Here is a 111,793-nt window from a genome sequence, read left to right as displayed (position 1 = left end):
GATGCTCAGACCGACCTGCAGCATACCTTGGAAGAGGAGTCCCCATGGTGGCAGGTGGACCTGGGAAGCCTTCATACGTTGGGGGTACTTGATGTTTACAACCGTTCCGAGAACTTCGCTTACCGTCTTCGCAATTTTTACGTACTTGTATCTCCGACACCGTTCCCCGATGGGTCTGGCCTGGGGGATCTACTGTCGGACGGGGAGGTTGAGAGCTATTATTTTTCCGGTCAGGCCGGGCCCCAGGAGTCGATACCCTTGAACACCGAGGGACGTTATGTGCGGATCCAGCTCTCGGGCACCGGCATCCTGCATATGGCCGAGGTGGAGATAGCCGGTTGCACGACTTCCTCCCCGAACACTTCGTTCAAGGCCTCGTTCGAACGATTGGATTACTTGTCAGGTAATAGGGAGTTTGATACGGTCGGGCTTGCACCCAATCCTACATCCGATAAGGTACAAGTGGTCGGTCCGTCGAAAAATACCGTTTCAAAAATTCTCATTTACGATATGCAGGGAAGGCAGGTAAAGGAAATAACAAACATACGAGGCGATTCTCAACGTGTTGTAGAAAGTGTGGATGTTTCGAACCTGGTCAAGGCCACCTATGTCGTTATCGTGTTTTTGGAGGACGGGTCGTCTTATAGCAGAAGATTGATAAAAATTTAGGAATACGCTCATATATCCACTAAAAAGGCCCTGCTAGCAGGGCCTTTTTGTGTTATGGGCACGGGTCGGCGGGAGTAAATATCGAATAGGGGAATGACATTTTTAGGGATTGGCACAACAATTGTCGTTATCCTCAAGCAAAAAAATACTATAAATCACCAATGGCCCCTTAAGACAGGGCTTTGAACAGATAGTAAACAATAGAACAACTTAGGATTTCTGTCCGGATAATGACAGAATGACTGTAAAAGAGACTATGGGAGATTCTAAATTTTCAAATTTTGACAATATGTCGCTACATGCGATCGATGAGGATGCCGAGTTGATACCATTGCTGTCCCCCGAGGACGAGGAGGAGATGAACAATGAGGTACTTCCGGAAACCCTTCCGATATTGCCTTTGCGCAATACGGTCTTGTTTCCGGGAGTGGTAATTCCCATCACCGCCGGAAGGGATACAAGTATCAACCTGATAAAGGATGCCAATAACGGCCCTAAGGTAGTGGGCGTGGTCAGCCAAAAGGAAGAGGCTACGGAAAACCCCAAGGTGAACGATATAAACGTTTTGGGTACCGTTGCCCGAATTTTGCGCGTGCTGAAGATGCCCGATGGAAACACCACGGTCATCCTACAGGGAAAGAAACGCTTTGAGATCGCCGAGGTACTTACCGAAAAACCTTATATGACGGCCACGGTTCGCGAAGTGGCCGAAGAAAGGGGAGATCAGCATGGGCCTGAGTTCTTGGCGATTATCGAATCGATCAAAGAATTGGCCCTGAAAATTATTCGCGATAATCCGAACATTCCGAGCGAGGCTTCCTTCGCCATCAAGAACATCCAGAGCAATTCTTTTCTGATCAATTTCGTTTCATCGAACCTTAACCTAGATGTCAAGGAAAAACAGGAGCTGTTGGAAATAAACAGCCTGCGCGAGCGCGCCCTGGCCACCTTGAAATACATGAACCTCGAACTTCAGAAACTGGAGCTGAAAAACGATATCCAATCGAAGGTGAGGAGCGACTTGGACCAGCAACAGCGCGAGTACTTCCTGCATCAGCAAATGAAGACCATCCAAGAAGAGCTGGGCGGGGTTTCCCATGATGACGAATTGGCCGAGATGCGCGAGAAGGCCAAAGAGAAAAAATGGAGCAAGAAGGTCGGGGAACATTTTGAAAAGGAGCTGGCGAAAATGCAGCGCATGAATCCGCAGGTGGCCGAATACTCCATACAGCGGAATTACTTGGATCTGTTTTTGGACCTGCCCTGGAACGAGTATTCAAAGGACAAGTTCGACCTAAAACGGGCCCAGCGTATTTTGGATCGCGACCATTATGGCCTTGAGGATGTCAAAAAGCGTATTATTGAATACCTGGCGGTTCTAAAACTGCGCAACGATATGAAGTCGCCCATCCTATGTTTGTACGGACCTCCGGGCGTAGGTAAGACCTCTTTGGGAAAATCGGTTGCCGAGGCCTTGGGCAGGGAGTATGTACGTATGTCCTTGGGCGGTTTGCGCGACGAGGCCGAAATCCGGGGCCACCGAAAAACCTATATAGGGGCCATGCCCGGAAGGATCATCCAAAGCATTAAAAAGGCCGGTACCTCGAATCCCGTCTTTATTCTTGACGAAATCGATAAACTGGCAAGCAGCCATCAGGGCGACCCCTCTTCGGCCATGCTCGAAGTACTGGATCCCGAACAGAATTCGGAGTTCTACGATAACTTCCTGGAGATGGGCTATGACCTTTCAAAGGTAATGTTCATAGCCACTGCCAACAACCTGTCGACCATTCAGCCCGCCTTGCTGGATAGAATGGAGATCATCAATGTTACGGGGTATACCATAGAGGAAAAGGTCGAAATCGCCAAAAGGCACCTTCTGCCCAAGCAACTCAAGGAACACGGCTTGACGACCAAGGACCTGAAAATCGGGAAGCCGCAACTGGAAAAAATCGTTGAGGGCTATACCCGCGAGTCGGGTGTCCGTGCCCTGGAAAAGCAGATCGCGAAAATGGTGCGCTATGCGGCCACCAACATCGCTACGGAAGAGGAATACGACGTCAAGGTTTCCAATGCCGTGATCGAAAAGGTGCTGGGGCCTCCAAGGATGGAGCGCGACAAGTACGAGAACAACGATGTGGCCGGGGTCGTAACCGGTCTGGCTTGGACGAGTGTGGGCGGCGATATTCTTTTTATCGAGTCGATACTGTCTAAAGGCAAGGGAAACCTCAATATTACGGGTAATTTGGGCAAGGTGATGAAAGAATCGGCCACCATTGCCATGGAGTACATCAAATCGAATGCCGATCGGTTCGGCATAGACCCGGGCGTATTCGAAAAATACAATGTGCATATTCACGTGCCCGAAGGGGCCACGCCCAAGGATGGGCCCAGTGCCGGAATTACCATGTTGACATCGCTGGTGTCGCTGTTTACTCAGCGAAAAGTGAAAAAGAGCCTGGCGATGACAGGAGAAATAACCCTAAGGGGCAAGGTGCTTCCCGTGGGTGGTATCAAAGAAAAGATCTTGGCGGCCAAAAGGGCAAAGATCAAGGAAATTATACTTTGCAAAGACAACGAAAAAGATATCTTGGAAATAAAAAAAGAGTATCTTAAAGGCCTGAAATTTCATTATGTGACCGACATGCACGAGGTAATCGAAATTGCTATTACCGATCAGAGGGTCAAGAACGCCAAAAAGCTGTAATGCAGAAAATTGCGATTGCCATTGATGGATACTCATCGACAGGAAAAAGTACCTTGGCCAAACAACTGGCCAAGGCCTTGGGCTATAAGTATATAGACACTGGGGCCATGTATCGGGCGGTTACCCTATTTGCCATGCGAAACGGGTTTATCGGCGATGGAAGGGAAAACTTCGGGGCCCTTGTAAAGCTCCTTCCCAAAATCAAGCTCAACTTTGTTCCCAATGCCAAGCTGGGCTTTTCCGAAATGTACTTGAACGGGGAGAACGTCGAAAAGGAAATTAGGACCATGGACGTCTCGAAGTACGTAAGCCGCATTGCCGAAATTGGGGAAGTACGGCATATGTTGGTCGAAATGCAAAAGGAAATGGGGAAGGAAAAAGGAATCGTCATGGACGGTCGTGATATTGGCACGGTCGTTTTTCCCGAGGCCGAATTAAAAGTGTTTATGACCGCTTCGCCACAGGCACGGGCCACCCGACGTTATAAGGAACTCTTGGACCGGGGGGAGGAGGTGGTTTACGAGGAGGTCTTGAAGAACGTACAGGAAAGGGACTATATCGATTCGCACCGCGAATTTTCCCCGCTGAGGAAGGCCGACGACGCCATTGAATTCGACAATAGCGATATGGGGCTTGTTGAACAGTTCGACCGCCTGTATAGCATTGCCCAACGGTATATCGATAAGGCATAAAAAAGGCCCGGTTCAAACCGGGCCTTTCTTTATTTTGGTATCCTGACCGTTTTACAGGTTCGGGATGATAAGAACCTGATCGGGATGTATAACGTCCGGATTTTTCAAGATGTCGGTATTGGCCGAGAAAATCTGTTTGTATTTCATGGGGTCTCCGTAGTAGTGTTTGGCAATCTTGCTTAGCGATTCGCCGCTCTTTACGGTGTGCCTGGCATATACCGAAGTATCGGCCACCGTTATGTTGGCCTTGATGTCACTGGGGTTCTCGCCGCCGATTTCCTTTATCTTGTCCCACAGCAGGTTTTTTTCGTACTGGGTACTCGCCTCGCCCTTGACTTTTAGGATGCCGTCTTCCTCTCGGACATCACCGTCTTTGATACCTAATTCCTCTCCAAGATTTAAAACGGGTTGATATTTTGCTTTTACGCTCATGATAATGACCTTGTTTAATGGTTAATATTTAGGTCCTCAAGATAAGAATATTTGGTGTATGTAAGGCCTAAATCATAATTTTTCTGGGGTTTGGGGCTTTCTGATCGAAATAAGATTGGTGAAATCAAGATAAATCAGTATTTTTGCACTCCTTTTTTACAAAGAAAACAAGAGGAAAAGGAAAGAGAAAAGATAAACTTATAACATCTTCTACGATAATTGTTTAACTCTTGTGAAGTCGTAGAATACAAATTAGAATCAGCAAATGGCTGAAGAAAAAAACTCAGTTGAGGTAGAGGAAACTGCCGAGGCAACAACAGAAGTAAAGCAAGAAACCCCAAAACAAGATCCCCAGGAATTTTTGGAGAACTTCGATTGGGACAAGTACGAAGACGGCATCGAACGCGTGGAAGACTCCAAATTGGAGGAGTTTGAAAAGTTGGTGGCCGAAAACTTCGTAGACACGGCAGATGAAGAGGTCGTAGAGGGTACCGTGGTGTATCTGACGGATCGCGAGGCTATCATTGATATCAACGCAAAGTCGGAAGGGGTAATCTCTTTGAACGAGTTTAGGTACAACCCGAATTTAAAGGTTGGCGATAAGGTCGAGGTCTTGATCGATATTCGTGAAGATAAAAGTGGCCAGTTGGTGCTTTCGCATAGAAAGGCGAGGACCATTATGGCTTGGGACCGTGTCAATGCGGCCCACGATAAGGAAGAGATCGTTAGCGGTTTCGTAAAATGTAGGACCAAAGGGGGTATGATCGTCGATGTCTTTGGCATCGAGGCCTTCTTGCCCGGTTCCCAAATTGATGTCAAGCCTATTCGCGACTATGATCAGTACGTAGGTAAGACAATGGAATTCAAAGTGGTTAAGATCAACCACGAGTTCAAAAACGTAGTGGTTTCTCATAAAGCCTTGATCGAGGCCGATATCGAAGAGCAGAAGAAGGAAATCATCAGCCAGCTTGAAAAAGGACAGGTACTTGAAGGTGTTGTCAAGAACATCACTTCATACGGTGTGTTCGTCGATCTTGGTGGTGTTGATGGATTGGTACACATTACCGACCTTTCTTGGAGCCGTATCAACCACCCGAACGAAGTGGTGGAGCTCGATCAGAAAATCAACGTGGTTATCCTCGATTTCGATGAGAACAAATCGAGAATCCAGTTGGGTATGAAGCAATTGGAGAAACACCCATGGGACGCTTTAAGCGACGATATAAAAGTTGGCGATAAAGTAAAAGGTAAAGTTGTCGTAATTGCGGATTACGGTGCGTTTATCGAAGTGGTCGAAGGTGTTGAAGGCCTTATCCACGTTTCTGAAATGTCGTGGTCTACGCACTTGCGTTCGGCCCAGGATTTCGTAAACGTTGGTGACGAGGTAGAAGCCGTAGTGCTTACCTTGGATCGCGAAGACCGAAAAATGTCTTTGGGTATCAAGCAATTGACCCCAGATCCATGGACCGATATTACTACCAAATATCCTGTTGGTTCAAGACACACGGGTATTGTTAGAAACTTTACCAACTTCGGCGTTTTTGTTGAAATGGAAGAAGGTATCGACGGTTTGATCTATATTTCAGATCTTTCTTGGACGAAGAAAATCAAGCACCCATCTGAATTTGTATCCGTAGGGGATAAAATGGAGGTTGAGGTCTTGGAGTTGGATGTTGAAGGTCGTAAGCTTAGCTTGGGCCACAAACAGACTACCGAGAACCCATGGGACAAATACGAGCAGGAATTCGCTGAAGGTACCGTTCACAAAGCGGCCATTACCGAAGTTGTTGACAAAGGTGCCACCATCGAATTCAATGAGGATATCACTGCCTTTGTTCCCCAACGCCATATGGAGAAGGAAGACGGAAGCAAGCTGGTTAAAGGCGAGGAGGCCGAATTCAGGATCATTGAGTTCAATAAGGACTTCAAGCGTGTAGTAGCAAGCCATACGGCTATCTTCCGCGAAGAAGAGCAACGTAACATCAAAGCTGCGCAGAAAAAAGCTGCCGCCGCCGCCGATGAGGCCAAGCCTACCATAGGTGATGCCAACGAAGCGCTTCAAGCATTGAAAGACAAAATGGAAGCTGGTTCTAAGAAGAAGTAAGTTTCCTTTCTTAAGATTGAGAAGCCCCAACGGACTCCGTTGGGGCTTTTCTTTTTATAAGGTATTATAAAATAATTTTTCAATGTAGTGCACTGGGGCGCCATGACTTAGGCCCCTGTCCGGGATATATTGCCATATCATTTTGCCAATGGTCTTATAAGAATTGCCTATTTTTGTTACGCTAAAAGCATCGGCCTATAAAGATATGAGTCAAAAAGTACTTCTTTCCGCCAAGGAAATCAATATCATACTCCACCGTTTGGCTTGTCAACTATTGGAAAACCACCTTGATTTTAAGGATACCGTTCTTATTGGTTTGCAACCGAGGGGGACCTTTGTCGCCAAAAGGCTCACCCAGATTCTCAAAGAGGAATACGGTGTCGGTCATATCGACGTCGGTTTTCTTGACATTACTTTTTATAGGGACGATTTTAGAAGGGGCGATAAAACTTTGGAGGCGACCAAGACCAAGATCGATTTTTTGGTCGAGGATAAAAAAGTGGTGCTGATCGACGACGTGCTCTATACCGGCCGCAGTATTCGGGCGGCCCTCACGGCGATACAGTCCTTTGGCAGGCCTTCCGAAATAGAACTATTGACCCTTATCGACCGTCGATTTAGCAGGCATCTGCCGATACAGCCCAATTATAGGGGCAGGCAGGTCGATGCCATAAACGAAGAGAAAGTAAAGGTCCTTTGGAAGGAAAACGACGGGGAGGATGTAATTTACCTGATAAATAAATAACAATGGGCGAACTAAGTGTAAAGCACTTATTGGGAATAAAATATCTGAACGAAAAAGATATACAGCTCATCTTTGAGACCGCAGACCATTTTAAGGAAGTTATCAACAGGTCGATCAAAAAGGTACCTTCCCTGCGCGATATTACGATTGCCAATATATTTTTTGAGAACAGTACCCGTACCAAACTCTCCTTTGAGTTGGCCGAAAAAAGGCTGTCTGCCGATGTTATCAATTTTTCGGCGGGCCAATCGTCGGTCAAAAAGGGGGAAACCTTGATCGATACCGTTAACAACATTCTTTCGATGAAAGTCGATATGGTCGTTATGCGGCACCCCAACCCGGGAGCGGGTATTTTTTTGGCAAGACACGTAGGGGCCTCCATCGTAAATGCGGGCGATGGTGCACATGAACATCCTACCCAGGCGCTTTTAGACTCGTATTCAATACGAGAAAGGCTAGGCGATGTGGCGGGCAAAAATGTCGTCATTGTAGGCGATATACTGCATTCCCGGGTGGCCCTGTCGAACATTTTCGCGTTGAGACTGCAGGGGGCGAACGTAAAGGTATGCGGCCCCAAAACCTTGCTGCCCAAGTACATCGAGTCATTGGGGGTAGGGGTGGAGACCGATCTGCGAAAAGCCTTGAATTGGTGCGACGTGGCCAATATGTTACGCATTCAGAACGAACGGCTGGATATCAGTTATTTTCCGACGACGAGGGAATATACCCAACAGTTCGGGGTGAATAAAAGGCTCTTGGACAGCTTGGACAAGGAAATTGTGATCATGCATCCCGGTCCTATCAACAGGGGGGTGGAAATTACTACCGATGTAGCGGATTCAAAGCAATCCATTATTCTCGATCAGGTAGAGAACGGTGTGGCCATTCGTATGGCGGTTATTTATCTTTTAGCTTCAAAAATTAAATAATGTTAAGGTTATGATTTTCGATTCTGACGGTACTACCACTATCGTTTTTCAAGAAAAAGCCACGCTTTCGGCATTCTTGAAGAACCTGAACGACGCCTATCCCAAAATTAAGAACGAGCATATCATCGTCAACCTCTTCTCTTTTTCAAAATTGAAGGCCGATGATTTACTTGAGTTTTTGCAACTTAGCGATGCGCATAGAAAACGCAACAAATCCTTCGTGCTTGTCACCGACAAGGTGTCTTACGACGATGTGCCCGATTCCATTTGTGTGGTACCCACGATTCAGGAAGCCCACGATATTATAGAAATGGAGGAAATTGAACGAGATCTCGAATTATGAACGAATACCACCTGGCCCAGGTCAATATAGCCCGGATGCTTGCCCCGATAGATAGTGAGGTAATGCAAGATTTTGTAAACAATCTAGACCGTATAAATGGCTTGGCCGAAAAAAGTATCGGTTTTGTTTGGCGCTTGGAGGGAGATGAGGGCAACGCGACCGCCCTCCGTATCTTCGAAGACGATTTTTTGATTGTCAATATGTCGGTTTGGAGGTCTAAGGAGGCCCTCTTTAATTTTACCTACGCTTCCCAACATGTCGGGGTGTTGAAACGCAAAAAGGAATGGTTTCATAAAATGACCGACAGGCACATGTGCCTTTGGTACGTTCCTGCCGGTACCGAACCCACGCCCGCCGATGCCAAACTGCGATTAAGGTATTTGAACGAACATGGCGATTCGCCCTATGCTTTTGGGTTCAAAGGACGTTATACTGTTGAAGAGGCACTGAATTACAAAGTGAAAAGTTAATGAAGCTTCATATCCTGGGCTGCTATGCCGCTACACCACGTACCTTGACAAACCCGACCTCACAGGTTCTTGAAATGAAGAACCAGCTTTTTCTTATCGATTGCGGAGAAGGTACCCAAGTGCAGTTGCGTAAGTATAAAATTAAGTTTTCGCGCATCAACCACATCTTTATCTCGCATTTGCACGGCGACCACTTTTTCGGTCTTCCGGGCCTTATTTCGACCTTTCGTTTGTTGGGCAGGGAAAAGGAACTGCATGTGCACGGCCCCAAAGGAATAAAGGAAGCCATTACGCTTTTGTTGAAGTTGGGCGACTCGTGGACCAATTACCCGTTGGTTTTTCACGAACTGTCTTCCCTTGGGCCGGAGCTGGTGTATGAAGACGATACCGTGGCCGTTACTACCATTCCCCTCGAGCATAGGGTGTATACCAATGGTTTCCTGTTCAGGGAAAAGCCGGGGGAAAGAAAGCTCAACGTCGATGCCGTGGCCAAGTACAAAGTAGATAGGGCCTATTTTAGAAATATAAAGAACGGTAAGGACGTGCTTATGGACGACGGTAGCGTGCTGGTGAATTCCGAGCTTACGTACGACCCCCCGAAACCCAAAAGTTATGCCTATTGCAGCGATACGGCCTATAAGCCCGATATCGTTGAACAGATAAGTGGCGCCGATGCCCTCTATCACGAGTCGACTTTTCTGGAGTCGGAGGCACATCTTTCTGCAAAGACCAAGCATGCCACGGCCAAGGAGGCCGCAAGCATAGCCAAATCGGCCAATGTAGGTGCCCTGGTACTTGGGCATTACTCTACTCGGTACAAGTCGATTGCCCTTTTTAAGGAAGAGGCCCAAGAAATCTTTCCAAACGTGTATCTGGCCGACGACGGAAAAGTTTTTGAGTTTTAGGATATTTCTTTTTCAGTTACTGATCTTTTCCTGAACTTTGATATTCAAGTTTAAAGTGTTTTGAATATGCAAAGAGATTTAGGGGAATATCGCAAAACCTACCAAAAAAGTGAGCTGACGGAAGAAGGGATCCCCGATGACCCCATGCAATTGTTCCAAAAGTGGTTCGACGAGACCGAAGCCTCAAATAGCATTGAAGAGCCCAATGCCATGACGGTATCCACGATCGGGGTCGACGGCTATCCAAAAAGTAGGATCGTCTTGCTGAAAAAGCTTACCGGCGAGGGTTTTGTTTTTTATACCAACTACAATAGCGAAAAGGGTAGGGCCATCGCCCAAAACCCCAATGTGGGCATTTCGTTTTTCTGGCCAAGTATGGAGCGCCAGGTCATCGTAAAGGGCAGGGCCCGGAAAGTCGACCCGTCGACTTCCGACGCCTATTTTAACTCGAGGCCCGAAGGCAGCAAATTGGGGGCCCTGGCTTCCGACCAAAGCTCGGTCATACCTTCGAGGGAGTATCTCGAGGAGCGCTTGGCCCGTCTGGCCGACCAGTTTGAGGGTAAGGAAATCGAAAGGCCCGAACACTGGGGCGGGTATATCGTAAGACCGATGTCCGTCGAGTTTTGGCAGGGCCGTCCCAATCGCTTGCACGATAGGATCTTGTACACCCGCCTGGAATCCGAAGATTGGAGCAAAGAACGCCTGGCGCCCTAAACCAATAAATAAATAACCCATGAAAAATCTAATTTTGGTCCGGCATGGAAAATCGTCTTGGGACTATTCGGTAAGTGACAAGGATAGGCCCTTGAAGGAGAGGGGAATAAACGATGCCCTTTTGGTTGCCGATATTTTTGGCAAACAGAACGTGCATATAGACGCTGCGTATTCCAGTCCGGCCAATAGGGCCTTGCATACATGTATGATATTTCTAAGGAGGCTCGACTTTTCCTTTGCCGATTTTCAGGTAGTGGAGGGGCTGTACGATTTTTCGGGTGAGAGCGACCTTCAGTTTATAAAAAGTCTGGACGATGGTTTGGAGACCGTCATTATTTTCGGCCACAACCACGCCTTTACATATCTTGCCAATTCTTTAGGAAATAGTTATATTGACAACGTTCCTACAAGCGGGTTGGTCCATTTGCGATTCGATACCAACACGTGGGAGTCAATTTCAAAGGGAACGACAATTCAAACAATTTTTCCGAAAGAGAACAGATAGATGATAAAAACAAAACCCCGGTACATTAACAGGGAAATCAGCTGGTTACGTTTCAATGAACGTGTTTTGCAGGAGTGTGAGGACCAGAATGTGCCCCTGATCGAAAGACTGCGTTTTTTAGGTATATTTTCAAACAATTTGGATGAGTTCTTCAAGGTTCGCTATGCAACGGTCAAGCGCATTTTCGAGGCAGGTAAGTCCGGAAAAAGCGTTTTGGGCGGTGAACGGGCCAAAGATTTGCTTGAAGAGATAACCGCGATCGTGATCGATCAACAGCGAAAAAGTGTCGAAATCCTCGAAAAAATACAAAAGGAGCTCGAAGAACAGAACATCTATTTGTTGAATGAGACCCAATTGTCGGAAAAACAGGGGGCTTTTGTTAAAAAGTACTTTCTTCAAAAAGTGAGTCCGCAGTTGATGACCATTATTTTGAACGATTTGGCGGAGTTCCCCATGCTTAAGGATACGGCGGCCTACTTGGCCGTTAAGATGATTCTTAAAAGTGACGACCGTACCAAAAGTACCTATGAAAAAAGGGAGAAGCGCTATGCCTTGATTGAAATTCCGAAAGGTATCGACCGCTTTATCGTACTTCCAAAGGAAGGGGATAAAAACTTCATTATTATTCTCGACGATATGATCCGGTACTGTCTCGATAGCGTTTTTCCTATGTTCGACTACAAGTCCATATCCTCGCACATGATAAAGATTACGCGCGATGCCGAGTTGGACATCGATAACGATTTGAGCAAGAGTTTTATAGAAAAAATCAGCTCTAGTGTCGAACACCGAAAAATCGGTGATCCGGTACGCTTTGTCTACGACAAGAATATCGGGGAGGATACCTTGGAGTTCTTGAAGGAAAAGATGGAAATTGAGGACGCGGATAGTGTTATACCGGGAGGTAGGTACCACAACAAGCGCGATTACATGGGCTTTCCCAGTTTGGGCAGAAACGACCTGATGTACGATAAAATTACGCCGCTGCCCGTAAAGGGCCTTAACCTTGAAGGCAGCCTTCTGGAAAAGATCGCCGAGAAAGATTACCTGCAATATACCCCCTACCATACCTTTTCCTATGTGCTCAAATTTCTGAGGGAGGCCGCATTGGATCCAAAAGTAAAGGCGATCAAGATCACCGTTTATCGCTTGGCCGCCAATTCGCAAGTTGTGGCATGCCTTTCGAATGCCGTCAAGAACGGTAAGCAGGTTACCCTACAGATCGAACTCCGGGCACGCTTCGACGAGCAGGCCAATATCAAGTATGCCGAACAGTTGCAGGCCGAAGGGGTAAAGGTCATCTTTGGTGTCCCTGGGTTAAAGGTACACAGTAAGATCTGCCTTATAGAGCGTGAGGAAAACGAGGAGGTAAAGAGATATGGTTTTATCAGTACGGGCAATTTTAACGAGTCTACCGCCAGAATTTATACCGATTACACCTTGTTTACCGCCGATGACCGTATTCTAAAGGAGCTTAACAAAGTGTTCGATTTCTTCGAGACTACCTACAAGATCAACAAATACAAACACCTGATCGTGTCGCCGCACTACACCAAGAGTTTTTTTAGAAAAATGATCGATAGGGAAATAGCGAACGCGAAGGCGGGAAAAGAGGCGTTTATCCGGATCAAAATGAACAGTTTTACCTCGTATAAGATGGTCGACAAGCTCTATGAGGCCAGTAATGCGGGGGTAAAGGTCCAATTGATCATTAGGGGGATATGCTGCCTTATACCGGGCATTAAGGGGATGAGCGAAAATATTGAGGCCATTAGCGTGGTCGATAAGTTTTTGGAGCACCCCCGTTTGTTTATTTTCTGCAACGATGGCGATACCAAGGTCTTTATTTCGTCCGCCGATTTTATGACGCGAAACTTGGAAAACCGGGTGGAAGTAGGATGCCCCATCTACGACGAGGACATTAAGCAAGAATTGATCGACACCTTCGATATTTCATGGAACGACAACGTAAAGGCCAGGATCTTTGACGAGGAGCAGCGCAACCTCTACCGAAGGAACGACAAGCCCAAGTTACGGTCGCAGTTTGCCATGTACGACTATTATCGCGATAAACTGGGCGTATCCGACAATATCGACGAGAGCATCGATATGTAGGCCAGGTGCCTACCGGTTTTGCCCGAATGTCCTAAAGCGGTCAGCCGTGAACGGTTTCCTTTTTGCCGAGGTTTTTCATAATTCCGGCCTCGTACTCCAATAGGTCGTTCCATTTTTTATCGACCTCTTCGCGGTCACCATACTTTCGGGCAAATTTGAGGAACATGGTGTAATGGCCGGCCTCGCTGACCATCAACTTGTGGTAGAATTCGGCCAGTTCCTTATCCTTCAGTTGTTCGGAAAGTAACCTGAAGCGCTCACAACTTCGGGCCTCGATCAAAGCGGCATAGAGGAGCCGGTGTACCAGTTGGTTGGTTCGGCTTCCCCCTTTTGGGAAGAATTTCATCAACTCAACGACGTATTCGTCCTTACGGTACCTGCCTAGGGTGATGCCCCGGGCGATAATACGGTCGTGTACCATTTTAAAATGCCCCATTTCCTCGCGGGAAAGGGCAATCATTTCCTCGACCAAATCAGGGTGTTCGGGAAAACTGATGATAAGCGATATGGCCGTACTGGCCGCTTTTTGCTCACAGTAGGCGTGGTCGATTAAAATTTCGTCGATGTTTTTCTCAACAATATTCACCCATCGGGGATCGGTAGGAAGCTTTAGGCCGAGCATAATTCTTAATTTTTTGTAAAATTAGCAAGAATCTTGCGAATGTCGGGCTAGATTTTGATCAGTTTCCCTTTGGAATAATTAGATTTGTAGTTAGTTGTTTTTTATCCTGGTCGTGAGGGTAAATAATGATGGTATAATTCGTAAGCCTAAACCAAACCATGAATTCTATCCATGCCGAAGGGGAGCTTGAATCGCTCCTGAAAAACAATTTGGACGAGACCGCCTTTCAATGGTTGACCTCAAAAATAGATAGCGTTATCAGTTCCGAATCCGCAAGGGACCTCTACCTGACCTACAGCCTATTGGCCAATAAGGTCGGGCAAGGGACGAAATTGGAGCTGGACCTAAAAGACGATAAACTGCGGTCTTACCTGGAATGGCAAAAGGCAGATGCACTTCAAATGGCCCGGATTTACCTGCTCATCAAGGTACTGAAGGCCAAGCCCGATTATTTTGAACCCAAGGTGGCCAACCTGATACAGGTGGCCGATACGGGAGAATTGGTCACTTTCCTGAAATTTTTGATATTGCTGCCCAATGCCGAAAGGTACAAGCATACCGCGGTCGAAGCCCTGCGAACCAATATAGCCACGGTCTTCGAGGCCATTAGTATGAACAATCCCTACCCCGCTGCCTATTTCAACGACCAGCAATGGAACCAAATGTACTTAAAGGCGGCATTTATGCAGTTCGACCTTTCACAAATTTTGGATGTCGACAAACGGGCGAACAAGGATTTGGCGCGGATCATATCGGATTATGCCCACGAACGCTGGGCCGCTTCAAGGGATATCGATCCCCTGTTTTGGAGGCCCGTATCGCAATTTATCGACCCGTATTTGTTGGACGATATGAAAAAGCTCCTGGAAAGCGATAAGGTCGAAGAAAACAAGGTGGGGGCTTTGTGCTGCTATAACTCATCCAATCGGGAAGCCAAAGAACTTGTAAAGAATTATACGCAACTATACGACCAGGTGAGGGACGGTGAAATCACCTGGGATAATGTAATAAACTAATTATGGAAGATAAAATGATGATAATTGATCCGCACGTGCATATGACGTCGCGTACAACCGATGATTACGAGGCAATGGCGGCGGCCGGCGTCGTGGCCGTAATAGAACCCTCTTTTTGGTTGGGCCAGCCACGCACCCAAGTAGGGTCTTTTCAAGATTACTTTAGCAGCTTGGTGGGCTGGGAGCGCTTTCGTGCGAGCCAGTTCGGCATACAACACTATTGCACCATCGGCCTTAACTCCAAAGAGGCCAATAATGAGGCCTTGGCCGAGGAGGTAATAGAGTTGCTTCCGCTTTACCTTCATAAGGAAAATGTCGTTGCCGTGGGCGAGATAGGGTACGACGACCAGACCCCGGCCGAGGACAAGTATTTTAGAATGCAGCTCGAAATGGCCAAGGAGCTCGATATGGTCGTGCAGGTACATACGCCCCACCGCGATAAAAAGGCGGGAACCCTAAAAAGTATGGAGGTCTGTTTGGAACACGGCCTAGATCCCGGCAAGGTGGTTATCGACCACAACAACGAAGAAACGGTCAGGGATGTGCTCGATAGGGGCTTTATAGCGGCCTTTACCATCTATCCGAAGACAAAGATGGGCAACGAGCGTATGGTAGAGGTGGTCAGAAAATTCGGTAGTGACAATATTATTGTGGACAGCTCGGCCGACTGGGGCGTAAGCGATCCCTTGGCGGTACCGAAAACGGCTTCCCTAATGCTTAAACGGGGCATTGCCAAGGAAGACGTGCACAAGACCTGCTACCAGAACGCACTGGACGTTTTTAGCTATAATGGCAAAATGAAGGAAGAAGATTGGTTGAACCCCAAAGGTATCAACCAGGCCCAGTTGTATAACGACAATAGCGTTCTTCGCGGTCAGGAACCCCGTATAGATGCCGATCAGATAAAATAATGGCTGCTCCCTTGTTGCTTGCCTATGCCCGTTTGGCCCGACCGGCCAACCTACCGACCGCAGCTGCCGATATTTTCGCCGGTGTGGCCGTTGGGGGACTGTTTGCATCCTCTGTCGAAACGGGTATGGCCTCTGCGGCGATTGTCGATGCGCTCTATTTGGTATTCGCATCGGTGTTTTTGTATGCCGGAGGGGTTATCTTAAACGATGTCTTCGATTATAAGATCGATAAGGTCGAAAGGCCCGAACGACCGATTCCTAGCGGTATCGTTTCCCTGTCGGCGGCATCGGTATACGGAGGGGTGGTTTTGGCCATTGGCGTGCTCTTGGCCTTTTTGGTTTCGACCTTGTCGGGAATTTTGGCCATAGCCTTGGCCCTTTCGATCCTACTTTATGACGGTGTGGCCAAAAAGTACGATTTTTTTGGCCCGCTGAGTATGGGGCTTTGTCGGGGGCTGAACCTCATTATGGGAATGTCCTTGCTCGGTAACCTGCAACTGTGGTGGCTGGCGGCCATACCCGTGGTCTACATTTTTGCCATTACCTTGATAAGTAGGGGCGAGGTACATGGGAAGAACAAGAACGATATCGTTTTGGCCGGGGTACTTTATCTGGCGGTACTCTTAGCTGTGTTATCGGCCGCTGCATTTTATACGGATTCCTTTTTGATTACGTTGTTATATTCGACACTATTCGCTTTTATGGTTTTTCGCCCTTTGGTCAAGGCTTATTCCGATAACTCGCCGAAGAACATCAAGAAGGCCGTAATTGCCGGGGTCATGTCGCTGATCATATTGGATGCCGCCATAGGGGCTGCGTTCTCGGTTTGGTGGTACGGTTTGGCCATATTGGCCTTGCTGCCCATTTCGATGGCGCTCTCTAAACTTTTCGCCGTCACTTAGGGCGCCTGTAAAAAAAATATATAGCATGTTTAAAACAATTGAACGGAATTTTAAGGTCGAATATCAATACAGGCTCTTCTTTGCCCAAGGCTTGTTCAAGGAGGACAATACCTTGTTCAGGGACTTGGTCAAAGGGTATAAGGACGAGCCCGTAAAGCTCCTTTTTGTAATCGATAGTGGAGTGGCCGGTGCACACCCGTCGTTAATGGACGAAATTAGCGCGTATTGCAGGACCTATTCCGAAAACCTTATACATACCCAAAGTATCGTCGTGCAAGGGGGGGAGGCCTGTAAAAACGGTGAAGAACACGTAAACAAGGTACTCAATGCCATCAATGAATATGCCATTTGCCGGCATTCCTTCGTCGTGGCCATAGGCGGGGGAGCGGTTATCGATATGACGGGGTACGCGGCCGCCATTGCCCATAGGGGCGTCAAGCTGATACGTATCCCTACTACGGTGCTTTCCCAGAACGATTCGGCCGTAGGGGTAAAGAACAGTATCAATTTCTTTGGAAAGAAGAACTTTGTGGGAACCTTCGCCCCTCCCTATGCCATTATCAACGATACCGATTTTTTAAGGACTTTGGAGCATCGGGACTGGATATCGGGCGTGGCCGAGGCCTTAAAAGTGGCCCTGATCAAGGATATAGACTTTTTCAAGTACCTCGAAGACAACGCCATGAAACTTGCAAAAAGGGATATGGAGGCCATGCAGTACACCATATACCGCTGCGCCGAAATGCATATGGACCATATTGCCGAGGGAGGCGACCCCTTTGAAAGCGGCTCTTCAAGACCGCTCGATTTCGGGCACTGGGCGGCCCATAAACTGGAACAAATGTCCCATTACGCGCTTAGGCATGGCGAGGCGGTTGCCAAGGGCATTGTGCTCGATGTCGCCTATGCCAGGCTGATCGGACTGATTACCGAGAAAGACCTTTACCGCATCGTATCGGTGTTTCAAAATATAGGTTTCGACCTAAGCCTGCCCATTGGTTCGGAAAGGGAGACCGACGAACTATTGAAGGGAATTCAGGAGTTCCGGGAGCATTTGGGCGGCCAGTTGACCATTACCTTGATTTCGGCAATTGGGGTAAAGCACGATGTTCATGAAATAGATGGGGCGCTTATGAAAAAGGCCTTAAATTTGGTTAACGAAATCTCTGAATCTAAAGCCGTATAATTTTGCATATCAATAAAGATTTTCAACTTACCTATTGCACCAATGTACACCCGGGATCCGATTGGGAGACCACCTTTGAGAGTATTAAAAAACACGTTCCGGAAATAAAAAGGCAAGTTGCCGACGATCGGCCTTTTGGCCTTGGCCTACGCCTTTCGAACAAGGCCAGCGAGGAACTGGGCACGGGGCAACGCCTTACCGAGTTCAGACAATGGCTCGATACCAACGGCCTTTACGTATTTACCATGAACGGGTTTCCCTATGGGAATTTTCACAACGAACGGGTCAAGGACGATGTTCATGCACCGGATTGGACAACAAGGGAGCGTTTGGTCTATACCAAACGAATGTTCGACCAGTTGGCCGCTATACTTCCCGATAGACTCTCCGGGGGCATTTCAACGTCTCCCGTAAGCTATAAATATTGGCACACTTCGGAAGAGGCCACAAAAGAGGCTTTTGATACCGGAGCTAAAAATATGGTTGAGGTAGCCGTGCATTTATATAAAATAGAACAGGAAACAGGACAATACCTGCACCTCGATATTGAGCCCGAACCGGACGGGATGCTCGAAAATAGCGAGGAGGTACTGTCTTTTTTTTCCGACTACCTCCTTCCCGCCGCCAAGGTGTATTTAGGGGCCGAGTTGGATATGGACGGGGTACGGGCCGAGGAAGTGCTGAGAAGGTATATTACGGTCTGTTACGACGTATGCCATTTTTCGTTGGCCTTTGAAGAACCGCGTGACACTTTTGAACGCTTGGCCAAGGCAGGTATCCGAATAGGAAAAATACAGGTTAGCGCCGCCCTGAAGATCATAGCCGACCCCAAGGGCAACGAGGCGATTTGGGAGGCTTTGTCGCACTTTGATGAGCCGGTATACCTGCATCAGGTTACCGAACAAATCGATGGAAGGGTAAAGACCTATAACGACCTTCCGATCGTACTAAAGGAGAAAAAGGCATTTGAAGAGTTAAGGGCGCATTTTCACGTACCCGTTTTCCTGGAGAAATTTGGGGTGCTTTATTCCACCCAAGACCATATTCTAAAAGTGGTGGAATACCTGAAAGAACACCCTGTCTCAGAACATTTGGAGGTTGAGACCTATACGTGGGACGTACTTCCTCCCGGCTTAAAAAAAGACTTGACAGAATCGATAGTAAGGGAATTGAACTGGCTTATTGAAAAGTTCTAAAAAATGAAGAAAACGGTAGTTATAAACGTGGTTGGGCTTACCCAACGGCTTATCGGGGAACACACCCCGTTCATAGAATCGTTTTTGAAAAATGGAAGGTCGGCCTATATCGACCCGGTCGTTCCTGCGGTTACCTGTTCGGCCCAGTCTACTTATTTGACCGGAAAACTCCCTTCGGAACACGGTATCGTGGGTAACGGTTGGTATTTTAAGGACGAATGTGAGGTTAAGTTCTGGAGGCAGTCGAACAAGCTTGTACAGGCCGAAAAAATTTGGGACAAGCTCAGGAAACAAGATCCCCATTTTACCTGCGCCAATATGTTCTGGTGGTACAATATGTATTCTACCGTGGATTTTAGCGTTACGCCCAGACCCAATTACCTGGCCGACGGACGTAAAATTCCCGATATCTATTCCCATCCTGCCGAACTTCGCGATACCCTTCAAAACGAACTGGGCACCTTTCCCTTGTTTCAGTTTTGGGGACCGAAGACATCGATAAAATCGAGTAAATGGATAGCCGATGCCACCATTCGTACCGACGAGATGCACGACCCGACCCTGTCTTTGGTGTATCTTCCTCATTTGGACTACAACATACAGCGGCACGGACTGGATTTCAAGAAAATAGGAAAAGATTTAAATGAAATAGATGGTGTGGTAAAACAATTGGTGGGTCATTTTAAGAAGAGGAACGCGCAGGTAATCCTTCTTTCCGAATACGGTATCACCAATGTGAACAATCCTGTGCACTTGAACCGAATTTTGCGTTCGAAGGGCTATTTGGCCGTACGTGTGGAAAGAGGTCTCGAGCTATTGGATGCGGGGGCCAGCAAGGCTTTTGCGGTAGCCGACCACCAAGTGGCCCATATTTATTTGAACGACCCAACGGTCAAGCAAGAGGTAAAGGCCCTTTTGGAGACCGTTACGGGCGTTGAGAAGGTGTTGTCGGGCGAGGAGTTGGAAAAGGCCGGTCTCGCCCATGAGCGATGCGGGGACCTAGTGGTCTTGGCGGGACCCGAATCGTGGTTTACCTATTACTTTTGGTTGGACGACAAAAAGGCGCCCGACTACGCGAGAATGGTCGATATACATAAAAAACCGGGATATGATCCGGTCGAAATGCTGACCGACCCGAAAGATAAACTGGTCATGCTTAAGGTCGTGGGTAAATTGTTGAAAAAGAAGATGGGCTTCCGTACGGTCATGGATATCATTCCCCTCGACGCCACCTTGATCAAGGGGTCGCATGGGCGGGTTCCGGAGGATAAGGCCGATTTCCCTATATTTATTTCCGACAACCCCACGGCATCGTTTGCCAAGGAAATCAAGGCGACCGAGGTTTTTGGCTTGTTGGAACATCACCTAACGGAAAATTTATGAAAAAACTGTTCAAGGCCTTGGGCCTAATTTTTGCAGGATTGTTCATTTGGGCGGCCTATCTGCAATACAATGATCCCGATGCCTTTTTATGGTATATAATTTACGGCTTGGCCGCTTTGGGTTCCCTCTTTTTCGCCTATGGCAAATTGGGTTTCGTCCCTTCCTTTGTCCTGTGTTTGGCGTATTTGGTGGCCACTGCTTTTTTATGGCCCGACAAGTTCGAGGGGTTTACCATTGGGGAAGGTGATATCGTAAACATCGAAAGGGGCCGTGAAGCTTGCGGAATGCTGATCGTGGCCATGGTTTTCTTGGTGTATTCGCTTAGGATCCGATATCGTAAAGATAGGGAGCGGACCAATTAAAGATCGAGGTCGAAGGTTTGCCTCAAAAGGTCTATGGCCGGGTTCTTTTCCCTGAGTTTTTCATACTTTTCCTCCGGTGTAAAGGCAAATTTCTTGGCGGTTTCCTCGTTGACGGTAATCTTAAGGTTTATAAAATGATTGTTCAGTTTCGATTTGAGATATTCCATCAAATCGTACTGTTCCCGCTCTATTTCCTTCTTCATCGTACTGTTCGGAAGTTCTATCCAAATCGTGGTATCTTGTAGGAGTTTGGGTACGTCCGAACTTAGGTTCGACGCCAGGATCTTACGGCCCTTGGCATCGATTTCATTCACGAAATCGGCCCAATGGCGTTGCATTTCCTCTTCGGTAAAGGGCGACCTGGGCAAACTATTCTCATCAATGGTTTGGTCCTTCTTATTGTTTTCGTGGGCCTTTTTTGCCTTTAGGCTGGATAAGGAAAGGGCCGAAATCCGTTTGTTGGCGATGTCCAACTTTAACTTTTGGTCTTTTTCGGAAAGCAAATCGGGGCCTTTGTCCGTGTTTTGTTCAATCTGGGGCTCAAGCTGGGGCTCGGGCTCGGCTTCGGCAAGGGCCACTTCCACTTCCTTTTCCATAGGGGCCTTTTGTCCGGCCTCTTTTTCCACTACAACCGCAGGGGCGGGTGGTACCGGTGATGGCTTCGGTGCTTGGGAGGTACCATCCCCGGTCGGGTTGGGCTGGGGCGACGGTGTTGCTGTACCTGCATCGGTGGTGGCCGATGCGGGCCTTGCCTTTTTAAAATGGGAAGCAGGGGCAATTGGGGGCTCTTGACCTAAGGCAAGGCCGTTGCCGTCAAGGTTTTTTTTTTCGCTCCCAAAACCTATGGAAGCCAGTTTCATTAGGGTCAGTTCGACCAGCAACCGCTGGTTTTTACTGGTCTTGTACTTCAGATCGCAGTCGTTGGCCAGATCAAGGGCCTGGAGCAGGAAGCTGTTCCCCGTTTTTCGGGATTGCTCCAAATAGTGCTGCTTTGCCGTGTCGCCGACTTCGAGTAGGTTGATCGTATCTTGATGTTGGCACACCATTAAATCCCTAAAGTGCGATGCAAGTCCGCTGATAAAATGATGGCCATCGAAACCCAGTGACAAGGTTTTGTTGAACAGTAACAGCAGGTCGGGAATGTTGTGTTCCAAGATTAAATCGGTGGCCTCGAAATAGGTGTCGTAGTCGAGCACGTTCAAGTTTTCGGTTACCGCTTTTCGGGTGAGTTCCTTGCCCGAAAAACTGACGACCCGGTCAAAGATGGAAAGGGCGTCCCTCATGGCACCGTCCGCTTTTTGGGCGATGATGTGCAGGGCGTCGTCCTCGGCTTCGATACCTTGGTTTTCTGCTATATATTTTAAATAGTTTGCGGCGTCTTTGACCGTAATCCGCTTAAAGTCGAATATTTGGCACCTCGATAATATCGTGGGTATAATTTTGTGCTTTTCGGTGGTCGCCAAAATAAAAATGGCGTGCTTGGGAGGCTCTTCCAAGGTTTTTAAAAAGGCGTTGAAGGCCGATTGCGAGAGCATGTGCACCTCGTCGATGATATAAACCTTGTACTTGCCTACTTGGGGAGGGATACGGACCTGGTCGATAAGGTTGCGAATATCGTCTACCGAGTTGTTGGAGGCCGCATCGAGTTCAAAGATATTAAAGGCGAAATCTTCGTCTTCCCTTTCGGTACCGTCTTGGTTGATCTTTTTTGCCAAGATACGTGCGCAAGTGGTTTTTCCGACCCCCCGTGGGCCACAAAAAAGGAGCGCTTGGGCCAAGTGATCGTTTTCAATGGCATTGGTCAGGGTGTTGGTAATGGCCTGTTGCCCAACAACGTCTTTGAAGGTTTGGGGTCTGTACTTGCGTGCCGATACTACAAAAGGTTCCAATAGAAATGAATTAGTGATACATAATTCGTAAGTACAAATATAAAAATAGCTGGGCTTCGATCGTTTTATTTCGAAGCGATAAAGTCTTAATTTATCAACAATTAGTCTAATTTTGCCGTGAGCAGGCCACCTTGTCGCTGCCATCCGAATTATTTCGGGTGGGAGAGGAAAGTCCGGACACCACAGTGCGGCATAGCGGGTAACGCCCGTCGTCCGTTTTTTTGACGGATAGGACAAGTGCAGCAGAAAGAATGTACAGGTAAGGCTGTAGTGAAATCAGGTAAACTCTATGCGGTGAAACGCCATGTATATCGGTGTTTGAGGGTTGCACGCCCAAGCCGAAGGGTAGGCGGTTCGATTCCAGCAGCAATGTTGGAACTAGATAAATGACAGGGAAGGGCCTTCGGGCCTTACAGAATCCGGCTTATGGCCTGCTTATTTTTTTTGTAAATGATGGTGTTTCCCTTTATGGGGTTCCGCCGTTATCGAAAAAACTGAAAACGCTGCCTCCGTATTTTCGTTTTTCGCTAAAATGATCGAGGTGGGACAGGTCCATATGGCTGGCGTGCTCAATGATCAAGGCCCCATTCGCTTGCAACATCTTCCTTTTAAATACCAAGTTCGGAATCTTTTCGAATTCGGCCAGTTCCATATCATAGGGCGGGTCGGCAAAAATGATGTCTTCCTTGCCCATCGATTTTTCCAAATAATCGAAGACATTGGCCTTTATGGCGTTTATTGGAAATTCAAGGGCTTCGGAGGTTTCGTTTATAAACTTTACGCAGCCGTAATGGTTGTCTACCGCCGTGATACGTCCTGTGCCCCTGGAGGCAAACTCATAGGCGATATTCCCGGTGCCGCTAAAAAGGTCGAGCACCGAAATTTCATCAAAATAATAGCGGTTGTTCAGGATATTGAAAAGGGCCTCCTTGGCCATATCGGTAGTAGGCCTGACCGGCAGTTTTTTCGGGGCGGCAATGCGTTTTGCCTTGTGTGTTCCGGAAATAATTCGCATTACAGGGCGTTTATGACGGTAAAATCTATGGCATCCCTACTACTGCCGTAATAGGCATGGGGGCCGAAATCGGGAACGAAAATAGATACGTTCTTGATATACCGATAGCAGATGTCGTAAATCTCGTCTCCTTCGTCGACAGCTCCAAAAAGCTTTAGGGGTACGGTTTCCGAATCGAGCTTTAACTGTTCGAGGGCAAAGAGAAGGTAGTATAAAAAATCTTCCTTGGTGTTGTAGAGGTAGCTGTTGAACAGAAGCAGTTTCTTTTGGTCGATTATGGTGAGGTCCATTTGCCTTTCCTGGACATAGACGAAACAGACCGCTTGCTTTGCCTGGGTGTATCCGTTCAAAAGCGACTCGACCATTACGGTTCCGTTGTGCTTAAAGGTAAATTCTCCAAACAGTTCGTATATGTAATTGTTGATGTTTACAAAGGGTACATAAACATTGACAATATCGTGGCTTTCGAACTCGTCGTAGGCCAAATGGTCGTTGGCCAATATCTTCGCGTTGAACTTTAGGTAGTTGGCCAATTCTTCGGTACTGAACAGTGATTTGGGAACGAGTCCGAAAAGGGCATTTCTGTGTACGACGACCACTTCGGCAAAGCGTTCATCCGCCAAGTCGTTCTTTTGAAAAAGTTGTTTTAAGTGTTTGAGGACCTCGTATGGGGTGAGTGTTTTTTCAAAGGAAAGACGTTCCGATTTGAGGACCGAGTTCGATTCGGAATCGAAAGCACAAAAAGAAAGTCCATTCAGGCCGACCTGAATGGACAATTTTTTAAAGTTATCTTCCGAATGATCGGTGATGTTATTTATCGCCTTTTTTGTCATAGACAGGTGGCCAGTTACCGCTTGTACTAACTTCGTTCATGGAGCCTACCTTGATTGTCGGCCCGTTTACCTCATCCACACCGATTTCCGCCTTTTCCTTGTCCAAAAGGGTTTTGGGTTGGTCGTAAAGTATTACGGACTTGTCTACCTTTACTTCAAAAACAGGGGCCCTGTAACCACTTTTTTCAATGAAGCCGGCATCCATCTCAAATTTTTCGCCATTTTGGGCGAAAGGTACTTCCGCCAAACTTTTATAACGATTGTCGTTTTTGAAAAGTGAATCCCTAACCGCTACCGTACCTAGGGTATCGATGATTTTTACCTCTTTCAACAAATCGATCTGGTAGGTCTTGTCAAATTCCATATATGAAGAGTCGCGCTGCTGGGTAATGGTGTACATTCCCGTATCGATGAACTTGATCAGACTGTTGAAATCCTTGGCGTAGCGTTTGTTAACCGTTTTGTAGGCCTCCTGTGCGTTTCTTATATCCTTAAGTTTGTGGATAACCTGTGCAAAACGCTCCTGCTTCACTTTATTAAATTCGATTGGGCCTGTTACGGATTGGTAAATGGCATATCCCAGTCCTATACAAACGATCCAAAGTACAATTTGAATTACGGTCTTCATTTTTCTATTAGTGTATTTAAATTTAGTGGTTAGGACAAATCTACAATTTTTTTTCAATCGCAAAAGTATTTACAGTAAAAATCATGTTTATCTTTGAGCACTATGGTCAGTCTAACAGATGCTTCTTTTTATCGTTTATTGGTCGAAAAATTTCCCCACGAGCCTACCTTGAACCAATCGGTCGCCTTACAGAAATTGTCGACTTTCGTTTTGTCGAAAAACACCGATACGGTCTTTATGCTAAAAGGTTTTGCCGGAACGGGAAAGACCACTTTGATCGGTACCCTCGTCAATACGCTTTGGAAAACGACACAGAAGGCGGTGTTGATGGCCCCTACGGGGAGGGCGGCCAAGGTAATGTCCAATTACTCGGGTACCCAGGCCTATACCATTCATAGAAAGATCTATTTTCCGAAAAAGCAGGGTACCGGCGGGGTGCAGTTTGTGCTGGCGCCCAATAAGCACAGAAATACCATATTTATCGTTGATGAGGCTTCGATGATACCCGATGCCCCGGTCGATTCGAAATTGTTCGAGAACGGCGCCCTTCTAGACGATCTTTTGATGTATGTCTATTCGGGCCATAATTGCAAATTGGTTCTGATCGGCGATACCGCCCAGTTGCCCCCCGTTCATCTGGACCTTAGCCCGGCCCTTGATGCCGATAGGTTGGCCCTGAACTACAACAAGGAAGTCGTCAAGTTGGAACTCGATGAGGTGGTACGGCAGGCGGAGGACTCGGGTATTCTGGCCAACGCCACCTTGCTTCGCGAACACCTTCAAGGGAGCTTCTATGAGGGCTTCAAGTTTAATGTTGCACCTTATAAGGATATTGTCAGGCTTATCGACGGGCACGAAATACAGGAAGCTATCGATACCTCGTATTCGGAGAACGGAAAGGAGGAAACGACCTTTATCGTACGCTCGAACAAAAGGGCGAACCTATATAACGAGAACATTCGCAGCCGCATTTTGTTTTTGGAGAGCGATCTGGCCGTCGGCGACTATATGATGGTGGTGAAGAACAACTACTTTTGGCTCAAGCCGAACAGCGAGGCCGGCTTTATTGCAAATGGCGATATTATCGAGGTTCTGGAGATTTTTTCCATCAAGGAGCTATACGGTTTCAGGTTTGCCGAGGTAAAGGTACAAATGGTCGATTATCCGAACCAAAAACCCTTTGAGACCGTGTTGTTGCTCGATACCATAAAGGCGGTTACCCCCTCGTTGTCGTACGAAGATGGGAATAGGCTTTATCAGGAGGTGATGAAGGATTATGCACACGAAAAGTCGAAGTACAGGAAATTTCTCGGGGTAAAGAACAACAAATATTTCAATGCCCTGCAGGTCAAGTTCTCCTATGCCATAACCTGCCATAAATCACAGGGTGGCCAATGGAATACCGTTTTTGTCGAACAGCCCTACCTGCCCAACGGGATCGATAAGGAATACCTGCGATGGCTCTATACGGCCGTAACACGGGCTAAAAAGCAGCTCTATCTTATCGGGTTTAAAAGCGATTTTTTTCTTGATGGGGAATGACTTAAATTCGTAGCCTTAAAGTAGTTATCCCATTTTAAAGTTTCTGAAGCCGTACGGAGACGCTGAAATTTGGCCTGTTGGGCTGCTTTATCGAATTGAATATGCGCTAAGAACAATTGACAAATGACTTCAGAGACCATCATAAGTATTTTTTTGGGTGTGGGCCTGGCCGCTTCGGTCGGTTTTCGCGTTTTTCTACCTCTTTTCGCCCTGAGTCTGGCGGCCTATTTCGATCTGTGGCAACTGAACCAAAGTTGGCAATGGATCGGCAGTTTGGCGGCCGTACTGACCCTGGGGGTGGCTACCATTGTTGAAATCTTTGCCTATTTTATCCCTTGGGTTGACAATCTTTTGGATAGTTTTGCCGTTCCGTTGGCAGCTATTGCAGGTACTGCCGTTATGGTGTCAACGGTAGCGAACCTGGATCCATTGGTCACCTGGTGTTTGGCCATCATCGCAGGCGGTGGCACGGCCACGGCCATTAAGGGCGCCGGGGCCACAAGTAGGTTGGCCTCAAGTACCACGACGGGCGGACTGGGCAATCCGGTCATTTCGACGGTTGAAACGGGTACGGCCATGGTGGTGACCACGGCGTCGATCTTTATGCCGGTACTGGCCGCCGTCTTAGTGATTTTTATTTTGGTCGTTATTTTTACGATTTACCGAAAATTAAGACCAAGGGCCAGGACCGGACGATAAGGTGGGGCCCATGATCAATAGCAGGGCAAACCACAAGGCAAAGTTTTGAAACCCAGGTCGATTTCAATATGTATAGAAACTAAAATTCATAAGAGATTTTGAAAATCATAGCTATGATTCCGGCCCGCTATGCGGCCTCTAGATTCCCGGCGAAATTGATGCAGGACTTGTCGGGAAAACCGGTGATCCTTCGAACGTACGAAGCTGCCGTAAGAACCGAACTTTTTGAAGAGGTATACGTCGTAACCGACAGCCCGCTTATTTTTGAAACCATTACCAATGCGGGTGGAAAGGCCATCATGAGCCAAAAGGAGCACGATTGCGGAAGCGATCGGATCGCCGAGGCAGTGGCCGATATGGATGTCGATATCATCGTAAACGTACAGGGCGATGAACCCTTTACCGATAGACAGAGCCTGGCCGGGGTACTTGAAGTTTTTCATACGGACGATAAAAGGGAAATCGACCTGGCCTCCTTAATGGTCAGGATCGATGACGACGAAGAGATACAAAACCCCAATACCGTAAAGGTTATCGTAGACAACCGCAGTTTTGCACTGTATTTTTCGCGTTCCCCGATACCATTTCACCGGAACAGCGAAATCGATGCCGTTTATTATAAGCACAAGGGCATATATGCGTTTCGCAAAAGCGCCTTGATGGATTTTCACAGGCTGCCCATGTTGCCCCTTGAAGCGACCGAAAAAATTGAGGCCATTCGATACCTGGAGTACGGAAAAAAGATCAAAATGGTCGAAACCGACGTTACCGGCATTGAAATCGATACCCCCGACGATCTGAAAAAGGCACAGAAGGCATGGAAGTAGACTTTAGCAATATCAAGGTAATCGGCTTCGATGCCGACGATACCCTGTGGGTCAACGAAACCTATTTTAGAAATACCGAAGAACAGTTTGCCTCCCTTTTGGAGCGTTACGAGACCAAAAACAAGATCGATCAGGAACTCTTCAGGATGGAGATCAAAAATTTGGAGCTCTACGGCTACGGCGTCAAGGGCTTTGTTTTGTCAATGATCGAATCGGCGCTCGAATTATCGAACAACCGCATTTCGGCACAAACGATCGGCGAAATATTGCAGTTGGGAAAAGACATGTTGCTTCAGCCCGTCGAATTGTTGAAGGACGTAAAGGAGGTTTTACGGCAATTACAGGGCAGGTACCGATTGATCGTACTTACCAAGGGCGACCTTTTGGACCAGGAACGTAAGCTCGAAAAATCGGGCTTGTCGAAATACTTTCACCACGTAGAGGTCTTAAGCGACAAGAAAGAGGACAATTACCGTCATTTGCTCGATCATCTACAGGTCGATGTCAAGGAATTTTTGATGATCGGAAACTCCTTAAGGTCCGATGTGCTGCCCTTGTTGAACATTGGGGCCCAGGCCGTGCACGTCCCCTTTCATACCACTTGGCAGCACGAGGAGGTGAAAATAGAGGAAAACGATTATGATTATTTAAAAATAGGCAAGCTCTCCGATATTCTTGGATATTTGAAGTAGGGTGGGCGACCTGACGGGTCTTATCGCCTTTGGGGCGATACATAATTTAGATTGGATGTATATGGAGTTTAATAAGAATCAGGGAATACAGCAAGTTGCTTCTAAGCCAAAGACCAACTATAAAAACTTCCCCATGGTTCCAAGGGTTATTTTTGGAAAAGGCAGTTTTGATCAATTGGGGGAAATTTTGCTTCCCAAGAGACGGCACGCCGAGGCGCCGTTTATCTTTTTGGTCGACGATGTTTTTGAAGGAAGGGAGCTGGCCGAGCGCATTCCCCTGCTTTTCAACGATCGGATCATCTTTGTTTCGGCGGACGAGGAGCCCAAGACCGACCAGGTCGACGCACTGGTCGAAAAGGTCAGGGACGACTACGGGGAGCTGCCCTCGGGTATCGTGGGTATTGGCGGGGGAACCTTGATGGACCTGGCCAAGGCGGTATCCATCCTATTGACCAATAAGGGAGGGGCATCGCAATACCAAGGATGGGACCTGGTTCGGCAACCGTCCGTTTACCACGTCGGCATTCCGACCATTAGCGGCACCGGGGCCGAAGTATCGCGTACTACGGTGCTTTTGGGACCTGAAAAAAAGCTGGGCATCAATTCCGATTATACCACTTTTGACCAAGTGGTCCTCGATCCCGACCTGACCCAGGGGGTTTCCAAGGAACAGTGGTTCTATACGGGAATGGATTGTTATATACATTGTATCGAATCGCTACAGGGTACCTATCTCAACGCCTTTAGCCAAAGCTATGGCGAAAAGGCGCTCGATTTGTGCAAAGAGGTGTATCTGGGCGATATTTCGACCGAAGAATCGCGCGAGAAATTGATGATGGCCTCTTGGCACGGGGGGATGAGCATCGCCTATTCACAGGTGGGGGTGGCCCATGCCATGAGTTATGGCCTAGGCTTTGTACTCGGCGTCAGGCATGGAATCGGCAACTGTTTGGTGTTTCAGCATTTGGAGGAGTTCTATCCCGAGGGGGTGGCAACCTTTAAGGAGATGCAGAAAAAACACGGTATCGTAATGCCCAAAGGGGTCTGCTCCGATTTGACCGACGACCAGTTCCACACCATGATCTCGGTGGCAATGGGTATGGTCCCGTTATGGGAAAATGCGCTCGGACGGCATTGGCGGGAGGTCGTTACGCCGGATAAGCTGGAAGGAATTTATAGAAAGATTTAAATTTCATTTCGGTATTTTTGCGTTGCACGCCGTACTTGGTGTGTTATGGAATCATCGAGAAAATAATCAAAACTAGATCCTACCGTGCAGCAACTGGCCCGATTTATTTTTTACAAGGTATTGGGGTGGCAAATGGTGGGTACCTTTCCCGGCCATTTGAAGAAGTTCGTGATTGCCGTGGTGCCACATACCAGCTTTGTCGATTTTTTCTTGGGGGTGCTCGTTCGTGCCGTATGGAAGGAACCTATCAATTGGATCGGAAAAAAGAGCCTTTTTAAACCGCCCTTCGGTTGGTTCTTTAGGAAGATGGGAGGAGCGCCCATCGACAGAAGCCGTAAAAGCGACACGGTTTCCTCTACCGTCCAAATTTTCAATGAAAGGGATGTCTTTCGTCTTACCATTGCCCCGGAAGGAACCCGAAAAAAGGTAAGTCGTTGGAAAACGGGATTTTACTATATCGCCCTCTCGGCCCAAGTGCCGATTGTTCTCGTGGCCTTTGATTTTGGTAAAAAGCAAATCAAAATTTCGGAACCTTATACCCCAACAGGCGACATAGAGGCCGATTTGGCCCTATACCAGACGTTTTTCGAAGGGGTCGAGGGATATAAAAGACGTTGATTCGACCGAACATGGCCCGTTGGTCCGAACCGTCAAAAGCGTCGTTAACACCTTTGGCAATGTTTGGTGCCAGGGCTTGGTTTTATTCCTGCATCGTGTGGTACACGTTCTGCACATCGTCGTCTTCCTCTATTTTTTCGAGCAGTTTTTCAACGTCGGCCGCTTCTTCCTCGGTAAGTTTCTTGGTCACTTTCGGGATGCGTTCAAAACCGGAGGATAGAATTTCTATTCCCCTGTTCTCAAGTTCCTTTTGTATGGCCCCAAAGCTTTCGAAAGGGGCATATATCAAAATACCGTCGTCATCCACAAAGACTTCCTCCGCGCCAAAATCGATCATTTCGAGCTCGAGTTCCTCGGGGTCGATACCCTCGGCAGGAATCCGGAAATTACAGGTGTGGTCGAACATGAATTCTACGGAACCCGAGGTGCCCAGGCTACCATCGCATTTGTTGAAATAACTTCTGATATTGGCGACGGTCCGCGTGTTGTTATCGGTAGCGGTCTCAATTAAAATGGCAATGCCATGGGGGGCATAACCTTCGTAAAGTACTTCCTTGTAATCGCCCAAACTTTTGTCGGAAGCTCTTTTTATGGCCCGTTCAATATTGTCTTTCGGCATATTGACGGACTTCGCATTTTGAATTACGGCTCTTAATTTAGAGTTTGAGGCCGGGTCGGGGCCGCCTTCCTTAACGGCAATGACAATGTCTTTGCCTATTCGTGTAAAGGCTTTGGACATTGCAGACCATCTTTTCAATTTTCTTGCCTTCCTAAATTCAAAAGCTCTTCCCATAATTTTTGAATACTAATGTTATAATGGTCGCAAATTTAAAAAAATGTTCGACTACTAGGAAAATAAAGGCAGTTGTGTCACTTTCAATAAGAAATAGCCCCTATGGCAATCGCCTGTCCATTAATCGCTCTCAATGATCTCTTCGATGCTTTTTGCCAATTTAAAGTCCTTTTCCGTTACTCCTTCGGCATCGTGGGTGTTGAGCCGAATGCTCAAGGTATTGTACACGTTTTGCCAATCGGGATGGTGCCCCTGGGCCTCGCATTCAAAGGCAATACGGGTCATGACGGAAAAGGCCTCCTTGAAATTCTTAAACTCAAACGTGGTTTCGATGGCCCCATCGACGTATTCCCAGCCCTCCAATTGTTCCAATTCCTTTTCGATTTCGACCTCCGTTAATTTTTCCATTTTCTTACGGGTTTTAATATTGATACTTGGTTTTAGCGGTATTCGGGATTTTCAAAGCCCCATCGCGATCCACTGTCCCATGCCTTTCTCGAGTTGCCATAAGCGGGATAGCCTCCGTTCGATTTGAGCATATGGGCCAGATGGAGCATGTTATAGGTCATAAAGGTAGTATTCCTGTTGGTAAAATCATTGGTCTTCGAATGGGCCTCTTCATCGAGATAACTGGGACCAGGGCCGATTTCTCCCAACCAGCCACAATCCGCTTGGGGCGGAATGGAATATCCCAAGTGCTGCAAGGCGTAAAGTATACCCATGGCGCAGTGCTTTACGCCGTCCTCATTGCCGGTTATCACGGTTCCGCCTACCTTGCCGTAATACAGATATTGCCCTTTTTCGTTTTGTTTGCCCGACATGGCGTAAAGACGTTCGATGACCTTGGTACAGACCGACGAGCGTTCGCCCAACCAGATCGGGGTGCCCAAAACCAGTATGTCGGCATCGTAAATGGTTTCAAAAAGTTCGGGCCAGGCATCCTTTTCGCCCCCTTCCTGGGTCATGTCGGGCTGCACCCCGTAAGCAATGTCGTGGTCGACCGCCCTGATATTCTTAAAGGTCACGCCCTCGTTTTTCATGATTTCTTGCGACACATCCATCAAACCTTGGGTATGGCTTTGGGTCGGCGATTTCTTTAAGGTACAATTGACATATACGGCCTTGAGCGAACTGAAGTCTGTTTTGTTTTTCATAACTTTTTGTTTTTAAGCAAGTTATGAAATAAGCCCTTTTTTTTGGGCTCCATAGCGGTTTATTTTTGACGTAATGGCTATCCCATAATGTGGTGGTCGATTACTTCTTGATAGGTCACCTGTAGGTTCTTGGGGAGTTTATTGTCTTTCGGAAGTACCGCTAAATACCGCTCTTCGTTTGAAGTAAAAACCCTTTTGTATATGGGCGTGAAGTGGCCAATGCGATCTACGGTTTCCTTGACAAAATCTTCGTGGTGTACCAGGTCTTTGCTGCCCAAATGGTAGATACCCGTTTTGTTTCGGTTGATCAGGTAGTGGATTTGTTGCGTTAATTTATCGTCGTTGGTGACGTTTATGATCAGGTTGGGGAATACTTCCACGGGTTTGTTTTCCCATATGTTTTTCTTTATTTCCTTGATCCGAGGCGATCCGTTGCCGAAGACCATTGGGATTCTAAGAATACACATCTTCTCTTGTGGAAGCCTTAACATCATGTTCTCTATCTTGATCTTCAATCGGCCGTAGACGCTCTCCGAGAGGGTTTTGTCGTACTCGTAGGAGGGGTACTTGCGATAGGCGTCAAAAACATTGGCCGATGACAGGAAGTAGAGCTTGCATTCGTGGTTGGCCAAATATTCGACGATATGGTGATGGGCCTGGATCTGGGCGGCAAAATTTCCACGTACGGCCGATATGATCGTATGGGGCCTTAGCTTTTCGAGTATTTCGAAGACATCGTCTTCCTCTAAATTGTATTTGAAGAATTGTTGGTTGCCTTCAAAGGAGCGCCTTGCGTTGAAGTAGGTGCCATAGGTATCAAAGTAATTACAAAGCTCTTTGTAAATAGCATTGCCCAAAAAGCCACTGGCTCCAAGTATGAGGATCTTTTTGTTCTCCAAAATCAAAATATAGATAAACCGGTATCGGATGTTAATTTTTCAAGGGCCTCCATTCCTAGTTTCGAGTTGCCTTTTTTGTTGAGACCGGGCGACCAACAGGCCACACAAAACGTATTCGGCAATAGGGCGACGATGCCCCCGCCAACACCGCTTTTTCCGGGTAGGCCCACCTCGAAGGCAAATTCACCGGCTTCATCGTAAAAACCGCAGGTGAGCATAAGGGCGTTGATCCTTTTTACCTGATGGGTATTCAAATAGCCTTGGCCCTGCATGCATCGGCCCCCATTGCCATAAAGAAAAAAGGTTTTGGCCAATTGGGCACAGCTCATTTCAATGGCGCATTGGTGAAAATAGAAATCGAGGACCAGGTCGACATCGTTCTTCAGGTTGCCGTATGATTTCAATAAATGGGCGGCCGCAAAATTTCGAAAGCCCGTAGCTTTTTCCGAAGCCGCTACCCGTTCGTTATAGCTTATAGAACGATCGTTCGCGATGTTTCTTATAAAAGCCAGAAAATCTTCCTTCGGTCTTTTTAGCCGCGACACCAATATGTCGGCAACAACAATGGCACCGGCATTGATCAAGGGGTTTCGCGGAATCCCGTTTTCCTGCTCCAAAAGCGAGAGGTGGTTGAAGGGGTCGCCCGAAGGCTCTACGCCTACCCGTTTCCATAAGTCCTCGCCTATAAGGCCCAGGGCCATGGTAAGTGACAGGACCTTCGATATGCTTTGAATGGAAAAATTTTCGTTTGAATCGCCGACGCTATAGTTTCTTTGGTCGCTATCGATCAGGTGCATGCCGAACTTGTGGGCATCGATATCGGCCAGTTCGGGAATATACGATGCCGTTTCCCCGCGCGCATCGCTGCATGCGGCCTTCTTGTAAATGGCGTCGAGGGTCTTTTGAAAATCTGTCATTTACCTTTATAGAACGGAAGCTTCACCACGGTGGCGGCCACGGTTTTTTTCCGTATTTGTATGTTGATCTGGTTTCCAATGGCCGAAAGGTGGGTCGGTACATAGCCGAGACCAATGCCCTTGTTCAGTGACGGCGACATAGTGCCCGAGGTAACGGTCCCGATTTTTACGCCTTCTTGGTCCACGATGTCGTACCCATGTCGGGGTATGCCGCGTTCGTTGAGCTCAAAGGCGATCAGTTTGCGCTTGGGGCCGGCCTCTTTTTCTTTCGCAAGCTTGTCGCTGTTTACGAAATCTTTGTTGAATTTGGTGATCCATCCCAGCCCGGCCTCGATGGGCGAGGTATGATCGTCGATGTCGTTTCCGTAAAGGCAGTAGCCCATTTCCAACCTCAAGGTGTCGCGTGCGGCCAATCCTATGGGTTTGATACCGTACGCTTTCCCGGCCTCGAACACCTTGTCCCAAACCTGTTGAACCTCGCTGTTCTTGCAATAGATCTCGAATCCCCCGGAACCCGTATAGCCCGTTGCCGAAATAATGACATTGGCAATACCCGCAAAATCGCCCACTTCGAAATGGTAGAACTTGATGGCTGCCAGGTTGACCGAAGTCAGCGCCTGCATGGCCTCCACCGCCTTGGGGCCTTGGATGGCCAGTAGCGAGAACCCGTCCGAAATGTTTCGCATTTCGGCACCGATATTTTGGTTGTACCGGCTGATATGGGCCCAATCCTTATCGATGTTCGACGCGTTGACCACCAATAAATAGGTCTCTTCCTTAACACGGTAAACGATAAGGTCGTCCACAATTCCACCGGTTTCGTTGGGCAGACAGCTGTACTGGGCTTTGCCCAGGGTCAGCTTTGATGCGTCGTTGGAGCTCACCTTTTGAATCAGTTCAAGGGCTTTTGGCCCTTCGATCAGAAATTCGCCCATATGCGACACGTCGAACACCCCGACCCCGTTGCGGACGGTTTCGTGCTCTATGTTAACCCCTTCATAGGAAACCGGCATACGGTAACCGGCAAAGGGAATCATTTTGGCGCCCAAGGCGATATGGGTCGGTGTCAAGGCTGTATCTTTCATTGTAACTTTGTATTAGAATTTTGCAAATCTATTGAATTAATTAGGTTTAGAATAATTGACATTCGTTATGTTTGACATAATATTTTGTTCGTTTTTTACGGAGCAACCCAAAAACCAAATACCATGGACATTGAAAGAGTAAGACCGTATTTGATCATGTTGTTGTTTGTTTGTGCCGGCCTGGGTGCCCAGGATATTCCCAGCGATTTTCTTCCGGCCGACTTTCACAAGGGGAGAAGGGATGAGGTGCGCAAGATGATGCCGCCCAACAGCGTGGCCGTCTTTTTTGCCAACCCGGTAAGGAACCGGGCCAATGATGTGGACTATGTCTACCACCAAGATCCCAATTTTTATTATTTGACGGGATACAAGGAGCCCAACGCCGTACTGTTACTTTTTTCGGAAACCCAGTATGCCGATAATGATGATGGCTATGATGAAATACTCTACGTTCAGGAGCGCGACCCCAGGGCCGAACAATGGAACGGGAGACGACTTGGCATCGAAGGGGCCAAAGAGCGTTTGGGTTTTAAGAAGGTGTTCAACGGGGCGGATTTTTCGAAGATCGACATCAACTTTCAGGGCTTCGATTCGGTGCTCTTCCTTGATTTTGAAAACGATGTTCGCGATACGGGAAACAACGCCGACCTGTTTGATTTGATCAAAACCTTTAAGGAAAAGGCGAACTATCCCGCCGATTACGACGCGACCAAACAACAATTGTATGCCATGATCACCTCGACCGATATCGAAAACAGCGCCAATGTGGCCCAAGTATTGGGGCGGTATTTGAACAGGGACGAAAGGCTTGGGGAAGACGAACTGTTGAGCGGGTTTGTAAATGCGGCCGACGACAATTTGCGCAGCGACATCAAGGAAAAGGTGTCCTTAAAATTGGCCGGCAACAATCTTAATTCCGTTTTGTTACAGGAAATTATGGCCGGTTTGCGCGAAACCAAGACCGAAGAAGAGCTCGTGCTGCTCAAAAAGGCGATCGAAATATCGGCCGTAGGGCAGATCGAGGTGATGAAGGCCATGCATCCGAACATGTCGGAAACCGAGATCCAAGGGGTTCACGAGTACGTCTACAAAAAATACGGGGCGGAGTATGAGGGCTACCCTTCGATCGTGGGCGGCGGAAACAACGGGTGTATCTTGCACTACATCGAGAACAACAAACCGAAAGTGGGCAACGATCTGGTGTTGATGGACCTCGGTGCCGAATACCATGGGTATACGGCCGATGTTACACGGACCATACCGGCGAACGGCAAGTTCACCAAAGCGCAAAAGCAGATCTACGACATCGTTTACCGGGCCCAGGAAGCCGGGATCAAGGCCAGTGTGGTGGGGGCGCCTTTTCAGGCGCCGGGGCAGGCCGCCAGCAAGGTGGTCGCCGAAGGCTTGATGGAACTGGGCATCATTTCAAGGGAAGAGGACGCCCGAATATATTTTCCGCACGGAACCTCGCACTATCTGGGCCTCGATGTACATGACAAGGGTACTTATCGCCCGTTTAAGCCCAATACCGTTATTACCGTAGAACCGGGTATCTATATCCCCGAAGGAAGCGATTGCGATAAGAAATGGTGGGGCATCGCCGTTCGGATAGAGGATGATATTCTAATTACCGAAGAAGGTCCGGTCAACCTTTCGGCCAGGGCTCCCCGGACTACCGAAGCCATCGAAGCCATGATGGCACAACCGAGTCCCTTGGACGATTTTAAACTGCCCCAATTGGATTAGTGAAAGAATCAAGCATTAAAAAAGGGCCCCTCGAGGGCCCTTTCCTTTTTATGAGGACAAAAGATACTTCTTGAGTTCTTCGTAGTTCTTGATCTCTATCGATTTCTTTTCCCTGTCCATTACCTTTTGGATCTGTGGCGGAATATCGACCTGTTCGCCAATGGTTTCCTCGACCACGTCCAAAAACTTCACGGGGTGTGCCGTTTCGAGAAAGATTCCATAGGTGTCGGGGTGGTCTTCCAAATAGGTTTTTAAGCCCAAATAACCTACGGCACCGTGCGGATCGGCAACATAGCCGTCTTCCTTGAAAATTTTGAGCATGGCGGCACGGGTTTGTTGGTCGTCGAAGGAATAGGAAGAAAGGTTTTCTTTCAGCTTTTCAAAATCGTCGTCGTACAAGTGGCGTATGCGCACAAAGTTACTGGGGTCGCCCACATCCATCGCGTTCGAAATGGTAGCGGTGGAAGGTTTTGGGCTATAAGTGTTCGTGCGCATGAACTGGGGTACCGTGTCGTTTACATTGGTTGCCGCCACAAAGTGCTTAACGGGCATGCCCAATTTCTGGGCGACCATGCCGGCACAGATGTTTCCAAAGTTCCCCGAAGGAATGGAGAATACGATTTCCTTTCCCTTTGCTTTTGCCTGTTTATAGGCGAACAGGAAATAGAAAAGTTGGGGCAGCCAGCGGGCCACATTGATCGAGTTGGCCGATGTCAGTTGCATTTTTTCCAAAATGCCATCGTCTAAAAATGCCGTTTTGACCATTTTTTGGCAATCGTCAAAGGTACCGTCTACCTTGAGGGCCGTAATGTTCTGCCCCAAGGTGGTCAATTGCCGTTCTTGAATATCGCTTACCTTGCCATTGGGGTAGAGTATGACCACTTTTACGCCTTCGACCCCCAAAAAGCCATTGGCAACGGCCCCGCCGGTATCTCCGGAGGTGGCTACCAAAACGGTTACTTGGGTATCTTCGTTTCGTGAAAAGTAGCCCAGGCATTGGGCCATAAACCGTGCGCCGACATCCTTAAAGGCCATCGTGGGGCCGTGAAAAAGTTCAAGGGTGGCTACATTTTCCTCAATTTCCACTACGGGAAATTCGAAGTCCAAGGTATTCGCCAAAATGTTCTTGAGCGCTTCGTTGGGTATGTCGTCGCTGACAAACTGATGGATCGCATTAAAGGCGATTTCGGTAGGGGACAGGTCTTCGATACGGTCAAAAAACGAATCGGGAAGCGGCGTGATGCTTTCGGGAAAATAAAGGCCCCGGTCGGGAGCTATACCTCTAATGACGGCTTCTTTGAACGAAACAGGTGGTGCTTGCTTGTTTAGGCTGTAAAATTCCATTTAGTCTAGTATCTTAATTCCTTGTGTATTGATTTTTGAAACGTGTACGTCGTAGTCTATTCCTATACTTTGGTACACTTCGGTCATTTTTTCGGCAACCTCCCGCGCCTTGGCCTCGCCCTTGCTAAAGGCGAATATAGAGGGGCCCGAACCTGAAATACCGCAGCCCAGGGCGCCCGCTTCCTTGGAGACGGATTTTATTTTATCGAATCCGGGAATCAAAATGGAACGGATGGGTTCGACGATATAGTCTACCAATGACCGGCCGATTAGGTCGTAGTCTTCGGTAAACAGGCCCGCAATCAATCCGCCGACGTTTCCCCATTGTTTGATCCCATCGGCCAGGGTGATATGGGTTTTTAAAATTTTTCTCGAATCGGAGGTACGTACCTCGATCTGGGGGTGGATGACCGTTGCATAAAGCTGGTCCGGACAATGAATGGGGATGATATCCAAGGGTTCGTAACTTCTGACGAGGGTAAACCCCCCGAAGAGGGCAGGGGCTACGTTGTCGGCATGGGCCACCCCGCTGGCCAAGCGTTCGCCCTCCATGGCGAATTTCACCAATTGCAAGGGAGAAAACGGCCTGTCGAGCAATTCGTTGATGGCCCAGACCGCACCGGTGGAACTGGCGGCACTGCTGCCGATACCGCTTCCCGCCTTTATCTTTTTGTGGATTTCGATCTCAAAACCGAATTTGGAACCGCTCTCGGCCAATAGGGCCAGGCCGGCCACCCCGGCCACGTTTTGGTGGGTTTCCCTCGGAAGGTCCTGTCCCGTAATTTCCGTAATCCTTATGCCTTTTTCGGGTACTTTTCTGATTACCATTTCGTCACCGACGGAGTCCAGGGCAACCCCGAGTACATCAAAACCGCAGGAAACATTGGCAATGGTGGCGGGGCAAAAGATTCTTATTTCGTTTCTGCTCATGTCTTAAAAGTTTCCTATTCGAATAATATCGGCAAAAATTCCCGAGGCGGTCACTTCGGCCCCTGCACCGGCCCCTTTGATGATCATCGGTTGGTCGGGGTACCTTTGGGTGTAGAACAGAACGATGTTGTCGCTTCCTTCCAGATTGTAGAAATCGTGGCCCTTTGGTATTTGCTGAAGCCCCACACTGGCCTCCCCGTTCTCGTATTGCGCTACGTATTTTAACTTGCTGTCGGCCTCGGCCGCCTTGGCGTACATCTCCTGAAAACGGTCTTCATATTTGATCAGGGAAGCAAAAAAATCTTCGTTGTTGTCGGTGTTAAGGCTTTCTTCGGGGAGAAAGGGGATGTTTTTAATATCGCCTATTTCGAGTCGGTTGCCGCTTTCCCGGGCCAAGATGAGAATTTTCCTCATTACGTCGATCCCGCTCAGGTCTATTTTTGGATCGGGCTCGGTATAGCCCTCCTCCTGGGCCCGTTTTACGATATCGTGAAAGGTGGTCTTGTCGTTAAAGTTGTTGAAGACGAAGTTGAGACTGCCCGAAAGCACGGCCTGGATCTTGAGTACCTTGTCCCCCGATGCAATCAAATTCTTAAGGGTGTCGATAATGGGCAGGCCCGCCCCGACATTGGTCTCGAACAAAAACGGGGCATTGTAGGTTCGGGCCAGGTCTTTGAGTTGTTGGTAGTTGTCGAACTCCGACGAGCAGGCGATTTTGTTGCAGGTCACTACCGATATGCTATTGCCGAGGTAGGAGTGGTAGGTAGAGGCCACTTCGTCGCTGGCGGTGTTGTCGACGAAAATACTGTTGCGATAGTTCAGTTTTTGTACGGTGCCGAAAAATCGGGCCTTGTCGGCCTTTTCGCCCTGGGCTAGCCTACTTTCCCACTCGTCAAGGGAAATGCCGCCCTCGTCGAAGGCCATGGTGCGCGAGTTCGAAATACCGATCACCCGGATGTTCAGCCTTAATTTTTCCTTGAGATAGGCATGCTGTTGGCGCACCTGTTCCAAAAATTTCGAGCCAACATTGCCCACCCCCATAACAAAGAGGTTGAGCTGTTTTACGTTTTCCTCGAAAAACTCCTCGTGGAGGGCGTTTAGTGCTTTTTTTACATCGCCTTCGTTTATGACCGCCGAGATATTGCGTTCCGATGCGCCTTGGGCAATGGCCCTTATGTTAACGTTGTTCCGGCCCAAGGTACTGAACATCTTGCCGCTGAGGCCTTGGTGCTTTTTCATGTTGTCTCCCACCAAGGCTATGATGGCCAAGCCGGTTTCGGCAATGGCGGGTTTGATTTTGTTGCGTTCGATCTCCACTTCAAAGGCGGCGTTTACGATTTCGACGGCATGTTCGATATCGGCCTCGGAAATACCCACGCATATCGAATGCTCCGATGAGGCCTGGGTGATAAAGACCACGCTGATACCGTGTTGCGAAAGCACTTCGAAGAAGCGTTTTGATATACCCGGGATGCCCACCATGCCCGGTCCCTCGAGCGAAAGCAGGGCCATTTTGCCAACATGGGTAATACCGCGTACAGTCTTGCCCTTCTCGTTTTTGTTCTTTGTGATCAAGGTGCCGGTGTTTTCGGGACGAAAGGTGTTTTTTATATGGATGGAAATACCTTTGCTCAATACCGGTTGTATGGTAGGCGGGTAGAGTACCTTTGCGCCAAAGTGCGAAAGCTCCATGGCTTCCTCATAGGAAATATGGGGAATGGCCTTGGCCTGCTTCACCAGTTTCGGGTTGGCGGTATACATACCGCTTACGTCCGTATAGATCTCGAGCACTTCGGCATCGAGGGCCGCTGCCACGATGGCTGCCGTATAATCGGATCCCCCACGGCCCAGGGTAGTGGAATTTCCCTTTTCCGACGAGGCGATAAATCCGCCCATAACCACGATTTTATGGGTCGAGGCAGCGAAATGGTTCTTGCAATTGGCATTGGTCAACTTAAAATTGACCGTGGCCTTTTCGTTTGAGTCGTCGGTGATAATCAGTTTTCTACTGTCTACGTGGCCCGAATCCAAACCTTCCTGGGCAAAGTATTCACCGATGATGTACGCCGAAAGGAGTTCGCCGTAACTCACGATCTTGTCCGAGAGCTTAGGGGTAATCTCCCCTATCAGATAGGCACCTTCAAGAAGGGTCTCCAAGGTGTTGAGTTCACTTTTTACCTTGCTCAGCACTTTGCTTTGGGCATTGATGTTTATCAAGTCCTTTACGGTGTCGAGGTGCCTGTCCTCGATTTCCTTGAGTACCGACTTATACCCTTCGCTTTGTCGGGAGGCCAGATAGGCGGCGTTCAATAAAAGATCTGTCACGCCGCCAAGGGCGGAGACCACTACCACCAGGCTGTCGGTGGTGGTATTGGCGACAATATTTTTTACCAAGTTTATGTTTGAGGCGTTGGCAACCGATGTGCCACCGAATTTTAAGACTTTCATCGTGATGGATTTAAGGAAAAAATTGTTTGAAATGGGCGCAAGAAAGCGCGATACGGACGGAATATATAATTTTGCTTACCCCAAAGGGGTAATGGTACCGGTAGTAGCGGTGAATCCATTTTGGAATGGCGTAAAAATTCTATTTCTGTCTATGTTCGACATTGGCATGCTTAAAACAAAGAACCAAAAGTAGTACTTTTGAAAACTTAATCAAACGAACCGTCCAATTTTTATAGATTCTTCAAACATTTCCCAAATATTGTTAATAAATGAAGCTATTTAACGCCAAGCAGATCTATGCTGCTGATAAATTCACGATCGAGAAACAAAATATAACCAGTACCCAGTTGATGGAGCAGGCTGCCGTACAGTTGTTTAACTGGCTTCACCTTCGCATGCAGGGGGCACAGGTAAAGATACATTTGTTCTGCGGTATCGGGAATAACGGAGGGGACGGGATGGCCCTGGCCCGGCACTTGCAGGAACACGGTTATAACATAGGGGTGTACGTGGTAAACTACAGCAAAAAACGCTCGGAAGATTTTTTGGTCAACCTCGAGCGCTTGAAGGATAGGAAAGTCTGGCCCGATTTTTTGGAAGACGGTTCTTCCTTTCCCGAAATTTCCAAAGAGGATATAATTGTCGATGCCATATTCGGTATAGGGCTTAACCGGACCCCTGACGATTGGGTAGTGTCCCTGTTCGACCACCTGCACCGAACGCAGGCCTTTATTCTGTCGGTCGATATTCCCTCGGGGCTTTTCACCGATAGGGTGCCCGAGAGGAAGGAGGCCGTTATAAAATCGAACTTTACCTTGAGCTTTCAGGTGCCCAAACTGGTGTTCTTTTTGCCGGATACGGGTAACTATGTTCAGCAATGGGAGGTTTTGGATATAGGTTTGGATGTCCAATTTTTAATGGAGACCGAAACCGATTACGAGCTGATCGGCAAGCATGAGGTGCTGCCTCTCTATAAACCAAGGGAAAAATATTCCCATAAGGGTACCTATGGCCACGCCCTTATCATCGGGGGAAGCTTTGGCAAGATGGGGGCCGTTCATCTGGCGGCCAAGGCCTGCCTTCATTCGGGCAGTGGCCTGGTGTCGGTGTTGGTTCCGAAGTGTGGCGTCCTTCCTTTGCAGACCAATCTTCCGGAGGCCATGGTAGTGGCCGATGACGACGACGAACGGATCACCAAAATAGAAGTGCCGATCGCCCCTACGGTTATCGGGGTAGGCGTAGGTTTGGGGACGGACAAAAGAACGGCAAAGGCCCTTTCCGACTTCTTGGAGGGGAACAAGGTGCCCTTGGTCGTCGATGCAGACGGACTGAACATCTTGTCGAATACGCCTTCGCTTTTGGATAAATTGCCCCCGCAAAGTGTACTGACCCCACATCCCAAAGAATTGGAGCGGCTTATCGGACCCTGGAAAGACGATTTCGAAAAGCTTGAAAAAGCCAAGGGATTCTCGAAGAAATACGATTGCATATTGGTAATAAAAGGGCATCATACCCTTACGGTCTATAACGGTCGGGGATATGTAAACACCACGGGCAACCCCGGAATGGCTACCGGGGGTAGCGGGGATGTGTTGACCGGAGTGATAACCGGACTCATGGCGCAGGGCTATGAACCCCTATATGCGGCCGTGTTCGGTGTCTACCTGCATGGCCGTGCCGGCGATATTATGGTCGAAGGGAAAGGGTATCAAGCGCTCTTGGCCTCGGACGTTTCGGAAGGAATCGGACAGGCTTTTATGGATCTATTCGCCGTGGAACGGAGGGAGGCCGGCGAGGATCAAGAAGAGGGGCGCTAAACAAGACAAGGTCGATCCGGCCTTTGGGCGCATGGATCGACCTTGATTTTTTAACTAGGAGGGGGGAGGGGCGAAGGCTATGCTTTTACCCTTCTCTTCACCCATTTCAATGCGTTGTCGAATTCGATAAAAAACTTCATGGGTTTTTTGTAGAACAGTTTCTCGATCTTAAAGTTGTGCATGTCGATTTCCTTGACCGATACGATGGCAAAGGCCTTAAGGTTTTCCAACTGTCTGAGATAGGTGTAAATGGTGGGGTCTACGGCAAAGGAATTTTTGCGCAAACTGATATATCCAAAATTTTTGTTCCTAAAATGGATTTCCGAGATACCTATTATTTGGTACATCCTTTCCAAGGTAAGGGTGGCTCCTTCATCGAATAAGGCTACCATGTAATTTTCATATACCTGTACTTTTCCAACATCCAACTGATACTCCCTGACGATAACTGTCTTTTTGGGTCGCCTCACATTCATTCCAATAAAGATTATAGTGTTCGGAGCGAAAGTAGACCTAAGCATGTGCAAAGGGAAAATTATTAGATTAAAGGCTGAAATATCGTTTTATCTGCCGTGCGCGGCATAGCTTTGTCTTCCTATTCTTTCCATTTTGGTTTTGGGCAATAAAAAAGGGAGTCGTTGATGGCGACTCCCTTTTTTTTAATTTCTTACAAAACTATTCGGTTTCCGGTGATTTTTCCGGTTTTTCGATTTTGATCGTAAGTTCTCCTTTCTTCTCGTCGAAATCCATAATGATCGAATCCCCTTCGTCTAGATTGGAATTGACGATTTCCTCGGCCAAGGCATCTTCGATATACTTCTGGATGGCCCTTTTCAATGGTCTTGCGCCATATTGCTTGTCGAAGCCTTTGTCTGAAATATAATCTTTTGCCTTTTCGCTGAGGCTTAAGTGGTAGCCAATGTCCTTGATTCGGGCGAAGAGCTTTTTCAATTCGATATCGATGATTTTGTGGATGTCTTCCCGCTCAAGCGGATTAAAGACGATTACATCATCGATACGGTTCAAAAATTCAGGGGCGAAGGCCTTTTTCAGGGCACCCTCGATAACGCTCTTTTGGTGGCTGTCTTCTTGCGCCTTCATGGCGGTGGTTCCAAAACCTACCCCTTGTCCGAAATCTTTCAGTTTACGGGCACCGATATTCGATGTCATTATAATAATGGTATTTCGGAAGTCGATCTTTCTTCCCAGGCTATCGGTAAGATAACCGTCATCCAATACCTGTAACAGCATGTTGAACACATCGGGGTGTGCCTTTTCCACCTCGTCCAAAAGGACTACGGAGTAGGGCTTGCGCCTTACTTTTTCGGTCAACTGGCCTCCTTCTTCATAACCCACGTATCCCGGAGGGGCGCCTACCAATCTGGATATGGCGAATTTTTCCATGTATTCGCTCATGTCTATTCGGATCAAGGCGTCTTCGGAGTCGAAAAGTTCTTTTGCAAGCACTTTGGCCAATTGGGTTTTGCCGACTCCCGTCTGTCCTAGGAAGATAAACGATCCTATGGGTTTGTCGGGGTCTTTTAGTCCGGCCCGGTTACGCTGTATGGCCTTCGCTACTTTTGCCACGGCCTCGTCTTGGCCAATTACGTTTGATTTGATCAGATTGGGCAGTTCGGCCAATTTGTTGCTTTCGGTCTGGGCGATCCTATTGACGGGAATACCGCTCATCATCGAAACTACGTCCGCAACGTTGTCTTCCGATACGGTTTCCTTATGCAGTTTGCTGTCTTCTTCCCATTTTTCTTGGGCGGCGGCCAACTCTTTTTCTATGCGTTTTTCGTCATCGCGTAGTTTGGCGGCCTCTTCGTATTTCTGTTTTTTGACCACACTGTTTTTGAGCTCGCGAACATCTTCAAGCTGTTTTTCAAGCTCTAGAATTTGTTTGGGAACATCCATGTTCACAATATGAACGCGCGAACCGGCCTCGTCAAGGGCGTCTATGGCCTTGTCCGGTAGAAAACGGTCGGTCATATAGCGGTTCGTTAATTTAACACAGGCGTTGATGGCCTCGTCGGTATAACTTACATTGTGGTGGTCTTCGTACTTGCCTTTGATATTGTGCAGGATCTCAATGGTTTCCTCAACGGTGGTAGGCTCTACGATTACCTTTTGAAAACGCCTTTCCAGTGCGCCGTCCTTTTCGATATACTGCCTGTACTCGTCTAGCGTGGTGGCACCGATACATTGGATCTCGCCCCTTGCAAGCGCGGGTTTGAACATGTTGGAGGCATCAAGGCTTCCTGTCGCCCCGCCGGCGCCCACAATGGTGTGTATTTCATCGATAAAGAGAATAACGTCGTCGTTCTTCTCCAATTCGTTCATCACCGCTTTCATGCGTTCCTCGAACTGGCCGCGGTATTTGGTACCGGCCACCAATGAGGCCAAATCAAGGGTTACCACCCTTTTGTTGTACAGTATGCGCGATACTTTTTTGTTGATTATGCGCAAGGCAAGGCCTTCGGCAATGGCACTTTTGCCAACGCCCGGCTCTCCGATCAACAAGGGGTTGTTTTTCTTTCTTCGGCTCAATATCTGCGATACCCTTTCGATTTCCTTTTCCCTACCGACGACCGGGTCCAATTTGTTTTCCTCGGCCAGTCGGGTAAGGTCCCGACCAAAATTGTCGAGTACCGGGGTCTTCGATTTTTTGTTCCCCTTTTGGCCCGTGGTGGCCCCAAAGGAACTTCCTTCCTTGCTATCGCCCGAATCGTCGCTATCACTGGGGAAAGACTCCGAAGTGGGAGCGTCGACGATATCGTCGTCACTGGTAATCATAAACTTGAACTGTTCCTTTACCCCGTCGTAGTCCACCTTAAGCTTGTGCAGCAATTTGGTGGTCGGGTCGTTTTCGTTTCTTAATATGCAAAGCAGTAAGTGTGCCGTATTGATCGATGAGCTTTGAAACAGTTTGGCCTCAAGAAAAGTGGTCTTAAGGGCCCTTTCCGCCTGACGCGTAAGGTGCAGGTTTTTCTTGTCCTTTTGAACGCTGCTCGGATTCGGGTTCGACGGACTCAAAATTTCGACTTTACGCCGAAGGTGGTCCAGGTCGACTTCCAAAGCATCGAGAATACTAATAGCCTTACCGTTGCCATCGCGCAAAAGCCCCAACATTAGGTGCTCCGTACCTATGAAGTCGTGCCCCAAACGCAAGGCTTCCTCTTTGCTGTAGGCAATCACATCCTTTACTCTTGGTGAAAAATTATCATCCATAAATCTTATCCTTTCATCTATAAAATTAGTAAAACTATACCAATCTAACGCAAATAGTGTACCTATTATTAGATAAACCCTTGTGAATTGTGGAAAAAAGCACCTAATTATAAAATTTTTAACGTGATATGCGCTAAGGTTTTAGGGGCTTCCGGATGTTGATAAAATGTTTAATAAAGTGGGGTAGATATGCTTTGAAAGCCACGATTTTACGTATATTGGCATGTTTTTTTAACTAAAATAAATTCTAGGATTTTAATATGGCAGAAGGAGAAAAATTGATTCCTATTAATATCGAAGAGGAAATGAAATCTGCCTACATCGATTATTCGATGTCGGTCATTGTGTCACGTGCCTTACCGGATGTCAGGGACGGCTTGAAACCGGTTCACCGAAGGGTGTTGTACGGTATGCACGATCTGGGCGTAAGATCTACCAGTGCCCATAAGAAATCTGCCCGTATCGTGGGTGAGGTTCTTGGTAAGTACCACCCTCATGGCGACACCTCTGTTTACGATACCATGGTGCGTATGGCCCAAGAGTGGAGTTTGCGCTACATGTTGGTCGATGGTCAGGGTAACTTCGGTTCCGTTGATGGCGACAGTCCGGCGGCGATGAGGTATACCGAGGCCAGAATGCGCAAAATAGCGGAAGAAATGCTTGCCGATATCGATAAGGATACGGTCGACCATCAGTTGAACTTTGACGATTCGATCGAGGAGCCCACCGTGCTTCCCACACGAATACCCAACCTATTGGTAAACGGAGCCTCGGGTATTGCCGTGGGTATGGCCACCAATATGCCGCCGCACAACCTTGGCGAGGTGGTCGACGGTACGGTCGCCTATATCGATAACAATGATATCGAGATCGACGAAATAATGACCCATATCAAGGCACCCGACTTTCCTACGGGAGGGGTGATCTACGGATACGATGGGGTAAAGGAAGCCTTCCATACCGGCCGCGGAAGGGTCAAGATCCGGGCAAAGGCCGTCATCGAAGAGGTGCAGGGGCGCGAATGTATCGTGGTAACCGAAATACCCTATCAGGTCAACAAGGCCGATATGATCAAGAAGACGGCCGATCTGATCAATGAAAAGAAAATAGACGGAATAGCCAGTATCAGGGACGAATCGGACAGGAGCGGTATGCGTATCGTGTACATCCTTAAGCGCGATGCGATACCCAATATCGTCCTGAATACCTTATATAAGTATACGGCCTTGCAATCTTCCTTTAGTGTCAACAACATTGCGCTGGTCAACGGCCGGCCCGAATTGTTGAACATCAAGGAAATGATCCATTACTTCGTGGAGCACCGTCACGAGGTCGTCGTCCGAAGAACGAAATTTGAGCTTAAGAAGGCCGAAGACCGTGCCCATATCTTGGAAGGGCTGATCATTGCCTCCGATAACATCGACGAGGTCATCGCCATTATTCGAGGTTCGTCCAACGCCGACGAGGCCAGGGAAAAGTTGATGGAGCGATTCAAGCTCAGCGAGATCCAGGCCAAGGCCATTGTCGAAATGCGCTTGCGTCAGCTTACCGGTCTGGAACAGGACAAGTTGCGCTCCGAGTACGACGAAATTATCAAGACCATTGCCGATTTAAAGGACATTCTGGCCAAAAAGGAAAGACGAATGGCCATCATCAAGGAAGAGCTCTTGGAGGTGAAGGAAAAGTATGGCGATGCCCGTAGATCGGAAATCAACTATGCGGGCGGCGACCTGAGCATCGAGGATATGATCCCCAATGAGCAAGTGGTCATTACCATCTCGCATGCGGGCTACATCAAAAGGACCCCGCTTTCGGAATACAAGACCCAAAACAGGGGTGGCGTAGGGCAGAAAGCCTCCTCGACGCGAAACGAAGACTTTTTGGAGTACCTCTTTGTCGGTACCAACCATCAATACATGTTGTTCTTTACCCAAAAAGGCAAGTGTTTCTGGATGCGGGTCTATGAGATTCCCGAAGGGAGCAGGACTTCCAAGGGGCGGGCAATACAGAACTTGATCAACATAGAGCAAGACGACAATGTCAAGGCCTTTATCTGTACGCAGGACCTTAAGGACGAAGACTACGTAAATAGTCACTACGTTATTATGGCGACCAAAAAGGGTACGGTCAAGAAGACATCCTTGGAGCAGTATTCCCGTCCACGCCAAAACGGTATCAACGCCATTGGCATTCGGGAAGGCGATGAGCTTTTGGAAGCCAAATTGACCACAGGCACAAGCCAGATCTTTATCGGCTTGAAATCAGGTAAGGCCATTCGCTTCGAAGAAAGCAAGACCCGGCCCATGGGTCGAAACGCTTCGGGGGTACGGGGGATTACCTTGGCCGATGACAACGACGAGGTAATCGGCATGGTCTCGGTTCACGATTTGGAGGAGGATATTCTTGTGGTTTCCGAAAATGGATACGGAAAGCGTTCGAGCATCGACGATTACCGCATCACCAACAGGGGCGGTAAAGGGGTCAAGACCATTTCCATTACCGAGAAGACCGGAGGCTTGGTGGCCATTAAGAACGTTTCCGATTCCGACGACCTGATGATTATCAATAAATCGGGTATCGCGATCAGAATGAGCGTGGAGGACTTAAGGGTGATGGGGCGCGCTACCCAAGGGGTAAAGCTTATCAACCTAAAGGACAACGATTCCATTGCCGCGGTTGCAAAGGTGATGAAGGAGGAAGAGGAAATCACCGATACCGACATTCATGATATCGAAGTCAACACCGAAGAAGATGGCACGGCTCTTGATAATAATGCCGACGAAGAAACAAAGGAATAATTTATAACAAGTTGTAAACACTAACATTTAATTAATTGAATCAGAAAAATGAAAACTAAATTTTTAATACTTGCAAGTCTATGTTTCTCAATGGTAGGCTTCGCGCAGAAGAATGAAATCAAAGCGGCCGAAAAGGCCCTGAAGGGAGGCAACGCCGGAGCCGCAAAAACGGCTCTTGAGGCTGTATCGGGTTCCATTTCCGGTGCTGATGAAAAGTTACAGGTCCAGTATTACTTTACCCGTGGTAAGGCTTATGCCGAGTTGGCCAAGAAAGGTGACAACAGCGCCTTCGAAGAAGCCGCGTCATCCTTTCAAAAAGTTCTTGAACTTGAGGAAAAAAGCGGAAAGAAGAAATATTCCGACGAAACCCAACAGCATATGAAGGCCCTTAGTGCCGACTTGGTAAATTCGGCCGTTGAGGATAACGGAAACAAAAAGTTCAAGGAAGCGGCCGAGAAGTTGTATACCAGCTACAAGATCAGTCCACAAGACACCTCTTACCTTTACTATGCGGCGAGCAGTGCCGTAAATGGGGGGCATTACGAAGAGGCCCTCAAGTATTACGAAGAGCTTCAGGAAATAGGCTACGACGGTAGCGGCGTGGTATACAAGGCCACCAACGTAGAGACCGGCCAGGTCGAGGAGATGGACAAGACCCAAAGGGACTTGATGGTCAAATCAGGGGCTTACAAGGATCCCGTTGACGAAAAGACCCCGTCAAAAAAGGCCGAAATCGTTAAGAACACCGCCTTGATCTATACCCAATTGGGCAAGGACGACAAGGCTTTGGAAGCTTACAAGGCTGCCCGGGCGAGCAATCCTGACGATGTAAACCTTATCTTGAACGAGGCAAACCTTCATTACAAATTGGGCGATAAGGACAAGTTCAAGGAGCTGATGGCCGAAGCGGCCGCCATGGCCCCCGACAATGCCGACCTACACTATAACATTGGGGTTATCAATATGGAGCAGGGCAATCTGGAGGAAGCAAGGGTAGCATACAAGAAGGCCTTGGAAATCAACCCTAGTTATACCAATGCCCAATTGAACCTTTCCACTACCTATGTGAACGAAGGTAACTCACTTATCGACGAGATGAACAGCCTTGGTAATTCTAAGGCCGATATTGCCAAGTACGATGAATTGAAGCAGCAAAAGGATTCGCTTTTTCTCGAAGGTGCTTCAGTGCTCGAAGATGCCTTAAAGACCAATCCCGATAACCAAAGTATTCTTACCCAGTTAAAGAATATCTACGGTGCCATGGGCGACAACGAAAACTTTATGCGTATAAAAAAACTATTGGGCGAGTAATCATACCGATCGGTAAATAAAAAAAATCCTCCCGGGACTACCGGGAGGATTTTTTTTATGCCTTATGGTTCGGTAAAAAGCAGCCTAAATAACTTTCTTTATCACCCTTAGTTTAAAGGAGTACTTTGAAGTATCTACATTAAAGATGCCGGTGTGGTCTAAACGGTCGATACGTACCTTGCCGTCTACGTGAATGATATAATTATTGTCCATAATAATTCCCACATGATATATCTCCCCGTCGTTATTGTCGAAAAAGGCCAGGTCGCCGGCCTCGCTCTCTTCGATAAAACTGAGGGGTCGCCCTTGGCTCGATTGTTCCGATGCCTTTCGTAGAAGTTTGTAGCCATTGATTTTATAGACCATTTGGGTAAAGGCCGACGCATCGATGCCAAAGGGACTTTTGCCGCCCCATTGAAAAGGGGCGTTCAAATAGAGCAGGGCCGTTTCGATGAGCCCTGTCTTCTTTTTCTTTCCTTGGAAAAAGTTGCCGTCGAAAGTGTGCGAAAGTTGACCGGTGTGGCTAACCGTGGAACCTAGGACGATCGGTAGGAGGACGGAACCTTGCATTTCTACGAATGAAACCAAGTCGCAGGCGTATTTTAAGCTTTTTTTTGCCTCAATAGCGGTATAGGCCTCTTCGTCGATCAAGGTGATCTGTTGGTTTAAGACCCAGCCTTCGCATTGGTCGAAGGCGATTCGGACACGGCTCCAATACTTGCGCTGTTCGAGTACCTTAAAATGTTCGCCGTACAGCAGCTGGGAGACCATTTCGGACGAATCGGTCGCCTGGGCCCTGACTGAAACTAAACTAAGGTGACAAATACCGTATTGCATGGAGTATAAAGGAGTGGAATACGGAATTATCGTTCGACAACTATGGCAGAGGCCCCTCCGCCGCCATTACATATGGCCGCGGCCCCGATTTTGGCATTGTTTTGCGCCAGCACGTTTAGGAGCGTAACAATGATCCGGGCGCCTGAACAACCAAGGGGATGTCCGAGCGATACCGCACCACCGTTGACGTTGACGTTTTTGTCCGAGAGTCCCAATAGCTTCATATTGGCCAGGCCTACCACCGAAAAGGCCTCGTTAAACTCGAAGTAATCTACGTTTTCAATAGAAATACCGGCCTTGGCCAGTGCTTTGGGCAAGGCTTTTGCCGGAGCGGTGGTAAACCATTTGGGTTCCTGTGCGGCATCGGCGTAGCCCTTGATGGAGGCCAATGGGGCCAGGTTGAGTTCCTTTGCCTTTTCGGCACTCATAAGGACCAATGCGGCCGCTCCGTCGTTGATGGTAGAGGCATTGGCCGCGGTAACCGTCCCGTCTTTCGAGAATGCCGGACGCAGATGGGGTATTTTATCGATTTTTACGTTTTTGTATTCTTCGTCTTCCGCGACCGTAATGGGTTCGCCCCTGCGCTGTGGAACTTCGACAGGAACAACCTCGTCCTTAAATTTGCCGTTTTTCCAAGCCTCGGCCGATCGTTCGTACGACTGTACGGCAAAATTGTCTTGGTCTTCGCGGCTGAAGTCGTATTCTTTGGCACATGCATCGGCACAAACCCCCATGGCGTTCTGGTCGTATACGTCGACAAGGCCGTCTTTTTGCATCCCGTCGATCAATGTGGTAGGACCGAACTTTTGTCCGTTTCGCAAATGTACATAATGGGGTATCAGGCTCATGTTTTCCATCCCTCCGGCCACGGCGATGGATATATCGCCCAAAGCGATGGCCTGTGCCGCCTGCATTACCGCCTTCATTCCCGAGGCACAAACTTTGTTTATGGTCGTGCAGGGTGTGCTTTCGGGCAATCCGGCATAGATGGCCGCCTGCCGGGCAGGTGCCTGGCCCGTACCGGCCTGTACTACGTTGCCCATCAAGACTTCTTCAACGGCATCTGGTGACAAACCTATTTTTTCCAATGCTCCCTTTATGGCGATAGCCCCTAATTTCGGGGCGGGCACAGACGATAATGCACCCATAAAACTCCCTATGGGAGTACGTACCGCCGAGACAATTACAACCTCTTTCATTCGAAAAATTTAGTTATTGCGAAAATAAGAAAATAAAGAAGAATGTTGTGCCTGACCGGTTCAAAAGCTATCTTTCAATGTTTAATTTTCTATTTTTGGAGCAGATACCGCTAACATGCGAAAATTTCTTGACAACCTTTTTAAGAACCAATCCCTTATCTACAAGTACTTTCTTTATGTAGTGTCGGTGGCTTGTATCGTGTTTTTCTTTCCAAAAGGGGGAAAGTTCAAATATGAGTTTCAAAAGGGAAAACCATGGCAGTACGAAAACTTGTACGCCCCCTTTGATTTTTCGATAAAAAAAGGGGCCGAGGAAATTGCCCGTGAGCAGGAGGCGATAAGGAGGCAACAGGATATTTACTACCGATACGACGATTCGATACGAAGGGAGGTCTATCAAGATTTTGAACGGGGCTTTCCCTCATTGTTCAACTCCGACGATTTTGCCCCGGCCCAACTCAAGGTCCTTAAATCGGCGGGTAGGGCCATTCTCGATAGCCTTTACGAAAACGGTATCGTCATGAAGTCAAATACCGAGCGCACCGAAGGGCAGACCTATCTTATTCGCAGTAACGAGGCCCAACGGATAAAACCCGGTAAACTCTTGCATCCGCAAAACTTGGACGGGGTCATCGATCAAATTCTTAAGGCAAACCGACTTGAAGCCTATACCAAAGACTATAAGGAGCTCTTCTTTGATTTGGTCCGTCCCAATGTGTTCTATGACGCCGACCTGTCGGAGCGCGGATTGCAGGATGAACTTTCGAAAATTTCGCACACGCGGGGCACCGTTGACGAAGGCAAATTGATTATCGCCAAGGGCGAGGTGGTAGAGGCCGAGAACCTCGATATCCTAAACTCGCTAAAGACGGAATACGAGTCGGAACTGTGGGCCGCCAACAACTATTACTTTATTCTTTTTGGGTACACGGTTCTCGTCGCACTGGTCTTGCTCATGCTTTTTCTCTTTTTGAAAAAATACAGGCCTGATATATTTGAGCACAATACCAAGGTGACCTTTATCTTCTTTAACATCCTTTTTATGGTCTTTATCACGACCATGGTGGTAAAATACGACGAGGCCTATGTTTTCGTCGTACCCTTGTGCATCTTGCCGCTGATCTTAAAAACCTTTTTCGATGCCCGTTTGGGCCTCTTTGTCCATGTGCTGACCATTCTTATCCTGGGCTTCGTGGTGCCCAACAGTTTTGAGTATATCTTTCTACAGATCATAGTGGGGGTGGTAACCATTTTAACCGTTTCCGAGCTATACAAGCGGGCCAATCTCTTTATCTCCGTGGGGCAGATTACCTTGATCTATGTGGTAGGGTATTTGGCATTTCATATCATACACGAAGGCAATTTGGACAATATAGCATGGTTTACCCTAGGGCTGTTTTTGTTGAACGGTATGATTACCCTGTTCGTACAGCCCATGATCTATATATATGAAAAATTGTTCGGTCTGGTTTCGGATGTTTCGCTGCTCGAGTTGTCGGATACCAACTCAAAATTGCTGAAAGAGCTTTCGAACAAGGCACCGGGAACGTTTCACCACTCCTTACAGGTGGCCAACTTGGCCGAAGCCGCGGCCAATGAAATCGGGGCCAATGCGATGTTGGTCAGGGTAGGGGCCTTGTACCACGATATAGGTAAAATGGGCAACCCTACCTACTTTACCGAAAACCAGATCACCAATGTCAACCCGCACGATGAGTTGTCGCCCAAAGATAGTGGCCGGATAATTATAGACCACGTGATCAATGGGATCGAGATTGCCAAAAAAAACAACATTCCCGATAGGGTCATCGATTTTATACGTTCGCACCATGGAACGACCTTGGTTTACTACTTTTATATGAAGGAAAAAGAGAGGAATCCGGATACCGATGAGCGCGAATTTAGGTATCCTGGTCCCACGCCCTTTTCAAAGGAAACGGCCATCCTCATGATGGCGGATTCGGTAGAGGCCGCCTCAAAAAGTCTAAAAAACCCGACTTTTACCGTTATCAACGATTTTGTGGAAAAAATTATCGACGGCCAGATGCGGGCGGGGCAATTTTTAAATGCGAATATTACCTTTAAGGAAATCGAAAGCATCAAGAAGATCTTTAAGCAGAAACTGACCAATATTTACCATTTGAGGGTGGAATATCCTGAGTGACAGCCAACTGGTTTTGTATTGAAAAAAAGTGTTTAAAATAGTTGCGATACCCGTTTTGATAAATTACATTTGCATCCGCAATTTAGCCCGACGGAATTCGGGAACGTTCATAGAGAGAATTATTTAGGAGAGGTGCCGGAGTGGTAACGGAGCAGATTGCTAATCTGTCAGCGCGTAAGTGCTGCCCGGGTTCGAGTCCCGGTCTCTCCGCTTTTTCCAACATACCTCGGGGTGTAGCGTAGCCCGGTTATCGCGCCTGCTTTGGGAGCAGGAGGCCGCAGGTTCGAATCCTGCCACCCCGACCGAGAAAATCCGATTACAATTGTAATCGGATTTTTTGTTTTTAAGGGTTTATGGAAGATTGTTTTTTATCAAAACCATGGATTGGCTATATGGAGGTTGACGACCTATCTGTTCTTGAACACTTTCCTATCCCTTCCCTTTTTTGAGGAGTGATTCAACTATCCAAAATTGTTTTGGAAGCCGGGTCTATCTGGCAGCCGGGAACATCGATAAGAAATGGACCTGGCCCATCCAGAATTGGGGCCTGGTGGTCCGGCAACTTTGATATTGAATTTGGGGAAAGGATACCCTTGGAAGTAAATCCCAATCCCTTTGGGGCTAGCCCCAAAGGGATTGATAGACCGCAGAGTTTTAATTTACAGACCCACTCGTCCCTGAACGAATCGTTGAAGCTCTCGATAAACGGATTATCGGTAGGTTTTCCAGGCCTTGGGAAGTCCAGCTCCACCCCGTTCCCATAGGCCCATTCTTCCAATACCTTACTGATGAACTCGCTCCCGTCGTCCACTTTGATACGCTTTGGCAGTACTTCGTTTCCAAAAGTAATCGTTTCCATCACCTCCACGACATCGCTTCCCTTGAGGGACTTTCCGGCATGTATGGTCAAGCACTTGCGACTAAAGTTATCTACTATAGCTAACACCCTGAAGGAGTAGGGAATAAATCTTTAAATTTGGGAATCCTAAAGGTTATAAAGGCAAAGGTACTTGAGTATTACATTATATAAGGGATTGAATTGGGTGCCAAATAAATTGGATTTTTATCTAAAAACATAGTTTTATGAAGGCTGATTTCTTTGAAAACATATACAATCACCCCAACATTAAAAAAGAAGAATATAAGAACATAATTGATGCCCATACAAAAGTTGAGTTTTCAAAGAATGAGATCATACTGAAGGAAGCTAAAGTCAGTAACGAGTACTATCTCATTAAAAGAGGTTTGTTTCGCTCATATGTTATTGATTATAAAGGCAATCAAATCACCACTGATTTTTTTGGCCCTAATGATATTCTCATCGAAGTTGCCTCATTATTTCTTCGTATCCCTTCAAAGGAAACCATTCAGGCATTGACAGACTGCGAAGTCTATAAAATTAAATTCAACGATTTTCAAGATTTGTACAGTACTATAGAAGGCTTTACCGAATGGGGTCGAAGTTGGATGTCCCAGCAACTGTTTATGGCAAAACATCGTGCGGTTACTATGCATACACAAAGTGCCTCACAACGATATTTAAATTTGGTGCAAGAAAGGCCCCAAATCATTAAAGAAGTGCCGTTAAAATACATCGCTACTTATTTGGGAATCACCGATACTTCCTTGAGCAGAATAAGAAAAGAAGTATTATCTCAAAGAGAGAACTTGTCATAGGGCAAGATTTTATTGTTTTTCTTTTTTCACTTTTGTCATACTACAAATTCAAAAGATACAAAAGATGAAAAAATTTAACCCTGTGGTATGGTTCGAGATCTATGTAAATGATATGGATAGAGCGGCAAAGTTTTACCAAAATGTACTTCAAGTAACACTGGAAGATATGAGCGACCCAACAAATAAAAATGTTCAAATGAAATGTTTTCCGAATGATATGGAAAATTACGGTGCAGCCGGTGCTTTGGTGAAAATGGAAGGGATAACACCTTCTGTAAATGGAAGTCTCGTTTATTTTGGTTGTGAAGATTGTAGAATCTTGGAAAATAGGGCATCGGAAAATGGGGCGGAAATTATTCAACCCAAAACGGCTATCGGGGAGCACGGTTTTATATCTATCGTTAAGGATAGTGATGGAAACTCGATAGGATTTCACTCTATGAACTAGGGAAAATAATAGGATTCCAAAATGACCAAAATAGTATCCAGCCCCAACTGTGGCAATTCACCCAAAATGGAATTTATAAAACAATACAATATTGCCTTTGCCAAAGGCGATATAGCCTTTTTAATTGAAAATGTTACGGATGATATAGTTTGGCACATTATCGGGGACAAGACAATGGAAGGAATAGAAGTGTTTGCCGAGGAGTTGGAAAAAATACAATCCGTCAAAGCCTCAGAACTGATATTAGACCAAATACTGTCCCATGGAAAGGAAGGGGCTGCAAACGGATGGATGACCATGGAAAACGGAAAGCGATATGCGTTTTCCGATTTTTATGTTTTTCAAAGCACAAAGGGTGAAAAGGTAAAAGCCATTACCTCCTATTGTCTGGAAGTATAAATCGCTTGAAGAAAATGAAAATTAATGCCCAAATAAACACTACCTCAACCATTGTTGAGATTTTCAAAACCAATGTTGGCAACCAACAGTTAGCCAGCAAGATAGTAGCTGACCTTAATCAATTATATCCTGAGTACCGTATCAATTTTGATTTAGAGGATTGTGATAAAGTACTTCGTATAGAAAGCTACAATAGTATTGATGTTTTTGGGGTTCTCAACTATGGAAAATTAAATAACCTTGAAATAGGCCTTATAGAATATTAAGGAAGATTGAAAGTCATATTTCCATAGCTAAGTTCTTGTTTTAGCGGTAGGCAACAAACGGGGTCTTTAAGTGCCGCTATACAATACCCTACATTTTTTTAATAATCTTTACTTTGTGCAAATTCCATAAACTTCATTACCAATTGGTGTTTGACCAATAAAATGGCATCCTATTTTTTCGGTGGCAGGTCCAATCGATAAATCTTTCCCTTTTCCATAATATACGATTATTCCCCCTGTTTTTTGTAACTGAGGTATTGTACTGTAAAGGTATAATTTATAAGCTTCTTTCCCTTCTACTTCTTGTTCGGGCCTTAGATGTTGCAAATCGGTATAATCAGCTGTTTGTTTAAACTTTAGTAGATTTAGCAGTACAATTTCGCCCCTTATCTTTAAAGTTTTGATAAAACGGTTTATCGGAATCGGGGGTAGCTTCAAAATAGTTTTCCAAAACACCTTTCACTCATAGTAGTCCAATTGAATGGAAGTCCTATTTCGGGATGGTAAAATATTTGAGATAGAGGTGAGCCGGACTAATTTGGACGTAATCCAGAAGCCCTATAATACCGGGATTTCCTCTGATTGGAGATATGACGGTTTATATCTCAATGGCCATAGGGGCTTTTAGGGATGGCCGACCTTTAAATCCAACTATAAGTTTACTTGAGGTTAAATATAGACTTCGAAAACACTTGTTTGGGAGTGCCGACTATTTTTATGCATGGGTACACAACCCATTGCCCACTGTACTTTGGAATTTTGGAATAAAATCACATCAACCAAGACAAATCTGTCGCATACTTATGCCTTACGCTTAAGGTTTCTTATTTAATACAGTGAAATAAAATAAATTAGACATGGGAGTACCTTAGTTATAATCAGAACGGCCCAAGACCAAGATTTGCTTTGTTTTTGTCCTATTGATGTAAAGCGTTTTACTATTGCTTTATTGGTACTACATCAACAAATCGGTCAACAAAATCGTTTTGGCATTAATGTAGACCTAATTATTTGGTATAAAACAGTCGATCTTTCGTAAAAATAAAATGCAAGTATCAATGCAAAGATCGAATTGCCATGCCTTTGTTCCGTTCAAGATGTAAAAAACCGAGTCCCAAAATTTTCGAGAGCTCGGTTAACTAATTAAACTAACTACAACTTAATATCCATAATTTTGTTCCAAGGAAGGAGCCTTTTCGATTTCAGACTGTGGAATGGGCAAATAGTACTGCCTGTCAAACCAAGGGCGGTTTACTACAGTATACTCTTCATTGCTCAAAGTACCGTCGATTTCTTTGGTCCATTTAAGTCCTTTGACGTCAAAGCCCAGATGTTCTTCGTTCATCCAACGTCTTTCGTCAAAGAAATTGTGACCTTCAAAAGCCAATTCGATCCGTCTTTCCCTTTTTATGGCTTCGTATAATGCTTCCCCGCTAGAGGTAATTTCGGGTAATAGGGCTCTTCGTGTAATTTTGTTTACATATTCCCGGGCGACCGCTTCGTTGCCCAAATGGTATTGCGCTTCGGCATAGTTAAGGTAGATTTCCGCCAATCGATATAGAATAAAGGGCCTATTTGGAGAGGTATCCGTAAGTCCCACTGATTCGTCCTGAAATTTTCGAATATTGTACCCGGTTTTGGATGAGTGCAGGGTGTTGCCCAAACCTTCGGGAGAATCGAGTCCGTGTGGAAAAGCATCCACATCTTCCGACAAGTAGTATTGCACATCACGGCCCCTGAACTGGGCCCCGTTGTAATTTAGGTTGGCATAGTAGCGCATTTCCCTATTGTCGTTCGGGTTGTTTGCGTCATAAAGGGGGCCGTCCGTAGAGCTTCCATCCGACATGTTGAACAACAATGCAAAGTTATGGGTGGGAGACGACAGGGCCCATCCTCCATATCCACTGGGGGCTTGGGTTTGGTTCCAAAGAGAGTTTACATCCGTTCCAAAATCATAGAAGGTAGCTCCGTAAGGCCGGGCGAAGAGTATGTCCTCGTTGGGCGACAGAAAAAGGTTTTGATATTCGGTTGCGTCTTGCACTTCGATGAGGTCCCGCGCCCCTACCAAATCGATCAATTCCTTGGCCGCGTCCGCGGCCTCTTGCCATTTATTGGGGTTGGAATAGTCATACAATGGTCCGCTTGGCTCAGTACCGGGGTCGTGGAGCTTGCTGGCTGCATACAATAAGGTTCTTGATTTGACAGCTAGGGCTGCTAATTTGGTCGCGCGGCCATATTCATTGTCGGGCCTGGTCTCAGGGAGCACACTTGCTGCCTCGTCCAATTCCGCGACAATAAATTGTACACATTCTTCATAGCTGTTTCTGGGAATATCAAAATTATCATTTAGGCCGACCGCGGTCTCTATAATGGGTACCCCGCCATAAAATTTTATCAGTTTACTGTAGAGGTTGGCCCTTAGGAATTTCATTTCGGCCTTAAGAACGGTTACCTTTTCGGTGTCCATTTGCATGGCCTCACTTTCATCTACTTCATCCAAGAAGAGTGTAATGTCTCTGATGTAATCCCAGTAGTTCCTCCATATGTCGCCCAGTACCCCTACATTGCTGGGGTTCCATCCGGCGCGTACCCTAAATAGGTCTAGGTCGTTAAAATTGAATTTGGCCTCAAAAGAGGCTCCCTCTATATTGAATCTGCGCGACCACCACTGGAATTTATTGATTCCCCAGCTTTCCGTACTATTGTAGGCGGTAAACACCAAACGCTCCAGTTGGTCGGGATTCGAATAGATAAAATCTTCGGTAAACGCATCTGACGCTTCTATTTCAAGGGCATCTTCGCAGCCAGCGGACATAAAAAATATGCCAAGGGCTAACAGGTAATAATATTTGAAACTTTTCATTATGCTTTCTTTTTTTGATTAAAAACTAAGATTTAAACCAACTGTGTACGTTTTTAAAGGGGTATAAGTGGCATCCCTAAAATTGTTATAACCGGTAGCTTCGGGGTCTAGCCCTAGGTCATAGATGTCGGAAAACATGGTAAGTAGGTTGTATCCTCTAAGAAATAACCTAAGATTGCCGAAGCCAACTACCTTCTCAGGAATAGTATATGCCAATTCGACCTCTTTTAGTCGAACAAAGGAGGCATCGTGCAGCCAAAAATCCGCTCCCTGAAAATTATCGGCGTTACCACTTTGGTTGCCGCTGTAGGGGTCTCCCAGACCAAAGGCTCTAGGATACCGCGAATCCCTGTTGCTGGGAGTCCACCGCTGATTAAAAACGTAGTCGGGTTTTGCCCCGTTTTGGTCAAAGAACACCAAGGTCTCCGCTTTTGCCTGGCCTTGAAGTAAAAAGTTAAAATCGAAGTTTTTATAGGAAAACCCTCCGAAAATACCGTATTGTATTTCGGGGATGTTTGATGATCCCACCCTAATACGGTCATCTGCATTGATGGTACCATCTCCATTGGTATCTAGATATTTGGGCTCGCCCTCAACGGTACCATCCAATTTTACCGGTGTCGATTCAACTTCGGCCTGGTCCCTGAAAATACCGTCGGTGGGGTAAACGATATAAGAATCGATAGGCTTGCCTTCCCTTTTTAATGCCTCGGGTACATCGGCAGCCTCCGCTAGGTAGAGAACCTCACTTTTGGCCTGTGAAAAATTGGCGCCCAAATTGTAATTGAAATCACCTAGATTGTGGTTCCAGGCCAGTTCAAATTCCACTCCGTAATTTTTTACCTCCCCAAAGTTCTCGGCGGGCAGCTCCAAGCCAACATAGTCGGGAATGGCAGCTACCCTTGTTGCAAGGATGTTTTCCCTTTTTTGATGAAAGTAGTTGAAATCGCCCGATAACTTTCCGTCAAAGAAACCAAAGCTTAAGCCGATGTTTTGCATTTTGGCGGTTTCCCATGTAACATCGGGGTTGGGAACGGTAGATGCGGTATACCCGTTGAGTGCCACACCCGGACTTCCAAATATGTAGTAATTGGGTTGGGGCGTGTTGGGGATTCCTCCGTATTGATACCTTGTCAGGTATTGAAAAGGGGCTATCCTGTCATTTCCCATTTTAGACCACGAAGCCCTTAATTTCAGGGAAGAAATCCAGTTTGATCCGGCCAAGAAATTTTCTTGGTCCAAGGCCCATGAGGCTGCAGCACTTGGAAAAGTTCCATATCGTTTTCCCGGTCCGAAATTGCTCGATCCGTCGTGTCTAAGGGTCAGGTCGATAAAATATTTCTTTTTAAAGTCATAGGATAAGGAACCGAAGAAGTCCATTCTTGCACTTTCGCTGGAGATTCCGTACGATTGCTGTCCTTCGTCGCTGCCGGCAAAAAGTTCGGCGTGGTCGGGCGTAGGGAAACCTCTTTTTTCGGCCCAAAAGTTCCGGGTATCGGAGTTTAAGTTTTCCAATCCGACAAAGGAACTGAGGGAGTGGTTCTCTCCAAGAGAGGTAGAATAATGTAATGTGGCATTTAAAAGTACTTCATCGTATTTCCAAAAACTTTCCCTTAGTATGCGTTCGTTGCCCCGTTGAGAGAATCCGGTCTGGGGAATGTATTCATTTGTGCCTGCCTGAAAGGTATAGTACGTCCAAGGGGTGTACCACGATTTTTCATCGTTGTTCATTTTGCGAACCCCGGCAAACCCTTTAAACCTTAGGCCATTTACTATTTTGTTTAAATTGATGTCTAGTGAGAACTTTCCTCTTAGGTCCGTACTCTTGGTATCGATAAACCCCGATTGGTTGCTGGACATTATGAATGGGTTGGCCCCGTTCTCGCCTCCAAAACCGGGTAGGCCATTCGGATAAAGGCCAACCTGGGTAGGTAAATTGGTATAAATGTGCTTATAGATAAAACTGTCGTCTACCCCCGGCTGTTCCCTATTTCCAAAGCTTCCCAGTAAATCGACCCCTAATTTGATATCATCGCTAATGTCGATGTCAAGGTTGGAGCGCACTTGTTTTTGCTTATAATCCAAAGACCCTGATTTATAGATTCCTTCTTGACTCAAAACATCGCCGCTGACAAAGTACTTTACACTTTCACCGCCGCCGGAAATCGAAATTGTGTTTCTGGATTCGGGCGAGGATTTCGCAAAGGTAAGTGCGGCCCAGTCGGTATTCGGGAATTGGATGGGGTCGGTGCCGGCGGCATAATTCTGAATGTCTTCCTGTGAATAAGGGAGTTCGAGTCCGTACCTAGAGGCGATTTCATTTTCGTAAATGGCATATTGTTCCGAACTCATTAGACTAGGGGCTCTTGTGAACGAGGATATGTTGTAGGATGTCGTAAAATTTATTTTTGGTTTTCCTGATGCTCCCCTTTTGGTGGTTATCAAAATAACCCCATTTGCAGCCCTAGACCCATAAATAGCGGCGGCACCATCTTTTAAAACGGTAAGCGATGCAATGTCTTGGGGCGACAAATTGGAAAACGAACCTGCTTGAATTCCATCGATAAGAATTAGGGGAGAGTTATTGTTTAGGGTAGATTTTCCCCTTATGAGAATGGTAGTAGCGTCATCATCGGTATTATTGCCCGCACCGTTACCGGCTCCCGGAAGGCCGCCACGGTCGTTAATAATGAGCCCCGACGCCCTTCCTGCCAACGATTTGGCAAGGTCTTTATTCGATGATTGTTCTATCGATTTGCTATCGATCGTGCTAACGGAACCGGTTAGTTCCCCTTTCTTTTTTGTGGTATATCCGAGTACAACCACTTCCTCTAGTTTGGAAGCGTCCTCGACCATGACCACATTAATCGTGTCGCCATTTTTGACGGGAATCTCCTGGGTTGCATATCCGATATACGAGAATACGAGCACTGCATCCGCATCATCTACCTCTAAACTGTAATTGCCGTCAAAGTCGGTCGTAGTCCCTTTTGTGGTCCCTTTTACAATTATGGTGACCCCAGCGAGTGGACCTAGTTCGTCACTAACCGTCCCGCGAATTACAGATTGTGGTCGGGTTGTTTCATGGGAAGGCCACAGGACCGTTCTTTTATCTGTTTCGTCCCTTTCAACAGCATATGCCGTTCCCGTTAAGTGGACCAACATAATAAGAACAGACCTTAAAACCCATTTGTTTCCACAAAGGGGAAGGCATCCTTCATTTTTATTGAATCTGGTTTTTTTCATAGTTTAGAATTGTTAAGTTAGAATAGTTACAATGTGGCCTTTCCATTGAAAAACCATTGAGCATTAGATAGTTGGAGCGTTGTGTGCTTTCCTTGTTATTTCTAATTTTTAGAGGTCTTATGCAAAAGAATGACAAAAAAGAGGTGTCTTTTTTGTCGATTTTATCTTTTGATTACATTATTTTAACCTATTTGATAATAATGGGTATATCAACTTGTGAAGGGGGTAAAAACAGCTGGTAGAATTTTCTTAGGGTAGACTTTGTTGCCAACCGGCATTTAATTGATTTAGCAACTTTTTTACCAATTGCGGATGTTTTTTCGCAATATTCAGGACTTCGGTAGGATCCTTTTCAAGGTCGTACAATTCGATGAATAGGGGCGGGTCGGACAATTGATTCTTGTTTTTCCACGCAACAAGGCGGTATTTTTGGGTTCGCATCGAATACCCCATTAAGTCGTTTTCAAACATTTGCCGGTCCCATTGTTGATGCATTTGATCTTTAATGCGTTTTTCTACCCTATCGATGAGGGGCCCAAAATAGGTTTCACGCATTTCCTTGGTCAAGGGGTTGGCGGCCCACTCCCTGAGTGCGGGGTTCGGATATTGGCTAAAGACCGCTTTTTTCCATTCCCGGTCAGGGGTATGTAAGAGTGGTGAGAAGCTGAACCCTTCGAGGTGTTCGGGTTTGGGCAATCCGGCAAGGTCGCAAAGGGTGGGATAAAGGTCTACCAGCTCTACCAAGGCATTTGATTTTGTTCCTCTGTTTTTTTGGGGAATGTTAGGTGAATTTACTATAAGCGGTACACGCGTGGCCACTTCGTAGTTTGTGGCTTTGCCCCAAATTCCCATATCTCCCAAATGCCACCCGTGGTCGCTCCATACGACGATTATGGTATTTTCCCTTAGTCCTGCTTCTTCCAGGGCCGTTAGCATCCGTCCTATTTGTGCATCGACATAACTGACCGATGCCAGATAGGCATGTTTTAAGGTTTTGGCAAGCTCGTCGCCGATCGGCCCGCTTTTGGGAATCCCGTGCCTTACCCGAAGTTCAAAGGAGGCATGGAGCCCCGTTGAAGCTCCGTCTACTGGAGGGGCGGGGTAGGTTGTTAAGGGAATGCGGTCTCTATGGTATAGGTCCCAATACTTTTTGGGTGCTTTCCAATCCAAATGGGGCAACTTAAAACCTAGGCCGAGAAAAAAAGGTTTGTCCCCATTTGCGACCATATCTTTCATGGTGGCTATCGCAAGATCGGTGTTGTAGCCATCTATATAGGTCTGGTCGCTTACATCGGCACATTCAAAGGCGGGCCCTCTTCCCAAGGCATAATGGTCGATATTGGGATACTTTTTCTTTACTTCCTTTTGGTTGTCCTTGAATATCCTTTGGTTTTCTGCAAGGGCATAACCTCCCGGTAGATTGGGCTTTTCAAAAGGAACCTTTTCCGTTGCCGGCTTTCTGCTCCACGATTTTTCGTCGTCCGTAAATTTTCCATGGTAGATTTTGCCGCAGTACACCGTTTCATATCCGTTGTTCCAAAAGTGTTGCGGCAGCGTAACAATATCTGGATTTATATCACGAAAGTATGTGTAATTCTCAATGACCCCAATGGTTTCTGGCCTGGCCCCCGTCATTAAGCTTGCCCTCGATGGACTGCAGATCGCTTCTTGGCAGTAGGCCCGTTCAAATAATATGCCCTCGCTTGCCAATGTATCTAAATTGGGGGTAATCGCGATCTCTGAACCGTAGGCTCCTATTTCGGGTCTTAAATCATCGATGGCAATAAACAAAATGTTGGGTCTACCCATGTTTTTTTTGGTCCCAAGACCGTTTTGGGCATTACAGGCCAGGTGGGTCAAAAGACATACCACGGCCAGGGACACGCTTTTGAGGATGAATTTTGTCATCATTACCGTCTTTTTTATTGTCTGTTCCAAATAATGGGAAGAAACACGCTCATTTCACCCTGCCCGCGATTGCTCCAAGCGTAGTAAGGGATCAAATGTGTGGAATAGGTCGTGAATTTGGGCTGTTCCACAACGCTGTACATACCATTGGTTTTATCGTTTCTAATCAGAATATCACCGTCGAGTGTGGTTACCCCGCCTAGAAAATCGGGCTTGTAGCTTGGGGAGAACTTCAGGTCGGAGGAGAGGTATACATCTGTGATATCGGTGCCTTTGGGCAAGTCTGCCGATTCAATGCAATACACTACCGGACCTCTTTTAAGGGCTACCTGATTGCGTATTTCTTCTATTCTTGGGTGTCCTTCGATAAATTTTGTTTCCATGGGCATATCCATTTCTATTACATCCCCGGCGGACCATTTTCTGTTGATCTTTGCAAATTGGCCCGGCGTTACGTTTTCGACCGCTTCCCCATTGACCTTGATGGTAGTGCCCTTGGCCCACTGCGGAATGCGCAATAAGAGGTCAAAGGCATCCTCCTTGCATTCATTAATGGTGATTTTAACTGCCCCGTCCCATGGATAATTGGATTGTTGCCTTAGTTTTAAGGGTGAGCCATCCAGTAGTTCGGTATTTAGCTCATTGCCGCCATAGAGGTTTACCGCAATACCGTTTTGCGACTTGCTATAGGCCCATGAAGGGGATTTGGCAATTGTTCTGACGAGGTTTGGAGGACAACAAAAACATTCTAGATAGGGTTGTCTTTCAGGAAATTCGACATTCATCTTTTCGTAATCCAGGGCGCCGTCGATTTTTCTCAACGGGTTGGAATAGTAATAATGGGTTCCTTCCAGACTAATGCCTGACAGACCGCTGTTGTGCAGTACCAGTTCCATGATGTCGCCATGTTTCGGATCGCCGCTCAACGATAACATCCTGTAATTGAACATAGAATTGCAAATGTTGGCACAGGTTTCGTTGTAGGCGGTTAAATTGGGCATCATATATTCGTCTATAAACCCTTCTTCTATCTTATCCAACCTCGACGAACGGCCATAATGCGTTTGCCCCACGGCCCCCGTAACGTACATTTTTTTATGCGTTACATTCTCCCAAAGCCTGTCCAATGCATCGATTAGGGCCTTTTCGCCGGTTTCGGCATACACATCGGCAGCACCCGCATAGTAATAAAGTGCGAGTACGGCATGGCCTACGGCCTCGGTCTCTTCCCTCAACGGAACCCGTTCTTGTACCATATCGCCAATAGGATATCCTTTTGTGGTTTCGTCATCCTCAATTTTGTACGTACCCCGCATGTTAATAAATTGCTCGGCCAGTTCTAGGTAGCGCTTGTCTTTAGTGGTTCGGTACAATTCCACCAGTCCCATAATTTGGGTTTGGTTGAAACCAAAGCGTTTTAAATGTTCTGGCTTGGGGGAGAAAAGGTCGTAAAGGTAGTCTGCATTCTTAATGGCAATATCGAGAAAATTGGTTTTGCCGGTTACCCTATTGTGTATACAGGCTGCGGTCATCAAATGTCCGCTGTTGTACAATTCGTGGTATCTTCGGTTGCTAAAGGGTTCAATATCATCCCTAATGATAATGGGCGTAGACAGGTAGCCGTTTTCTAATTGGGCCTGTGCGATGACCGAGATAATTTCGTCCAGTTCTTCCGCAATTTTTTCATCCTTGTTTACGGCATAGATGTAGGTAGAGGCCTCCATCCATTTGTAAAAATCTCCATCGTGCCACCAAAAACCTTTGTGTTCGCCTTCCTTAAGTCCTGCGGCTATTTTAAAATTGTTATAGGCATGGCCGATATCCCCTTTGAGGATTTCGCCCATATGCGGAACCATGGTTTCTTCGGCAATTTTCCACTTATCGGCCCAAAAACCTTCGGTCCAACGGCAATCGCCTATGTCTATTGATTTTAGGGCGACATGGGGGCTGTCGGAATAATTTACGATTCCCTTTCCCTCATCGAGGTTTAAGGCCAGTGTTTCTGTAGAACTGTGCGAGGAAGCGACAGAAGGCTCTTTTTTCTCCCCGGTGCACGAGATAACCTGAAATGCCAATAAGGCAAAAAGTAATTTTTTCATTTTAGTTGAGTTTTTTAGTAGTTAGTTTGATTGAAGGGGCCAATAGGCGTCCATTCTATCTATATCATCCTTTTCAAAGCTTTTTCTCAGCAACCATCGAGGTCTCAAAAGGGAACTCTCCCATTGGAACAACTCTTTGTACAAGGCTTTTACGATTTCCGGCCTTTGGGCCGCCAGATCGTTCAATTCTTTCGGATCTTCCTCTATATTGAAGAGCTTGGCAGGCCTATCGGGAAACCTTAATAGTTTCCAGTTTCCTTTTCGAATGGTACCCCGTGCATCTTTTTTCCAAAATAGGGTCTCGTGGGGTACTTTTTGGGATTTTCCGGTTAAAAACGGTAATAAGTCTACCCCGTCAATGTTTTTTAATTCATTTGCATTACCACCTGCGGCCGCATAAAAAGTGGGTAATAAATCCATTGTACTTATAGGTTTGTCGTAAGTGGAGTTGGGTTTGATTTTTCCGGGCCATTTCATTAAGAAGGGAACCCTGATGCCGCCTTCCAAATAATTCGATTTTGTACCGCTCAAGGGTAGGTTGATGGATGCATTTTTGTCCGTTGGCCCTCCGTTGTCATTCGTAAAAACGACAAGTGTGTTTTCGGCAATGCCCAATTCTTCCAACCTGTCGATGATTTTGCCCGCAGCCCTATCCAGGGCCAGAGTCATTGCGGCTACAATTTTGCGGTTTCCTTCGAGGTTGGGGAATTGTTCGAGGTCTTCCTTGGTGGCATCCATTGGTGTATGTACTGCATTAAAGGATAAAAAGGCAAAGAAGGGCGTACCTTTCTTATGGCTGCGATCGATGAAGGCCAAGGCTTCCTTGGCCAGTTCATCGGTCAGGTAGCCATTGTGTTCCTCAAAATTCCCAAAGCCTTTTTCCAGTTTGTTCAACTTTTCTTTGGGTTCTTTTTCATAGGGGAAATAATCGCGCGCGCCACCACGAAACCCGTAAAATTCGTCAAACCCGCGTTTCATGGGGTGAAATTTGTCTTCACCGCCGAGGTGCCATTTACCATAGAACGCGGTTGAATAGCCTCTTTTCTTAAGGTAATCGGCAATGGTGGTTTCATTGACCGGAAGCCCCATTGCGGGGCCGTCCTTGGCCGATACCGGACTCATGAATCCAGGCACATTGTTTTCTTCAAAACCAAAGCGCTGTTGGTACCTGCCGGTCATCAGACCTGCTCGCGAGGGACCGCAGGTAGGGTCGGTTACGTAGGCCTGAGTGAATCTTAAACTTTGTTTCGCCAACTTGTCCAAGTTGGGCGTTTTCATCTCTTTGCTTCCTTGAAAACCAAAATCCGCATATCCGGCATCATCGGCAAAAAGCAATACAATATTAGGCTTTTCCTGTGCCTTGCAGTGGATACAGCCAATCAATAATAGTAAGGATAAAAGTGTGTTTTTCATGTCAATTGCATTCATAGCCAGTTTCACTTATCTACAAATAAAATCAATTATGCCATCGTTCGATTGGATGATTTTATCCTGTAATGGCACTTTTTTAACCATTGTAGGTATGATGGGTTTCAAAAGGTCAGCCTTGCTGTGCCAAGGGCGGTATTTGATTTTTGATTGCCCTAAAATGGTCCAATAATCCGGTTGGGCTCTTTTTGGTAATCAGCTCTTTTTTAAAGAGCGAACTGCCCATGCCGACACCTATGGCACCGGCATCAAAAAAGTGCCTTAGGTTATGCCCGTCGACTCCCCCGGTTGGTAATAGCTTTATTTTATTCAAGGGGGCGAGAACATCCTTGATAAATTGGGGGCCTAACTGCGTAGCTGGAAATACCTTAACGGCCGTTGCTCCCAAGTTCCATGCCCTGTATATTTCGGTTGGGGTGTAAGCTCCGGGGAAGATCGGGATTTTTTTACTTGCACATTCCAAAATTACTTCTTCATTTATAATCGGGGTAACCGTAAATTGACTACCTGCATCCAGTGAGGATTTTAAGTCGGTAAGGTCGCAAACGGTACCTGCACCCACATTGAGTTCAGGGAAATTTTTACGTAGACTTGAAATTATCTTGGCCGCATTAGGGCTGTTCATGGTTATTTCCAAGGTAAAAAAATCCGCCTTAAGATAGGTTTCGGCTATAAATAGGGCCGTTTTTAGGTCATATCCCCTTAAAATACCCACAACGGGGGTTTGTTCAAATTTTTCCGAAGAGAAATCAGTATTGTTTTTCATGGAGGTTCAAAATTTTTTTTTGTCCTTCGAGAAGGGCTTTATCAAGTTGATCGGCATCTATGACGGTCAACTTAATTTTATCCAACACCGACGTCAAGGCCATTTGGTATTGCTTTGAAATTGATTCGGGGGCGGCCAGAATTACTTGGTCGGTATGGTGTTTTAAATAAGAGAGTTCATCGCCGATCAATAATCCACTTAACATCGCACCGTTTTCCTCAAGGTCGTGGTTATGAAGTATATGCCGGGCTCTAATACCAAACAAGGAGGAGGTCAATTTTCCGGCAAGGCCGAGAGAAACCCCATATTGAAATGGATGATAGTGGGCTTCGTCAAGTTGGCCATGTCTGATCGAATTGGATAGGATACTTTGTTTGCTTAGAACATCAAAAAGTTCTCCCGTCATATAATTGGACAGGTCCGTAAAGAAACCATCCTCAAAAAAAATGTGCTTGCTATGGGTTCCGGGGAGGATAAGAACGCCTTTTTCGAATTTTTTGACATAGTTTTCAAGCCCTATCGCCTGAACTTCTTCACCGCGCATCATTCCGTAATCGTTCTTAACCCCCGAAACCAAGTATAGGTTATAATGGGGTGCAAGCTTGATCTTTGTGGTGTTAAGGGTACTGCCCGAAAGATCGATGGGAAAACTTGAATAGGGCAATTCTTTTAGTCCAAGATTGGAAGAGGCCATTCCGGAGCATACGATGTTGTATTTTTCATTTTCCAACCTGAGAAGTTTTAACTTGTCCTTTAAAAAACTTAGGTAAAACGACAATCGGTCCTTTTGGTCCTGAACGGCGTATTTTTGGTAAAGAAACTTAACCCCGTCTTCCGATTTTAACTCTTTAAGAATGGCCAGGTTGTCTAAATCTACCAGTCTTATTCGAAAATTCGAGGTTCCCCAGTCGCAGCTTAAGAATTTTGTATTCATAGCTCTGGTATTGCTTTTGAAACCCTTTTTCTGATCAAATAGTCGTCTAGCGCAAATGACGAGCAATCTACTCCGATACCGCTGTTTTTGATACCCCCATGTGGAAGATAAATGTCGTATTTAACCCCGTTTATCTGTACTTCGCCAAACTCCAAGCGTTCTATAAAGTACTGTTGTACCTGGGCATCTTCGGTAAAGAGGTAGGAAGCTAGGCCAGCATCGGTTTCATTCGATAGCCGAAGGGCCTCTTCCTTACTGCTAAAGGGTACAAGAATGGCCACCGGACCGAAAATTTCTTTTTGCAGTACTTTAGCCTTTGAATCGTTTAGGAGGATTACGGTAGGTTCAAAATAATAGCCTGTTCCCGAAATTGGGTGGCCTCCACATAGAACCTTGCCCCCTTGATCTCTGGCCTCACCGACAATGTCCTCAATTTTTTCTACGGACATCCGATTGGCCAAGGGCCCCATGTCCCAGTGCTGGTCGGTACCGAAACCTACCTTCGTTTTTTCGAAAAGGGCCACTAGTTTTTCGGCAAAGGGTTCAATAATGTCCCTATGCACAAAAAGGCGGTTCGGTGCCACACAAATTTGGCCTGAGTTTCCTGTTTTTAGTGCCTTGGCAATTGATACGGCATCGTCGAGGGAGGCGTCGGGAAAAACAATAAAAGGAGCATTTCCGCCACATTCCATACTAAATCTCTTGATGGAGGTTCGGCTGCTTTGAACAATTAGTTTTTTGGCCGTCTCCGTAGATCCGATCATGGTAATAAGTTGGGGTATTTTGCTTTCGCAAAGGGGTATCCCTACGTTTTCGGTATCTCCGCAAATAATATTTATGACTCCTTTGGGAAAATTGATTTCGTGGCATAGTTCGCCTAGGATGTAGGCCGAGAGAGGGGAGTATTCGGAGGGCTTTATTACAATGCTACAGCCCGCAGCAAGGGCAGGGCCTAGCTTAAACCCTAGGTTGAGCAGGGGGAAATTGTAGGCCAAAAATGCGACGACTACGCCTAGAGGCTGGGAGATGACCTTGTGTTCGTGGCTTCCTTCCCTGTCATCTATAACGAGGTCTGTTCTTTTTTTGATTTCCTGTGAATAGAATTGGAGCGAGTCGGTAATGCTGGTAAGGTCTTCGAGGGTTCCTGCCCATGTTTTTCCCATTTCATACATAATGCTCTCTCGAAGCAATTCGGCATTTTCGAGAATCTTGTTTCTCAACTTGTCGATCCATTCCAAGCGCTTTTCCAGTGGAAGTTTTGACCAAAATTCAAACCCTTGTCTGGCAGACTCCAAGGTTTTTTGCGTGTCGCTTATATCGGCCCAGGAAATCGTGGCCACTGCTTTTTCCGTTGCAGGGGATATTACCTCGAATTTTTTGTCGTTGAGCGCTGCTTTAAGTTCACCATCGAAGTATAGGTTTTTATGACCGAACTTTAGGTTGCCGTTGACTTTTATCTCCTTCATTAGTGCTGTATTTAAGTAGTATGTCTAAGTTTACGTCTACCCCCAATCCGGGTGTTCTTGGTGCCTCAATGAGGCCGTCCGCTATTGAAAAGCTTTTGGTAGTGAGATGGTCCCTTAAGGGGTTTTCTGTCCTGTCCAGTTCCATGGTAGGCAAATCGTCGAACAATCTTCCGGGGTTTTTGTCAAGGTTTGCGACAAAATGGACGGCGGCACTTATGGCGATCCAAGTTCCCCAAGAATGTGGAACCACATCTTTACAGTAGCTTTGGGCCAAGGTAGCTATTCGCTTGGCTTCGGTCAATCCTCCGGCAGCGCATATATCGGGTTGGGCGATATCTACACATTCATTTTCCAAGAGTCTTTTAAATCCGAATTTTAGATACTCGCATTCCCCTCCGGCAATGGGTATCTTGGTCTTTTTCCTTAATCGACGATAACCTTCGTAGTCCTCGGGCGATACGGGTTCTTCGAACCACGATATGTCGTATTTTTCCATTTTATGGCATAGTTCCAAGGCTTCTTTGCAAGAATAGGCATGGTTGGCATCTACCATAAGTTTCATATCCGGGCCTATGGCCTTTCTTACGGCAGCTATATAGTCGAGGTCTTCTTTGATGCTAAGGCCTATTTTCATTTTTATGGCTTTAAAGCCTTGTGATTTATAGAGCTGTGCTTCTTTCGTCAATTTGGTTTTTAGGTCTTCACCCTTTGTAAAGTACAGTCCGGTAGCGTAGGGCTGGATAATGGGGTTTTTGATTCCGCCCAGTAAGACGGAAACAGGTTGGTCGAGCAATTTGCCCTTTACATCCCAAAGGGCTACGTCAATAGCGCTTATGGCGGCCTGTAGGGTGCCGCTCCTGGCATAATCCATAGACCTTCTGTACATTTCCTGCCAAAGTGTTTCGTGTTCCAGGGCTTCCTTGTCTATGAGGAATTGTCGAAAGAATTCAATGCCGGCTTTAATGACGTCGGCAGGACCGTACCCCTCTCCCCAGCCATAGGTTCCATTCTCCAATGTTATTCTCACTAGGCAGATTTTACGGGCATCATATTCCCATTGTGAGAAGTAAAAAGGAGTACCGAGCTTTTGGCTGACCACAAAGGGTTCTATTTTTACAATTTTCATGTCAATTGTTTTATGGCTATATATTAAAAGTAGGCTTTGTTCTGCCGTACGCTCTCAATAGTTGGAATATCCGAGAATACAGACAGCTATAATAAGGATTGCCAATCCAAACAGGAGGAGCTTAAATGGGGCTTTGGCATTTTTCCATTCTCCGGACCTATAGGCCCAAATATTGCTTATGATCAAGGCCAGGCCCAATAGGATGGGCCAACCTATGACCGGCCCCATATCACCCATCAAGGCGGCTCCCTGGCCGTATACGCCCAAGGCCGCAAACCAAAAAACTCCTGAAAGAACGGCCCACATATAAGCCTTTCCGCTTTCTTTTTCCCCGAACGAAGCAAAGGTTTTGTTGCGGAGCAACCTTATGATCGCGTAACCGCCGTTCATGGCAAATGCGCCCAATAAAACCACTACCCATGCGGCCAAACTTGCTTCTTGGGGGGCGACGCCAAACTCATTGACCGCCACTTGGGCTACGGGCGAGGCATTGGCAAAGCCCACATTAAGAAAGGCCGAAAGTATACCGGAAAGCACGGCTATTAAAACCCCGAGCTTGATATTGTTGTTACGTTCGAGGCCGTCGGTTTTTAAATTGTCCCTTTTTACGCCGGCAATTGCGGTAACGGCTACGCCGACCAATAGCAGCAATACACCCAGAAGAACTATTGGAAAGGACGGATTCGACAGTGCACCATCGATTTGAAAAAGGGGAATGATCGAACCCATGGAAGCGGCAAGGCCCATGACAATGCCATAGGTAATGGAAATGCCGGTTTTTTCGACGCTTACACCAAAAAGTATTCCTCCTATTCCCCAAAGAAACCCATATAGCGCTGCCTCCCAGACAACAGCTCCTCGGGTTTGGGCAATAATTTCGAACAAATTGGGCATAAGGATCAAGGCCCAGACGATAGGAACGACAATCATGGCAATAAGGGCATGTACCAGCCACCAGGCCTCCCATTTTAAAGGAGACATATACTTCATTCCCAATCCAAAAGTGCCTTGAAAGAAACTTGCTAAGATAACTAGGCTAATAGCCAGTAGGGAATTGTCCATTATAGAATAGGTTTTACAAACATTTTGACCGATGTGTCGATCAGGTTAACATATCTACAAAGAAACCTTAATAATTAGACGGACTATTAAAGCATTTTAACCACTGATTGCATTATTTTACCCCTATTGAAATTATCCTAAAATCAGGGAAAGGATAAATACGGCGAGTCCGGCCGATAGTGAAACCAGTAACGAAAGAAGGCTAAAAGATTTCAAGACCTTGGTTGTGGACAGATGATGTACTTCCTTAAATAACCAAAAGAAACTGCTGTTTACGTGGATCACTCCCAACGAACCGGCGCAAATGGCCGCAGTTGTATAACTGGGGTCCATCGTTCCATTGGTGACCATGGGCGCCACAATGGAAGCCGTGGTTATCAACGATACGGTGATCGAACCGGTTACGGTGGTAAACAATAGACCAAGAAAAAACGGCACCAGAATGCCAAGGGTTGCCAAGTCGGGAGCATCCGATATGAGGGATTCTACGATTTGGGTGTCTTTTATCACTTGGCCGAAAGCCCCTCCGGTACCTGTAATCAATATCACTATGGCCGATTTGGCGCCCGCATTTTGAAAGTGGTCGTTCAACTTTTGGGTGAAGTTGTCCTTTCTTAATAGGGGTAGTACAAATACTAGTCCGATCATCAAGGCCCAAACCGGGTTCTTGATAAACTCAACAATTCCATTATCGGCGGTAAAAATGGTACCGAAAGACATCAACAAGAGCGGTGTTAAAATTGCTGCGAAAGGCAGTACCTTATGTATTCCCCTGAGGTCGTTCATGGCTTTTGGTTTGGTATCCGATGTAACGAACGAAGCCCCTTTGGCACTTATCACCCTCATACCCAACAGCCCGCAGCCAATGGCAATTAGGGCAATGGTGATATTTAAAGGTATAATTTGACCGACCTCGATACCGAGAATGGCGGCAACGGCCAAAGGTCCTGGGGTAGGGGGGATAAGTGCATGTGCCACCGTAAGGCTCATAGATAGTGATAGGCCAAGGGTAAGTATGGAATGATTGGATTTTTTGGACAAGACGACAAGGGTGGGCAACAAGGTGAGGTAAGCAACATCCATAAAAACCGGAATACCGATAATAAAGCCAATGGCGGCCATACTATAGGGCAAATACTTTATACCGAATAATTTTATGATGCTGTCCGCTATAAGGTCCGATCCTCCCGTTGCCGACAAGATTTCTCCCAACAAGGTGCCAAAGAAAATAATCAGGCCAATCCATTTTAGGGTGTCCCCGAAACCGTTTAATAGACTTTGGGTAACGGAATGTACGGAACCACCCGAAGCCAAGCCAAGAACAAGTCCAGAAATCAATAAGGCGGGAATTGGGTGTACCTTTAGCCGGGTGACCGAGACGATCAATAAAACAATACTGGCAATGAGAACGATAATCGGTGTCACCTAAAAACGGGATTTTGTCTAGCAAACCTAAGCTAAAAAATATAGGGGGATATATACTCCATTGATCTATAGTGGCTGAATCTTAACCATTGTTCAATTAGACGGCCTCAGTGGTCCTGTTGTATTTTTCCATGTATTCAGAAGGGGTGCAGTTCAACAAGGCCTTGAACTGTCGGTTAAAATTGGTAAGGGTATTGAACCCCGATTGGTAGCAAATGGTGGCTATTTGCATATTTCCCTCGATCAGCAGACGGCAGGCATGTCTGAGCCGAATTTCATTGAGATACTGGGTGAACGACTTCCGGGTCTTCTTTTTGAAATACCTGCAAAAGGCATTGGGGGTCATATAGGCTATTTTTGCCACCTCTTCCAATTCGATTTTTTTGTCGAAATTATCCGTTAAAAATGTAATGACCCTTGCCATTCGGTCTTTTTCGTCCTTGTTGTATACATTTGGTATAACCTCGGAGCACAAGGTTTTGTAATTTTCGTTAACCGATAGGATGTCTAAAATAGTTAGCAAGCCGACAATATTGGACAATCCTCTATTGTTGACAAGCCCCAGTATATGGTTATGGACCAAATAGGTGGTCGCTTGGGAAAACTTGATGCCCCTGTCGGCCCTTTTCATCAAGGTTCGCAAGTTTTTCACTTCCGACAGTTCCAAAAACTGACTTCCTAAAAATTCGGGCTCAAATTTTATTACGACCAGGTTTACGGCCTCCCTTTCAGGGTTTTCGTCATAATATTCCTTATCGTTCTTAAATAAATGCGGAATGTTGCTGCCAATCATATAAAGCTCGCCAGGGCCGAAATTTCCTATGGAATTGCCGACGTACCTAGTACCGGTGCTCTTAATAAAATAGATAAGCTCGATCTCTTTGTGAAAGTGCCAATTTTGTTCAATACATGGCAATCTGTCCTGCCTTGCAAGAAAGGAACTTTCGGGCCGTTTTTCAGATGATTTGTACGTTAGTCTCATAATACAGGGTAGAAAAGTTGTGTTCGGTTCAAAACCGGATACAATCCATTTTAAATGAGATGGATTTCATAAATATAATAAAATTAACAATATATTGGCTTTTTAATAATATATAGGGGTAATATTGTGTAGTCCGTAATAAAATAGATTTCCCGTAAAACGTGGAGCCTTTGATAAGGCGACCTTTTGGTGGATCGATTGTGTACCTCGGAATCAATATAAGGGGGTGGTAGGCTTATTTGTACAATATGCTCCGCAACCATGGGTTTCGCGAGGTGTCAATTTTGTAAAGTTTGGAAATTTATCTTCAAATACCACGCTCTGAAGTATGTGCCTTACCTGTTCAAGTTAAGAAATAACCTAAAACACCAAGTATAATTTTGTGGAGCAGGATTGGTCTGTAGACCTGGGCAAAAAATAGCCAGGTTTAAAAAATGTTGGAGGACGGACATGTTATTGAATCATTACAACATCCTCTGCCTATCCCTAAAAGCTTTGGGCGTTTCGCCCACGGCTTTTTTAAATGCTTTGGTAAAATAGGAGTTGTCGTGAAAATTAAAGTGATGGGCAATTTCTTCACTGCTCATATCGGTATAGACCAAGTAGCGTTTAAGTTCAATGATTAGTTTTTCATGGATCAGGTCGCTTACGCTCTTACCGGTTGCCTTTTGGGTAATTCGGTTAAGGTGTTGGGGGGTCATGCACATTTGCTCCGCATAGTTGCTTACTTTTCTATTTTCCTTGAACTGTTGGTTGATGAGCGATTCAAGTTTTAGAATATGGTGTTTGGTGCTACTCCTATCTATCTCTTGGTCGGCTTCGTACAAGCGGGCCAGCTTGATCAAAATTAAAATCAAAAGAGATTCCAGGGCGTCGTACTTCATGGCTTTATCGGAATGGTATTCGAGCCATATTTTCTGAAAGTCGTCCAAGAGTTCGGCGTGCTCTTCATCGGAAAGCTGAATCAAGGGGCGATCGTAAAACCTGTGGAACATGGCCAGGGATTTTAGCCATTGTTCTGATTTCTGCCCGGCAAGAAAATCCCTAGTGAACAATATACCGTACGCATCGGTAATTTCGCTTACGGAACGAAATACCTGTCCGGGACTGGTGACGAATGCCATTTTGGGCCTCACCGCATGTAATTTAAAATCGATCGACAATTCGGCTTCCCCCGAACTAAATAAACCTAGGCCGTAGTTAACGTTCCTAAAAGGGTTTCCACTATTTAAGGCATCACCTACTTCCCCTGATTTAATAATGGAAAATCCGGGGTTGCCATCATCCTGTTTAAAACCGGTTTCCTTGTAAAGTTCAGGTAATCCGAATGCGGGTATGTCTTCCATATCAATGGGTTCAGTACTTATAAAAATGTTTACAAATAGCCACTTAAACGAGTATAGACTACTAAAATGTTCTAAAAATACCATAAATGGATGACATACTACCACAAAATTCGTTTGAACTCCTTCTAATTTTGCCCCCTTAAATTCTAATTGCCAAAAATGATGCTTGCAACAATGTTCAAAACAAAAAACAGACACCTACTTTTTCAGCTAAAATACCCCCTTATGGCTTTGTCACTTCTTTTGGCGGTAAGTTGCGGGGAGGAGGAGAGACAGGAAACCAAAAAAACAATCAAGGTACAGGTGATGGATGTTGGTACCGATTTGTCAAATAGCAACCATAGCGTCTTGGAATACAGTGGCACCATAAGCTCCGATGCTACGGTCAATGCCAGTTTTCAAGTTTCGGGAACGGTTCTTCAAATTCCCGTTCAAATTGGGGACTTTGTCAAGAAGAATCAGCTTTTGGCCCAAATAGACCCTTCGGTTTACACCAGCCGTTACGAGCAACAACGGGCCCAAGAACAGTTGGCCAAGGAGAATTTTGAGCGTATTAACGAGGTATATTCCAAAGGCAGTATCGCAGAGATTAGAATGTTGGAGGCCAAGTCGCAATACGAACAGGCCAAGGCGGCCGCCAATATGACCTACCAGAATGTTCGGCACACCAAAATCTATGCGCCCATGGATGGGTATATAAGTGAGCAATTTATGGAGGCCGGTGATTTGGCACAACCGGGTCAACCCGTGGTGGAAATCATGAATATAAAAGCGGTAAAGGCCGTAATTCCTATTCCCGATGGTGAGATAAATACACTGGGTAAAGGCGATACCGCCACAGTAAAGATTCCTGCCCTGGCCAATTATGAGATCAGTGGGGTTGTTGATGAAATTTCCATCCAGGCCAACCAAGGCTCCCCAGTTTATGCGGCCTATGTACAATTGGACAATAGCGATAAAACCATAAAACCAGGTATGGCCTGCACGGTTACCTTCAGCAATCTGGAGCATAAAAAAGGGGGAGGGCAAAGCTTGATAATTCCGTCGGAATGTATTGCCGTAACGGAAGACGGGAAGCATTTTGTGTACGTGGTCGACCAGGATCATGCAGAAAGGCGCTATGTACAAATAGGAAAGTTGTATGACAATGGTATTGCCATAGAAGATGGGTTGGGCCAAGGAGATAAGTTAATTGTCTCGGGGTACCATAAGCTTACACAAAGCACACCCGTAGAAATCGTAAAGAAGGCTAACTAAAAGGGTTGAAGAAGATGAAGAAAAAAAGCGGAGCCATAGATTGGGCCTTTAAGCATGCTACATTTCCCATAGCATTGGCAGCCTGTCTTTTTATAGTTGGTATTTATGGGCTTTTAAATATGCCCAGAAACGAATTTCCCGATTTTACCATACGTCAGGGCTTGATCATTGGGTCTTATCCCGGAGCATCTTCCGACAAGGTAGAGGAAGAGTTGACCTCGAAGGTAGAAGCGTTTTTATTTGCCTATAACGAAGTGGACAAGACCAAGACTTATTCTTATTCCAAAGATGGGGTCATGTTCATTTATGTGGAGGTTTCGGACAAGATAAACCACGATGCCACCCAGCAATTTTGGAACAAATTAAAATCTGAAATCCTGATTTTTCAGCAATTGCAATTGCCAAGGGAAGTACAGGGAGTAATGGTCAATAGCGACTTTGGTAGCACGGCGGCCATGATTCTGGGGGTGCAGTCGGAAACCAGGCCGTATAAGGATTTACAACGCCATGTAGAGGATATAGAGGATGAATTTAGGCAGATAGAGAATCTGGCAAAGATTTCGCATTCCGGTGGATTGACCGAACAAATAACGGTTTACGTAGACCAGGATAAATTGGCAAGTTATGGTATTACGCCCCAGGCCATTACCATGAGTTTACAAAATCAAGGGGCCGTTGTGGGTGCCGGTACCTTGGAGAACGATACCAAGGAAAGACCCATTTACTTGGAAACTACCTTGAAAAACGAAGCGGATATTGCCCGTCAGGTCATTAAAACGGAAGCAAACGGAAACATTGTGCGTGTAAGGGACGTGGCAAGGGTCGTCAGGGAGTATGACGATGCCGACTCGTATTTGACCATCAATGGGGCCAAGGGTATGATCATTACCTTGGAAATGGCAAAAAAAGGAAACATCGTTCAATTTGGCGAAGAGATAGACGAGCGGCTGGAGCGCATCGTAAGCGAAATGCCGGATGATATCAAAATCACCAAAATTGCCAACCAGCCAGAGGTAGTGGACCATTCGATCAGCCATTTTATGAAAGAGTTTGGTTACGCTTTGATCGGCGTTGTGATCGTAACGCTCATTTTACTGCCGTTCAGGGTGGCCTCAGTGGCAGCGGCGACCATTCCCATTACCATAGCGGCAACCTTGGCAATCATGTTTTTTTTGGGGATAGAGTTAAATACGGTAACCTTGGCGGCATTGATCGTTGTATTGGGTATCGTGGTGGACGACCCCATTGTAATCATCGATAATTATATTGAGAAATTGGATGAGGGGATGTCCATACCCGAAGCGGCGGTGAACAGTGCCAAAGAATTGTTTCCTTCCGTATTTACGGCCACTTTGGCCATCTCTGCCACGTTTTATCCATTGTTGTTCTTTATGGATGGTGTAGCATCCGATTTTATAAGTGCCTTTCCGTATGTGATCATCATTGCACTGTCGTTATCGTTGATCATATCCATATTGCTAGTGCCCTTTATCAATTCGTTGTTCATTAAAAAAGGACTGCATTCGCATTCCGATGATGCCGATAAAGAGGGTAAACCATCCATGCTAGATCGCCTGCAGGCCTTTTTTGACAGAATGGTCAATACGGCCATGGAGCATTATAGATTGACCATAGGTTTAGGAATTGCGGCCATCGTATTTGGGGTCATGCTCTTTGGTGGTATCAGCCAGCAATTGTTCCCCAAAGTGGAAAGAAACCAATTTTCCATTGAGATCAGCCTGGCCCAAGGCCACAGTTTGGAGGAAACGGCCAAGGTAGTGAAGGGTATTGAAAAAATATTGGCAGCCGATGGGCGTGTTGATGATTACACCAGTTTTATTGGTCAGAGCTCTCCGCGTTTTCATACGCTTTACGCCCCCAATATGCCTTCTACCACCTATGCCCAGATTTTGGTGACCACTGTTTCCGACGAGGCAACGGAAGAGGTTTTAAAGGAGTATGATGAGAAGTATGCCGATATGTATCCGCATGCCTATCTACGAATGAAACAGTTGGATATGGCCTCGGCCAAAGCCCCTATTGAGGTCAGGCTATATGGCGATGACATCCAACAATTGAAGAAATATGGCGATACCATCATCAATATGGCCCGTGCCACACCGAAAACCATATGGAGCAGGACCGATTACGGTGATATGAAGGAAGTGGTGAAAATAGACATCAAGCATGATGAAGCGGCCAGGTTGGGATTGAACAATAGGGATATTGCCAATGCGGTGGCCGTAAATACCACGGGTTTAAAAGCCACGGAAGTATGGGATAAAAAGTATACGGTCGATGTAAAGATCAAGAGTGAAAACCAACACGACCAAAATGTTTCCGACCTCAGGAAACTGTCCATAATTTCGCCCAGCAAAGCAACGACCGTACCCTTACGGCAAGTGGCGGATATCAAATCGGAATGGAAGCAGGAACAAATTGTGAACAGAAACGGAACCCGTTGCCTTACCGTTAGGGTAGATATTACAAAAGAAGCCGTAGCGAACGAGGTATTGGCGGAAATGATTCCAAAAATAGAGAGTATTGATTTTCCAGAGGATATTAAGATCGAATATGGGGGAGAGTACGAATTGCAGATAGAGAACAACAAACCCATGGGACTTTCCCTTATGCTCAGTGTTATTTTAATATTCTTGATCCTGCTATGGCATTTTAAGAGCCTTATGCATGCCGTATTGAGTTTCATTACCATGCCCTTAAGTATTTTCGGCGCTGCATTGGGCTTAATTCTAATGCAGTACCCGTTTGGTTTTACCTCCTTTTTGGGTCTTTTGGCCTTATGTGGCATTGTGGTGAGGAACGGCATTATACTAATTGATTACGCAGATGAGCTTCGCCACGAGTTTAATTACAGTGTTAAAAAGGCGGCCATTCTTGCGGCGGAAAGACGTATGCGGCCTATTTTCTTGACATCTTCGGCGGCTGCCGTGGGGGTTATCCCTATGATTGTAAGCCGGTCTAGCCTTTGGGGGCCACTGGGAACCGTTATCGCCTTTGGCCTAATGTTTTCTATGGTACTGACACTTTTTGTGTTACCGGTACTGTATTGGCTGTTTTTTAGAAAGGAAGACGAAGGGGAGATTAGGGACGACGAAACGTTTATCGTAAAGGAAGGGATAAACAAGTAAAGGTCTTTGCGTAGTAACTAAAATGTACTAAAGAAAAAGTAGTGATGATAAAATTCAAATTACAGGATATAGTTGCAAGAAAGATGCACTTACTGGCATTCTTGGGAATGCTAATTCTGGGTCTTCAAACAGTAAGTGCCCAAGAAGGAATAAGTTTGGAGGAAAGCAAAAAAGCGGCGCTAAAACATAGTAATGCCATTAAGAACGGACTGTTGACCATAGAAAAGGCCAAGGCCTTTAAGCAAGAAATGCTTGCCAATTATTTTCCAACCATAGAAGCGACCGCTTTGGGACTTTACGGACCCGACGATATCATAAGTCCAATTCCAGGTATTTTGCCAAATGGCATAGATAATCTATACAGTGCCAGTGCCATGGCGACAGAGGTTATTTATGCCGGTGGAAAAATCAGAAATTCCAATGCCTTGGCAGACCTTCAAACGGAAACCTCCAAAATTAGGGCCGAACAGGCGGTAGATTCGGTCTTATTGGTGACGGAACAAAAGTTTTGGCAATTGGTACAATTGCAAGAACAGCAAAAGGTATTGGAAACCAACGAAGCCTATTTGAACGAACTGCTTAAACAACAGGAAGATTTACTTGAAGCGGGCTTAATAGCCAAAAACCAATTGTTACAGGTAAAAGTGAACCGCAGCGAGTTATTGTTGAATAAAAGTAAATTGGAGAATCTACGCAAATTGGCCTTACTCGATTTCTCGCTTTACGTAGGGGTGGCCTATTCCCCGGAAATGAGGGCTATGGCCGACTTTGAAAATATTGCCCCTCCTGAACTAAAGTACACCGAGCCCGACTTAAACCTGACGGAAAACAGCAACTACCAATTATTGGAGAAATCGATTTCCGCGAGTCAATTACGAACAAAAATGGCCAAGGCCGATCTTTTACCTTCCTTAGCCGTTGGTTTTTCGGCATTTGAGTTCGGCTCTTTTGACAATACCCTGGCAAGTCAGTTTTCAGGCCTGGCCTTCGGCACCTTGAGTATACCGATCTCCGATTGGTGGGGTGGTGGCAAGCAAAGGGTAAGGCAAGAAAAGATACAGCAAGAGATTAGCCAAAACAATCGCGAAGACGGTATAGACCAATTAAAGGTGGCCATCACCCAAAGTTGGTATGATTTGTTGGATGCGCACGAACAGATTCAGTATGCCTTGGAAAATAAAGCCTTGGCCGAGGAAAACCTAAAGGTATATCGAGACAATTACGACAGTGGCCTAAGTAACCTCACCGATCTCTTGGATGCGCAGGCGATGGCACAGAAAGCGCAGTCCAATCTCATCAATGCCTATACCAATTATCAAAACAAGGAGATCACTTTCTTGTACAGAACGGACCAGTTGGACACCCCTGCCATAGAGGGGCTTAAATAGGACAAGCGGCCTTTGTTTCCTGACCTCAATAGATCTACTATAATCGCCCGGGAAATAGGCAATTAAAACACAGCGGACCAATTCGGGAATGTTTCGGGAAACCGGCGTATCAATTGAATATGCACGGTGCCCAAGTGTATCAATAGGTAGGTGGCGAAGCCGTTTACCTTGGAGTATTTCCGACCCAAAGGCGGCGTAAAAATGCCTTAGCTGTATTCCAATCGATGAACTGGGTATGGCCGTAGGGGGTTCTTGGCCGTTCGCACATCCTACCGGTAAAGGTGAAACCGGGGTGGTTCCTGGCCCTGTTACGCCCTCGAAGCAGTGCATGAGTGCGTCGTAGCGAAGGTTGTCTATGTCCGTATGCGATGGAAAGAATGCCTCCAGGGGCCCCTTGTCAAGGGGCGGCAATTCCTTAAGGGAGTGGTCGCAGGCCCCGAACGGGCGCATATGGATGGTTACCGTATTGCGGGGTATCCCCAAGGTCGCGCCCATCTTGCAGTTGCTCGGCCCATCGGGGAGTAGGTAAATAATCTGTTTTAGGTCCATTGGATCAAGTGTATTGGCCCTATCGCTATTTTTTTAAGCGACTTGGTAAAGGTTACTTGATCTTTCAAAGTGGTACAGATCGACCCGAAATGGATGGAACAAAACCAACCGAAGTATCCCGCCTGTTATAAACCTCGTTTGTATGCCCTGATCTTATCGTTCTGCTATTCAATTGGGGAGATGAACATTTTACTGGGCCAGCTCCCTTATTTTGGCAACGGTCGTCCCGTGGTTGGCGCCCAAGCCTTCCTTTTGGTAGGCCAGTTCACCTTGTTGGTCAAAAACGCTGATGATATTCGAGTGTGAAAAATCCGATGGGGAAATCTGCTTGTAGTTGACGGCGAGTACGGCGGCAAACTCGCGGGTGTCCGATGGGGAGCCGGTCAAAAACACCCATTGCCCGGTATCCATTTTGTTCTCGATCGCAAATTTCTTCAAACGTTCGGGCGTATCGGTCTCGGGGTCGATACTGACCAATACGAACTTGACCCGCTCTTTTTGGGGTTGCGGAATCTGGGCCTCTATGTGCCGCATGTCGGCTGCCAGTCTCGGGCATGCGGCCTGGCACGAAGTGTAGATCATGACCATGACCACCACATGGCCCTTGAGGTCGATCAATTCGATTTTTTTGTGGTCTTGGGTCGTCCATACCGAGGGAAGGTTATAGATAGACAAGTCCGATATTTCCTTGGTTTCCCCGACCTTGGGTTCGACCGGCTGAAGGGCCATATGGCAGATGGGGCAGTTTCCCCCTTCTTCGTATACCTGGTCTCCCTCGCATTTCATGGGACACTGGTAGCCTGTCAGTGCCTGTACTTCCTCATTTTTTGTACGGCACGAGCTCAGGTTGGCCAGTAAAAGGAGCAACATAATGATGGAGGTAGCGTTTTTCATTTTTATCCTATTTTTAGGTGTTCTTTTAGATTTTTATCACATCCTTGACACATCGAAACCCCAAGTTCTTTATGGAGTAATTCGCCTTCATGCTTCCGCGAAAGGCGTATCGCATAAAGGCGGCATAGTTCATAAGGTCGGATGCCCCTACGGCGGCGCTTCCGCAGAACAGATTGCTGTCTATGTCCACATCCTTTCGCGATTCGCCCGAGATCAGTACCGAGTTGAAATCAAGGGTCCATTCCCATACCAGGCCGTGGAGGTCGTAAACGCCCCAATAATTTTTGAAGGTAGACCCGATTTTTTTGTCGAAGGATCTAGGGGCCTCGTACCAATCCAATATCCTTTGATTGTAACTCGCCTTTTTTCTGGCATCGGCCGTTTCTTCATCGGCCATGGCCACGTATTCCCATTCGTCCACGGTGGGCAATCTTTTGTTTTGGCATTCACAGTATTTTTTAGCGGCAAACCACGATACGTTCGTTACCGGGGCATCGGGGGCAATACCGTCGCCAAAAGCATCGTCCTTCTCCCATCCGACCAGGTAGTTGCCATCCGCAAACAGGCGTTTTACCCTGCTTTTTTGCCATTCGGGAAACTTCTTGACAAATTGGAGGTAATCGGCATTGGTTACGGGGTATACATCCATTAAAAAGTCCTGAATGGTAACCGCCGTGGAATCGACCCCGTATAGGGGGATATAGGTTCCTCCTTCAATGGGTACCATATCCTTTTGTGCATGTACCCGAAGGGCCAGCGAACAAGCCAGTATAAGCGTGGTTTTTAGGTATAAGTCCATAGGGCACCTCCTTTATTTTCCGTTTCTAACCTTTTGTACCATGGCGGGGGTTATCTCTTTTTTTGAATTTCCCCAACTATTGTACACATAGGTAAGTACATTGGCGACTTCGTCGTCAGATAGGGTTTGCGAGGTCATGATGCTGTTGTATTTCTGTCCGTTGACCGTAATTTCACCGGTTTTTCCGTGCAGTACGATATCGATGGCCCGATCTACATCGGCATTGAGGTAGTCCGATTGGGCCAAGGGGGGAAAGGCATTGGGTATGCCCTGACCTTCTGCCTGGTGGCAGGCAAAACAGGTTTGCATATAGATTTGCTTCCCGAATTCCATACGTTCGACCATCGATTTGGCCGGAATTTCCGATTCGGGCACCTCGCCCGTCGATGGCATTTTTTGTATACCGCCGCCCTCGGGAAGGTAGATATCGTCGCGTAATTCTCCCGAATAAACCGCTTCGTTTTCGTCGCCCTGTACCTTCAGCATGCCCAAAGCGCCTTTATTAAAGGCCCTGAAAATGGAGTGGTCGACCAAAATGAAGCTTCCCGGTACTTCGACCTTTAACTCGATAATGGCCGCGCCCCCTGCGGGAATAAGGGTGGTCTGCACATTTTCGTTCATCAGGTTGCCGCCTTCGACATGTACCCTGTCGAATATTTCCCCGATTACGTGAAAGGACGATACGAGGTTGGGGCCGCCATTGCCCACGTACAGCCTTACCGTCTCGCCCACATTGGCGGTAATGGCATTGTCGCCCGTGAGCGCGCCTACCTTGCCGTTGAATACCACGTAGTCGGCTTTTTCATCGACTGCTTTTTGCATGTCGAAAGGCTGTAGGCCCCGATCCCCATTGGCGCCTTTGGTGTAAAAATCGCCCTGCATAATGTAGTATTCCTTGTCTACCTCGGGTAGGCCTTCTTCGGGCTCTACCAAGATCAGGCCGTACATGCCGTTGGCAATGTGCATACCTACGGGGGCCGTGGCGCAGTGGTAGACATAGAGGCCCGGATTCAGAACCTTAAAGGAAAACACCTTTTCGTGGCCCGGGGCCACAAAGGAGGACTCGGCCCCACCACCAGGGCCGGTAACGGCATGAAGGTCGATGTTGTGGGGCAATTTGTTGTCGGGGTGGTTCTTTAGATGAAATTCGACTTCATCACCGATCTTGGTGCGGATAAAACTGCCCGGTACCGTACCGCCGAAGGTCCAATACACATATTTCACGCCATTGGTCATTTCACCTTCCTGTTCGAGGATTTCCATATCTACGATCAGTTTTTTGGCCGATCTTTTGGCGGTTGGGGGAGGTACATTGGGGGGAGAGGTCAATACGGCCTTCATTTCTGCGCTTACGGGAATTTCCATACTGCTGGTATATAACTTCTCCGGAGCTTCCTGCTTGCAGGCAAGTAAGAGTCCAAATAGGCCTAGGACCGGGAGCCCTATTTTCTTGGGGATGAATCGATTGGCTTTCATATCTTGAATGATTTAAAGGGTTTGGATTAAATAGGACAATTTTGTCCTTAATAATTTTTAACAAAATTAGCTTTGATAAGGGTGATGGAATATGACGTCTGTCATGTTTTTGGAAAAAATGGAGCTGAAGGCGCTAGTGTTTGGTTTTTAGGGGGGGATGGGTGCGGTCGAAGACAACTTCATGGCGGCTTTTGACCTTGTTGTCCTAATTGTTCCTAAGGGTTTTTTGTTTCCAAAGCACAGGTTATAACCTTGGTGCCGGTAGGAAGCTATTCGGTGGACCTAATAGCCGGTTATTGGTTTTCTCGGTATCGTTCTGACTATTGCTCCCTTAGGGGTTACGGGGTAGGCACGACATGGAATCCTGGGTGGGCCGGACGGTTCGAACTGTTTATATGGCCGATAAAAGGCAGGAAACATTTTCCGTTTATCGGCCATGTCTATCCTCTCGCTCGTGTTGTGGTTTTGGATGGCAAGGGCGTATGTCCGCCCCGGTCAGGTCATTTGGGTTACTGCAGCTTAAAACAAATGGGCCATAATGATAATGGCACTGAACAGTAGGCTTAAGATCAAAAGATTAAAGGTTGTCTTGGCCTTGAGTTGGGCCAGTACGGCACCGTTGAAGGCCAAACAGAGAATGGTAACGAAGAAGAGGAGTACAAGGTTGCCGACCTGCTGTACCCCGCCCATCAGCAATAACATGGCCGCGGCCGAACCGAGGCGGCTCTGGCCGATGATGGCGATCGTCGCATAACCTGTTTGTTGGCTTCTGAATTCGTTCAAAAGGCGGTGGTAGTGCTTAATCAGGAAATTTTTTCTTTTTTGCTTTCCGGAGGAATGGCTCACCGGTAAGGTCATTGAATTTTTCATGGTGATACGTTTTTTTATTGTTTTTTGGCTTTATCGTTCGCATTCTTTCATGTTTTCTTAGCTGCACGCCGCAAAAAACGGATAAGGACTTCGGTTTTGTTGAAGTCTTAGCCAAGGAATTTTTGTTCCAGCGTCTCGGCCTTTGGAAACAGGATGTTGTTTTCCAAATGGATGTGCCTGTGCAGGTCGTCCTCGAATTCCCTGAGCAAGGAGAAGGTCACGCGATAGGTGTTACAGGCGTCTGCCGGGGGCGTATAACCATCGCTCAATTCGGCAATCAAACCAAATCGTTCCCCCTCGTTTTCATGTTCCTGCATCATCATGGCTATGGGGTTTTTGACCGTGGCGAAAGGGGGACGGTCAAGGGAGGTCCGCTGCTGTTCGGCCTTGACCATTTTGCGTACCCAAGGAAAGAGGACCAGTTCTTCCTTTTTCATGTGCATGGCCAGTTCGCCCGCCGATAGGTTAAAATGTTCGTTGATCGCAAGCAGTTCGGGGTGGGCCTTGCCGTGTACCTTACAGAGCTTGGCCAAGTATTGTTTGAGTACGGGTATTTGTGCCTCAACGTACCTATGGTGTATTTTTTCGACGTAATCGGCGAGTAGGTCCAAGGGCCACGATGTAAAGTCGGCATTGCCCTTGCCGGTTTGTTCTTGAATTGCTTCTATTTCACTGAGCAGTACATGCCTATCGAGACCGTATTTTTCGCATACTTCCCCTATACTGCGATGTCCCTTACAGCAAAAATCGATCTTGTGGTTCTTGAAAACCTGTGCGATACGGTAGTCTTCCGCTACCATTTGTCCGATTGTCCTTTCTAGTGTATGTTCCATGATGTGTCTTATATAAAGTTGATTTCCGACTTCAAGCCCATGATAGCCAGGGCCTTGAAGTCTTGTTTGATAATTAGGGTATGTTCCTTTTTTGCGGGGATAATGAAAGTATCTCCCGGGCGCAGTTTATGTTCCGAGTCGGGCATGCCCAATAGGGCAAGGCCTTGCTGTACCAAGAGTACGGCTTCTTGACTGCTGTAATGCGGTGGCATGCGCATACCTGCCCTTCCCTCTATTTGTATAATTTTCATCGAGCCGCCCATTTGTAAAGGGGTCAATTCAGGTCTCTCCAGTAGCTTCATTTTGATTTGTTTTTTAATCGGATAGTTTTGTCCGATTTATGTTCAAATTTTTTTACCGCTTTAAATAGGTCAGGCCTACCTCCAGTCCCGCGGTCATTTCAAACAGACTGGTGTTTTCCAGCATTTGCTTTAGGTCGTTTCGAATTTCGACGAACTTATCGTGTACGGGGCAGGGTTTGTCGGCATTGCACTCCTTGAGTCCGAGTCCGCAACCGGCATAAATCTTATCGCCGTCAATGGCATCCACGATTTGGCTCAGTTTTAGTTTATCGATCTTTTCTTTATTGATTTCAAAGCCTCCATGGGCCCCTTTTACGGAATCCACGATGTTGTTCTTAGACAAGAGCTGTAGAATTTTTGCGGTAAAGGCGACGGGCGAATCGATTTCCTCGGCAATCTCCTTTAGGCTTACCCTTCGGCCTTCCAAAGACTGCAAGGCGATATAGGTCGAGGCCCTGATACCATATTCACATGCTTTTGAAAACATTGGACTGGGTTTTGAAATTCACGGTAAAGATAGTAATTTTTTAAATAAGATAAAATTATCCGAATTAAAATGGCCTTACTTCTTCCGAGCCCTCTTTACCGGGCGTTTAAGCTACCTCTGTCCATAGGCCGGGGAAGGGAATTCCTATCCACGAAATTTTGTTAAATTGATTGGGCCCAGGGCCATTGTGGGTATTTTTGTTTGCCAAGCCAAGGTACGGGCCCCAATGGAGTGCCAAAGGTTTTTGGGGGCATTGGTTTTTAGGCGGCCTTGGGCCATGGGGCGGGTAGGCCATGCTTATGGATGGTTTTAAGGTGTTGGCAATTAAGGGGTTATTGTTGGGTTTCTTGCTGGTGGGGCCTTACTTTGATTCTGCCCTGTTTTTGAAATAAAACCATATCTTATAACAAAAAAGACATTTAATGCAGAAAATTGCCTGTAGTTAGTTGATCTTTAAAAATTAACCGGATGCGCTCTGGCTTTAAATTTATGACGCAATGATTGAAGGAGAAAAAGTGTGCAAAAGCTTTAAAGTTTTATCGGTACTGGTACTGGTGTTTTTTCTAGGTGTCGGCCGGGCCCAGGAAACCTACTATTTTGACAATATAGGGACCAATAAGGGCCTGTCTCAAAGCGATGTGAATTGCATTTATCAAGATACCTATGGCTATATGTGGTTCGGTACCCATGACGGCCTTAACAAATACGATGGCTATTCCTTTACGGTCTATAAGCCCGATCAAAAGGGTAAGGGGATAGGGAGTAATTTGATTTTCGCCATAGAAGGCGACGACAAGGGGAACCTATGGATCGGGACTACGGGAGACGGATTGTGGTATTACGATAGGGAAAAGGAAGCTTTTAGACAGTTCAAATATGAAAAGGATGATCCTTCGGGCCTGATCAACGATTATATCACCTATCTTTCGCTGGACAGTAAGAACCGCTTGTGGGTCGCCACAAAAGAGGGGATGAACATGTTGGACCTGAACCAACCCTTGGACGACCCGAAGTTCGTCAGTTTCGAGTACCACCTGAACGGATCGCTCCAAAATTGGCCGGGAGGTGTAATCAACAGCATTTACGAGAACAACAAAGGAGAACTGCTTTTTGGCGCCGGGGGCCTATACAGGTTAAAGGTGGGGTCCCATGGCGAATTCTTCTTCCAAAGGGAGCAACTCGAACCCTCGTTCCAATTTGTATCGATAGGAGCCATCGCCGAAGATCAATTCAATAGATTGCTGGTCGGGACACACGTTGGCCTGTTCATACAACAAAAAGAGGGCAACCAAGCCTTTGAAAAAATCCATTCCGGAGCGGTTACCAGCATTTTGCTCGACAAAGACGACCACATTTGGGCGGGAACGGACAATGGTCTCCTGTACTTCGATAATTCGCCGGAATTGGAACGCCCTGAGCTCCTCAACCTATTTCAGTACAGGCCCGAGAACCCGAACAGTCTAAGCAAAAATATCGTTACCTCATTGTACCTCGACAAAACCGGTATATTATGGGTCGGCACCAATGGTGGGGGCGTCAATAAGTTCGACCCCGATCGAAAACAGTTCGTACACGTTAAAAAGAACTTGGGCGACAACAGTCTGAGCTATGACAAGATCCGTTCCCTATTTGAGGATAGCAACGGTACCTTTTGGGTGGGTACGGAAGGCGGTGGACTGAACATGGCCTTGAATAACAAGGGCAGGTACGGCGGCTTTAGATCCTATGATTTTCTGAGAAAGGTTTTTGCCTTGGAAGAGATCAAGATCAAGAATAGAAAGTATCTTTTGGTCGGGGGGCAAAACCAAACCTTTCTGTACCGTCTAGACATTACCGACCCCGACAAAATACCTGAAAAAGGAGAGGCGGTGGAGGGAATTTCGGAAAGTGTCTTTAGTCTGTTGAACGACTCCCAGGACAACCTATGGATCGGTACTTATTCCGGGGGGCTCTACCGCTGGATGCGAAATGGGGACGATAGTTTTACCAAAAGGAACTTTAGGTATCGACCCGATAAACCCGATGGGCTTTCCAACAACATTATCAGAAATATTTACGAAGACAGTAAGGGCAATATTTGGATCGCAACCGGAGACGGCCTTTGCCAATTGTCCGTAACGGAACGCTACAAGGAAAACCCCAAATTTAACGTATACCGGCACCAAGGGGATTCACCGGGCAGCCTAAGCCACAATTACATCCTGGCCCTGTACGAAAGCAAAAATGGTGTTATGTGGGTGGGCACCTTTGGCGGTGGCCTCAACAAATTGGTCGTCGACCAAGAGACAGGGGAGTCGTGGTTTAAAAATTACGGCATCGAAGATGGCCTGCCCAACAATGTGATCAAGGGCATTCTCGAAGATGACCAAGGCTTCCTGTGGGTTTCTACCAACAAGGGGCTCTCGCGATTGGATACGGAGAACGACGAGTTTAAGAATTTCGATGTGGCCGATGGCCTACAAGACAGTGAGTTCCAAGAATTGGCCTGTGTCAAGCGCAAGGATGGGGAACTGGTTTTTGGCGGGGTCAACGGTTTTAATGCCTTTTACCCCAGAAACATCATCTTAAACGACACCCCTGCGGAAACCGTCGTTACCAAACTATCGCTCTTCAACAATGAGATCGAGGTGGGAGAGGAGCTCAACGGCCGGGTGCTGCTGGAGCGTAACATTGCACAGACCGAGGAACTTACCCTGAACCATAATGGAAATAGTTTTTCGTTCGAATTTGCCTCGCTTCACTTTGCGGCACCCGATAAGAACCAATTTGCCTACATGTTGGAGGGCTTTGATCAAGATTGGACCTACACCGGCTCTGGAAAAAGGTTCGCGACCTATACCAATATCGAACCCGGGGAGTACACCTTGAAAGTGAAATCTACCAACAATGATGGGGTTTGGGACCAAACGCCCTATACCTTAAAGGTAAAGGTTAGGCCGCCGATCTATAAGACGACGGTAGCCTATTTGGTTTACGGTATCCTGTTCTTGCTCTTCTTGTGGGCCTTATTGCGATTCACCCTGATCAGTACATCCAAAAAGCACCAGTTGGAACTCGAGCACCTCGAAAAAGCGAACAACGATGAGCTGCAAAGGGTGAAACTGGATTTCTTTACCAATATTTCGCACGAGTTCAAAACCCCCCTGACCTTGATCAAGGCTCCCTTGGAATATTTGATGGGCAATTTGGGCAAGGTAGACGAGGATACCTTAAGGGAACAGTACGCCCTGATGCAAAAAAACACCAATTATCTGCAAAATCTGGTGAACCAGTTGCTCGACTTCAGAAAGATCAACCAAGGCAAAATGTCGCTGGTGGTACGCCATACGGATATTATTTCCTTTGTTAGGGAGGTGGCCGAACCTTTCCAGTTCCTGGCCTTCAAAAAATCGATAAAGTTCAATATCAGGTCCGAAATGGGGTATGCCAAGACATGGTTCGACCATAGTGCCCTGGAAAAGATATTGAACAATTTGCTGTCCAATGCCTTTAAGTTTACCCCCGAGGGCGGAGAGGTCGAACTGGAGATCGCAACCTCGCCCGGAGATCCGTCCGCCAAGGGACCCTTGTCGAAAGCACATGTGGTCGTCAAGGTGAAGGATAGCGGAAAGGGCATACCCGACGAAAAGAAGTCCGTGGTCTTTGAAAAATACTATACCGAAAAAGAGGATGAAAAGGTAAATTCAAAAGGCATAGGGATCGGTCTGTCCTTTACCAAAAGCCTGGTCGAGCTGCACTTGGGCAAAATAGAGGTTGCCGATAATGAAAATGGGGGAACTTGTTTTGTCGTGTGCCTTCCTTCCGAAAAATCGGTGTACGAAGAAGCACCGGATATTAGCTGTAAGGAAGTGGTCGACAACGACTATTTGGTACGTTCGTCCGAATCGGAATCCCTGGCCATCGACCTTAACGACGAGCTGGAAGACTACAGCCTCTCGAAAGGCCGATCAAAGAATCCCGTATTGTTGATCGTAGACGATAATCCCGATATCCTAAAATTCATCAAACAGGTATTGGGCAAATCGTACACCATTTTCGAGGCCAATAATGGCGACCGCGCCTTCGAAATTGCCAAGAAAGTCGTACCCAACATCATTATTACCGATGTGGTCATGCCCGTTATGGGCGGAATCGAGCTGTGCGAAAAGATAAAGACGACCAATACGACGAGCCATATCCCGGTAATCATGCTCACGGCGAAAGGGTCGCAAGAAAGCGAAATTGAAGGGCTGTCCCATGGCGCCGACGCCTACTTGAAGAAACCCTTCAATTTTCAAGTGCTCGAATTAAAGTTGGCCAATATCTTAAAGGATAGGGCAGAGATCCGCAAGCGCTTTCAACAAGACCTGACCTTGCAGCCCGCCGAGGTCAACGTTACTTCCTTAGACCAGCAGTTTTTGAAACAAGCCGTCGAAGTGGTCGAAAAACATATGATGAACACCGACTTTAACGTAGAAATGCTGGTGAAGGAAATGGGGCACAGCCGCAGTAACCTGTACCTGAAATTCAAGGAACTGACCGGACTGTCGTCGAGCGAGTTCATTAGGAACATCAGGCTCAAGCGCGCCATACAACTACTGGACAACAGTGATTATTCCGTCAAGGAAATCATGTTCAGGACAGGATTTAATACGGCATCCTATTTCTCCAAGTGCTTCAAAAAGGAATTTGGGGTGGTGCCATCCGAATACATAAAAAAACGAAAGATTATTCAAGATTAGACCCTATCGATAAACGATGCGAATGAACAAATACCGATTAGCCTACCCCTTGTTGTTGATGATGGTTTTTGCGGCCTGTAAACGCCAAGAAAAACCGCTGAACGAAGAAACCGCACAACCGCCCAATGTTATATTGGTCGTAACCGATGACCAAGGATACGGCGATGTCGGATTCCACGGAAATACCGTTATCAAAACGCCCCACTTGGATGCCTTGGCCCAAGAGGCCACCGAGTTGTCCAATTTTCATGTGGGCACCACCTGTGCACCGACCAGGGCCGGACTGATGACGGGCAGAAATAGCAATAGGAACAATGTCTGGCACACCATTGGGGGATGCTCCATACTTAACCGGGAAGAAGAGACCCTGGCAGAGGTATTTCAAAAAAACGGCTATCAAACCGCCATGTTCGGCAAGTGGCACTTGGGCGACAACTACCCCTATCGACCCCAAGACCGCGGATTTCAAGAGGCCCTGTATCACGGTGGTGGAGGTGTAGGGCAAACTCCCGATTATTGGAACAACGATTATTTCGACGATACCTATTTCAGGAATGGAAGATCCGAAAAATTTGAGGGCTATTGTACGGATATTTGGTTTTCCGAAACCCTTGCCTATATCGATAGGCAAAAAGAGCGGCCATTTTTGGCCTATTTGGCCTTGAACGCACCCCATGGCCCGTATAATGTACCGCAGAACTATTTGGATCTCTACGCGGATGCCCCCCTGACCGATGCCCAAAAGCGTTTTTACGGGATGATCACCAATTTGGATGAAAACCTGGGTAGGCTGGTTAAAAAGCTTAAGGCAAATGGACAATGGGACAATACCATTTTTATCTTCATGACCGATAACGGTACGGCGGCGGGCATTGCCCATAAAGACGGTAAGACGACCGGATATAACGGTGGATTGAGGGGAACAAAGGGTAGCCAGTACGACGGGGGACACCGGGTTCCGTTTTTGATTTCATGGCCGGCCAAGGGCATAACCTATCAAAACCAAAAGACCAATAACGACCTGTTTGCCCATGTCGACCTGTTGCCCACCTTGGCCTCGCTGTGCGGGTTGGACTTTGATCCCAAAAACCATTTGGACGGCAAGGACATGTCGATGTCCTTGTTGGAAGGTAAAGGCGATACGGAGCGCATGTTGGTCGTCGATACACAAAGAAACCAATGGCCCGAAAAGTATAGGAACAGCTGTGTGATGCAGGGCGAATGGCGTTTGGTAAACGGTGATGAATTGTACCATCTGGCAGACGACCTTGGCCAGGAGAACAACATTGCGGAAGCGCACCCCGAAAAAGTGGAGGCCATGCAAGAATTTTATGAAAAATGGTGGGCCGGTACCGAAGCGGATATGCACTATGCCCATATTCCCTTGACCACTCCCGACAAGGATCCCGTATGGCTCACCATACACGATTTACATTCCGAGCAACCGATTCCCTGGAACCAAAACTTGATCCGTAAGGGCGAGCAAGCTCCCGATGGGTATTATTCCGTGGAAGTGACGGAAGCGGGGGAATACCGATTCGACTTGTACAGGTACCCATCGGAATCGGGCTGGGCCTTGAACGCATCCGTTCCCGAAATCCCGTCCCGCCCCAATATAGACGGTTTGGCCGCCGGCAGGGGCATAGAGGTACAAGGGGGAGAGATCGAAATAGGAGGGGAGAAGATACCTTCAGGTTCAGGTAGCACCGAAAATTATATCAGGGTGACCACAAAATTGCAGAAGGGAACCTATAAGCTTACGGCGAATTTCCTGACCCTTGATCAGAAAGCTTTTCCGGCATATTACCTAAGGGTCACTAAAAACTAAGGATGAAATTTGTAAGGACCCCGCTTTTTCATAGCTGTCCGTACAAGGGGTACGTAAAGGAATTAGGCACCTTTTTGGCGTTGTTGCGGCCTATGTGGTGTACAAGAATAAAACAAGGATATATAAATAATGTGGAATAGGCTTATAACTTACGGATACCTTATCGGTTCGGTATTATTACTGGCCGGATGTGAATCCGGTACCTCGGATCAGCGCTTTAAACTGGTTCCACCGGAACAAAGCAAGATTGCCTTTAACAATAAGATTTGGGAGACGGAAGACAGGCATTACTTCTCCTTCGCCTACCTGTACAATGGCGGGGGCGTAGGTGTCGGCGATTTTAATAACGATGGTTTGGAGGACGTGTTTTTTTCCGGAAACCTGGTCCCGTCCAAACTATACCTAAACAAAGGGGATTTTGTTTTTGAGGATATCACCGAAAAGGCCGGAATACTTCCCGAGGGCTGGGACAACGGGGTTTCGGTCGTAGACATCAACCAAGATGGCTGGCTGGATATCTATGTGTCCGTTGGGGGCTTTGCCAAGGCCGAAGACCGTAGGAATAAATTATACATCAACAATGGCGATGCGACCTTTACCGAGGCTGCAAAAGCCTATGGCTTGGATGACGATGGATTTTCGACCCAAGCAGCCTTTTTTGATTATGATAGGGATGGCGATTTGGATATGTACCTTTTGCGTCACGCCAATGAAAATACCGACGAGGTGGAAAAGCTCTATACCCTTAAGGACGGATCCGGCCCGAGTACCGACCAATTGTATAGAAATAAAGGGGTGGGGGAAAACGGGCATCCGACATTTGAAAACGTTTCGGCCGAAGCCGGTATTTTGACCGAAGGCTATGGTCTGGGCGTGGCCATAGTCGACATCAACCAAGATGGATGGCCCGACGTTTATGTGGCCAATGATTTCCTGGCCAGCGATTTGCTTTATATCAATAATCAAAACGGTACGTTTACCGACAAGTCGGCCGCTTATTTTAGTCACACCACGCGCAATAGCATGGGGATAGAAGTAGCGGACTTGACGAACGACGGCTTATTGGACATTTTTGTTTTGGATATGTTGCCCGAGGATAACGAACGCCAAAAGACGATGACCTCGGGCATGGACTACCAACATTTTAGGGAAACGCTTAAAAAAGGATTTCACCCCCAGTTTATTCGAAATGTATTGCAGCTGAACAGGGGAATGGATGCCGAAGGAAACCCCATTTTCAGTGAGGTGGGGCGTTTGGCCGGATTGCATGAGACCGATTGGAGCTGGTGCCCCCTGGCGGCCGACTTTGATAACGACGGAAGGAAGGACATCTACATTACCAACGGCTTTAGGAGAAACATAACCGACCACGATTTTCAGGAGTATTCGAGCCAACAGCAAATATTTCAGAAAGGAACGGGTAAAATGCGGGAGGCCAAGGTGGTAAAACGCATCCGGGAGCTGGACAGTATTTTCTTGCCCAATTACATGTTTAGGAACTTAAACGACCTCCAGTTCAAAAACATGGGCGAAGATTGGGGACTTACATCCCCATCCTTGAGCAACGGTTCGGCCTATGCCGATTTTGACAATGATGGGGATTTGGACTTGGTAGTGAACAATATCAACGCCCCTGCCTTTCTGTACCAAAATCAATCGAAAAACAACCATTACATACAGCTCGACCTAAAGGGTAAGGCAAACAACAAAGATGCTTTTGGCTCCAAGGTGTCGATCTATCTCGATAACGGCGAACTGCTCTATCAAGAGAAAAACCCCGTAAAGGGTTTTATGTCGACATCGCAACAAAAGCTTCATTTCGGGCTGCCGGAATCGGCAAAGGTCGATTCGGTCATTGTTCATTGGCCCGGCGACCGGCGATCCCGTTTTATTCCCCAAAAATTGGATACGGTCTACCGTCTTGACATCGGGGAGGCAATTAAATGGGAAGTACGGGACAGAGAGGCCCCCAAAACCTTGTTCAAAGAGGTGACCGACAATATCGGCTTCGAACATCGACATGTCGAAAACAAGGGGAACGACTTTATTCACGAACCCTTGTTGTTGCACCAATACGATTATAGCGGACCGACGGTCGCCGTTGCCGATGGTAACGGGGACGGTCTGGACGATTTTTACATCGGGGGGTCTAGGGGAAATTCAGGTCAGTTGTTCTTTCAACTAAAGGATGGAAGCTTTACGCCAAAATTCTTGGACGATGAGTTAAAGTACGAAGATGGCGGGGCATTGTTCTTCGATGCGGACGACGATGGAGACCTCGACCTATACGTAGTAAGTGGGGGGAGTGCCGTCAAATATTTTGAAAAGGGACATTACCAAGACAGATTGTACATCAATGACGGTAAGGGAAATTTTGCCTATGACGAAAAGGCACTTCCGACTATCGAAGCCAGCGGATCTTGCGTGGTGGCCTCCGATTACGATGGCGATGGCGATTTAGACCTGTTTGTCGGAGGTAGGGTGGTTCCGGGCAGTTTTCCCCTGGCCCCCAGAAGCTATTTGTTGCGGAACGACAAGGGAAAATTTACCGATGTGACCCGCGAATCGGCACCGCAACTCGCCGAGATGGGAATGGTAAGCTCCGCACTTTGGAGCGATATCGACAACGATAACGATACCGATCTTTTGGTTGTGGGCGAATACATGCCCGTTTCGGTCTTTGTAAACAATGGAGGCGTACTCGAACCTTTGGCCCTGTCGGAGGAAATCGTAGATACGAAAGGTTGGTGGAACAGTATCGCCGGAGGCGATTTTGACAATGACGGGGATGTCGATTATATCCTTGGTAACTTGGGGCAAAACAATGCCTATAAGGTTACCAAGGAGGAGCCATTGCGGATCTATGCCAAGGATTTTGACGGAAATTCCAGTATCGATGCCATAGCAACGCGCTTTATCAAGGGGAAGGAAGTGAGCATAGCACCCAGAAACCTATTGGCCTCGCAGCTGAACAGCGTCAAGAAAATCTTTAGAAGCTATAACGACTTTGCCAAGTCCGATATACACGATTTGCTAGCGGTTTTGGATTCATCCGAAATTCAGGTGCTCGAAGCCAATGAGTTTGCTTCAATGTATCTCGAAAATAAGGGCAGAGGGGAGTTTGCGATGAAAAAATTGCCCTTGCCCGCACAGTATTCGGCCCTGAACGGCTTACAGGTCGGCGATTTTAACGAAGATGGCAATCTAGATGTCATGGCCTTGGGCAACCTGTACCCAACCGAGGTGATTTCCGGATATATCGATGGCGGTAAGGGCTTGGTATTGAAAGGCGACGGAAAAGGGGGCTTTTCCGAAATAAGTTTGCCCGAATCGGGATTCTATGTACCGGGAGATTCCAGGGCCCTGGCACGCTTGGTCCATGCTACCCATGGAAACTTGCTGATCGCAACGGTCAATAGTGGCAAGACCAAATTATTCTCGAAAGGTGGTCGGGGTGGGGTAAATACCATAAAATGGCCAAAAAACGCACATTATGGGGTGCTTGAACTCACCGACGGAAGGAGAAGAAAGTTCGAAAAATATTACGGGGAGGGGTATTTGACCCAGTCGTCTCCAATTATTGAAATACCTAAAAACTGTATGCGAACGATTTTTTACGACCTCAAAGGGGAAAAAATCTTGGAAGAAAAGTACAACTAAAGTAAAACATGTAAAACCAATAGAAAAAATGATCAAGTTCAGTAGTACCCGACTCGCTTGGGTTTTTGCCTTGTCGATGCTCGCCTCCTGTAAGCAGGAAAACAAGGAAACTGGCCAAGGCCCGACCGAAAAACCCAATATTATTTTTATCATGTCAGATGATCATACCACCCAGGGCCTGGGGGTTTATGGAAGTCGTTTGGCGGCGCTTGACCCTACCCCTAATCTGGATCAATTGGCCAATGAGGGCATGTTGATGGAAAACGTTTTTGTGAACAATGCCATCTGTGTACCCAGTAGGGCGGCCATTATTACCGGGCAACATTCCCAACGTAACGGCGTGCTGGACCTGGAAGGCGTATTGCCCCCGGATAGGCAATATTTGCCCAAGGAAATGAAGAAGTTGGGCTACCAGACCGCCATTATCGGCAAGTGGCATTTGCACGAAGAACCTGCCGCCTTCGATTACTACCAAGTACTCCCCGTACAGGGAAAGTACTTCGACCCCGATTTTAGGGTGAGGGGCGGGGAAGAATGGCCCAACAATGTGGTAAAGACCAAAGGGCATAGTACCGATGTCATTACCGACATTACCCTGGATTGGTTGAAAAACAAGCGCGATAAGAGCAAGCCTTTCTTTTTGATGCACCATTACAAGGCACCACATGACGATTTCGAGAATGCGCCCCGTTACGACGATTATCTGGCCGATACCTTTATTCCCGAACCCGAAAGTCTATACGACAACAAAAACAACGGTTCGATCGCGACCCGGGGGGCGAACGATTCGCTTACACGGATCATTGGCTCGTCGGTATCAAGGCGAAACCTCATTCGTAACCAGGCCATGAATATCTATCAAGATAGCAGTATTTACAAGCAGTATAGGGATGCCTCGACCATTGGCACCGATGAACACGTGGCGTGGAAATACAATGAAGAGGAGAAAAAAATAGCGAGCCAGGTATACCAAGATTATTTAAAGCGATATCTGCGCTGCGTAAAAGGGGTCGACGATAACATAAAGCGATTGTTGGACTACTTAAAGGAAAACGATCTGTACGACAATACGATTATCGTATATACCGGCGACCAAGGCTTTATGTTGGGCGAGCACGATTACATCGATAAAAGATGGATGTACGATGAGTCGATGCGCATGCCCTTCTTTGTACGCTATCCCAAAAAAATCAAACCCGGTTCACGGTCCGATGCGATCATAAACAATACCGATTTTGCCCCGACCTTGATCGAAATGGCAGGAGGTACGGCGCCCGACTACATGCAGGGAAAAAGCTTTAAGACCATTTTGGAAACCGGTAAGGAGCCCGAAGATTGGCCCAAATCGACCTATTACAGGTATTGGATGCATATGGCCCACCGACACGGGAACCCGGCCCATTTCGGCATCCGTACCAAGGATTATAAGCTCATTTTCTTCTACGGAAGGTATTGGGTAGATACCGATGACCCGAATGCGGAATACAACAAGGCCAGTTGGGGGAACGATTTTACCCGTAAAACCCCGGTTGCCTGGGAATTCTATGACTTGAAGAAGGATCCCAAGGAGATGAACAATGCCTACAAAGATCCGGCTTACCAAGAGGTCATCGCCCAATTAAAGAAAGAATTGATCAGGGTAAGGGAAGAATTGGACGAGACCGACAAAAACTATCCGCACATACAAAAGGTAATCGATGCCCATTGGAACGATTAAAGTAGAAATAGTGATACAAAAAGGAAAAGCCAACTTGAACAGTTGGCTTTTCCTTTATTCGGAAGGGGGGAGGGTCATAGTTGAAAAATCTGCTCCAAGGCGACCCATTTTTCACCCTCCTTGGCCCAGGGGAGCGCTTGCTGAAAATCCCACATCAGCTGTTCCCATTCCCGTACCTTGGGGTTGTCGGCATCCATTTGCGCTTTTTTTTGGGGGTCAAAGGTCTCGTCAACTTCCATGATCATGAACATGCGGTTACCGGTCAGGTAGATCTGCATGTCTACAATGCCCGCATCCTTGATGCTTTTGGTGATTTCGGGCCACGCATTGCCCGGGGCATGGTATGCCTTGTATTTGGCAATAAGCTCCGGGTCGTCCTTTAAATCACAGGCAAAACAATGTCTGTACGTCTTCATACTTGGTTTATGCTTGTTTGTGAAACTTTGAATACACGAAATTTCCGTAAAGTGCCACGACACCTAAACAGATCAGGGAGGGGATAAAGGAAAAGCGCATTTCTGTAACCCCGGCAATGGTCGTATCCTCGTAACCCGTACCCCCAAAATCAAGCATATAACCCTGTATATAGGGGAGCAGGGCCCCACCGACAATGGCCATTACCAAAAAGGCCGCACCGAACTTGGCATCCTCCCCTTGGCCCTCCAAGGCTATTCCGTAAATGGTGGGGAACATGATGGACATGAAAAACGAGGTTGCCACCAAGGAGTAGATGCCCAACATCCCGGGTAGAAAAATGGCTCCCAACACGGTGGCCATTCCCCCAAGCCCAAAGAACATTAAAAGTTTTCCGGAGTCGATCTTGGCCATCAGGGCGGTTCCGACCGTTCTGCCCGTCAAGAACACGATATAGCCGGCCAAACCGTACCAGACGGCAGATTTGGCGTCTATGCCCAAGGTTTCGGCATATTGGTAGACGTAGGTCCAGCACATGATTTGGGCTCCTACGTAGAAGGCCTGTGCAATGACACCGAAGGAAAACTTAGGCTGTTTCCACAGGCGCTTTACCGCATCGGAAAAGTTCACCTTTGATTCTTGGCTTTTGTTTTGGGGCATTTTCATCACCGCAATAACGATAAGGAAAAGCAAGACGACGCCTCCCAACAGTACGTACGGATTTCTAATGATCTCGAGGTCGGAGGTGCGTACGGCAGCCTTGGCACTTTCCGACAAGGTATCGTAAATGGGCACTCCTCCCGGGCTGGTATCGTCCGACTGTAGGGCGTCCAACACAAAGTTCTGGGCGATCAACAGGCCCAAAATAGAGCCCATGGGGTTGAACATTTGGGCAAAATTCAACCTTCTTGTCGCGGTCGCCTCGTCGCCCATCGAGAGGATGTAGGGGTTGGCCGTCGTTTCCAAAAATGCCAACCCGAAGGTCAAGATGTAAAGGGCCGCCAAGAAAAAGGGATAACTTTCCCTTGCCGCGGCAGGGTAGAAGAGCAGTGCACCAATGGCGTATAGGGCCAGCCCTAAAAGCACCCCTTTTTTATAAGAGAACCTGTTTACAAAAAGGGCAGCGGGAATGGCCATGGTAAAATATCCTCCATAGAAGGCCAATTGCACCAGGGAGGCTTGGGTATTGCTTAATTCCAATACTTTTTGGAAGGCCCTGACCATGGGGTTGGTCATATCGTTGGCCAGGCCCCAAAGGGCGAATAGGGAGGTAATCAATACAAAGGGGATCAATACATGTTTGGCCACTATGGGGCTAGACTGGTCGGTATGCATGGTATATGGCTTTTGGGTTCATTATTTTTCAGAAAGCAAGGCCCGGTCTAAATGCACGTAGCCGCCGTCTACGGTAATAAATTGTCCGGTGGTGTGCGACGAACGTTCCGAAATGGCAAATAAAATGGCATCGGCAATTTCCTTGGGCGTTGTCATTCGATTGTGTAAGGGAATGCTTCTTTTGATAGAATCCAGTTTCTCTTGACCGTTCTCCAATGTGTTGATCCAATTTTCGTAGGCAGGGGTATAGCTTTCCGCTATGATCAAGGCATTGGACCGGATGCCATAGGGTATCAAATCGACGGCCCACTCCCGTGTAAGTCCGAGAACGCCACCTTTTGCCGCCGCATAGCCCGAGGTGCCGCCCTGACCGGTGAGCGCTACCTTCGAGCCCACGTTCATGATGTTGCCCTTACTTTTCTTGAGGTAGGGCAGGCAGAATTTGGTCATGGCAAAAAAGCTCACGAGGTTCAATTGCAGTGACCACATGAACTGGTCTATGGAATCTTCGAGTCCGACCCCGTCGTTTACCCCAACGTTATTGATCAATACATCGATCCCGCCGTATTTATCGGCAATGGTCCTTACCGCCTGTTCTATTTGCCGTACATCGGTCAGGTCGGTTTTGACGAAGAGGGCGTCGCATCCTTGTCCTTGGAGCTCCTTTTCGTATTCGAAACCTCGGTCGTTCCGGCATACGATGACGGGAACGGCCCCTTCCTTCGCCAGTTCTTCCACTAGGGTGTGGCCAATACTACCGCGCAGCCCGGCCGCTCCGGTAACCACTACTATCTTATTCGTAAGTTGTAAATCCATTTTTTTATCTATTGGGGGTTATTGCCTCTTTTCCGTTCGGCCGGGCTGAAACCACGGGCTCAGCACCTATGGGGCACCCGGCACTTAAAAACCGGACACAAAAATGCCCCGGCCTATTGTTCGATGGTCACCTTGATTACGTTGGCCATGGTTTCCGGACTTGTTTTTGGCGTATGGATCACCAGGCCTTCCTCGGTCAATTTCCAGGTGATTTCTTCATCGCTTCCCAAAACCGACACCTTGGTGATACTTACACCGTCCTTGATCTGCTCCTCGGCGAAGGCCTTGAGTACAAGTTCACTGTCACTTTCCAAGGGACCGAGTACGATGGCATTGATGTCATAATCCTTGGTGGTATACCTGATGTCTTTATTGGAATATTTGAGCTTCATAAAGGCCTTATGGTTCTTAAAGTGCCCTTCGGGTTCTTTGGTGGGGCCTTCGCCGAAGGTATACCAGGCTTCCGTTCCGTATATGGCGTCGCCGTAGGTATGCAGCCATCTTCCAATTTCCAACAGGGCCTGTCTTTGGTTATCGGGAATGGTCCCATCGGCCTTGGGCGATATGTTTAGGAGCAACACACCGTTTTTACTGGTGATGTCGATCAGCATATGAAGTACATCCTTGGCTTCCTTTACCCCGAGGTTTTCGGTATAGCCCCAGCTGCCATCGCTAATGGTGGCGTCGGTCATCCAGGTCTTTGTGCCAATTTGGTTCTTCCGTGACTGCTCTAGATCCTCAATGCTGAGGTTCTGGGGCAAGTCGTGCTGCTTTCGTACAATTACCACCTCTTGGCCCTTGGCCTGTGCCGCGTTCAAGTAATAGGCAGCGAATTCTTTCCGGTACTTTTCGGGGATATCGCCCAAGACATAATCGAACCAGATAATATCGGGATGGTAATTGTCGATGACCTCCTTCAATTTGCCCGTCCAGATATCCCTATACCATTTTTCGGGATCCATGTTCCCGTACATCAACTGTAACTCGGGATCGGGGGAGGAGGGGGGCATGTTTTCAAAATAAGGAAAGTGGCTATTCTCTACCTGTTTGCCGATTTCGGTGCTGCGTTGCAGGTTTTTGGAATGATGAAAGGTGGTAATCAATTTCATGCCCTCGGCCCTGATGGCTTTTTCCAGGAGACCGGTAATATCTTTTTTAGGTCCTGTGTCCATAACGTCCCAAGGGGTAAGTTTACTGTCCCACATGGCAAATCCATCGTGATGTTCGGCGACGGGACCGGCGAATTTTGCACCTGCGGCCTTGAAGAGTTTGGCCCATTCCCCGGCATTGAAATGTTCCGCTGTAAACATAGGGGCAAAATCGTGATATCCAAATTCGGAAGGCTCCCCGTACTTTTCTACGTGATGTTTGTACACCTTATGGTCTTTAAAGTGCATCCACCGGGGGTACCATTCACTGCCATAGGCGGGAACGGAATAAAGGCCCCAGTGGAAATAGATGCCCAATTTGGCATCCTTGAACCATTGTGGTGCTTCTTGATGTTTCCCTAGGGAAGCCCAGTCCTCTTCGTAGGTTTTGGGTGTCGTTTCTTCTTGTTTTGGTTTTTCGGCGGTGGTTTGCGGTTGGTCCTTACAGGCGAAGGCCAAGGCCAAAAAGGCACAGAATAGGGCGCTTGTTGCTTTCATAGGCTATTGGGTTTTACGTTTTGGATATCCGCGGACACGTTACGGACTAGGGCCGAGAGCCCTGTGGTTTCAATGGACTCGAGGAAGGAAGCGGTCGATTGCGTTAGGTAGGGGATACGGTTTAGGTTCTCTTGCCAAATGTCCGTATTGCCCAACAGGGACTGTGTAAGCTCTAAAATGTCGCCATTTTTTCGGTAGTGGTCCCATTTTTCCTTAAAAAAGGCAAGGACGCAAGGGTCGTCATTTAAATCGATTTTCTTTCCTTGCAGGTCTACTCCCTCGTACATGCGCAGCAGGGCGGCAAAAGCCAGGATAATATGCTGTGGCATACCTTCTGAGGAGGCCAAATTGTCCTTTAGCGTGGGGAGCAGGCGGGTGCGGAATTTGGAGGTGCTGTTTAAGGCGATGCTCAGCAGTTTATGGTCCAACGATGGGTTTTTGAAACGATCCAATACATCGGCCACGAAAGTATCGATATAGGCGTGGGGCAGATCCAAGGTAGGAACCACTTCGTTTTGAAGCAGGTTGGAGACGAAGGCTTCCGTTTCCTTGTCGGCCATGACTTCCTTGACCAATCGATGGCCCAAAAGATAGCCGATGGGTACCATGGCCGTATGCGCCCCGTTGAGAACCCTGACTTTCAAATTGCGGTAGGGGGCAAGCTGGTTTACCAGGTCAATGTTTAGATCGGTTTGATTAAAGGGGAATTCCCCCAAAATGCTTTCCGGACCTTCTATAAGCCAATTTAGGTACAGTTCGCCGCTGACGGCCAGCTGGTCCTTATAGCCCAATTCTTGCTCTATCGTATCGATTTTGTGCTTGGGAAAACCGGAAACGATCCGGTCTACCAGGGTATTGCAAAACGTATTGCTTTGGTCTATCCATGTCTTGAATCCATCCGGCGTGCCCCAGTGATCGGCATACTGGAGAACGGTTCGTTTAAGGGCGGTTCCGTTGTCCTCGATCAATTCACAGGGCAGTAGGATGCAACCTTTGTCATGGGCGCCCTTAAAATGACGGTACCGCTCCAAAAGCCACAGGGCGAGTTTGGCCGGAAATTCTTTTGGCGGCCTATCTTCGGCCCTATCCCCGGGGTTGAATTGTATACCCGCCTCCGTGGTATTGCTGATGATAAAACGCAGGTCGGGGTTTTTGGCCAAGTTTATGTACGCATTCCATTCGGTATAGGGGTTGATCACTTGTTGTACGCAGTCGATTATTTGAAGCTTGCGAAGAAACCTCCCTTTTTGCATACCTTCCAATTCTACCGAAAACAGGCCGTCCTGCGATTTCAATTCCTTGTAATCGCCTCTTTCGGTGGGCTTTACTAAGGCGACCCCAGCGTTAAAATCGGTCTTTTCGTTTACATCTTGCACAATCTGGTCTACAAAGGCCCGCAAAAAGTTACCTCCTCCAAATTGTAGGATTTTGACCGGCCTGGGTTCTATGTGACCAATTGCGCTTCTGTTTAAATACTCCATTTGTTTATAATGAGATCCACGTTGTTACTGGGTACTATCGACGGGTGCCCTTGGATACCTGACCTTTTTTTACTGCCCGCCATTGTGATGCTATTCCGGTTTATAATTCGACCATGGCCTTGATTACCCCGGTTTCCGGTTGAAGCCAGGAGTCGAAATGGGCCGTCATTTCATCAAATGGTACGGTATGGGTGATAAACGAGTCCGTCGGGAATTTCGGCAAGGTTTCCATCACCTTTTCAAAATCTTCCAAGGTTGCGTTGCGACTGCACAATAGGGTCGTTTCCTTGGCGTGTATGGCCGGGTGGCTAAAGTGGAGCTCCCCTTTCGAGAGTCCCACCAAGACATACCTGCCGCCATGGGCCATATAATCAGGTCCGCTTTCCAACGCGAACTTGTTGCCCGTGGCATCGAAAACCGCCGTGGCCAGGTCGCCATCGGTTATTTTTGCGACCTTTTCGGCCGCATCTTGAGTGGCGGTCACCGTATGGTCTACCCCGATCTTGTTTTTGGCGTAGGCCAGACGCTCTTCGTTTACGTCTATGGCAATGACCTTTGCCCCTTGCAATTGGGCCAATTTCATTATACCGATACCTATGGGGCCGCACCCGATCACGGCTATGGTCTCCCCTTTTTGCAATTGCGCACGTCTTACGGCATGGGCACCGATAGCAAGGGGTTCTACGATGGCCATTTCCTCGAAAGTCAGGTCGTTGGCCGGCAGTAGCAGGTCGACAGGGAGGGCTACGACCTCTTGCATGCCCCCGTCGGTATGCACGCCCAGTACCTTGATGTTCGTACAGCAATTGGTCTTTCCGTTTCTGCAGGCGATGCACTTCTTACAACTGATATAGGGCATTACCACCACCTTGTCTCCTGCTTCAAGGCCTTTTTCGTTAGGACCTATTTCCAGTATTTCGGCGGCCAATTCATGCCCCAATATCCTGGGATAGGTAAAAAAGGCCTGGTTGCCCGCATAGGCGTGCAAATCGGTTCCGCAAATACCTATGCGTTTTATTTGTAACAAGGCTTCCCCGATATCGGCCTTGGGAACTTCCTTTTCCTTTGATTGAAACTGGCCGGGGGTCTCGCAAACGATATATTTCATGTATTCTATGGTTATGGGAGAAGTTAAGGCGCATACCGGTCAAGGCATGCGCCGTCTTAAAACTAACTCAAAACTAACTTAAATTAACTCCTCATCTCAAGGGTTGATCGTGATAATGGGGTCCTTCATTGTAATCTCTATACAATGTGCAAAATCGCCCTTTCTCTTTCCCAGGTCTTCAATGAACAAGCCTTTTTCGTTCTGTTCAAAACCAAGGTTTTTGTTGCTTTCCAACAACTTGACGGTCTCAATTCTCAAGTCTTTGGTAATATCCTGTCCCGTTGCCAACGATTTGATCAGAACCGAGCCGTTTTCAGGCCATTCGAGCAATATGGCGTATAGCTTGTTGCCCTTTTTGGTAAAACGTATGTCTTTTGAGGTAAAGCCCTTGTTGCCCCCTTCGGAGTGGTGTCCTTTTTTGACTTCGGTCGGTCCTTCCCCGAACACGCTCCAGTATTCGGTGCCGTAAATGGCACTACCGTTGGTCTTTAACCATTTTCCTATTTGCAAGAGTATTTTTTGCTGGTCTTTTGGGATGGTACCGTCGGCCTTTGGCCCGATGTTCAATAACAGGTTTCCGTTCTTGGAAACAATATCGACCAGGTCATCGACAAGCTCGTTGGCGGTTTTCGACTGCCAGTTGGTAACATAGCCCCACGAATTTTTGCCGATAGAGGTATCGGTTTGCCAAGGCAGTTTTCGGATACCGGGTAGTTTTCCCCGTTCCAAATCGTAGATTACGGTGCCTTCGGGAAAGGCTTCGTGGTTGAAATTCTTGTCGTTGATCACCACTTCCTTGCCCCATTCGATGCCTTTGTTATAGTAATAAGCGGCCAATTTCGGGCGATATTCGGCAAAATCGGGGATGTCCAGATAGAAATCGAACCATAAAATATCAGGTTGGTAATTGTCGATAAGGTCCTTGGTACGCTTCCACCACTTTTGCTTAAAGGCTTCGGAAACCGGCTCGGTAAGGTCCTTTCCCTTTTCCGAATACAGGTCGGAATAGGCGGGGTCGGTGGTGTCGAAATGGTCTTTTTTATTGTAAAACGACCAGTTAAAGGCATAGTGTGACGAGGCGCCCATGATAAGGCCTTGCTTTCTGCCTTCCGTAAAGAGTTCGCCCAAAATGTCTTTTTTAGGTCCCATCTCGGCGGCGTTCCATCGGGTGGTGTTGCTTTTGTACATGGCAAAGCCATCGTGGTGGTCCGCTACGGGAATTACATATCGGGCCCCCGATTTTTTAAAGAGGTTTATCCATTTTTTGGCGTTGAACTTTTCCGCCTTGAACATCGGGATAAAGTCTTTGTAGCCGAATTTTTTTTGGTCCCCATATTTTTGTTTGTGGTGGAGGTAGGTCTCGTTGGGACCCAGTTTTTCCAGTTTTAACTGGGCCGAGAACGTGGCCGTATCCATATACATCTGTCGTGGATACCATTCCGAACCAAAAGCGGGAACGGCATAGGCCCCCCAATGTATGAAAATGCCGAACTTTTGGTCGTTGAACCATTCGGGATCTTTGTAATGGGCTTTGATCGACTCCCAGTTGGGTTCGAATTTGGGGGACTTTTTTAAATGACCCTGACCAGATACCTCTTGTGCTATACCCAAATAAATACCAAAAAGCAAAGGCAGGGTCGATAACATTTTAATTTGTTTAATCATTTGTAGTTTCTTGAACGGTATTGACAATTTTGTACGGGGCTAAATTCAACTATTTGGACAACGACCTTAACAACAGATGTTTTTATGATTGCAACAAATGGTCATACCCGTTTTATATTAGGTTGAATATGTATTTCTTTGGTGGAAATACACCTGCTTTACGTTTTTATGCCTCTGTCCTACCTAGTTCAGTGGCATAAAAATTTCTTTTTGCGCACACATATAGACGGGGGACCGATCGGTGTCCCTATTTTGACGAACACTTATATGGCAACCGGAGATTAAATAACTTTATATATGAAAAGAGGACTTTTAAAACACCTGTTGGTTTCCGTATTGGCCGTAGGTCTTTCCTGTAAGCCAAAGCCCAAGGAAAAGGAGGTCGGGGAAGAAGCGGTACAAAGACCCAATATCGTGGTGATCTATATGGACGACCTGGGGTAT

General features: G+C 47.0%; 91 protein-coding genes, 2 tRNA genes and 1 other RNA gene (1 of these 94 running past the window's edge). 46 read left to right on the top strand and 48 right to left on the bottom strand.

Annotated features, from left to right (window positions below; translation table 11 throughout):
* From BUB37_RS09915 to cmk, 3 genes are all read left to right on the top strand, one after another.
* Positions 1-669, top strand: a 669-nt coding sequence (locus BUB37_RS09915) for a galactose-binding domain-containing protein (protein WP_139278096.1), incomplete at its 5' end; no start/stop codon positions are given.
* A 256-nt stretch (positions 670-925) separates the two neighbouring features.
* A complete protein-coding gene (lon, locus tag BUB37_RS09910) occupies positions 926-3,376 on the top strand; it encodes an endopeptidase La (RefSeq protein ID WP_072992873.1) in 2,451 nt (816 codons plus the stop codon).
* Complete coding sequence (cmk, locus tag BUB37_RS09905; RefSeq protein ID WP_072992505.1) at positions 3,376-4,068, top strand: (d)CMP kinase; 693 nt, start codon at positions 3,376-3,378, stop codon at positions 4,066-4,068. Before lon ends, cmk begins: the two co-directional genes overlap by 1 nt.
* Positions 4,069-4,119: 51 nt before the next feature.
* Here the strand turns inward: cmk and BUB37_RS09900 are convergent, their stop codons facing one another.
* Positions 4,120-4,500, bottom strand: coding sequence for a LysM peptidoglycan-binding domain-containing protein (locus BUB37_RS09900; protein ID WP_072992502.1), 381 nt, complete (start codon positions 4,498-4,500; stop codon positions 4,120-4,122).
* 265 nt (positions 4,501-4,765) lie between these two features.
* On the opposite strand from BUB37_RS09900, the gene rpsA reads away from it, so the two are divergent.
* From rpsA to ppk1, 9 genes are all read left to right on the top strand, one after another.
* Positions 4,766-6,604, top strand: coding sequence for a 30S ribosomal protein S1 (rpsA, locus tag BUB37_RS09895; RefSeq protein ID WP_072992500.1), 1,839 nt, complete (start codon positions 4,766-4,768; stop codon positions 6,602-6,604).
* A gap of 205 nt (positions 6,605-6,809) precedes the next feature.
* The gene (gene pyrR / locus BUB37_RS09890; protein WP_072992870.1) at positions 6,810-7,349 is read left to right on the top strand and encodes a bifunctional pyr operon transcriptional regulator/uracil phosphoribosyltransferase PyrR; all 540 of its coding nucleotides are present in this window, start codon (positions 6,810-6,812) and stop codon (positions 7,347-7,349) included.
* Positions 7,350-7,351: 2 nt separating this feature from the next.
* Positions 7,352-8,278 (top strand): aspartate carbamoyltransferase catalytic subunit, encoded by a 927-nt coding sequence (locus BUB37_RS09885; RefSeq protein ID WP_072992497.1) that lies wholly within the window; start codon positions 7,352-7,354, stop codon positions 8,276-8,278.
* 10 nt (positions 8,279-8,288) lie between these two features.
* Positions 8,289-8,621 (top strand): ribonuclease Z, encoded by a 333-nt coding sequence (locus tag BUB37_RS09880; protein WP_072992494.1) that lies wholly within the window; start codon positions 8,289-8,291, stop codon positions 8,619-8,621.
* Positions 8,618-9,091, top strand: coding sequence for a DUF3291 domain-containing protein (locus tag BUB37_RS09875; RefSeq protein ID WP_072992491.1), 474 nt, complete (start codon positions 8,618-8,620; stop codon positions 9,089-9,091). Before BUB37_RS09880 ends, BUB37_RS09875 begins: the two co-directional genes overlap by 4 nt.
* On the top strand, positions 9,091-9,996 hold the full coding sequence (locus BUB37_RS09870) for a ribonuclease Z (protein WP_072992489.1): 906 nt from the start codon (positions 9,091-9,093) through the stop codon (positions 9,994-9,996). The genes BUB37_RS09875 and BUB37_RS09870 overlap by 1 nt, the downstream gene beginning before the upstream one ends.
* A gap of 66 nt (positions 9,997-10,062) precedes the next feature.
* Positions 10,063-10,710 (top strand): pyridoxamine 5'-phosphate oxidase, encoded by a 648-nt coding sequence (pdxH, locus tag BUB37_RS09865; protein WP_072992486.1) that lies wholly within the window; start codon positions 10,063-10,065, stop codon positions 10,708-10,710.
* Positions 10,711-10,729: 19 nt separating this feature from the next.
* Positions 10,730-11,215, top strand: a complete 486-nt coding sequence (locus BUB37_RS09860) for a SixA phosphatase family protein (protein WP_072992485.1) — start codon at positions 10,730-10,732, stop codon at positions 11,213-11,215.
* Complete coding sequence (gene ppk1, locus BUB37_RS09855) at positions 11,216-13,330, top strand: polyphosphate kinase 1 (RefSeq protein ID WP_072992483.1); 2,115 nt, start codon at positions 11,216-11,218, stop codon at positions 13,328-13,330. It begins immediately after the preceding gene.
* A 40-nt stretch (positions 13,331-13,370) separates the two neighbouring features.
* On the opposite strand, the gene miaE is transcribed toward ppk1, so the two are convergent.
* On the bottom strand, positions 13,371-13,952 hold the full coding sequence (gene miaE, locus BUB37_RS09850) for a MiaE family protein (protein ID WP_072992481.1): 582 nt from the start codon (positions 13,950-13,952) through the stop codon (positions 13,371-13,373).
* 158 nt (positions 13,953-14,110) lie between these two features.
* On the opposite strand from miaE, the gene BUB37_RS09845 reads away from it, so the two are divergent.
* The 7 genes from BUB37_RS09845 to BUB37_RS09815 are packed head-to-tail and all read left to right on the top strand — an operon-like array spanning position 14,111 to position 20,908.
* Positions 14,111-14,968, top strand: coding sequence for an EboA domain-containing protein (locus tag BUB37_RS09845; RefSeq protein ID WP_072992479.1), 858 nt, complete (start codon positions 14,111-14,113; stop codon positions 14,966-14,968).
* Positions 14,969-14,970: 2 nt separating this feature from the next.
* The gene (locus tag BUB37_RS09840) at positions 14,971-15,879 is read left to right on the top strand and encodes a TatD family hydrolase (protein ID WP_072992477.1); all 909 of its coding nucleotides are present in this window, start codon (positions 14,971-14,973) and stop codon (positions 15,877-15,879) included.
* Positions 15,879-16,781 carry a UbiA-like protein EboC gene (eboC, locus tag BUB37_RS09835; protein WP_072992475.1) on the top strand — a complete coding sequence of 301 codons (903 nt, stop codon included), beginning with the start codon at positions 15,879-15,881 and terminating at the stop codon, positions 16,779-16,781. The genes BUB37_RS09840 and eboC overlap by 1 nt, the downstream gene beginning before the upstream one ends.
* Before the next feature lie 25 nt (positions 16,782-16,806).
* Positions 16,807-17,967, top strand: coding sequence for a 3-dehydroquinate synthase (locus tag BUB37_RS09830; RefSeq protein ID WP_072992473.1), 1,161 nt, complete (start codon positions 16,807-16,809; stop codon positions 17,965-17,967).
* A gap of 2 nt (positions 17,968-17,969) precedes the next feature.
* Entirely contained in the window at positions 17,970-19,163 is a 1,194-nt protein-coding gene (gene eboE / locus BUB37_RS09825) for a metabolite traffic protein EboE (protein ID WP_072992470.1), read from the top strand.
* A 3-nt stretch (positions 19,164-19,166) separates the two neighbouring features.
* Positions 19,167-20,546 (top strand): alkaline phosphatase family protein, encoded by a 1,380-nt coding sequence (locus BUB37_RS09820; RefSeq protein WP_072992467.1) that lies wholly within the window; start codon positions 19,167-19,169, stop codon positions 20,544-20,546.
* Entirely contained in the window at positions 20,543-20,908 is a 366-nt protein-coding gene (locus BUB37_RS09815) for a transmembrane 220 family protein (RefSeq protein WP_072992461.1), read from the top strand. The genes BUB37_RS09820 and BUB37_RS09815 overlap by 4 nt, the downstream gene beginning before the upstream one ends.
* Here the strand turns inward: BUB37_RS09815 and BUB37_RS09810 are convergent.
* Positions 20,905-22,797, bottom strand: coding sequence for a DNA polymerase III subunit gamma/tau (locus BUB37_RS09810; protein WP_072992458.1), 1,893 nt, complete (start codon positions 22,795-22,797; stop codon positions 20,905-20,907). The genes BUB37_RS09815 and BUB37_RS09810 overlap by 4 nt on opposite strands.
* Positions 22,798-22,915: 118 nt before the next feature.
* Here BUB37_RS09810 and rnpB point away from each other — a divergent pair.
* Positions 22,916-23,239, top strand: an RNA gene (gene rnpB / locus BUB37_RS09805) — RNase P RNA component class A.
* 24 nt (positions 23,240-23,263) lie between these two features.
* Here rnpB and BUB37_RS09800 read toward each other — a convergent pair.
* The 3 genes from BUB37_RS09800 to BUB37_RS09790 are packed head-to-tail and all read right to left on the bottom strand — an operon-like array spanning position 23,264 to position 25,273.
* Positions 23,264-23,812: an RsmD family RNA methyltransferase gene (locus tag BUB37_RS09800; protein ID WP_072992456.1), complete on the bottom strand. Its 549-nt coding sequence runs from the start codon at positions 23,810-23,812 to the stop codon at positions 23,264-23,266.
* Positions 23,812-24,645, bottom strand: a complete 834-nt coding sequence (locus BUB37_RS09795; protein WP_072992454.1) for a DUF3822 family protein — start codon at positions 24,643-24,645, stop codon at positions 23,812-23,814. Before BUB37_RS09795 ends, BUB37_RS09800 begins: the two co-directional genes overlap by 1 nt.
* Positions 24,623-25,273, bottom strand: a complete 651-nt coding sequence (locus tag BUB37_RS09790; RefSeq protein WP_072992452.1) for a hypothetical protein — start codon at positions 25,271-25,273, stop codon at positions 24,623-24,625. The genes BUB37_RS09795 and BUB37_RS09790 overlap by 23 nt, the downstream gene beginning before the upstream one ends.
* A 102-nt stretch (positions 25,274-25,375) precedes the next feature.
* Here BUB37_RS09790 and BUB37_RS09785 point away from each other — a divergent pair, with 102 nt between their 5' ends.
* From BUB37_RS09785 to BUB37_RS09760, 6 genes are all read left to right on the top strand, one after another.
* Positions 25,376-26,815 carry an ATP-dependent DNA helicase gene (locus tag BUB37_RS09785; RefSeq protein ID WP_072992451.1) on the top strand — a complete coding sequence of 480 codons (1,440 nt, stop codon included), beginning with the start codon at positions 25,376-25,378 and terminating at the stop codon, positions 26,813-26,815.
* A 123-nt stretch (positions 26,816-26,938) separates the two neighbouring features.
* Positions 26,939-27,514 (top strand): DUF4126 domain-containing protein, encoded by a 576-nt coding sequence (locus tag BUB37_RS09780; RefSeq protein ID WP_072992449.1) that lies wholly within the window; start codon positions 26,939-26,941, stop codon positions 27,512-27,514.
* Between the two features lie 113 nt (positions 27,515-27,627).
* On the top strand, positions 27,628-28,341 hold the full coding sequence (gene kdsB, locus BUB37_RS09775) for a 3-deoxy-manno-octulosonate cytidylyltransferase (RefSeq protein WP_170863148.1): 714 nt from the start codon (positions 27,628-27,630) through the stop codon (positions 28,339-28,341).
* Positions 28,332-29,033, top strand: coding sequence for an HAD family hydrolase (locus tag BUB37_RS09770; RefSeq protein WP_072992445.1), 702 nt, complete (start codon positions 28,332-28,334; stop codon positions 29,031-29,033). The genes kdsB and BUB37_RS09770 overlap by 10 nt, the downstream gene beginning before the upstream one ends.
* A gap of 133 nt (positions 29,034-29,166) precedes the next feature.
* On the top strand, positions 29,167-30,222 hold the full coding sequence (locus tag BUB37_RS09765; protein WP_244526788.1) for an iron-containing alcohol dehydrogenase family protein: 1,056 nt from the start codon (positions 29,167-29,169) through the stop codon (positions 30,220-30,222).
* Between the two features lie 84 nt (positions 30,223-30,306).
* A complete protein-coding gene (locus tag BUB37_RS09760) occupies positions 30,307-30,840 on the top strand; it encodes a 1-acyl-sn-glycerol-3-phosphate acyltransferase (RefSeq protein ID WP_072992443.1) in 534 nt (177 codons plus the stop codon).
* Between the two features lie 82 nt (positions 30,841-30,922).
* On the opposite strand, the gene BUB37_RS09755 is transcribed toward BUB37_RS09760, so the two are convergent.
* From BUB37_RS09755 to gcvT, 6 genes are all read right to left on the bottom strand, one after another.
* Entirely contained in the window at positions 30,923-31,633 is a 711-nt protein-coding gene (locus tag BUB37_RS09755; protein WP_072992440.1) for a YebC/PmpR family DNA-binding transcriptional regulator, read from the bottom strand.
* Between the two features lie 120 nt (positions 31,634-31,753).
* On the bottom strand, positions 31,754-32,041 hold the full coding sequence (locus tag BUB37_RS09750) for a 4a-hydroxytetrahydrobiopterin dehydratase (protein ID WP_072992434.1): 288 nt from the start codon (positions 32,039-32,041) through the stop codon (positions 31,754-31,756).
* Between the two features lie 32 nt (positions 32,042-32,073).
* Positions 32,074-32,787, bottom strand: coding sequence for a flavodoxin family protein (locus tag BUB37_RS09745; protein WP_072992429.1), 714 nt, complete (start codon positions 32,785-32,787; stop codon positions 32,074-32,076).
* 77 nt (positions 32,788-32,864) lie between these two features.
* Positions 32,865-33,686, bottom strand: a complete 822-nt coding sequence (locus BUB37_RS09740; RefSeq protein ID WP_072992426.1) for a sugar nucleotide-binding protein — start codon at positions 33,684-33,686, stop codon at positions 32,865-32,867.
* Between the two features lie 2 nt (positions 33,687-33,688).
* Entirely contained in the window at positions 33,689-34,603 is a 915-nt protein-coding gene (locus tag BUB37_RS09735) for a glutaminase (RefSeq protein ID WP_072992422.1), read from the bottom strand.
* Complete coding sequence (gene gcvT, locus BUB37_RS09730; protein WP_072992417.1) at positions 34,600-35,688, bottom strand: glycine cleavage system aminomethyltransferase GcvT; 1,089 nt, start codon at positions 35,686-35,688, stop codon at positions 34,600-34,602. Before gcvT ends, BUB37_RS09735 begins: the two co-directional genes overlap by 4 nt.
* Positions 35,689-35,811: 123 nt before the next feature.
* Between gcvT and BUB37_RS09725 the strand changes: the two genes are divergently transcribed.
* Entirely contained in the window at positions 35,812-37,434 is a 1,623-nt protein-coding gene (locus tag BUB37_RS09725) for an aminopeptidase P N-terminal domain-containing protein (protein WP_072992414.1), read from the top strand.
* A gap of 48 nt (positions 37,435-37,482) precedes the next feature.
* Here BUB37_RS09725 and thrC read toward each other — a convergent pair whose 3' ends face one another.
* From thrC to thrA, 3 genes are read right to left on the bottom strand one after another with little or no spacing between them, the layout of a single operon-like run.
* A complete protein-coding gene (gene thrC / locus BUB37_RS09720) occupies positions 37,483-38,778 on the bottom strand; it encodes a threonine synthase (protein WP_072992412.1) in 1,296 nt (431 codons plus the stop codon).
* Positions 38,779-39,708, bottom strand: coding sequence for a homoserine kinase (locus BUB37_RS09715; RefSeq protein WP_072992410.1), 930 nt, complete (start codon positions 39,706-39,708; stop codon positions 38,779-38,781). It lies immediately after the preceding gene.
* Positions 39,709-39,711: 3 nt separating this feature from the next.
* On the bottom strand, positions 39,712-42,156 hold the full coding sequence (thrA, locus tag BUB37_RS09710) for a bifunctional aspartate kinase/homoserine dehydrogenase I (protein ID WP_072992408.1): 2,445 nt from the start codon (positions 42,154-42,156) through the stop codon (positions 39,712-39,714).
* Between the two features lie 269 nt (positions 42,157-42,425).
* Between thrA and BUB37_RS09700 the strand changes: the two genes are divergently transcribed.
* Positions 42,426-43,973 (top strand): bifunctional ADP-dependent NAD(P)H-hydrate dehydratase/NAD(P)H-hydrate epimerase, encoded by a 1,548-nt coding sequence (locus BUB37_RS09700; protein ID WP_072992402.1) that lies wholly within the window; start codon positions 42,426-42,428, stop codon positions 43,971-43,973.
* A 77-nt stretch (positions 43,974-44,050) separates the two neighbouring features.
* On the opposite strand, the gene BUB37_RS09695 is transcribed toward BUB37_RS09700, so the two are convergent.
* Both BUB37_RS09695 and BUB37_RS09690 read right to left on the bottom strand, forming a co-directional pair.
* Positions 44,051-44,449, bottom strand: coding sequence for an STAS/SEC14 domain-containing protein (locus tag BUB37_RS09695; RefSeq protein WP_072992401.1), 399 nt, complete (start codon positions 44,447-44,449; stop codon positions 44,051-44,053).
* A gap of 199 nt (positions 44,450-44,648) precedes the next feature.
* On the bottom strand, positions 44,649-47,204 hold the full coding sequence (locus tag BUB37_RS09690; protein ID WP_072992399.1) for an ATP-dependent Clp protease ATP-binding subunit: 2,556 nt from the start codon (positions 47,202-47,204) through the stop codon (positions 44,649-44,651).
* A 260-nt stretch (positions 47,205-47,464) separates the two neighbouring features.
* On the opposite strand from BUB37_RS09690, the gene gyrA reads away from it, so the two are divergent.
* Both gyrA and BUB37_RS09680 read left to right on the top strand, forming a co-directional pair.
* Complete coding sequence (gene gyrA / locus BUB37_RS09685; protein WP_072992397.1) at positions 47,465-50,002, top strand: DNA gyrase subunit A; 2,538 nt, start codon at positions 47,465-47,467, stop codon at positions 50,000-50,002.
* Positions 50,003-50,050: 48 nt separating this feature from the next.
* Positions 50,051-51,313, top strand: coding sequence for a tetratricopeptide repeat protein (locus tag BUB37_RS09680; protein WP_072992395.1), 1,263 nt, complete (start codon positions 50,051-50,053; stop codon positions 51,311-51,313).
* Between the two features lie 84 nt (positions 51,314-51,397).
* Here the strand turns inward: BUB37_RS09680 and BUB37_RS09675 are convergent, their stop codons facing one another.
* On the bottom strand, positions 51,398-52,150 hold the full coding sequence (locus BUB37_RS09675; RefSeq protein WP_072992393.1) for a C40 family peptidase: 753 nt from the start codon (positions 52,148-52,150) through the stop codon (positions 51,398-51,400).
* Positions 52,151-52,176: 26 nt separating this feature from the next.
* A complete protein-coding gene (locus tag BUB37_RS09670; RefSeq protein WP_072992391.1) occupies positions 52,177-53,349 on the bottom strand; it encodes an acetyl-CoA C-acyltransferase in 1,173 nt (390 codons plus the stop codon).
* A gap of 115 nt (positions 53,350-53,464) precedes the next feature.
* On the opposite strand from BUB37_RS09670, the gene BUB37_RS09665 reads away from it, so the two are divergent.
* From BUB37_RS09665 to BUB37_RS09655, 3 genes are all read left to right on the top strand, one after another.
* Positions 53,465-55,513, top strand: a complete 2,049-nt coding sequence (locus BUB37_RS09665) for an HD family phosphohydrolase (RefSeq protein WP_072992389.1) — start codon at positions 53,465-53,467, stop codon at positions 55,511-55,513.
* Positions 55,514-55,639: 126 nt separating this feature from the next.
* Positions 55,640-55,723, top strand: a tRNA-Ser gene (locus tag BUB37_RS09660).
* Between the two features lie 17 nt (positions 55,724-55,740).
* A tRNA-Pro gene (locus BUB37_RS09655) sits at positions 55,741-55,815 on the top strand.
* A 155-nt stretch (positions 55,816-55,970) separates the two neighbouring features.
* Here the strand turns inward: BUB37_RS09655 and BUB37_RS21325 are convergent.
* Positions 55,971-56,459 carry a DDE-type integrase/transposase/recombinase gene (locus BUB37_RS21325; RefSeq protein WP_170863143.1) on the bottom strand — a complete coding sequence of 163 codons (489 nt, stop codon included), beginning with the start codon at positions 56,457-56,459 and terminating at the stop codon, positions 55,971-55,973.
* A 137-nt stretch (positions 56,460-56,596) separates the two neighbouring features.
* Between BUB37_RS21325 and BUB37_RS09645 the strand changes: the two genes are divergently transcribed.
* The 4 genes from BUB37_RS09645 (at position 56,597) to BUB37_RS09630 (ending at position 58,303) form a co-directional block, all read left to right on the top strand.
* Complete coding sequence (locus BUB37_RS09645) at positions 56,597-57,190, top strand: Crp/Fnr family transcriptional regulator (protein WP_072992387.1); 594 nt, start codon at positions 56,597-56,599, stop codon at positions 57,188-57,190.
* A 64-nt stretch (positions 57,191-57,254) separates the two neighbouring features.
* Positions 57,255-57,638, top strand: coding sequence for a VOC family protein (locus BUB37_RS09640; protein ID WP_072992384.1), 384 nt, complete (start codon positions 57,255-57,257; stop codon positions 57,636-57,638).
* 21 nt (positions 57,639-57,659) lie between these two features.
* Entirely contained in the window at positions 57,660-58,037 is a 378-nt protein-coding gene (locus BUB37_RS09635) for a nuclear transport factor 2 family protein (protein ID WP_072992380.1), read from the top strand.
* 14 nt (positions 58,038-58,051) lie between these two features.
* Positions 58,052-58,303 (top strand): hypothetical protein, encoded by a 252-nt coding sequence (locus BUB37_RS09630; protein WP_072992377.1) that lies wholly within the window; start codon positions 58,052-58,054, stop codon positions 58,301-58,303.
* 108 nt (positions 58,304-58,411) lie between these two features.
* On the opposite strand, the gene BUB37_RS09625 is transcribed toward BUB37_RS09630, so the two are convergent.
* From BUB37_RS09625 to BUB37_RS09560, 14 genes are all read right to left on the bottom strand, one after another.
* Complete coding sequence (locus BUB37_RS09625) at positions 58,412-58,741, bottom strand: hypothetical protein (protein WP_139278095.1); 330 nt, start codon at positions 58,739-58,741, stop codon at positions 58,412-58,414.
* Positions 58,742-59,462: 721 nt separating this feature from the next.
* Entirely contained in the window at positions 59,463-61,166 is a 1,704-nt protein-coding gene (locus tag BUB37_RS09620) for a RagB/SusD family nutrient uptake outer membrane protein (RefSeq protein WP_072992371.1), read from the bottom strand.
* Positions 61,167-61,184: 18 nt separating this feature from the next.
* Positions 61,185-64,412: a SusC/RagA family TonB-linked outer membrane protein gene (locus BUB37_RS09615; RefSeq protein WP_072992368.1), complete on the bottom strand. Its 3,228-nt coding sequence runs from the start codon at positions 64,410-64,412 to the stop codon at positions 61,185-61,187.
* Between the two features lie 249 nt (positions 64,413-64,661).
* Positions 64,662-66,323 (bottom strand): sulfatase, encoded by a 1,662-nt coding sequence (locus BUB37_RS09610; protein WP_244526787.1) that lies wholly within the window; start codon positions 66,321-66,323, stop codon positions 64,662-64,664.
* An 11-nt stretch (positions 66,324-66,334) separates the two neighbouring features.
* On the bottom strand, positions 66,335-68,419 hold the full coding sequence (locus BUB37_RS09605; protein WP_072992361.1) for a glycoside hydrolase family 127 protein: 2,085 nt from the start codon (positions 68,417-68,419) through the stop codon (positions 66,335-66,337).
* A gap of 21 nt (positions 68,420-68,440) precedes the next feature.
* The gene (locus tag BUB37_RS09600) at positions 68,441-69,832 is read right to left on the bottom strand and encodes a sulfatase (protein ID WP_072992863.1); all 1,392 of its coding nucleotides are present in this window, start codon (positions 69,830-69,832) and stop codon (positions 68,441-68,443) included.
* Between the two features lie 127 nt (positions 69,833-69,959).
* A complete protein-coding gene (locus BUB37_RS09595) occupies positions 69,960-70,613 on the bottom strand; it encodes a bifunctional 4-hydroxy-2-oxoglutarate aldolase/2-dehydro-3-deoxy-phosphogluconate aldolase (protein WP_072992358.1) in 654 nt (217 codons plus the stop codon).
* Positions 70,597-71,547, bottom strand: a complete 951-nt coding sequence (locus BUB37_RS09590) for a 2-dehydro-3-deoxygalactonokinase (RefSeq protein WP_072992355.1) — start codon at positions 71,545-71,547, stop codon at positions 70,597-70,599. Before BUB37_RS09590 ends, BUB37_RS09595 begins: the two co-directional genes overlap by 17 nt.
* Positions 71,544-73,013, bottom strand: a complete 1,470-nt coding sequence (locus BUB37_RS09585) for an aldehyde dehydrogenase family protein (protein ID WP_072992352.1) — start codon at positions 73,011-73,013, stop codon at positions 71,544-71,546. The genes BUB37_RS09590 and BUB37_RS09585 overlap by 4 nt, the downstream gene beginning before the upstream one ends.
* On the bottom strand, positions 72,970-74,139 hold the full coding sequence (locus tag BUB37_RS09580; RefSeq protein ID WP_072992349.1) for a mandelate racemase/muconate lactonizing enzyme family protein: 1,170 nt from the start codon (positions 74,137-74,139) through the stop codon (positions 72,970-72,972). The genes BUB37_RS09585 and BUB37_RS09580 overlap by 44 nt, the downstream gene beginning before the upstream one ends.
* A 54-nt stretch (positions 74,140-74,193) precedes the next feature.
* Positions 74,194-75,201: an L-rhamnose/proton symporter RhaT gene (locus BUB37_RS09575; RefSeq protein ID WP_072992345.1), complete on the bottom strand. Its 1,008-nt coding sequence runs from the start codon at positions 75,199-75,201 to the stop codon at positions 74,194-74,196.
* A gap of 132 nt (positions 75,202-75,333) precedes the next feature.
* Positions 75,334-76,626, bottom strand: a complete 1,293-nt coding sequence (locus tag BUB37_RS09570) for a GntP family permease (protein ID WP_072992342.1) — start codon at positions 76,624-76,626, stop codon at positions 75,334-75,336.
* Between the two features lie 97 nt (positions 76,627-76,723).
* Positions 76,724-77,608 carry an AraC family transcriptional regulator gene (locus BUB37_RS09565; RefSeq protein ID WP_072992338.1) on the bottom strand — a complete coding sequence of 295 codons (885 nt, stop codon included), beginning with the start codon at positions 77,606-77,608 and terminating at the stop codon, positions 76,724-76,726.
* 464 nt (positions 77,609-78,072) lie between these two features.
* The gene (locus tag BUB37_RS09560; RefSeq protein WP_072992335.1) at positions 78,073-78,954 is read right to left on the bottom strand and encodes a helix-turn-helix domain-containing protein; all 882 of its coding nucleotides are present in this window, start codon (positions 78,952-78,954) and stop codon (positions 78,073-78,075) included.
* A gap of 225 nt (positions 78,955-79,179) precedes the next feature.
* Here BUB37_RS09560 and BUB37_RS09555 point away from each other — a divergent pair, with 225 nt between their 5' ends.
* The 4 genes from BUB37_RS09555 to BUB37_RS21780 all read left to right on the top strand — a co-directional run bounded on the left by BUB37_RS09555 (position 79,180) and on the right by BUB37_RS21780 (position 85,277).
* The gene (locus BUB37_RS09555; RefSeq protein ID WP_072992860.1) at positions 79,180-80,211 is read left to right on the top strand and encodes an efflux RND transporter periplasmic adaptor subunit; all 1,032 of its coding nucleotides are present in this window, start codon (positions 79,180-79,182) and stop codon (positions 80,209-80,211) included.
* A 14-nt stretch (positions 80,212-80,225) separates the two neighbouring features.
* Positions 80,226-83,360: an efflux RND transporter permease subunit gene (locus tag BUB37_RS09550; protein WP_072992332.1), complete on the top strand. Its 3,135-nt coding sequence runs from the start codon at positions 80,226-80,228 to the stop codon at positions 83,358-83,360.
* A gap of 44 nt (positions 83,361-83,404) precedes the next feature.
* Positions 83,405-84,748, top strand: a complete 1,344-nt coding sequence (locus tag BUB37_RS09545; RefSeq protein WP_244526786.1) for a TolC family protein — start codon at positions 83,405-83,407, stop codon at positions 84,746-84,748.
* Between the two features lie 355 nt (positions 84,749-85,103).
* The gene (locus BUB37_RS21780; RefSeq protein WP_212635277.1) at positions 85,104-85,277 is read left to right on the top strand and encodes a hypothetical protein; all 174 of its coding nucleotides are present in this window, start codon (positions 85,104-85,106) and stop codon (positions 85,275-85,277) included.
* Between the two features lie 209 nt (positions 85,278-85,486).
* Here the strand turns inward: BUB37_RS21780 and BUB37_RS09540 are convergent, their stop codons facing one another.
* From BUB37_RS09540 to BUB37_RS09510, 7 genes are all read right to left on the bottom strand, one after another.
* Positions 85,487-86,191 (bottom strand): SCO family protein, encoded by a 705-nt coding sequence (locus BUB37_RS09540; protein ID WP_072992329.1) that lies wholly within the window; start codon positions 86,189-86,191, stop codon positions 85,487-85,489.
* Positions 86,192-86,216: 25 nt separating this feature from the next.
* Positions 86,217-86,990, bottom strand: a complete 774-nt coding sequence (locus BUB37_RS09535) for a formylglycine-generating enzyme family protein (RefSeq protein ID WP_072992326.1) — start codon at positions 86,988-86,990, stop codon at positions 86,217-86,219.
* A 12-nt stretch (positions 86,991-87,002) separates the two neighbouring features.
* Entirely contained in the window at positions 87,003-88,466 is a 1,464-nt protein-coding gene (gene nirK, locus BUB37_RS09530; RefSeq protein WP_072992324.1) for a copper-containing nitrite reductase, read from the bottom strand.
* A 519-nt stretch (positions 88,467-88,985) separates the two neighbouring features.
* Positions 88,986-89,336 carry a hypothetical protein gene (locus BUB37_RS09525; protein WP_094766638.1) on the bottom strand — a complete coding sequence of 117 codons (351 nt, stop codon included), beginning with the start codon at positions 89,334-89,336 and terminating at the stop codon, positions 88,986-88,988.
* A 107-nt stretch (positions 89,337-89,443) separates the two neighbouring features.
* Positions 89,444-90,169: an iron-sulfur cluster repair di-iron protein gene (gene ric / locus BUB37_RS09520; protein ID WP_072992321.1), complete on the bottom strand. Its 726-nt coding sequence runs from the start codon at positions 90,167-90,169 to the stop codon at positions 89,444-89,446.
* An 8-nt stretch (positions 90,170-90,177) separates the two neighbouring features.
* Entirely contained in the window at positions 90,178-90,471 is a 294-nt protein-coding gene (locus tag BUB37_RS09515) for a cupin domain-containing protein (protein ID WP_072992319.1), read from the bottom strand.
* Between the two features lie 52 nt (positions 90,472-90,523).
* Entirely contained in the window at positions 90,524-90,958 is a 435-nt protein-coding gene (locus BUB37_RS09510; RefSeq protein ID WP_072992316.1) for an RrF2 family transcriptional regulator, read from the bottom strand.
* A 497-nt stretch (positions 90,959-91,455) separates the two neighbouring features.
* Between BUB37_RS09510 and BUB37_RS09505 the strand changes: the two genes are divergently transcribed.
* The 4 genes from BUB37_RS09505 to BUB37_RS09490 all read left to right on the top strand — a co-directional run bounded on the left by BUB37_RS09505 (position 91,456) and on the right by BUB37_RS09490 (position 102,884).
* Positions 91,456-95,679 (top strand): hybrid sensor histidine kinase/response regulator transcription factor, encoded by a 4,224-nt coding sequence (locus BUB37_RS09505; RefSeq protein ID WP_072992313.1) that lies wholly within the window; start codon positions 91,456-91,458, stop codon positions 95,677-95,679.
* Positions 95,680-95,701: 22 nt separating this feature from the next.
* Positions 95,702-97,507 carry an arylsulfatase gene (locus BUB37_RS09500; RefSeq protein ID WP_244526785.1) on the top strand — a complete coding sequence of 602 codons (1,806 nt, stop codon included), beginning with the start codon at positions 95,702-95,704 and terminating at the stop codon, positions 97,505-97,507.
* Positions 97,508-97,636: 129 nt separating this feature from the next.
* Positions 97,637-101,167, top strand: a complete 3,531-nt coding sequence (locus tag BUB37_RS09495; protein ID WP_072992306.1) for a VCBS repeat-containing protein — start codon at positions 97,637-97,639, stop codon at positions 101,165-101,167.
* A gap of 28 nt (positions 101,168-101,195) precedes the next feature.
* Complete coding sequence (locus tag BUB37_RS09490; protein ID WP_072992302.1) at positions 101,196-102,884, top strand: sulfatase family protein; 1,689 nt, start codon at positions 101,196-101,198, stop codon at positions 102,882-102,884.
* A 74-nt stretch (positions 102,885-102,958) separates the two neighbouring features.
* Here the strand turns inward: BUB37_RS09490 and BUB37_RS09485 are convergent, their stop codons facing one another.
* From BUB37_RS09485 to BUB37_RS09455, 7 genes are all read right to left on the bottom strand, one after another.
* Entirely contained in the window at positions 102,959-103,300 is a 342-nt protein-coding gene (locus BUB37_RS09485; protein WP_072992299.1) for an L-rhamnose mutarotase, read from the bottom strand.
* Positions 103,301-103,307: 7 nt separating this feature from the next.
* Positions 103,308-104,633, bottom strand: a complete 1,326-nt coding sequence (gene fucP, locus BUB37_RS09480) for an L-fucose:H+ symporter permease (RefSeq protein WP_072992296.1) — start codon at positions 104,631-104,633, stop codon at positions 103,308-103,310.
* 21 nt (positions 104,634-104,654) lie between these two features.
* Positions 104,655-105,449: an SDR family oxidoreductase gene (locus tag BUB37_RS09475; protein WP_072992293.1), complete on the bottom strand. Its 795-nt coding sequence runs from the start codon at positions 105,447-105,449 to the stop codon at positions 104,655-104,657.
* A gap of 113 nt (positions 105,450-105,562) precedes the next feature.
* On the bottom strand, positions 105,563-107,095 hold the full coding sequence (locus BUB37_RS09470) for an alpha-L-fucosidase (protein WP_094766637.1): 1,533 nt from the start codon (positions 107,093-107,095) through the stop codon (positions 105,563-105,565).
* Positions 107,092-108,576, bottom strand: a complete 1,485-nt coding sequence (locus BUB37_RS09465; protein ID WP_072992288.1) for a tagaturonate reductase — start codon at positions 108,574-108,576, stop codon at positions 107,092-107,094. The genes BUB37_RS09470 and BUB37_RS09465 overlap by 4 nt, the downstream gene beginning before the upstream one ends.
* Positions 108,577-108,676: 100 nt before the next feature.
* Entirely contained in the window at positions 108,677-109,684 is a 1,008-nt protein-coding gene (locus BUB37_RS09460; protein ID WP_072992283.1) for a zinc-binding alcohol dehydrogenase family protein, read from the bottom strand.
* Between the two features lie 96 nt (positions 109,685-109,780).
* Entirely contained in the window at positions 109,781-111,349 is a 1,569-nt protein-coding gene (locus tag BUB37_RS09455; RefSeq protein ID WP_094766636.1) for an alpha-L-fucosidase, read from the bottom strand.
* A 297-nt stretch (positions 111,350-111,646) separates the two neighbouring features.
* Between BUB37_RS09455 and BUB37_RS09450 the strand changes: the two genes are divergently transcribed.
* On the top strand, positions 111,647-111,793 hold the 5' portion of the coding sequence (locus tag BUB37_RS09450) for a sulfatase family protein (RefSeq protein ID WP_072992280.1). 1,416 nt of this gene lie beyond the right edge of the window; only the first 147 of its 1,563 coding nucleotides appear in the window; it begins with the start codon at positions 111,647-111,649; the stop codon falls past the right edge of the window.

The organism is Pseudozobellia thermophila, assembly GCF_900141855.1.
In the GTDB taxonomy this organism is placed as follows: Bacteria; Bacteroidota; Bacteroidia; order Flavobacteriales; family Flavobacteriaceae; genus Pseudozobellia; species Pseudozobellia thermophila.
Note: the sequence above shows the minus strand (reverse complement) of the source record. Positions and strands in the feature narration are given on the sequence as shown.

Coding starts and splice junctions, on each gene's coding strand:
- lon (WP_072992873.1), top strand. CDS start 926: ATGGGAGATTCTAAATTTTCAAATTTTGACAATATGTCGCTACATGCG.
- cmk (WP_072992505.1), top strand. CDS start 3,376: ATGCAGAAAATTGCGATTGCCATTGATGGATACTCATCGACAGGAAAA.
- BUB37_RS09900 (WP_072992502.1), bottom strand. CDS start 4,500: ATGAGCGTAAAAGCAAAATATCAACCCGTTTTAAATCTTGGAGAGGAA.
- rpsA (WP_072992500.1), top strand. CDS start 4,766: ATGGCTGAAGAAAAAAACTCAGTTGAGGTAGAGGAAACTGCCGAGGCA.
- pyrR (WP_072992870.1), top strand. CDS start 6,810: ATGAGTCAAAAAGTACTTCTTTCCGCCAAGGAAATCAATATCATACTC.
- BUB37_RS09885 (WP_072992497.1), top strand. CDS start 7,352: ATGGGCGAACTAAGTGTAAAGCACTTATTGGGAATAAAATATCTGAAC.
- BUB37_RS09880 (WP_072992494.1), top strand. CDS start 8,289: ATGATTTTCGATTCTGACGGTACTACCACTATCGTTTTTCAAGAAAAA.
- BUB37_RS09875 (WP_072992491.1), top strand. CDS start 8,618: ATGAACGAATACCACCTGGCCCAGGTCAATATAGCCCGGATGCTTGCC.
- BUB37_RS09870 (WP_072992489.1), top strand. CDS start 9,091: ATGAAGCTTCATATCCTGGGCTGCTATGCCGCTACACCACGTACCTTG.
- pdxH (WP_072992486.1), top strand. CDS start 10,063: ATGCAAAGAGATTTAGGGGAATATCGCAAAACCTACCAAAAAAGTGAG.
- BUB37_RS09860 (WP_072992485.1), top strand. CDS start 10,730: ATGAAAAATCTAATTTTGGTCCGGCATGGAAAATCGTCTTGGGACTAT.
- ppk1 (WP_072992483.1), top strand. CDS start 11,216: ATGATAAAAACAAAACCCCGGTACATTAACAGGGAAATCAGCTGGTTA.
- miaE (WP_072992481.1), bottom strand. CDS start 13,952: ATGCTCGGCCTAAAGCTTCCTACCGATCCCCGATGGGTGAATATTGTT.
- BUB37_RS09845 (WP_072992479.1), top strand. CDS start 14,111: ATGAATTCTATCCATGCCGAAGGGGAGCTTGAATCGCTCCTGAAAAAC.
- BUB37_RS09840 (WP_072992477.1), top strand. CDS start 14,971: ATGGAAGATAAAATGATGATAATTGATCCGCACGTGCATATGACGTCG.
- eboC (WP_072992475.1), top strand. CDS start 15,879: ATGGCTGCTCCCTTGTTGCTTGCCTATGCCCGTTTGGCCCGACCGGCC.
- BUB37_RS09830 (WP_072992473.1), top strand. CDS start 16,807: ATGTTTAAAACAATTGAACGGAATTTTAAGGTCGAATATCAATACAGG.
- BUB37_RS09820 (WP_072992467.1), top strand. CDS start 19,167: ATGAAGAAAACGGTAGTTATAAACGTGGTTGGGCTTACCCAACGGCTT.
- BUB37_RS09815 (WP_072992461.1), top strand. CDS start 20,543: ATGAAAAAACTGTTCAAGGCCTTGGGCCTAATTTTTGCAGGATTGTTC.
- BUB37_RS09800 (WP_072992456.1), bottom strand. CDS start 23,812: ATGCGAATTATTTCCGGAACACACAAGGCAAAACGCATTGCCGCCCCG.
- BUB37_RS09795 (WP_072992454.1), bottom strand. CDS start 24,645: ATGACAAAAAAGGCGATAAATAACATCACCGATCATTCGGAAGATAAC.
- BUB37_RS09790 (WP_072992452.1), bottom strand. CDS start 25,273: ATGAAGACCGTAATTCAAATTGTACTTTGGATCGTTTGTATAGGACTG.
- BUB37_RS09785 (WP_072992451.1), top strand. CDS start 25,376: ATGGTCAGTCTAACAGATGCTTCTTTTTATCGTTTATTGGTCGAAAAA.
- BUB37_RS09780 (WP_072992449.1), top strand. CDS start 26,939: ATGACTTCAGAGACCATCATAAGTATTTTTTTGGGTGTGGGCCTGGCC.
- kdsB (WP_170863148.1), top strand. CDS start 27,628: ATGATTCCGGCCCGCTATGCGGCCTCTAGATTCCCGGCGAAATTGATG.
- BUB37_RS09770 (WP_072992445.1), top strand. CDS start 28,332: ATGGAAGTAGACTTTAGCAATATCAAGGTAATCGGCTTCGATGCCGAC.
- BUB37_RS09765 (WP_244526788.1), top strand. CDS start 29,167: ATGGTTCCAAGGGTTATTTTTGGAAAAGGCAGTTTTGATCAATTGGGG.
- BUB37_RS09755 (WP_072992440.1), bottom strand. CDS start 31,633: ATGGGAAGAGCTTTTGAATTTAGGAAGGCAAGAAAATTGAAAAGATGG.
- BUB37_RS09750 (WP_072992434.1), bottom strand. CDS start 32,041: ATGGAAAAATTAACGGAGGTCGAAATCGAAAAGGAATTGGAACAATTG.
- BUB37_RS09745 (WP_072992429.1), bottom strand. CDS start 32,787: ATGAAAAACAAAACAGACTTCAGTTCGCTCAAGGCCGTATATGTCAAT.
- BUB37_RS09735 (WP_072992422.1), bottom strand. CDS start 34,603: ATGACAGATTTTCAAAAGACCCTCGACGCCATTTACAAGAAGGCCGCA.
- gcvT (WP_072992417.1), bottom strand. CDS start 35,688: ATGAAAGATACAGCCTTGACACCGACCCATATCGCCTTGGGCGCCAAA.
- BUB37_RS09725 (WP_072992414.1), top strand. CDS start 35,812: ATGGACATTGAAAGAGTAAGACCGTATTTGATCATGTTGTTGTTTGTT.
- thrC (WP_072992412.1), bottom strand. CDS start 38,778: ATGGAATTTTACAGCCTAAACAAGCAAGCACCACCTGTTTCGTTCAAA.
- BUB37_RS09715 (WP_072992410.1), bottom strand. CDS start 39,708: ATGAGCAGAAACGAAATAAGAATCTTTTGCCCCGCCACCATTGCCAAT.
- thrA (WP_072992408.1), bottom strand. CDS start 42,156: ATGAAAGTCTTAAAATTCGGTGGCACATCGGTTGCCAACGCCTCAAAC.
- BUB37_RS09700 (WP_072992402.1), top strand. CDS start 42,426: ATGAAGCTATTTAACGCCAAGCAGATCTATGCTGCTGATAAATTCACG.
- BUB37_RS09695 (WP_072992401.1), bottom strand. CDS start 44,449: ATGAATGTGAGGCGACCCAAAAAGACAGTTATCGTCAGGGAGTATCAG.
- BUB37_RS09690 (WP_072992399.1), bottom strand. CDS start 47,204: ATGGATGATAATTTTTCACCAAGAGTAAAGGATGTGATTGCCTACAGC.
- gyrA (WP_072992397.1), top strand. CDS start 47,465: ATGGCAGAAGGAGAAAAATTGATTCCTATTAATATCGAAGAGGAAATG.
- BUB37_RS09680 (WP_072992395.1), top strand. CDS start 50,051: ATGAAAACTAAATTTTTAATACTTGCAAGTCTATGTTTCTCAATGGTA.
- BUB37_RS09675 (WP_072992393.1), bottom strand. CDS start 52,150: ATGCAATACGGTATTTGTCACCTTAGTTTAGTTTCAGTCAGGGCCCAG.
- BUB37_RS09670 (WP_072992391.1), bottom strand. CDS start 53,349: ATGAAAGAGGTTGTAATTGTCTCGGCGGTACGTACTCCCATAGGGAGT.
- BUB37_RS09665 (WP_072992389.1), top strand. CDS start 53,465: ATGCGAAAATTTCTTGACAACCTTTTTAAGAACCAATCCCTTATCTAC.
- BUB37_RS09645 (WP_072992387.1), top strand. CDS start 56,597: ATGAAGGCTGATTTCTTTGAAAACATATACAATCACCCCAACATTAAA.
- BUB37_RS09640 (WP_072992384.1), top strand. CDS start 57,255: ATGAAAAAATTTAACCCTGTGGTATGGTTCGAGATCTATGTAAATGAT.
- BUB37_RS09635 (WP_072992380.1), top strand. CDS start 57,660: ATGACCAAAATAGTATCCAGCCCCAACTGTGGCAATTCACCCAAAATG.
- BUB37_RS09630 (WP_072992377.1), top strand. CDS start 58,052: ATGAAAATTAATGCCCAAATAAACACTACCTCAACCATTGTTGAGATT.
- BUB37_RS09620 (WP_072992371.1), bottom strand. CDS start 61,166: ATGAAAAGTTTCAAATATTATTACCTGTTAGCCCTTGGCATATTTTTT.
- BUB37_RS09615 (WP_072992368.1), bottom strand. CDS start 64,412: ATGAAAAAAACCAGATTCAATAAAAATGAAGGATGCCTTCCCCTTTGT.
- BUB37_RS09610 (WP_244526787.1), bottom strand. CDS start 66,323: ATGATGACAAAATTCATCCTCAAAAGCGTGTCCCTGGCCGTGGTATGT.
- BUB37_RS09605 (WP_072992361.1), bottom strand. CDS start 68,419: ATGAAAAAATTACTTTTTGCCTTATTGGCATTTCAGGTTATCTCGTGC.
- BUB37_RS09600 (WP_072992863.1), bottom strand. CDS start 69,832: ATGAAAAACACACTTTTATCCTTACTATTATTGATTGGCTGTATCCAC.
- BUB37_RS09595 (WP_072992358.1), bottom strand. CDS start 70,613: ATGAAAAACAATACTGATTTCTCTTCGGAAAAATTTGAACAAACCCCC.
- BUB37_RS09590 (WP_072992355.1), bottom strand. CDS start 71,547: ATGAATACAAAATTCTTAAGCTGCGACTGGGGAACCTCGAATTTTCGA.
- BUB37_RS09585 (WP_072992352.1), bottom strand. CDS start 73,013: ATGAAGGAGATAAAAGTCAACGGCAACCTAAAGTTCGGTCATAAAAAC.
- BUB37_RS09580 (WP_072992349.1), bottom strand. CDS start 74,139: ATGAAAATTGTAAAAATAGAACCCTTTGTGGTCAGCCAAAAGCTCGGT.
- BUB37_RS09575 (WP_072992345.1), bottom strand. CDS start 75,201: ATGGACAATTCCCTACTGGCTATTAGCCTAGTTATCTTAGCAAGTTTC.
- BUB37_RS09565 (WP_072992338.1), bottom strand. CDS start 77,608: ATGAGACTAACGTACAAATCATCTGAAAAACGGCCCGAAAGTTCCTTT.
- BUB37_RS09560 (WP_072992335.1), bottom strand. CDS start 78,954: ATGGAAGACATACCCGCATTCGGATTACCTGAACTTTACAAGGAAACC.
- BUB37_RS09555 (WP_072992860.1), top strand. CDS start 79,180: ATGGCTTTGTCACTTCTTTTGGCGGTAAGTTGCGGGGAGGAGGAGAGA.
- BUB37_RS09550 (WP_072992332.1), top strand. CDS start 80,226: ATGAAGAAAAAAAGCGGAGCCATAGATTGGGCCTTTAAGCATGCTACA.
- BUB37_RS09545 (WP_244526786.1), top strand. CDS start 83,405: ATGATAAAATTCAAATTACAGGATATAGTTGCAAGAAAGATGCACTTA.
- BUB37_RS21780 (WP_212635277.1), top strand. CDS start 85,104: ATGTCCGTATGCGATGGAAAGAATGCCTCCAGGGGCCCCTTGTCAAGG.
- BUB37_RS09540 (WP_072992329.1), bottom strand. CDS start 86,191: ATGAAAAACGCTACCTCCATCATTATGTTGCTCCTTTTACTGGCCAAC.
- BUB37_RS09535 (WP_072992326.1), bottom strand. CDS start 86,990: ATGGACTTATACCTAAAAACCACGCTTATACTGGCTTGTTCGCTGGCC.
- nirK (WP_072992324.1), bottom strand. CDS start 88,466: ATGAAAGCCAATCGATTCATCCCCAAGAAAATAGGGCTCCCGGTCCTA.
- BUB37_RS09525 (WP_094766638.1), bottom strand. CDS start 89,336: ATGAAAAATTCAATGACCTTACCGGTGAGCCATTCCTCCGGAAAGCAA.
- ric (WP_072992321.1), bottom strand. CDS start 90,169: ATGGAACATACACTAGAAAGGACAATCGGACAAATGGTAGCGGAAGAC.
- BUB37_RS09515 (WP_072992319.1), bottom strand. CDS start 90,471: ATGAAGCTACTGGAGAGACCTGAATTGACCCCTTTACAAATGGGCGGC.
- BUB37_RS09510 (WP_072992316.1), bottom strand. CDS start 90,958: ATGTTTTCAAAAGCATGTGAATATGGTATCAGGGCCTCGACCTATATC.
- BUB37_RS09505 (WP_072992313.1), top strand. CDS start 91,456: ATGATTGAAGGAGAAAAAGTGTGCAAAAGCTTTAAAGTTTTATCGGTA.
- BUB37_RS09500 (WP_244526785.1), top strand. CDS start 95,702: ATGAACAAATACCGATTAGCCTACCCCTTGTTGTTGATGATGGTTTTT.
- BUB37_RS09495 (WP_072992306.1), top strand. CDS start 97,637: ATGTGGAATAGGCTTATAACTTACGGATACCTTATCGGTTCGGTATTA.
- BUB37_RS09490 (WP_072992302.1), top strand. CDS start 101,196: ATGATCAAGTTCAGTAGTACCCGACTCGCTTGGGTTTTTGCCTTGTCG.
- BUB37_RS09485 (WP_072992299.1), bottom strand. CDS start 103,300: ATGAAGACGTACAGACATTGTTTTGCCTGTGATTTAAAGGACGACCCG.
- fucP (WP_072992296.1), bottom strand. CDS start 104,633: ATGCATACCGACCAGTCTAGCCCCATAGTGGCCAAACATGTATTGATC.
- BUB37_RS09475 (WP_072992293.1), bottom strand. CDS start 105,449: ATGGATTTACAACTTACGAATAAGATAGTAGTGGTTACCGGAGCGGCC.
- BUB37_RS09470 (WP_094766637.1), bottom strand. CDS start 107,095: ATGAAAGCAACAAGCGCCCTATTCTGTGCCTTTTTGGCCTTGGCCTTC.
- BUB37_RS09465 (WP_072992288.1), bottom strand. CDS start 108,576: ATGGAGTATTTAAACAGAAGCGCAATTGGTCACATAGAACCCAGGCCG.
- BUB37_RS09460 (WP_072992283.1), bottom strand. CDS start 109,684: ATGAAATATATCGTTTGCGAGACCCCCGGCCAGTTTCAATCAAAGGAA.
- BUB37_RS09455 (WP_094766636.1), bottom strand. CDS start 111,349: ATGATTAAACAAATTAAAATGTTATCGACCCTGCCTTTGCTTTTTGGT.